We start from the raw sequence: 111,110 nt of genomic DNA on the forward strand, positions 1-111,110 counted from the left end.
GTTTGTGCCAAATCTGCAGGTGGCAAGTCTGGACCACGCCATGTGGTTCCACAGCGATTTCCGCTTTGATGAGTGGTTGCTTTACACGCAAGACAGCCCGCGTTCAGCCGGAGGCCGTGGTTTCAGTCGTGGCAGCCTTTACACGCGGGATGGTGTGTTGGTGGCTTCCGCTGTTCAGGAGGGCCTGATGCGGATGAGGGAGCGTCCTGTGCCGGGTAAGGGGTAAGATCAAAGATATTGCTTGGTGCAAGAGCTATACTTTGTCTGTAGCAATCTGTTTGTTTCTTTGATTTTTAAGATGACGGGGTGTGAGCATGTTTAAGCCCAATAGCGTTATTCTCTATGTCGAAGACGTGGAGAAAAGCACCAAGTTTTATACCGATGTTCTGCAAAGCAGTCCGATTGAGCGTTTTCAGGAATTTTCGCTGTTCTCTCTGGGAGACGATGTCACTCTGGGTTTGCAGTCTGCGCAGGGGATTGACCCGAAACCTCAACCGTCCTTTGGCGGCTTTGAACTGTCACTGAGTGATGTGAGCCGGGAAGAGGTTGATCAGGTTTACAGTCTCTGGAAAGAGAAGGGCATTCCGATCGTTCTGGAGCCCACTGATCTGGACTTTGGCTACACGTTTGTTGCGACCGATCCTGACGGGCATCGGTTGCGGGTGTGCGCGACTGATACGACCAATGTGAGTTAGGGCACGCTGTGCCGGTTTCTCTAATATCTGTAGCTGTTTAGGGTTTCTCTGGCTTTGTATTGGCGTGCCAAGTCCGCTGTTTGGGTCGTTACAACACGGCGTCCGACGGGCCAGAAGGAAATTGCTGCGAGTTTGAAGGACTGAAGGCCAAAGGGAATGCCTATGATTGTCAGGCAGGTGAGAATGCCGGATATCACATAGCCTAGGAACAGCGAGAGGCCAAACGGCAGCCATAGGATGTTGAAGATGAAACCCAGGACCCCTGTTAAGACAGTGGTTGGCGTTGCACCTTTGTTATCCAGATCTCTTATGTGCACAATATCCTTGCCAAAGGGCCATGCCGATAATTTGGCCATTTCCCAGGCTGCTCGTGTGTAAGGGAGGCCAATGATTGTGAGTGCGAACAGGAGGCCGTACACAAGCCACATCAGGGCCAGGTACCAGCCTCCAAGGACAAACCAGATTACATTTCCAGCGTAGCGCATAATAAATATCTCAAATTTATAAATGGATTTTGAGATGTATCTAAGTAGCCGCTACGTGAATTTCAATTCACTGAACCTTTTTCTGTCCAGCCAGCGCGGCGTTGACCAATGCAAAGGCTTCCGGGGCTGCCCAGTCGGCGGGGCCGAACATGGTGCCGATTTCGCAGCCGTCTTCACCGATCATGATTGTGCTTGGCAGGCCGGGGGCTTTGCCTTTGGTGCGCAGGTTATTGAAGGTGTCCATGGTGTGGTCTGAGAAGTACGCCAGATCCTTCACGCCGATATCGCTCAGGAACTTCAGCGGCTTTGGATTGTTTTCACCACGGTCCATGTTGACGGCGATGACGTTGAACTCTTCGCTGCCTGCTTCACGCTGCAGTTTGTCCAGATGCGGCATTTCTTTGCGGCATGGGGCGCACCATGTGGCCCATAGGTTGAGCAGTTTGGTGCCTTTCAGGTCTGCCATGGTGATGAAGTTGCCGTCAGCATCGTTGAATTTCAACTGTGAGAGATTCAAAGGCTTCTCAGCAGGCAGGAATGCGGCCACTTCGCCTGTGGTCAAACCCTTGAGTTTTTTTGCGGTATTCATTGAAGAAGAGCAGGCGAGGGCTTGTGGATCCTCACTTTTTTGCTGATTAAGCGCCCATACAGCTCCGCCTACGACGACAAATCCAGCTAATGCTGCAATAAGCCCTTTTCCGAGGCCGAACTTTCCGGTAACTGTCAGTTTCTTCATATTAAACCCAAATCATAATGAGGCTAGACATGAGCAACCGCATGTGGGGGGGCCGTTTTGCGGAAGGGCCAGATGCAATCATGGAAGAGATCAATGCTTCCATTGATTTTGATCGCAAGCTCTACCGACAAGACATAGCCGGGTCCAAGGCTCATGTTAGCATGTTGGCTGCACAGGGCATCGTTAGCGCAGAAGATGCCGAAAAGATAGCTCAGGGTCTAGACACAATTCTGTCAGAGATCGAAGAGGGCACCTTTACCTTCTCACGTGCGCTTGAAGACATTCACATGAATATCGAAGCGCGTCTGGCTGAATTGATTGGCCCGACCGCTGGCCGTCTTCACACAGCTCGTTCACGTAACGACCAGGTTGCCACAGATTTCCGTCTTTGGGTACGCGACTCTTTGGACGATCTTGAGGCACAGGTGACCGACCTGATGCAGGCGCTTGCTGAAAAAGCAGAAGAGCATGCAGCAGTTGTGATGCCGGGCTTTACACACTTGCAGTCCGCGCAGCCGGTGACATTTGGCCACCACCTGATGGCTTATGTCGAGATGTTCTCTCGTGACCGCTCCCGTCTGCAAGATGCGCGTGCGCGTATGAATGAGAGCCCACTTGGCTGTGCTGCGCTTGCTGGTACATCTTTCCCGATTGACCGTGAGATGACTGCGGCTTCTCTGGGCTTTGATCGTCCGACTGCAAACTCTCTTGATGGTGTTTCTGACCGTGACTTTGCCATTGAAGCGCTGGCGGATGCGTCCATCTGTGCGATGCACTTGTCTCGTCTGGCAGAAGAGATTGTGATCTGGTGTTCTGCCCAGTTCGGCTTCATCAAGCTTTCCGACAAGTTTTCGACCGGTTCTTCCATCATGCCGCAGAAGAAGAACCCGGATGCAGCTGAGCTGATCCGTGCGAAGACTGGCCGTATTTATGGCGCGTTGAACTCTCTTCTCGTGATGATGAAGGGTTTGCCGCTGACCTACTCCAAGGACATGCAGGAAGACAAAGAGCAGGCGTTTGACGCTCTGCCGAACCTGTCTCTGGCTCTGGCAGCCATGACCGGCATGATGCGTGACCTTGAGCCGAATGTGAAAACGCTGAAGAAAGCTGCCGGTTCCGGCTATTCCACCGCGACTGATCTGGCTGACTGGTGCGTGCGTGTAGTTGGCATGCCATTCCGTGATGCTCACCATGTGACTGGTGCACTTGTTAAGATGGCTGTCGATAAAGGTGTAGACCTGCATCGCCTGACATTGGAAGAGATGCAGAGCGTTGAACCGCAGATCACGGATGATGTCTACAGCGTTCTTTCCGTTGATAAATCTGTTCGCAGCCGTGTCTCTTATGGTGGCACAAGCCCGGTGAATGTGCGTAAGCAATCCCGCCGTTGGCTTAAGCAGCTTGAGCGTGAGCAGAAGACGGAAAAGTAAGTCTGTTCTTCGGATGATCTTGCAGTCATCGTTGTTACGGTGCAGAAATAAAACTGAGAGTAGGCTCGGGTTCGCCCGAGTCAGTCCTTAGGTCGAATTTCTGGTTTGGTAAGATCATCCAGATTGGAGCAGAGAAAACATGAGCTCGCAAGGCATGAAAGACATTACAAAAAGCCGTAGTTCCAAGCTTTTGATTGGCCTCACAATTGTTGCACTCGGTCTGAGTGTTTCCGCTTGTGGGCGTAAAGGCAGTTTGGAAACGCCAAGCCAAGCTCGGGCGACTGCAGATGGTGCACCGCCACCCCTGAACGATGCTCCTGTACCAGAGATCCCTGGAGATAAGGACGAAAGTCTGTTTCTGGATCCGTTGATTGGTGCGGATGAGGATGATCCCGACTTCAATTTTTAGACTGGTTCGCTAAGCCCACCGCGGTAGAGCCAGCGTAGAGGACCTACATTGCATTACTTTGAGTTTAAGGATGGCGTGCTTCACGCTGAAGATGTTGCGCTGAGTGAAATTGCAGCGGAGGTTGGAACACCATTTTACTGCTATTCCCGCGCGACATTTGAACGTCACTTCAAGGTTTTTGACGGGGCTTTTGATGGAATAGATCATCTGACCTGTTATGCAATGAAGGCGAACTCCAACATCGCTATTTTGACGGTGTTGGCGAAACTAGGCGCTGGTGCGGATGTTGTTTCTGAAGGGGAACTGCGGCGTGCATTGAAAGCGGGCATTCCTGCAAACAAGATTGTGTTTTCTGGTGTTGGCAAGACCCGTCAGGAAATGCGTTTTGCGCTGGATGCTGGCATCCTGTGCTTCAATGTAGAATCCGAACCTGAGCTGAAGCGGCTTTCTGCCGTTGCTTCCGAGATGGGTAAGACTGCGCCGATTTCTCTGCGCATCAACCCGGATGTGGATGCAAAGACCCACGCTAAGATCTCTACCGGTTTGGCTGCGAACAAGTTTGGCATTGCCTGGGACCGGGCGCGCGCTGTTTACAATGAAGCTGCGCAGCTGCCGGGCCTGAAAGTGACCGGTATGGACATGCATATCGGTTCTCAGATCACTGAGCTGGGTCCGTTTGATGATGCTTTGGAACGCCTTGGTGTGCTGATTGGCATGCTGAAGGAAGACGGTATTGAGATTGACCACCTTGATGTGGGTGGCGGTCTTGGCATTCCTTACGGAAGCGGAATTGAAGCGCCGCTGCCGACTGAATATGCGAAGGTTGTTCGTAAGCACATTGAGCGCCTTGGCGTGACGCTGATTACCGAGCCGGGGCGTTTGATTGCCGGAAACGCCGGTATTCTCGTTACCGAAACGATCTACCGTAAAGAAGGTGAAGCGAAGAACTTCGTCATCGTGGATGCTGCGATGAACGATCTGATCCGCCCAACTCTTTATGAAGCCCACCATGACATTGGTGCGGTGAGCGAAGAGCGTCAGAACGGTGAGCAGATGCTGGCGGATGTTGTTGGGCCAGTTTGTGAAACCGGTGACTACATTGCTCGTGACCGGGAGTTGCCGAAGTTTGAGGAAGGCGACCTGCTGGCTGTCTACTCTGCTGGTGCTTATGGTGCGACCCAATCCGGCACTTACAACACGCGTCTTCTGGTGCCTGAAGTTTTGGTTGATGGCGATAAGTTTGCGATCATCCGTCAGCGTCCAAGTTACGATGAGTTACTAAATCAAGACGTTGTGCCGAACTGGGTTGAAAAGGCTTAACTCTGTTTGAAAGCCCCTTAGGTTTGCCAGATTGCTGATCTACGTTAATCGCCGTATGCTCAAAAGAAAAAGCAGGCGGCGATTAGCGAGGCCTTTGTGACCCATCAGAATGAGAATGGCGGCAATAAAAACCTAAAGAATGCCATAGCTTCTGCAAGTGAATTGCGAGAGCATAAGACGCGTTATGGCGAAGGGGCCGGGCTATTTGGCCTGTGGCAGTCCCTGTTTTCTCAAAGATTATCCTACCGATTGAAAAGGCTGGCTTTTAAAGCGCAGCTTTATTTGTTTTGGGAGCGGTTTTGGCCTGCCATTCAGGTGCCGCTTATTGTGGTCTGCCTGTATGTTGCCGTTAGTTTTTTAGGGCTGTGGCAGCTGCTTGGTTTTTATGGCTCTGCGGTGGGATCAATCCTGTTTCTCGCTGTTTTCATTTGGAGTTGTTACCCGCTTTTACGTCTGAAGCTTCCCGATGAAGCGGAGGGATTGCGCAAGGTTGAGCTTGCCAGTGATCTGCCGCACCGACCTTTGCTCTCTTACAAGGATGAGCAGGCGACCGGGATGGATGACGAAGAGGCGCTTGCGCTTTGGTCTGCCCACCAAAAGCGGTTGCGAGAGCGGCTTAAAAACCTGCGGGTTGGGGGCGTTAATCCGCGCGGGTTTGCCAAAGATCCTTATGCCCTGCGTGTTTTCGCCGTTATGTTGCTTGTGGTGGGGTATTCCGTTTCGGATGCGAACCGGTGGTCTAGCCTTTTGGCACCATTCCAGTCTCAGGCTGTGGGAAGTGTTTTACCTGCTCGCATTGATGCGTGGGTTACTCCGCCAGCTTACACGGGTGAGGCTCCTGTTTTCCTCAGCGGGGATGCCAATCAACTGAGGGATTCCCGGGATGCGCTCTCGATTGCCAGTGGCAGTGAGGTGTTGGTGCGGGCACAGGGCACTGGTGAATTCTCCGTTGTTTATTTCTCGCGCCGTGGACAAGAGGTTTTGGAACCGGAACGTGTGCAGCCGGGTGCTGGTGAAAGCTCTGATGAGCTGAAAACCACCGAATGGCGGTTTCCGTTGAACTCAAGCGGGCGCTTGCAGATCCTTCAAAATGACTCTCCGAAATATTCCTGGAAGATTGCGATACGGCCAGACTTGCCGCCGCGCATTCGTTTGTTTGATGACCCAGAAGAGCAGCTTTCCGGCAGTCTCAAACTGACTTATCTGGTGCAGGATGATTACCGTGTGGTTTCTGCTGAGGCTATTATGGAGCAGGTTCAGCGCGGGGATGAGGATAAACAAGGCCGATCTCTGGTGGAGGCGCCACGGTTTAACCTGAGCTTGCCGCCCAAAGATTCCAAGATGGCTGTCGGGCAGACCTTTCAGGATTTAACGGCCCATCCATGGGCAGGTTCTGAGGTGGCTCTTGTGCTTGTGGCTCGTGATGAGGCTGAGCAAGAGGGGCGCTCGCAGCCCGTTTATATCAAACTGCCGGAGCGCCGGTTCAATAAACCTTTGGCGCGGGCTGTTGTTGAGCAGCGCCGTAATCTTGCAATGAACGTTGAGAGCTATCCGCAGGTGGTGGATGCGCTGGATATGCTGATGATTGCGCCGGAGCGGTTCATCGATGATGCAGGATCTTATCTGCCGTTGCGTTTTGCTTATGCCGAGTTGGTTGCAGCCAATACGGATGAGCAGCTGACAGACATGCTGGACGTGCTGTGGAACGTGGCGCTGACGATTGAGGATGGTGGTTTATCTGCTGCCGAGCGGGCTTTGCGTGAGGCGCAGGAGGCATTGCGGAGGGCATTGGAACAGGGGGCTTCGGAGCAGGAAATTGCTGAGCTGATGAGTGATCTGCGTAAGGCGCTGGATGATTATCTGAAATCCATGGCCCAGCAGATGCGCGAGAACCCTCAGCAGCTTGGTCAGATGCCGATGGATGAGAACTCTCAACAGATTACCCCTCGGGATCTGGATGACATGCTGCGCCGCATGGAAGAGCTGGCGAAAACCGGTTCTTTGGAGGCGGCGCGTGAGTTGTTGGCGCAGATGCAGCAGATGCTGGAGAACATGCAGAATGCGCAGCAGCAACAGCAAGCGCCAAGCCAGCAGCAACAAGAGATGTTGCAGGCCCTGGAAGATCTCGGTGAGATGATCCAGAAGCAGCGCAACCTGATGGATGAAACGCATCAGTTTGATCCGGACAGCCAGCAGCGCCGTCCCGGCCAGCGCAATGACCAGCAGGATAAGCGTGGTCAGGGTGGTGAGATGAGCAATGAGGAGGCCCAGCAGGCCTTCCGCGAGTTGCAGAAGCAGCAGCGCAATCTCTCTGATGACCTGCAGAAGCTGCTCGACAGCATGGCAAACAACGGCGCCAAGCCGAGCAAGGATCTGGATAGTGCTGGTAACTCCATGGAGGATGCTGGTGACGCTTTAGGCGCGCAACAGGCGGATGAGGCTGTATCTGAGCAGAGTCAGGCCCTGGAATCCTTGCGCAAAGGCGCTCAGCAGCTTGCAGAGCAACTGGCCGGACAAGCTGGTGGGCAAGGGCAAGCAACCAACTCTCCGCTGAACGAGGACCCGCTTGGCCGTATGCGCCGCGTTGAGGGGCCGGAATTTGGCAGTCAGGTGAAAGTGCCTGATGAGATTGAGGTTCAGCGGGCGCGGCGTATTCTGGAAGAGCTGCGCCGCCGGCTTTCCGATCCCGACCGTCCGCAGCTTGAGCTGGAGTATCTGGAACGGTTGATGAAGCGCTACTGATCAGCGGTTTCAGGATGCTTTAATGAAGAGTTAGAAAACTAGATTGATCGCGATGTCGGTCCTTCCAGTTTTCTTTGCCATTTGGCGGCTCCTTCATTGTCGTGCCCGCTTTAGCTCCTATACTTTCGCCATGAGCCAGACAGACCCAAACAAACCTGAAGTTCTGTCACACATCATTGAAGAGGTGATGGATGACTGCATCAGGGTGTTTGTGCTTAAAGGGCTGCAAGCCTGTTCCATGGAAGACTTCTATGAGGCCTGTGGACCACATCGGGCGTATGTGGAAGAGCACTTCACGACCAAGCAAGACTTCTGCGCTGCGGTTTTGCTGTGGTGGCTCAACAGCATTTTTGCGGAGCTGAAAAGCACCATTTCGCTGCACTCCAATCTGCATTCGGCTATCGAAGCGGTGCTATATGAGTTCATCGATATCTGTGTCGGTCATCGTGAAAGCAAGCACGGCGATAAGTTTTGTGTGCTCGACAATATGGCGTTGTTTGATGAGGAGCTGCTGGCGAAGTTTGCGATGTATTATCAGGAGGGTGTGAAGCATTTCCGCCTGAAATTCATGGATCTGAAGAGTGAACTCAAAGACCCTGATGATATTGAGAAGCTTCTGATCTTCTATGTGATGATCCTTGAGGGGCTTTATGTCCTGATCCGGCGTGGGTTCTCCCGCAACATGCTTTTTGAATATGCGGATATGAGCCTGCATACGCTAGAGTTCTACGAGAAGCGCCCGTCTGATAAGACGACTGATTAAAGGTCCGCAAGCATCGGCTGGTAAGCTGGAGCTGGACGAGGACGTTTGAGATTGGCTTAGCTGGTCACGGCTTGTCTGAGTAGTTGCTGTGCAAGTGTGAGGGCGGGGTCGTTGCCTTGGCGGATGTCTTCTGGTGTTGGCATAACCGGACAATCCGGATGTATCCCAACTCCTTCAAACCTTGTCCCATCTGGAAAATCAGTACGCTTTGCCGAGATTGTGAGCTGTGTTTCGGGCAGAGGTGCCTCAAAATAGGGTTGTCCGGTTGAGCCCGCGGACGCTTCTCCAACGATTGTTGCGCGTCCGGAATGTTTTAGAGGTATCAAGAGATCTTCGGTTGCAGAGCCGCTGCCAATATCAATCAGAACAATCAGCTTTCCTCGAAACGGTGTGGCACTGGCTGGGAAGGTCTCGCCGTTTGTGAGGAGATGCATGGGCGTTGTTTCAGCGTTGGGCTGGGTGTGATGTGCGGAGAGTTCTCCGTTTTGCCATGCAGCCACGCCTTGTTCAGCCTTCTCCAGTCCGGTGATCTGAGGTGTTCGTTCCATCCAGATTGCGATTGGCTCCAGGCAGAGTTTTTTCATGAGCTTCATGGGTGTGTTGCCGCCGCCATTGCCGCGTAAGTCAAGGATGACTGGAGATTGGTTGTCGATCTGGCTTAGGAAGGCGAGAGCTTGTTCCTCGTACTCTGGTTTTGAGAAGCTGCGGATGATCAGGCGTGGATGCTTTCCCGACGTGTCGAGTTCAAATGCCTTGAGATATGAAAGCGGATGCTTGTGTCCTGCGCGGGTGATCTGCAGGCTTTGCCCGTCGTGAAGTGTGATGTTGAGTTGGTTTGGCAAAAGAAAGCTATTGAATAGCAGCAGGTTGCGTTCTGCCGCTTCTGGCTTTGAGGCGCTGACAAGCTTTGTGTACCTCGCAAAGAACTCATTAGCAGGAAGGTCGTTGACCTGCTCTATGATGTCTCCGGCTTTGATGTCTGTGTGAGTTGAGCCACAAACAGTCCATGCGCGCTTTGAGGCTGATACGGGTAGCGGGCGTGCCCAGAACCCAAAGCCTGAGTTTTGCAAGAGCGTGAAATCAATGAAGTGAGTATGCGCGTTCTTAAGGTGAGCCAGATAGCTCTGCGTTGCGAGCAGGAAGCCACGGCGATCTTCGACGTCTTCCAATGCACCTAGATAGCGAAAGTAGAGATCTGCGTTGCTGGTTTCCGGGATGTTTTCCCAATGCGCGAAACAGCTTTCTACCGCTGAATATATTCGGCTGGCTGCATAGTACTTTGCTGCAGGAGGAAGGGGCGCTGCCGGGTCTTCCAAGCGCATCATTGCTTGTTGAAGGGCAGAAGTCTCTTGTTCCATGGGAAAGCTCACTCAAAACCAACAATGAAATATGCGCATAGAAGATCAGGAAATCCCGATTTTGTACAGCGTGTTGGATTTAGGTTTAGCGCTTGAGACTGAAAAAACAAAACGCGACCGCTCGGAAGAGGGATCGCGTTTCTTGAAACTTTATTGGGGAAGGGCTTTAAGCAAACGCGGTTTGCTGAGAGCCTTCTTCTTCTTCTGCCAAGGCAGTGGTGACGGCTTTTCTGACTTCCACCAGTGAAAATGGTTTTGTCAGAACGTCCTTCACGCATTTACCGACTTCTTCAGAGCGTTCACGCTGGTCTGCGTAACCGGTCATCAAAAGGATTGGCAGGCCCGGATAGCGAGCGCTACTTTGCATCGCAAGTTCGATACCATCCATCTCCGGCATTCTGATGTCGGAGAGTAGAAGGTCAAACCTGCCCTGCTGTTGCAGCAGTACAAGAGCGGCTTCGGCGCCATCTTCTACGGCGGTCACTTTGTGCCCGTCCAGCTCCAATGCACGTTTTACAAAGGCGCGGACCGCATCATCGTCTTCCGTCAGAAGTATGTGAGCCATTATAGCCCCCCTAGTTAGTCGTCACCTTCCTGCGGCACGTAGCCGATGAATGGCAACTGTCTCCATGCATGCCCCATGTCCATGCCGTAGCCGACGACGAATTTATCCGGACAATCAAAGCCCGTATAATCCGATTTAACATCGGCTTTTCTGTGGTTCGGTTTGTCCAGGAGTGCAGCAATCCGGACAGACTTGGCTCCACGTTCGGCGATCATGTCGCGTGCAAACTTCAGAGTGCGGCCGGATTCAAGAATATCATCGACCAAGATGACGTCTCTTCCGGTCACGTCGCTTTCGATATCGCGGAGGACTTTTACCTCTCCTGACGACACCGTTCCACTTCCATAACTTGAAAGGTGTAAAAATTCCATTTCCGGAACGGAACCTGCTCTGTGCAAAGCACGGGCAAGGTCAGCTGCAAAAATGAAGCTTCCTTTCAAGACCGCTACTACGAGGAGATTGTGAGGCTTGTCCTGTGAGATAGCTTCTGCGACGGCTTTTACGCGTGCCGCGATTGCTTCTTCATCAAACAGCACGCGGATTTCCGGGTTACCGGTCATCTAATGCTCGCTCTTTTCTTTTGGCGCTCAACAAAGCGCAATTGAATGTCGGCGGCTCGCTCTGGCGGATTGTTTAGCCGAGCTCTGAACCGGGTTTTATCACCTGGTGCAAGCCAGTCTTCTCTTGGCTCAACAATCCAGGAGTGTATCTCTTGCGTGTCCAGTGAGCGCAACGCCAGCTTAATCGCCGGAATATACGTCTCGCTTCTTGTAATATTTTCTACAGAACCTTCCACAACAAGCACGACGGAACCGTCGTCCACCTCACGGAATGTTCTCAGATCCTTAAACACAAGACCACGCAGATTTACGGTCATACCAGCCAACTGGTAAAGACCAGCCAAATCGGGGAAGGTTCTTACGATTGATTCACGGTAGTGCACAGCTGAAAAACAGAGTGCGAGTGAAGCAGCAAGAAGACTTGCGCCCAGCAGGCCTTTCGCGCTTATAACACCTGATTTGCGGGATGACTTGGTTTTTTTTCTAGATCTTCGGTTGGACTTTTGAGAGGCGCCTTCAGATTTCTTTTTATCGTCGGGTTTCTCCTCTTCAGAACCCGTTGGTTCTTCTGATGCCTCATAGGAGTTGCCGGCCTTATCACTGGACTGAGTGCCGGTGTCCTTGCCCATAGAACCGCTTGAATCTGAAGGTTCTTCCTTGGGTTTTCCTACAAGGTCTTCTTCTGAAAATGCTTCGTGACGATCTGCTTTATCGCCGAGACCAGCCCAATCGCTTTCATCCAAGCTTTCGGAGAATGAGGGCTCTTTGCGGTCATCATCGGGTGTTGAATTGTTGTGTACTTCGGGCTCAGCATCGAGTGCAGCAGCCCAATCGTCCTCTACCTCTGGTGTAACCTGCCAGATATGATTGCAGCTGGCGCATTTTACTTTGCGGCCAGTCTCTCCAATTTTGTCCGTTGGGATCTCGTAGGCAGTATTACATTGAGGGCAGATAATTTTCATCGAGCGTGGTCCAAAAGCGGTTGGCCTTTAAAAGGAATGGACAAGCCGCTTAAATCCTTCATTTTCTAGCGTATTCGTCTTCGAGAGCCGAAGAAGGCTGTCGGGAACACGTCTCAGAGCCACCAAATATGCAATATACTCACAAGTACTCAACTGCGTAGGCTTTGACTAGCCTAAATACTGGTGCTTCACGTCAGGTTGAGTGACTAGAATTTATACTATCTGAAGTATGAGGACCTTTATATCCTTAATGAAGTGTTAATTTATTCGAGGGATATCCAAAGGAACAGGCTCGCATAAATTTGCAGGGGTAAGTTCAGTCAAAAATTGAACGCGAGAAAATTATTTTTTAGAGTGATTTGCACGAGTTTGGCCTCATTTTTCTGATAAGGCGAAACCTTACGTCTGCTAGGGGAATTTTCGGTGATACGCTTTGAGAATGTGGGACTTCGGTATGGCATGGGCACTGAAGTACTTCGGGATTTGACCTTTTCCATTGAGCCGCAATCTTTTCAGTTTCTCACTGGTCCTTCAGGTGCGGGCAAAACCAGTTTGCTGCGCTTGTTATTCCTTTCTATGCGCCCCACTCGTGGGTTGATTTCTGTTTTTGGTAAAGACACCACCAAGATCGCAAAGGCTGAGCTGCCATCTATGCGCCGCCGGATTGGTGTGGTGTTTCAGGATTTCCGGTTGCTGGATCACCTGACCACCTACGAGAATGTGGCTCTGCCGCACCGTGTTGCGGGGAAATCCGAGGCAGAGTACCGTCCTGATGTGATCGATTTGCTGAAGTGGGTGGGACTTGGTGACCGTATGCATGTGCTGCCGCCTGTTCTTTCTGGTGGTGAAAAGCAGCGTGCTGCTATTGCGCGGGCGTTGATCACACGGCCTGAAGTTTTGCTTGCGGATGAGCCGACAGGTAACGTGGATCCTCCGCTTGCCCGCCGTTTGCTTCGTTTGTTCATTGAGTTGAACCGGCTTGGCACCTCAGTCGTGATCGCAACCCATGATTTTCATTTGCTGGAGCAGGTGGAAGCTCGGCATCTTATCCTCAACGACGGGCGGTTGGCTGTTCATGACTGATACTCAGCAAAGAAGAGAACCGCCAATGTCTGGCCCAAAGTCCGGGCCAAAACGTGCGCCAGCTGGACAAAAAAGGCCTGGCAAGCCGCGAAAAGGACCACCAAAAGGCAAGGGTGGTCGCCCGGTCAAAAAAGCGGCGGGTGCGAAACCTTCCGGGTTACGGTTTAAGCTCAAAGAAAGACCTGCCCCGATTGTTCCACCGCAGGCGATCTCCGGTCAGGCTTTGATGCTTGTTGTGGCGATTATGAGTTTTCTGGCCTGCCTGACCGTTGGGTTTGTGGCCATCGTCAATGATGCGGCGAATGACTGGACCAATGATCTGGTGCGCGAGGTCACTGTGCAGATCCGTCCTGCAGATGGCGTGAACATGCTGCAGGAGATTGATCGCACGCTGGCTCTTGTTCGCGAGTTTCCCGGTGTTGGAGACGCGCGCGCTCTTTCTGATGAAGAAACCAAGGGATTGCTTCAGCCCTGGCTTGGGGAGGGGCTTGAACTGGAAGAGCTTCCGGTTCCGCGTCTTGTTCTGGTGGAGATAGATGATCCTGAGCTGCTTAATCTGGCAGATATGAAGGCTCAGATTGAGCAGGATATTCGTGCAGCGTCGGTGGATGATCACCGTGTCTGGAACCGTCAGCTTTCAGCGATGGCGAACACAGCTGTGCTTGTGGGTTTTGGCATTCTGGTGCTCGTTCTGTTTTCCATGGTGCTCTCCGTCATTTTTGCGACGCAGGCTGCTATGTCCGGCAACAAGGATGTGGTTGAGGTGCTGCACTTTGTTGGTGCGGAAGTTAGCTTTATTGCCTCCGAGTTTCAGCGTCACTTCCTGGTGTTAGGGCTTAAAGGCGGGGTCATTGGCGGCACAATTGCCGCACTGAGCTTTCTGGTTATGGGCTTCTTTGGCAGCTCGGACATCACTTCCGTCAGTGGGAATCAAGTGCAGGCCCTGTTTGGGGCGGTGCAGGTGAGTGCGATTGGGTACGTTGGAATTGTTGCTGTTGTGGTGCTTGTTGCGGTCTTGACCGCCCTGACGTCTCGTCTGGCTGTCCACAGACATTTGGCAAATATGGATTAAGTGTCGTTTTCTTTCCATTTTCGCCAGTTCTGATATGTAGTCAGGAAAATATTCGTTCAGGTTTGTGGCTATAAGCATTGTAGCGACATCATGGAGCATTCTTTGAATACGCGCGACACAGCGGCTAAATTTAAAGCAACCGGTGAGCAAGAGCCGGTACCAGCCAGCGTTGATAAACGCCCTGGCCGGAAGTCGTTTGTCCGGCGCAGTGTCCGTTTTTTCTTTTTGTTGTTTCTGATTTGCTCTGTCGTTTTTGCAGCTGGCTTCTTGTGGTTTGTGGAAGTTTTGCAGCCCTCTGTGCAGGCCGTTGTACCCAAACATGCTGATGGCATTGTTGTTTTGACGGGTGGTCGAGACCGGATTTCGCAAAGTCTGGATCTTCTGGAAGTTGGAAGTGCGAAGCGTCTTTTGATCTCTGGCGTTCACCCATCAACCAGTGCAAAGCAGATTGCGCGGCTTAATTCCAAACGGATGTGGTTGTTTGATTGCTGCGTTGATCTGGACCGAAAAGCGCTCAATACCATCGGGAATGCTGAGGAAACTGCCAACTGGGTGCGAAAAAATCAGTTCAGCTCACTGTTGGTCGTTACCAGTGCCTATCACATGCCTAGAGCATTGGCCGAATTGCAAGTTCGCCTGCCGGATGCTGAGCTTTACCCAAGTCCTGTCTACCATAAAGAGCTGGATTTAGAGCATTGGTATGAAAGTTCTTCGATAACAAAGCTTCTCCTACGCGAATATGTGAAGTATATCCTCGTTCGGCTGCGAGTTGAGCTGGACGCTGTATTCCCTGTAAAACACTCCTCTTAATTTCGTAAGATGAAATCTGAATTCACCTTGGCATAGTGTCGGGTGGAAATGGTTGTGAAGGTCCTATGCTCGTCCTGCGTTCCGTTCTTTTTAACGTGCTTTTTTACATCAGCACCCTGATCATTATGATCGCGTGCATGTTTTTGTTTATTCTTCCTGTCCGGTATTGCTGGTGGTTGCTGCCATTCTGGTGCCGTGTAGAGAAGTTTTTGTTGCGTTGGGTTGGTGGTGTAAAATCCGAGATCACAGGCATCGAAAACCTGCCAGATACGGGCTGTGTCATCGTTTCCAAGCACCAGTCTGCATGGGAAACGTTTGCGCTTGCTGAGTATTATCGTCAGCCAACGTTTATCCTGAAGCGGGAGCTGCGCTGGGTGCCATTCTTCGGATGGTATCTGATGAAGTTCCGCCAGATCCCTGTTGATCGCGGTAAAAAGGGCAAGGCCCTTGCTGCCATGGGTAAGAGAGCTGCTGAGGCGATTGCGGAAAACCGCAATATCATCATCTACCCAGAAGGAACACGCCGTCCAGCTGGTGCTGAGCCACAATACAAATATGGTATCGTGCACCTTTATAAAACGCTGAACTGCCCGATTGTTCCGATTGCTCTTAACTCAGGTGTTTATTGGCCGCGTCGCCGCTTCTTCCGTTTCCCTGGCACGATCAAAGCAGAGATCCTTGAGCCTATTCAGCCGGGCTTGCCACCGGAGGAATTCTTCAAGCTTTTGCAGGAACGGATCGAGACTGCCTCTGACCGTTTGCTGGATGAAGCGGAAAAAGATACGCCGGATAACATTATCATCAAAGAAGCTCGTGTACTGCAGGCAGAATATAAGAAAAAATAAAGATTTTGCGTGGAAATCAGATGTTTCAAAGGAAGAAGGCCGCCTTTGCCTTAAAGGCGGCTTCTTTTTTTGACAATGCTCTGGCTTAACTTGTAACATGTTCGCAGTTTGTTCTATAAAGTACTATGGGAAATAGCAGGAGAAATCAGGAGAGTGCGTTGCAGTACTCATTGTTTGATGATCGCTTGCCAAGTGGCAGGTCTCCACGCGTGTCAGAGGAGCTAGGTGCTGGCAGCCAGTTTAAATACTGGTCTGGTGCATCCGGGCATCGTTACCTCTTTACCCGGATCTCTCCGGAAGAGGTTTCTGACTATGCGGAGAACCTTGTTCTGATCACAGACAAGAAGAGCGAAGCCGTTGTCTGGCTCGGGTTTTTGGGTATGTCGAATGAAAAGACCCCAATGCCTGCGCTGAAACCTTCGCAGGGTGCATACGTACATCTTCTGGCAGAAGACAGCGCGGAGAGGGATCGCGCTCACAATGATCTGCGTACGGGGATCTTTTCTTATATCAAGCAGGAAGACGAGTAGTCGAAACCTGAAGTTATATCGAGAGTTGTCGTGCCAGCCATTCTACGTTCTGGTCTTTAATACCCATTTCCTTCATATGTGCGTGAGTGTTGAGTACATACTCCGGATTTGCGCCAGACTGACCCACAGCCCCCTTTACAATCTGCAATTGGTCTTTTAGCGGTAACGCACCTGCATATTGCTCGTGTTTCTGGTCTGCAACGAATGTGACTGCACGAACTTTGGTGCCTTCCTCGTCCAGCAAACGGACACGGCGGTGTGTTTCCAGATACACCATGGTTTGCTGTTCACGCTCGCGGAGATACCCAAGTGTGTGCTGCCAGTTTTCTGGTGAGATCCTGAATGCCATGCCGATGCAAGCACCGCCTTTATCCAGCCCAAATACCAGTCCAGGGTTGTCTTGAGTCCCACGATGAACCCATGAATACACGCAGAGAGATCTATGAACGCCATGCAAGATTGCGGGGACTGCTTGCTCGAAAGTAAAGCCAGGGCGCCAAATTAGTGAGCCGTAGCCAAATATCCATAAATCTCGCATAACTATTTTCTCGTAGAATTCTTTGAGTGACACGCCTATCAGGCTCGTAATCAGCATGCAACTCACAGCACTGTGTGAGGGTAACGGAGAGTAGATGACTGAACCAAAAGTATCCCGGCCTCCAAGAAAGTCGGCGTATTTCGTTTTGGCGATCCTTGTCGCCTTGATTATTGGCGGGTGGTCCGCCTATTGGGCAGTTGGGCGCGGTATTGTTTCTGACGTTATTCGCAATGGTGTGAAGGTTGCTGAAGCAGACGGCGGAAGTCTTGAATGTGGTGACCAGCAACTTGGCGGTTACCCGTTCCGATTTGAACTGACCTGTACCCCGTTCCGCATGGACAAGAACGGAGAGTGGTATTTTATCAATGAGTTACGTGGTGTAGCGCTGGCTTATAACCCGACCCATGTGATCTTTGAGGCGACTGGCCCTGCTGAGGCAAACTTTGGCCAGCAGGGGCCTGCATACTCTGCGCATTGGAAAACGGCTCAGGCGAGCGTGGTGGCTGAAAACAGTAAGCCTGCTAAAATTGACGCTGTCTTTAAAGAGCCGAAGCTGACTTATACCATTGGCGAGCAGTCTGTTGAGCTGAATGCTGAGCGGACAGAAGCGCACATGCGCCGCGTTGAAGGCAATGAGGACGCGCTTGATCTGGCTGTGCAGGTCAATGGCCTGACAGCGGGCAAAGTGTCTGATGATGTGCCGCTGGATATCAGCCTTGTTATTCAGTTGCCGGAGGGCTCGAAGCTTCTGGACGGCAAAGTTCGCAATATTGCTGATTTGATGGTTGATGAAGAATTAAAGGTCAACCTCTCCAGCTTGCAGCTGAAAAGCGGCGAGTTTTCCGTCAACACGGGTGGTGATCTGGTGATTGACCGTCAGGGTCGTTTGAATGGAACGCTGCCACTGGTGATCACTGGTATTCATCAGCTGGAAGATGTGTTGCGACCATTGTTCCCACAAGGCTCCAAGATGCTCGAGTCGCTGCAGAAGACTGCGATGAGTATTGGGCAGGGAAGTGCGGTAAATGGCGTGCCGACACTCAAGATCCCAGTGACCATAGAGAATGGGCGTGCTCGTATCGCGTTTTTTGATCTGGGGCCTGTGCCTCAGCTGATTATAAAAGAAAGCGGCTCGTAAGAGCCGCTTTTGGTTTATGCGAGAGCCAGACGGTCAATCGGGACGATGAAGCTGTCTTTGTCGTCTGGTTCTGCCAGATTTTCAAAGAGGCTGTTGTCGACCTTGTTTTTGTTTGGCACCAGCCAGCGGACGTGAAGCCAGTCACGTTCTTTACCGATCCTGGAGATTTCTTCCACGAGAGTGCGGCCAATGCCGGTATGGCGGTGGTTCTGCACGACGTAGATATCATCCAACTGGCCAATTCGCAGGCCAGAGATCAGGTCTGGAATGTCAAAGAAAGCGGCAAAGCCAACCAGTGTCTCGCCTTCGAATGCACCAATGATTTCGATGGACTTGTCTTCGAGCAGGCGCTCGGAAAAGACTTCGTCCGGGCGACGTGGAGCGCCGCGCTTAAGAGCTTGCGCATTCTCTGCAATGAGAGGGGCCAAGTCTGGCGCGTCACCGGGTTTTAAGGCTCTAAAAGAAAGATCAGCCATTATACCTCTTCCCGTTCCTTCGTTTGATTTTGCGTTATAGAGTGACCCCAAAAATCCCTTAAAATCAAGGTGTGAAAGTCTCATAGGGCTTGGAATTTTGTGGGATGCCTAATTCCTGAGGCTGGCTTGATTTTCATCGATGCTATTATTGCGGCCAAAGACCTAGTGTTTGACGGTTCAAAACTCGCAAATAGCACGAATGGTGAGTAGTGAAGGCAGATCGACGCCTCTAAACTCAGCTTGATTTTGCAACGCAACAGGAAGTGTCATGTCTAGCTCAGAGCAAGTTCACAGTATCAGACCGCGTCGTAGTGCGCTTTACATGCCAGGTTCAAACGCACGGGCACTGGAAAAGGCCAAAGGGCTGGATGTGGATGTGCTGCTGCTGGACCTTGAAGACGCTGTTGCGCCTGATGCCAAAGAGATGGCACGTACTCAGGTGTGTGAGGCTGTCGCTGGTGGCGGTTACGGGCATCGTGAGCTTGTTATTCGTATCAATGGGATGAAGACACCCTGGGGCCAAGAAGACCTGAGAGCGGCTGTTGCTGCCAAGCCGGATGCTGTGCTTCTGCCGAAGGTGGAAAGCCTCGCTGATATCAAGCCCGTTGCTGATTATCTGACAGAGCAGGGTGCTGACAGTGTTCGCATCTGGGCGATGCTTGAAACGCCGGGTGCGATCCTCAATGCCTCCGAAATTGCTGAGGCAGCCAAAGACCCGCATAATCGTCTGGACGTGTTCATCATCGGCACCAATGATCTGAGCAAGGAGAGCGGTGCACAGATCCTACCGGGCCGTGCTGTTTTGATGCCTTGGCTGATGACCTTCCTGGCGATCGCGCGTGTTGGTGGTGCGGATATTCTGGATGGCGTTTACAACAACTTCTCTGACCTTGAGGGCTTTGCGGAAGAATGTAAGCAGGGGGCTGAGATGGGGCTTGATGGAAAGACGTTGATCCACCCGAAGCAGCTTGGGCCTTGCAACACTGCGTTTGCGCCGAGTAAGGCGGATGTTGAGTGGGCGAAGAAGATGATTGCCGAGTTTGAGCTGCCAGAAAACCAGAGCAAAGGCGCCGTGCAGGTTGACGGCAAGATGGTTGAGCGTTTGCATGCAGATATTGGCCGCAAAACGGTTGCGATTGCTGAAGCTATCAAGCGGCACGTGAACGCGTAAATTTGAACTCTGCGCACGTTTTAACCTCTGGTATCTGATAGGTGTGGCTGGTAGGTTCCCGCCCACACCAGAAGAATTTAAAGGAATAAACATGCGCCTTTACCGCCTCATCACCGAACCGGATTCTGCAAAGTTTTGTCACCGCGTCACTGAAGCGCTCAACAAAGGTTGGGAACTGCAGGGCTCTCCAACCATGACTTATGACGCAACTCAGGGCCTTACCATTTGTGGTCAGGCTGTGGTCAAGCATGTTGATGGTGAGAAGTACACGCCAGAGACCAAGCTTGGTGCTTGGTAAGACACGTCTTTGATTGATGTTGGAAGTGGCGGGAATTTCCCGCCATTTTGCTTTTGGGCTGCCGTTAGGCGCTTTCCAGCATAGCCTCTAAAACACCCCGATAGACCGCTCGAATGCGATGATGATGGTTTGGGGAAGCTTGCCAGAAGTTGGTGAGGCCGGGGCCTGCGTTCAGTTCCAAGACGTTTGCTGGTGCGTCGTCTTTGCTGAGGTCATCGCAAAGGATATCGACGCCTGCATAGCGCAAGCCGCATACACGCGCAGCTTTCACGGCCAGATCTTTGAAGCGTTGTGAGGCTAAGTCGGTGACGTCGACCGCTTCACCACCGGTTGAGAGGTTGGCGTTGGAGAGGAGCTGCAGGAATTCTCCGTTATGGAGAGTGGTTGCCAGATTGTAGCCAGCTTCCTGAATGGCTTTGAGGATGCGCGGGTCGTCGTTTTCAACCTTATAGCCGCCGCTGCGGGTGGTGAGGGTTTTGACTTTTGCAGCCAGTAGTTCTGCAATGGTGCTGGCACCATCTCCGATGATGGAGAGAGGGCGTCGTTCGATGATGGCCAGAATGGTTCCATCAAGTACAATCACGCGGTAGTCACGGCCTGAGACAGCTTCCTGTACCAGCATGCGGTCGTTGGATCGCAAAGCGTTTGTCAGGTGGGTGTTGAGTTCCGCCTCATCAGAAATCTTCTGAACGCCAATGCCCTGGGTGCCCTCATTGGGTTTTATGAAAACCGGATAGCCCAGTGACTGAGCGATCTCGCCTGCACCTGTGAGCGCATTCAGGCTTTTGGCGACATGCGGGTTGGCGGTGCTGAGGTGCCTGATGGCATTGTCTGAATGTATGAGCTTGAAGTTTGGGGTTGGCAGGCCAGCGTCCTGTAGCAGGCGACCGCAGAAGTCCTTGTCTCGTGCAGCTTCTCCAGCTGCATAGCTATTGAGTGCGAAAGCACCGCCCTTGATGGGAAAACGTTTGCCGCCGCCTGTTTCGATATAGCCGAAATAGAAGAACTCGCTGTCGAGAGCGAGTTTGATGCCTTTCTCCTGACACAGCCCTGCAAGCAAGCGTGGGGCAAGAGGGAGGTTCGGCAGGTCAGGCGAAACAGGGATAAACTGCATTCAAGTTCTCAAGCTAATAAAAAAGGAGCGCCGAAGCACTCCTCTTCATACATTAGTTTTTATAGCAGTGCTCTAGTTGTTACCGCGTCGCTGACGGGAATTCGCGATGTAATCAATCTTGAACAGATCCGGGTTAGTCGCGCCGTTCTCAGTCACGTCATAAATGGCAACAGACGTGTCGTAACCCTGTGCGTCACGTACGGTCCATTGCTTGAGCTTATAGTTTCTTGCGTCGAAGATCAGCGTCAGGCGGCCAGATGTGAAACGGGTTTTATCGTCGATCGCGATTGTGATGAGGTCTGGTTCAACAACCACGTTGGTCACATTGGCGTCTGTCTTGAGGTCGATTTTATCAGCCAGCAGGAAGCGCAGTGGTGTCTGGGAAAGCGGCCAGATGTCCTGTGTCTGCAACTTACGGTCCTTCACTGAAACCATGCTGCCGTCAGCAATGATGTCGAGTGTAGAAGGCTTGTTGTAGTAGAAGCGGACTTTGCCCGGGCGGCTGATGAAGAACTGGCCTTCTACACGCCCGCCGGTTGGGCCAAACTGCACGAACTTGCCGTGCATGTTGCGAACAGAGTTGAAATACTTGCTAACGGCGTCAATGGCTTGCACGTTGGTCAGCGCGACTGGCTGTGCCTGCTGGGCTGTTTGAGCGGCGGAGTGTTCCGCAGTCAGTGGGACAGAACCAATAAAAAGCGCTGCCGCAATTGCGAGGCTTTTGCCAATCCTACCAAAAAAGATCGCCTGAGATGCAATCATAAATATAACTCCGCTGTCAAAACTCGTAGAACAACCGTAAGGCGAGTTGATTAACTCTTCTCTAAATCCAGCTTGCGGTTATTTGTGAACCCTCATTCTGAAAGGCTATCGTTACCATAAGGCGAAGATGGGGCATATGCCTCAAATTCCATAAATTCGCCTAGAGATATCCGAAAAGACTGATCAACTTTTCGGGAGTGTTTTACAGCAGTCTCCCCGTGATTGGCTATAGGCAGACTGCTGTAAGAGAGGTATCAGAACTGTTCGCCGTTTTCTGGAAGCAAGATCTCACGCTTACCGGCATGGTTCGCTGGGCTGATCATGCCTTCCTGCTCCATGCGCTCAATGAGAGAAGCTGCACGGTTGTAGCCGATTGAGAGGCGGCGCTGAATGTAGGAGGTTGATGCTTTGCGGTCTCTGGCGACGATTGCAACGGCCTGATCGAACAGGTCGTTGGTTGCGTTGCCGGAGCCTTGGGTCAGAGCGTCGTAACCGCCTTCAGACTCAGCGTCTTCAGTCACGTCAGAGAGATAAGTTGGTGTTCCTTGCTCTTTGAGGTGTGAGACGATGTCTTCCACCTCATCATCAGCAACGAATGGACCGTGAACACGTTGGGTTCTACCGCCAGCAGCCATGTAAAGCATGTCACCCATACCAAGCAGCTGTTCTGCGCCCATTTCGCCAAGGATTGTGCGACTGTCGATCTTAGACGTCACCTGGAACGAAATACGGGTTGGGAAGTTGGCTTTAATAGTACCGGTGATGACGTCCACGGATGGGCGCTGGGTTGCCATGATCAAGTGGATACCAGCTGCACGGGCCATCTGTGCCAGACGCTGGATTGCGCCCTCGATGTCCTTACCGGCCACCATCATGAGATCAGCCATCTCATCGACGACCACGACGATGTACGGCATTTTCTCCATTGGCAGTTCTTCTTCTTCGAAGATTGGCTCGCCAGTGTTTTTGTCAAAGCCGGTCTGAACGGTTCGGGTGAAGCTTTCGCCCTTCTTCATGGCTTGCTCAATGCGGGTGTTGTACCCGTCGATATTGCGCACGCCCATCTTGGACATTTTCTTGTAGCGATCTTCCATCTCACGAACGGTCCATTTCAAAGCCACAACAGCTTTGTTTGGATCGGTCACAACAGGGGTGAGAAGGTGCGGAATGCCGTCATAAATGGACAGTTCCAGCATCTTTGGATCGATCATGATCATCTTACACTGCTCAGGGGTGAGCCTGTAGAGCAAGGAGAGGATCATGGTGTTTACGGAAACGGACTTACCAGAGCCGGTGGTACCTGCCACGAGCAAGTGCGGCATGCGGGCAAGGTCGGCGATGACGGCTTCACCATTAATGGTTTTGCCGAGTGCCATAGCCAGCTTTGCTTTGGACGCGTCAAAGTCCTCAGAATCCAGAAGCTCGCGAAGGTATACGGTCTCGCGCTTCGCATTCGGCAGTTCGATACCGATGGCGTTTTTGCCCGGAATAACAGCCACACGTGCAGAGATCGCGCTCATGGAGCGGGCGATGTCGTCTGCCAGGCCGATGACGCGGGAAGATTTGATACCCGGTGCCGGTTCCAGTTCGTAAAGCGTTACAACAGGTCCCGGACGAACTGCGATGATCTCGCCGCGGACGCCAAAGTCACCCAGCACACCTTCCAGAATACGGGCATTTTGCTCAAGCGCATCTTTGCTTAGGCGTTGTTTGCCGTCGGCCTGAGGCTCAGCGAGCAGCTCGATGCTTGGCAACTCGAACGGTGGTTGTTTGATAATTGCGGTAGATCTCTTTTCCTGAGCAAACGGGCGCGGTACAGAGCGTCCCGGAGCAGGGCGTGGTGGCTGTTGTTGAGGCGCCGCCTGCATCGGTGGTTCTTGCTCATCAGGACTTGCAATGCCGATCGGTGCATCTGGCTGAGGGCCGAGATGAAGGTCTTCGCCCTCATGGTATTCATCTGGTCCGAGCACATATCCCTGTTCATCATAAACAGGTTCACCTGCAGGAACGGGCTCCCACTGTTCTTCAGGATAGTGTTCGTTTTGTGCAGCGTAATGTTGGGTGTTGTCGTGTTGTGGGTCAAACTGCACATCTGACCGCTCAGCCTGATCTTCCTGCTGATAGTAATCGCTGAGGCCATCGTCTTCGACAGGCATAAGTTTGGCCGCTACTTTGCGTCTTAAACGGGAAACCAGTCCGCCTTTTTCAGCGGGCTCGTCCTCATCAGCTTCGTGCTCTTCCCACTGTTGATCTGCCTGCGGATCGTGCTGTTCTTCTTCGTAGTATTCAGGTTGCTGAGGCTGGTTTGGATCATGCGGAGCTGCTGCATAATCTTCTTCCTGCCAGTTTTGCTCAGTGACCAGCTTGCGCTTGAAGACCGTGCGCTGGATCGCGCTGGTTGCCATGAGCTTCCAGTGGCTTAGCGCGCCAATGATTGCATAATAGCGGTTGTTTTCGCCGTCATAGTCTTCCTCAGAATCTTCCGTAAACGGTAATGCTTCGTGAGGAGTGTATTCATCTTCAACGGCTTCGTCTTCGTTGAACTCTGCCGGGGTTAGGTCTTTGCCGATGAGACCAGCAGCGTAAGCTAATAGCACAATTGAAGGCAGACCAAGGCCGACAGCACCGGTCAGGGTTCTCATGCCCGTTGAGAGCTCTGGCAGGATTGCGGTTGGAACTGAGAAAATCCAGTCGCCAAGGAAACCGCCAAGTCCTGTTGGCAATGGCCAGCTGGATGGAATTGGAATGGCCGCCAGACCACCTGCAAACAGCACGGTTCCGACAAGCCATGTCAGAAAGCGTTTGCGGGTGACACCAGATGTGTATTTGAGAGACAGGCGCCAACCCCAGATGAAGATGGGCACCAGAAAGACAGCTGTTGCCAGCCCGATTGTCTGCATCAGAACGTCTGCAACAATGGCTCCAGTCTGACCCAGTGCATTATGAATCTCCGCATTGGTTGCGTGATTCAAGCTTGGGTCGTCCGTTGACCATGTTGCGAGGGCTGCCGCCACACAGAGACCGATGACGAGGATCACCGCGCCACCAATGACGATTATGTTGCTTTTGATAAAGCGCTTGATCGGGCTCTCTGTATCAGCCAGTGAAACAGAGCTTGCTTTTGGTCGTTGCATTGCAGCAGCCTGACGCATTCAATTACTCCAGAGAGTCCAAAATTCTTCGGAAAGCTTCCTTGCTGACTTCCAAAGATTCAACGAGGGCGAGGCGGATGTATTTATCACCGGGGTTGGAACCGTCCGGCATATCCGAGGCGATGTAAGCTCCCGGCAAGGACTTCACGCCCACTTCGCGCCAGAGCTTTTCAGCGATTTGTGTTCCAGAACCCCAGCGGGAAACATCCAGCCAGAGGAAGAAACCACCTTCTTTGCGTACTGAGCCAAACAGAGGAGACAGCATCTCTTCGGCGGCGTCATACTTTTCATTGTAGAGGCGGCGGTTTTCGATCACGTGTCCTTCGTCACCGAACGCGCGTACGGCGAGCGCTTGCACAGGCATTGGGACCTGAGGAGCTGCAACGTTGCGGAAATCGGCGAAGAACTGGATGAACTCCGGATCTCCGGCAGCAAAGCCGCAGCGTGCGCCTGGGAGGTTGGAGCGTTTGGACAGTGAGTTGAATGTCACGACATTTTTCAGCGTGCCATCAAGAGCTTCAGCTGCTTCCAAAATACCTGTTGGAGGCGTTTCGCGATAGATCTCAGAATAGCACTCATCAGCGAAGAGCAGAAAATCGTGTTTGCGTGCCAGCTTGATGAGCTTTTGCCAATATTCCATAGGCGCAACGGTGCCTTGTGGGTTGGCGGGGGACGCGAAATAGAATGCGACGGTGCGGTCGAGCAAAGCTGGATCGATGGCATCCAGATCAGGCAAAACTCCGTCTGCTGGTTCTGGCAAAAGAATTTCGTCAGCACCCGCAATATGAGCGCCAGCACCATAGGATTGGTAAAACGGGTTCGGCAAAATAACAGCCGGCTGGCCGTCTTTCTTTAGATAATCGCGTGCGCAAACACAGCCAAAGACAAGACCTTCGCGAGAGCCGTTGAGCGGAATAACGCTTTTATCGGGATCGAAGGCATCAGAGAGTTGAAAACGGTTTTTGACCCATTTGCCAACAGCTGTACGGAATTCATCAGTGCCACGAATTGCTGGATACTTGCGGAAGCCGCTCTGATTTTCTTCAAGTACTTCAATGACGTAGCTTGGAGGCTCATGACGCGGTTCACCGATCGTCATAACAATTGGATCAAGACCCGGTTCGATGCCAGCGAGCTGCTGATTCAGCCGCTGAAACGGGTTTCCTCCGCTAGATTTTTTCTCAATTTCTTTCGTGGACACAAGAATTCTCGCAGGAATGATTTACAACAAATGCTCGGAGCACCAAAACTCTAGTGTTTTTTGGTAAATTGGCTGTTAACCAATTTACTGTGCGCTAAGCTGAATAGGTGTTTCTTCTGGGGTTTGTCATCTGATTTTTTAGAAGTGTGGGTTTTGATGTGTGTGCTGAGTTAGGATCGAACTTGGGCCGGGATTTGTCGAAATGGCACAAACCACAGAAAACATTGAGGCGAGCCATATCCATTTGGATTCCTCATTTGTCATTGTTTTTTCCAAGTCAAAAGGCATGCGAAGACTCACGTTAGAACAGTTGCGTGACTATGAGCTGGAGCCCGACGAATTTTATTGGGCTTATTTGCAGCGGGTTGCCGCCCAGAACCGCGAGTTTCTTGAAGAAGTTGGGCTGGAACACAGCGATATTGATGATCTTTTAGCCCGAGAGGTGCGTCCGCATTGTCATGTGCGCACAAGCGGGGCGTTTATTGCCATCAACGTTTTCAATGAGTTGCCGAAACAGGAAAGTGGCGACATGGAATGTGCCCAGATCTGGGTGGATGCTAAGCGTATGATCTGCATTTGGCATGATCCGTTGGATGTTTTTCAAAGTTTACTTGAGGGGTTCAAGACCCGTGTGCCACCAGAAAGCACGGCAGAATTCTGGGCTCGATTGGTGCTGGCGATTGCGGAACGTGCTGAAGAGATGGTTGAGGTGCTGCAGGACAGGATCGATCATCTTGAAGATGTGGTGCTGGAGACAGGAGATCACCCCTGGGAAAGCGAACTTGCACAGGTTCGTCGGTTAGCAACCATTGTTAGGCGCAGCATGCTGGCGCATCTAGACATCTTGAGGAATTTTGAAATTGAGAAGTTTGAGTGGGTCAATCGGATCAACAAACGGCGCGTTCGTGAGGCGGGTGACCGAGCCCTTCGAATTGCCGAGGAGATGGATGCTATCCGTGAACGCGCAGAAATAGTTCACGATCAGATCATGTTTAAACGATCAGAGAATACCAACCGCTACATGCTGATGATGGCGGCCATTGCCGTGGTATTTCTGCCGCTCAGCTTTGTGACTGGACTGCTGGGCATTAATGTCGGCGGCATCCCGGGAAGTCATGACCCGGTTGCGTTTAGTATTGTTAGCGGGCTTCTGATCATTTTCGGCGTGGGACTGTTTGCGATCGTCCGATGGTTTAGGATTTTTTAGAAGACTGGCTCCGTGCTTAGTCCTATCAGAAAGCCGGAACCGTCATTCGGGAACGTGTTTTAGAAATCGCTGGTAATGCCTTTGACTTCCCAATCGCTATAGCGGGCAGGATCCAAACCACCGCGGCCATTGAGCTCTTTCGGCATTTCTTGTTGGACTGCGTCGATCTCTGTGCGGCGCTCTTCAGCTTCTTTCAAAGCACGTTGGGCAGCTGGGGGCAGGTCTTCAAACCGGCGTTTTTTCGGCGTTTCTTCAATCTGCTCCGTCGTATCGACTTCTTGTGTTTTAAAGTTTTCGACGGCTGATTTGTTGTCTTTTTCCATTTCAATCCCCGTTGGCTGATGCTGCTTATCACTGTTGTAAGCTTGCGTTTGCCATTTGGAGCTACCACTTAAGCTGGTAGTGGTAGTTTCACAATGATCGCGTAGCCTTAGATATAGGCGCGAGAGCCTGTGTTTTGCAATGGGCACTGCGTTCATTGATGGACGACCAACGGAATTGGCGAACGAAGAGAACAGATTGGAGCCTTGAAACCATGAACTATGTACGGACCGGTATGCTGCTTGCGGCGATGACCGCTTTGTTTATGGGTATTGGCTTCTTGCTTGGCGGCCAAACCGGCATGCTGATTGCTCTGCTGATCGCTGGCGGCATGAACATCTTCTCCTACTGGAACTCGGATCGCATGGTTCTGTCCATGCACCATGCGCAGGAAGTGGATGAACGTCAGGCCCCGGAGCTTTATGGTATGGTTCGTACTATGGCAGCGCGTGCTGAGCTGCCGATGCCTAAGGTTTATGTGATCAACAACCCGCAGCCCAATGCGTTTGCGACAGGCCGGAACCCTGAGAATGCAGCAGTTGCAGCAACGACTGGTCTTCTGAATTCCCTTTCCAAAGAAGAAGTTGCGGGTGTGATGGCGCACGAGTTGGCGCACGTGAAGAACCGTGACACGCTGATCATGACAATCACTGCGACGATTGCTGGTGCGATCTCCATGCTGGCGAACTTTGCGCTTTTCTTTGGCGGAAACCGCAATAATCCGCTTGGTCTGATTGGGTCTATCCTGATGATGATCCTCGCACCAATGGCGGCAGCTTTGGTTCAGATGGCGATTTCCAGAACACGTGAATATGCAGCTGACCGTATGGGTGCGCAGATTTGTGGTAACCCGCTGTGGCTTGCTTCCGCTTTGCATAAGATTGCAGGCGGTGCAGCCCGGGTTGTGAACGAAGACGCAGAACATAACCCTGCAACGGCGCATATGTTCATCATCAATCCGCTTTCCGGTCAGAATATGGACAACCTGTTCTCGACACATCCAAACACAGATAACCGGATCGCGGCGCTTCGTCAGATGGCCTCTGAAGCTGGCTTTACTGAAACGCGTGGTTCTGGTGGTGGTCATTTTAGTGTGCGTGAGACGTCGCAAGCTAAGCCGCAGCGTGAAACACGTCGCCCAAGCGGCCCTTGGGGAGCATCCCGCCAATCAGGTCAGCGTGGTGGGAACGACCAACCCAGCCGTGATGAGCCGCGGAAGCCCAAAGGGCCATGGGGCTAAAAGCAAGGGAAATCTGCGAATGCGAGACGACTCTCGCATTTGCTTTGTTGATTGTACCGTGTTTACCTGAATAACTATTCGCGCTTCCCAAATTGTCTTTGCAATATTAAAGGTTCTGTGGTTAGCCGAGCAGGATTTGACAGTTCTCCTTTGGTTACAACTGGCAGTAATCCGCCGAAACTCTAGTGGAACCTGATGAAACCGGTTGGCCTCTGAGTGAGGCTCTTCACACAAGAATGCATCTTTAAAAGAATAGATGGCGCCGAAGGTCTGGCGACACATTCTGGAATACATGGATCAACGATGAGCGCAGAGCGTAAGAATACATCCTCTCAGGACAGAAACTCCAAGTTCAAGGGGAGAAAGCGTTCTGGAGCACCGAAGACTCCAAGAGACAATGACAGAGCTTCTGAAACGGAAAGCGTAGAGGGTACCTTTAAAGATCCTGGCTATGCGGCTCGTAAGGCTGCCACCGATCTGATTGGTAAAGTTTTGAGCAAGCGTATGCCTCTGGATGGCGAGCTTGATCTGAACAATGGTCATCCAGGTTATAAGCGCCTTGAGCCGAACGATCGGGCGCTTGTGCGTGCAATTATTGGCACTGCGCTGCGTCGTCGTGGTCAGATTCAGGACGTGATTGATCGCTTCCTTGACCGTCCTATTCCTGAGAAGACTGGTCGCGTTCTGGATATTCTTCATGTTGCCATGGCGCAGTTGTTCTTTATGTCCGTGCCGGATCATGCAGCAGTTTCCCTTGCAGTGACGCTTGCTGGTCGTGATGCACGTGCCAAGCCGTACAAAAACCTCGTCAACGCTGTTTTGCGCCGTGCAACGCGGGAAGGTGCGGCAATCATCGCAGAGCAGGATACTGCGAAGCTGAATGCTCCTGATTGGATGTTCGCCCGTTGGTGTGAAGTTTATGGCGAAGAAGCTGCGCGTGCGATGTCTGCTGCACATATGCAGGAGCCGTATCTGGACCTGAGCGTGCCATCAGACCGTGATGATTGGGCGGCAAAGCTGGGTGGTGAAGTTCAGCTGGGTTACTCCGTACGCTTGCAGCCAGATGGGCCGATTGAAAAGCTGGAAGGCTTTGAAGATGGCAAATGGTGGGTTCAGGATGCAGCTGCTGCCGTTCCTGCGCGTTTGCTGGGTGACATCAAGGGCAAAGTGGTTGCAGATTTGTGTGCTGCCCCGGGTGGTAAGACCATGCAGCTTGCTGCTGCTGGTGCCGATGTGACTGCTGTCGATATTTCAGCCCGTCGTTTGCAGCGCCTGACACAGAATCTAAAGCGCGTTGGTCTGGAAGCTGAGACTGAAGTTTCTGATCTTCGTGAGTTCGTGCCGGTTGATCTGTTTGATGCGATTCTTCTGGATGCACCTTGTTCTGCGACCGGTACCATTCGCCGTCACCCAGATGTGGCATGGCTGAAGCGCGAAGATGATGTGCTCAAACTCGCTGACCTGCAATACGAATTGCTTGAAAAAGCACTTGGTTGGCTGAAGCCGGGCGGAACTCTTGTTTACTGCACCTGTTCACTGGAACAGGAAGAGGGCGAGCTGCAAATTCAACGTTTGTTGTTGGAGCATCCTGAGGTGCAGCGTGTGCCTGTGACAGCTGAAGAGCTGGGCGGTGTTGCTGAGGCGATCAATTCTCAAGGCGACTTCCGCGCGATGCCAGGTCAGAACCCATCCTCAGGGAAAACATCTGGTGGTCTGGATGGCTTTTTCGCGGCTCGTTTGCGTCTCTCTTAAAAAGAGCTGGTGGAATGTCACCAAGGATTTACGCAAAGTGGGCATGGTTAACGAGATTTAAAGAGCTTGGGCGCAAACCATTTGTTAAGTTTGTTTAGAGCGTGTTGTTGCAAATCGCTTTCTTGCTCACGCTCTAAATCTTTGTTTTTGTGCGTATCCTTATCTGAAACCGAAACTGCTTTTCGGGGATACGCTCTAATGGAGTGCTGAAGGGGTATGACGGGCGCAACGGTGTCTGAAAGACTTAGAATCCTTAGTCTTTTGACACAAAACATGGCTCAAAATAGTCTGAACTGGGCGCGAGGGGGCTCTATGTTCCGCGTGTTCTCGTTTGGAAGTGCGCCATCGCGCCTGCTTATCGCTCCTCAGGATCTGCGCACTGCAGATGCTACAAACGCCGCTGACATTTATGCTGGCCGGTTCCTGTTTGCCGGACATCTGGTTGAAGTGGGCGGGCAATCTCCGTTTGATGTTGAGCCGCCGAATCTCCAATGGTCAAAAGCGCTGCATGGGTTTTCCTGGCTTCGCCATTTGCGTGCTGCTGAGACCAACATGGCACAGCAAAATGCCCGTGCCTTGGTTGAGGACTGGATCAGATCCTGCGGTCGCTGGCATGATAGCGGCTGGAAGCAGGAAGTTGTGGCGCGCCGTGTGTTGAGCTGGATGGCTCAATCTCCGTTATTGCTGACCGGATGTGAAGCGGATTTCTATCGTGCCTTCATGCGGTCGCTGTACCGGCAGGTGCGCTATCTACGCCGGACTATGAACAAAGCGCCGGATGGCTTGCCGCGTCTGACAGTTGCCATGGCGAATGCTTGTGCAACGGTTTCCATGGATGGGCAGGGGCGTCACGTCAAACAAGCTCTGAAGCGTCTTGATCAGGAGTTGAAGCGTCAAATCCTGCCGGATGGTGGTCATATCTCCCGGCATCCCGGTGCGATTATTGAGATCCTTGTTGATCTGCTGCCAATCCGCCAGGCGCTTGTGATGCAGGGGCAAACGGTGTCTCCAGTCATGATGGAATCCATTGACCGCATGATGCCGATGATCCGCTTCTTCCGTCATGGTGATGGATCCTTTGCTCATTTCAATGGCATGGCTTCTACTCCGGGTGATGTGGTTGCGACCATCCTTGCTTATGATGATGCACGTGGAACACCGCCTGTTAGTGCACCGCATTCCGGTTATCAGCGTCTCACTGGTGGTGATAGCCTTGTGATGATTGATGTGGGAGCGCCGCCGCCAACGCGCTTCTCTAGCAATACGCATGCTGGTTGCCTCTCCTTTGAGTTCTCCTCAAAGCGCAATCGCATTGTGGTGAACTGTGGCGTCTCTACACGAGAGCAAGTTGCCTGGAAGATGGTGGCTCGTTCCACTGCTGCACATTCGACAGCCGGGATTGGCGATACGTCTTCTTGTCGTTTTCTGACGTCCTCTCGTTTTGATAAGGTATTGGGCAATCCGGTGTTATCTGGTCCCAAAGATGTTGAAGCGGAGCGACAGGACACCGACCTTTCTGACCGCGTGATTGCAAGCCATGATGGTTATGTAGAGCGCTATGGCATTGTTCATGAACGTGATCTGACGCTGTCGCGTGATGGAACAGTTCTGGATGGAATTGACCGGTTCAAGCCAACGTCTGACAAGACAGAAGAAGAGACAGTCACGATCCGCTTCCATCTACACCCACAGGTAAGCTGCACTATGTTGCCATTGGGTGATGCTGCTGTTTTGCAGTGTGCAGATGGTGAAGCCTGGGAGTTTTCTGCTGATGGGATTGAGTTCTCCGTTGAGGAATCAATCTACCTGTCAGACGTTTTCGGTCACCGACAAACGCAGCAGATTGTTCTTAGTGTTGGTGTAAAAGAAGCGCTGAGTGTGACCTGGATGCTAAGAAAGACAGCCTCTGCCAAGGCGCGGCGGAAGACCTAACGTCATTTGTGCTCTTGCCCTTTAGGGGATGTAAACTGCTCCTAAAGGTTACCCGTCAAACCGCTCTCAATCCCCATAAAATGGGTTCCCACAGCTGTGAATAAGTGTTATTTGGCGGGCGTCAAAACCCTTCCATTTTCTCTAAGAGAGTAGGCTTTTACCCATGGCCGTTGTCTCCAAAGGCGTTCCGATACCTGAACTCGTATCGGTTAAGCGTGCGCTTCTTTCTGTCTCCGATAAAACCGGTCTTGTTGAGTTTGCGAAAGCGCTTTCCGAACGTGGAGTTGAGCTGATCTCAACAGGCGGAACTCGCAAAACGATTGCTAAGGCTGGCCTCCCGGTTAAAGATATTTCCGAGGTTACTGGTTTTCCTGAAATTATGGATGGCCGTGTTAAGACGCTGCATCCTATGGTGCATGGCGGATTGCTGAGCATTCGTGATGATGCTGAGCATGTTGCTGCGATGGATGAGCATGGCATCACTGGTATCGACCTGCTTTGCGTGAACCTTTATCCATTTGAAGATACGGTTGCATCTGGTGCTGACTACGCAAACGGTGTTGAGAACATCGATATTGGTGGTCCGGCGATGACACGCGCTGCTGCCAAGAACCATGCCTATGTAACCACTGTTGTTGACCCAGCTGATTACGCTGCTGTGGTTGTGGCGCTGGATACGCATAACGGTCAGTCTCCGATTGCTCTTCGTAAGAAGCTGGCGCAGAAAGCTTTTGCTCGTACCGCTGCTTATGATGCTGCTGTTTCCAACTGGATGGCAGAGCAGATTGATGAGGCGGCTCCGGATTATCGTGCGATTGGTGGTACGCTGAATGAAGTGATGCGCTATGGTGAGAACCCTCATCAGGCAGCTGGTTTTTATGTGACAGGTGAGAAGCGTCCAGGTGTTGCGACGGCTCGTCAGGTGCAGGGTAAGCAGCTCTCTTACAACAACATCAATGATACGGATGCAGCGTTTGAGCTTGTTTCCGAGTTTGATCCGGCTCGTACGGCAGCAGTTGCTATCATCAAGCATGCGAACCCGTGCGGTGTTGCAGAAGCGCCTACGCTGAAGGAAGCCTATGAGAAAGCGCTGGCGTGTGATCCGGTTTCTGCGTTTGGCGGCATTGTTGCGCTCAACGGGACTCTGGATGCGGATGCTGCTGCTGAGATCACCAAGATCTTCACTGAGGTGATTATTGCTCCTGATGCGACAGAAGAAGCTATTGAGCTGGTTGCTAAGAAAAAGAACCTGCGCTTGCTCCTGACGAATGGCCTTTCTGATCCACGCGCCAAGGGTCTGTTTGTGAAGACTGTTTCTGGTGGCTTGCTGGTTCAGGATCGTGACAGCGGTGTTGTTGATGATCTGGATCTCAAGGTGGTGACAAAGCGTGCGCCGTCTGATCAGGAACTGGCAGATCTGAAAATGGCCTTCCGTGTTGGCAAGCATGTAAAATCCAATGCGATTGTCTACGTCAAAGACGGCGCGACTGTTGGCATTGGAGCAGGGCAAATGAGCCGTGTTGACAGTGCTCGCATTGCAGCACGCAAAGCTGAGGATGCCGCTGAGGCTGCTGGCCTTGTTGAGCCGTTGACCAAAGGTTGTGTGGTTGCTTCTGATGCGTTCTTCCCGTTCGCTGATGGCTTGCTTTCTGCTGCTGAGGCTGGTGCCACTGCCGTTATTCAGCCAGGTGGTTCCATGCGTGATGATGAAGTGATCAAAGCCGCTGATGAAGCTGGCTTGGCAATGGTCGTTACTGGAATGCGCCACTTCCGTCACTAAAGGGCGGCATCTCTTATAAAATCTGGGCCTTCGCAGGTTATGCTTGCGAAGGCTTTTTTATTGGCCGCTGGTTTTAATTAAAGCTGAAAGCCAATGCTTAGTTGTAATTGGTATGGTGGAGGGAACGAAAACAAGGCGCAAAAGCGTCGATAACTGCGCATGGTGCAGATGCTGCAAGATCAAGGTTTCCTTCCCAAACTTCAACGCGTCATAGTCTCGGATAACTGGGCTACGTTCATCGCGAAACACTTTGTCTGGCTTCTTGCCGGATACTTCATTGTCCAGACCATTACTCGTTATTTTGCGTCTCCCGTATTGGGCCTGGATGAAGCGGAGCAGATTATTGCGGCTCAGAGTTTTCAGCTTGGATATGGCCCGCAGCCCCCACTTTATACTTGGCTGACAATCGCTTTCTTCTGGGTGTTTGGAGAAGGGCTCTTTGCAACGGCTCTTCTTAAAAATACCTTGTTGTTTCTTGGCTATCTTGGTGTTTGGCTCACAGCGCGGAAGGCCTCTGATCCGACGTTGGCTGCTATCGGGACGGCCTCACTTATCTTTCTGCCGCAAATCTCCTGGGAGTCGCAGCGGGCGTTGAGCCATTCAGTTTTGATGTTCGCGTGTTCTGCGTGGACGGTTTATCTCTTCCTGACCTGCATCGAAAAGCCAAGCTGGTGGCGTGCTGTTGTGTTTGGTGTCGTGATCGCAGCAGGTGCACTTTCCAAATACAACTATATGTTTTTGCTTGTCGCTTTGATCGCAGCTGGCTTTTGCATTGAGGACGGGCGCAAGTTCCTACGTTCAAAATACATTCTTGGTTCTGCTGCTGTTGCTGTCGTGCTTTTGCTTCCTCCTGCTTTCTGGATGTTTGAGAACCAGGATCTCATCTATGCGCGTGTCCATAAGTTCGGAATCGAAAAGGTTGAACGGCATTTTCTGACCGGGTTTATCTCTCTGGTAAATGCAGCTTTGCAGTTTGTCGTTGTCGCTGTGGTCTTGTTCTTTTGCGCATGGGCGACGAGTTTTTATTGGAAAGATGCTGAGCAGCACGACCAATATGTGAATGAGACCATTCGCAAACTTCTCACGCTTGTCGTTATCTTTGGGCTGGTTATTGCTGCTGTGTCTGTTGTTGCAAGTGGCGCGACCAATGTGAAAGATCGATGGCTTCAACCAATCCTATTTCTTGCTCCGTTGGTTGCTTCGTTGTGGCTGTTTGCTGAGGTCTCAATACGTCAGGCCAAGATTATTCTTGGCACGGCTAGTGTGCTGGCAGTGCTGATCGTTGTGCTCATTCCCTTCAACTTTGCCTTTGGCAGTTTTAAAAAGCCAAGTGCGCATTCGCTTCCTTCTCAGGCAATTGTTGATACGCTGGCGCAGTATGGTGTGCGAAGTGTTCTGACCACGTCTCACAGCATTGCGGGTAACATTGGCGATCTGAAACCGGGTTGGGCAGTGACCATTCCGGAGTATTCCGGTATCGATATCAACTACGCCTACCCGGTTGCGATCCTTTGGAAGGGGCACTCCAAGTCTGTCCCTGAGAACATGTCTGCCCTTTATCAGAAGCTTAAAGGCAAGCCGATCCCTAACAGTGAAATCCATAAGGAAGCTGCGCCTTACTATCATTGGTCGGAATATCCGTTCGAGTATAGCTTCATCATTGTTGAGGGGAATAATCAGGCAGCCTCACAGCATTAGAGTTATACGGCTAAATTCTCCCAGTTTTGAGAATGGGTGGATGCTTTGAAAATTGGTAGTCTGGTCATTGCGACTTGAGATCAGGGAGATGGGTCCGTGATATTCGATGAGATTACAGTGGAACCTGCCAGAGAAGCGGATGCGCATCGTTTGGGTGAGCTCGTCTTTGCGATGGAAAGCGAACTTTGGCCGGAAGATGAGCTTGATGTTGGGCAGTTCAAAATGACGGCTGAGGATATTCTGTCTGATGATGGCTCTCGCTATTGGGCTTATCTGGCGCGGTCTCAGGGGGAGCTTCTCGGGCTCATTACACTGTCGGAAAAGAAGGCCATTTATGCTGGTGGCAGGTTTGGTGAAATCGTCGAGTTTTACGTTGTGCCGTCTGGTCGGTGTGCCGGGGTTGGTAAGATACTGCTGCAACAGGCGGTGTTGAAGGGGCAGGAGATGGACTGGCCTTACCTGGAAGTGGGAGCGCCACATCAGCCAGCCTGGAAAACAACGCTGAGTTTTTATCTTAATAACGAATTCAGAGAAATTGGTCCGCGGCTGGAAAGAGAAATTTAGGTGCGATTGCGAGTTCTTTTCGTTTAGGGCTGTTTCATCCAATTCAACAACAGAATGTCCAGAATGGGCTTTTAGGCTGGCTGCAACTTTTGTTGTTTGGCCAGGAGAAGCCTATGTGTTGGATGTGCAATGACAAAGCGGGTTTGGTTGGATCACCAGCGCGCCGCAAGTTTCTGAAAACAGCTGGTGTGTTTGGTGCTGCTCTGGCAACGGGTGGTGTTGGTGCTGTTTCGTCTGCCAGTGCGCAGGAGCCGCCTATTCCTAAAAACGAGATTGGTGGTGAGGCTGCTCTTAAGCGTTTGATGGATGGTAACAAGCGCTATGTTGAGGGGAATATCTCTCCTGCTGATTTCCAGAGCACCCGTGCTGCACTGGCTGCTGGGCAGAACCCGTTTGCGGCGATCCTGGGCTGTGCGGATTCTCGTGTGGCGCCGGAGCTGGCGTTTGATACGGGGCGTGGGGATCTCTTTGTCGTGCGTGTTGCCGGTAATGTTGTGACGCCGGAAGGGCTTGCGAGCCTTGAGTTTTGTGTTGATGTGCTTGGTACGCAGCTCATCATGGTGTTGGGTCACGAGAAGTGCGGTGCTGTGAAGGCGGCGATTTCTTCTGTTCAGAGTGGCAACCAGTTTCCCGGTCATATCCAGACGCTTGTTGAGCTTCTTCGGCCTCCTGTGCAGCAGGCGCAGGGTGAGAAGGGGGATGTTCTCGTTAATGCCATCAAAGCCAATGTGCAGTGGGGTGTGACAGCTTTGCAGCAGGCATCGCCTATTTTAGACAAGCACTTCAAGGCGGGGACGTTGAAGGTGGTTGGTGGGGTGTATGACCTTGATACGGGCAAAGTTACAATGGTGACATAAGAGGGATCGCAGATGGTTGTTCCCATAATCAGGGTGTCTGAAGCGAAGGATCTTCCGGCTTTGCTGGAGCTTGAGGCTCACTATATGGCGGAGTTGGAACCGCATAACTTTGAGCGGTGGAAGACGTGTGAGGCTGTGCATCGCAAGCGGATGGAAGAGGCTTTGCTGCGCACTTTTGCTGCTGAGATGGCGGATGACATCAAAGGCTATTGCTATTGGGGGCTTCTGAATGACAGTGCCCATATCTTCAACGTGTATGTGCATCCGGATTTTCGCCGCTATGGTTTGGCGAAGTATCTGCTTGAGCGTACGGAGGAGGATATTCAGCGCAAGGGCTTTAGCCAGTGGACATTCAACCCGATCAAGACCCACCCTGCGAAGGTGTTCATTGAGCAGCTTGGCTATAGATTGCAGTGGGAAGATACGGATCGGCTTCACATGTTCAAGGAAAAGGCGGCAGCGTGAGCCTTCTCGTTATGCAAACAGCTTTAGCACCGCTGGAAATGTCCGGCGGTGTTTTCACGTGAAACTCCCAAAATGGGGAGGGCAAGGCGAGCAGGCAGTGCCTGCGCATTTTATTGGTTATGAGTCTTCGGCATTGGCTGTCGCCTTGCCCGGGCATTTTGGTATGGACAACATCGCCTCTTATCCTGAAAGACACGATAGCCAGTTTCCTGGAAGGACAATGGCTTATTCCAGCAAGTTTCCTTACTAAAACAGTTCCTTCATCCCTGACACGCAACCACTCTGACTGGTTCGTGCCACCGCGTGATGCCCTTCAGACTTGGGCCCTTCCTCTCAAACCATGCGGTCACGTTTGAAAATCGGTTCCACCGGACCTTTGAAAGATACGTTACTTCTCTCAAAAGCCCCACCCAGCCTACGACAAACTGACGGACGGTCCGCCAGCAGCCCGTTACGTAGGCATGGGAGTTAGTATGGCGGCATCTTTGGCCAAGGGGGATAAGTTTTTTGCAGGCTCCTCCTGTGTTAGCCCGATCCTCAGGGGCAGTTGCTGCATAATGTGTGCGAGTGTTTGCGAGGTAGCAATGGCTTTTGAGTGTGGGAGAGCATGAGAGAATAGAGCCGAGAGGGTTATGGTTATGGGTCCCGGGTCTTCGCTTTGCTGCGCCCGGGATGACACCGGGGGAGGTTGCGGATGAGAACTCTGCGCACTCTGGCAGATAACCGGGTGTGTGTTTGGCGAAGGTCAAGTGAGGGGTGGGGTGACGGGTGTATGAGTGAGACCTGCAGATTGTAGTGGTGAGATGCCGGGAAGGGTGCTTTCCGGGCGATTAGAGAGGTGTTTTCGTTGAAAGTTTCGTATCTGGCTCTCAGCCTTTTGGGTGGGGCGATGTTGTTTGCCGGTGGTGCGCAGGCGCAAGGCAAAATCACCAATCATCAGGCCGAGGGAAACCTGCAGGTGACCCATGATGTGGGCTGTATTGCGCGGGAGGACGCCAAGACGAGTTACACTCCGGCAGACCTTTATGCGTCGATCTTTGATTGCATTGAGAAGGAGCAGTATGGCTCTGCCGTTGATCTTTATGTGATGGCGTTTGCGCGTGGCACCTTTGATATGCAGCGGGTGAAGGATAAGAGCGCGTATCAGGCGCTTTCTGTGCTGCGGATGGTGACTTTTCAAAAGATGGACGAGGCGCAACGCACAGCGTTTGGTGCAGCGCTGGAAAATTACAGCAAGGATGGCATTGCCGAGGCCTGTGACTTTCTGCAGGGACAGGATGCGCCGGATTATTACCCTAAATACATGATTGCGCATGGTATGGGCGCGTTTACGAACAAGGACGATGACGGGCTGGTCACGCCGTTTGATGGCGCTGCTGCATGGCAACTGACCCTGACAAAAGCCGGCATTTGCGCTGGTAAATAAGCGCTGGCCTGCGGAGGGTGGTGGCTCCGCAGGCCAGCAGGGTGCTTTCCGCGAGGATGCGGGGTGTAGGTGCGTTCTCGCTTCCGGCACCGGAGCGGATGGCAGTGTTGCCAAATGCTCTTGCGCCTGCCTTTGCTCCACGTGGGCAGGTTCCCTTGCTTTGTGGAGCGCTGGGTGGGCTTATTCAGGAAGCGGAATTTTTGTGTTTATCGGCTGCGGATGAGCGACCCGCTCTAAAGTTCCGCAGCGTTTTTGGAGTGCTTCCAGTCGGTCGCGGAAGGCATGGTGCAGAGTGAACAAAGCATCGCGTTCGCTGCTGTGCTGCATCCTCTCAGTTAACAGCAAGTGCTGGATATAGCTGAGATTTTGCAGGTCCGAGACAACGACGATGACTTCGTCTATTTCATTCTGGAACGTATTTGTGGTGCCACAGGCACATGCGGAGTCGGTCATTCTCAATCCCTCTGCTTACAGGGTGTTGAACAACCGCTGGACAGCACGGCTTTCTAGGGCCAGCTGGCGAGCGGGAGGCTAGAAACCTGCAAGCAGTCAGGCGAGTTTATTCCCCCCCGAAGGAGGTGTTGTATTCACCGCCCTCCCGCTCATAGCAAAGGGTTTGCGCGCTACCTATAAAGCAGGCACAAAAAATCCGCTAGTCGTCGGGAGCGGTAACCGCTACTTGAAGAAGGTTTCTAGGCCTCATGTATGACTTTGGAATGAAAACCGGTGGTTGTCAAACTGGCAATTTTGACGAGGGTGTGGATGGTGGGGGGAGTTGCTCTGAATAGGTGGCAACATGGTCCGCATATGCGATATGCCCTCTTAACTTATTCTTGCTTTCATCATCTATAGAGTTGTTGTTAAGTATATGTTTGTAAGCTCGAATTTGGTTTCTATAACCTTTTGTTAAACGCACATTTTTGTCATTTACGAGGAGACCGTGGATCTTTAAGCGATTAGGAGATTTTTGGATTTTCTTTTTTTGTACTGAAATTTTCCAGCCGTCACTCTCAATCAATGTACATACTTGCTCAAGTAAGGAGTTCGGTTCGCCATCCTTGCCTGAAATGACGATATCATCTGCATATCTTGTATAGGTTGCTGAGTTGTGTCTCGCCAGTTCAAAAATTTTTTTATCGAGTGGTCCCATAATAATATTAGATAATATAGGGCTGGTTGGAGCACCTTGAGCTAAAGATCCATAGTAGCATGAAAGTAAGGTCAGCGCCTGTTTACTGAAATCATCTTGGTATCCAAGATCAGTTATAGCATCATATACTCTTGTCCATCTGATGGATGGAAAGAAATCTTCTATGTCAACAGAGATGACCCAGTTAGCGCCAATATGTTCTTGGGCGGCTCCTATATGAGATTTCCCGCGAACAAATCCAAATACGTAGTCTGGCCGTTCCCATTTATTATAGAAATGTGTTGCAAGCCATTTTTGGATTACCTTCAGAGATACTTTAGGGGCTGAAATGTTTCTCTTTTTCGGTCCCTTTGGTATCTCGAAAACTCGATAAAATTTGTGACTATTTTTTAGCAGAGACCACGTGAAGCTTGGATTGTAGCCAAACATCACAGAAATAGCATTGACTGATGTAACAGGTGGTAGGCCGAGTTCGTAGTATTGTTGTATTAATTTTTGCTCATCTTCGCCGCAAGAAGCCCCAATTAACTTGCAAACTTCTTTTGGTGTTTCTGCGAGAAAACCTAATTGCTCAGTTCTAGGGTGTGGGAGTCTCATTAAGCAAAGTAACCTTTCGTAAGGAGCCGACGAATTCATCGGAAGTTCGAAGGACTGCCGGTGAATTCGGCGGAATCCTTCTGTATTTGGTCTTAGCAAATGGGCATGATACACACCCTCGCCGAGACTCCCACGAGTAAACCTTAGTCCTTCATTATTGCTAATTCAAGTGCGCGAGTAATATCAGGGCTAAGACGACTTTTACTAGAGCCTAATCTATTAAGTCCTTCTAGTGTCATGAGATATCCGCCACTTGATTGACGAAGAATAAGTGATTGCTTTCGTAGTTTGTCTAGCTGCCTTTTTAACCAGTCTTCGTTTGGATACACAAAGCCTCGCCTTTCGATTTCTAATCCAATATCTTCAATAGTTATTGGTGCTTTCTTTCGCACAATACTCAAGCACATTGTTGAGCTTGGAAGTTTCGCTTCTGTGAGGTTCTTAAAATCGGAAAGCTGGAAATTTAGAAACTCGACTATTTGCAAGGTCGCTTGTTTTAATGCATCTGTTTCTTCAGCTGTTGTTGGTCCTTTAGGTTGAAGCCATACAGAAATATTTCTTTCATGCACTGATGCAAAGACATTTCGTAGCAAAGCAGGGAACTTGCGCATTAATGTAGATTTGATGTTTGCGAGTATGTCTTTATCGCCTTGTTCTACGATGACGAAATTCACTTCACCAAAGTCGGCACTTAGCTCTTTTTCCAATCTTGATAGAGCGTGGTTTGAAGGAACCTGTTTGCCTTTTGAATCTTGAGTAACTTCAATGAAAGCAATGAAACCGCGTACTCGATCATGATTTTGGATGACATCACCAACGAGCTTAATCATTCTCGATTGCAGAAATTTAGCGATCTGGCTTGTGCTAGACATAAATTTGGCTCCAAGTTTCAAGAATGTCTTGGCAGAGCGCATTAGTTTGTTCTTTCCAACTATGTGCCTCTGTTATTTCGGTTTTGCGCAGTGAGTATCTATCTGAATTTATGAAATCTACGGGTTCATCCGGCTGGTAATCCGCGACAACTCTAAGAGAATTCGCTGACACAATGATGCCTTTCAATTTCCGTATCGAATGCTTCGTTCTAGTGATGTCTTTAACGAGTTGACCGTCACCATTCTTTTGAGCTTTTTTGAGCTCACTTTTTAGCGTTTTCTCTATTTGTCCTGTCAATATTTCGGGATAAGCAGCATGTGGTAGCTCTGACCATTTTGTATTCATGCTTTGAAACATGGTGCGCACGGTTAAGAATATTCCATAATAGTATCGATTGTATGCAGAACGAGCAAAGGCATCCCGATATGCATCATCGTTGTTGATTGCTGTTTTCTGCAGATGATGCGCGACTTCATGCATATGTACTTTGCTACTCATGGTGGTATTCTGCTATTCACATGGTTGCAAATCAAGCTGGTTTGACTGGTTGTTATCATCTGAAGTCAAATGCAGATGAATTTAAGAAATTGGGCCTCGAAAGGCCCGGTTTTGTTTGTGGTGTGTCTGACAGTCTTAGCTGGAGATGAGGTTTCTCCGGGTTTGTAGTGCAGGATGCCGCTGGTTTTGATGTATTCTAGTTCGTCCTCGGTATCAATGCGGCAGCACTTGCCGTCTTCCCGCACTTGATGCGGGATCCAGTGCGGGGGTGGCTAAGGTTTGAGTGTGTGGCTCTGGGTCCCGCATCGCGCTGCGCTTGTGCGGGATGACATCAGAGGGGGGGGCTTGTGCCGGATGATGTCGGAGGGGATTGCTTGTGTGGGATGACATCGGTGGAGGTGGTGGCTCAGAAGGTGGGGTCGCCAATGAAAAACGGGCCTTGGAGGGCCCGTTTTTGTGTTTGTGGTGTGTCTGGCAGTCTTAGCTGCTCACCAAGTTTCGCAGCACGTAGTGGAGGATGCCGCCGGCTTTGATGTATTCTAGTTCGTCTTCGGTATCGATGCGGCAGAGGGCTTCTATGGTTTTCTTGGTGCCGTCTGCGAATTCGACCTGAATGTCGACCATCTGGCGTGGCTTGAGGTCTGCTACGCCGAGGATGGTTACGCGCTCGGTGCCATCGATGCCGTGGGACTGCCAGCTTTCACCCTCTTTAAACGTGAAGGGCAGGACGCCCATGCCCACGAGGTTGGAGCGGTGGATGCGCTCGAAGGATTGAGCGATCACAGCGCGTACGCCGAGCAGTTTGGTGCCTTTTGCCGCCCAGTCGCGGGAGGAGCCAGTGCCGTATTCCTTGCCAGCAAACACCACAAGCGGGGTGCCAGCCTCTTTGTATTCCATGCAGGCGTCGTAGATCCAACGCTGTTTGCCATCCTTGGCGGTGTAACCACCTTCCACGCCCGGCACCATTTGGTTTTTGATGCGGATGTTGCCGAAGGTGCCGCGCATCATGACTTCGTGGTTGCCACGGCGAGAGCCATAGGAGTTGAAGTCTTTTGGCGCGATCTGATGGGATTCAAGGTACTGACCTGCCGGGCTGTCTGCCTTGATCGCCCCAGCTGGGGAGATGTGGTCGGTGGTGATGGAATCGAGGAACAGGCCCATGACTGCTGCGCCCTCAATATCGGTGAGAGGTGCTGGCTCCATGGTCATGCCTTCAAAGTAAGGCGGGTTCTGCACGTAGGTGGAGGCTGGCGGCCAGCCGTAGGTCATGCCGCCTTCCACCTTGATGTTCTGCCAGTGCTCATCACCCTTGAAGACATCGCCGTAACGCTCTTCAAACATCTCTTCCGTGATGGAGGAGCGGATGAGGTCGGTGATCTCTTCCGTGGTTGGCCACAGGTCCTTCAGGTAGACGGGGTTGCCTTGCCTGTCTTTGCCGAGCGGGTCTTTGGCCACGTTGATGTTGAGCGAGCCTGCGATGGCATAAGCGACAACCAGTGGCGGAGAGGCCAGATAGTTGGCGCGCACATCCGGATTGACGCGGCCTTCGAAGTTGCGGTTGCCTGACAGCACGGAGCACGCCACGAGGTCGTTGTCGTTGACGGACTTGGAGATTTCTGGCGGCAGTGGGCCTGAGTTACCAATACAGGTGGTGCAGCCGTAGCCGGTGAGGTTGAAGCCGAGGGCGTCGAGATCTTCCTGAACGCCAGCTTTCTCCAGATAATCCGTCACCACTTGAGAGCCGGGCGCCAGTGAGGTTTTCACCCATGGCTTAACCTTGAGGCCCTTGGCGCGGGCTTTGCGGGCCACCAGACCAGCGCCGATGAGAACGGACGGGTTTGAGGTGTTGGTGCAGCTTGTGATCGCGGCGATGACGACGTCGCCATTGCCAAGGTCATGGTCGCGGCCTTCCACCGGTGCGCGTTTGAACTCTTCACCTGCCTTCTTGAATTCCTCCGCCATGGTTTTGGCAAAGCCTTCTGAGGCGTCAGCGAGGGAGATACGATCCTGCGGGCGCTTTGGTCCGGCGATGGATGGCACAACGGTGGAGATGTCCAGCTCCAGCGTATCGGTGAAGGTTGGCTCCGCGTGGGTGTCGCGGTACATGCCCTGCACCTTGGCGTATTCCTCCACGAGTGCGATGCGGTGGGCGTCGCGACCCGTAGACTTGAGATATTTGAGGGTGTCGCTGTCTACCGGGAAGAAGCCACAGGTGGCGCCGTATTCCGGTGCCATGTTGGCGATGGTGGCGGCGTCTTCCAGCGAGAGGTTGTCGAGGCCGGGGCCGTAGAATTCTACGAACTTGCCAACAACGCCCTTCTTGCGCAGCATTTCAACCACGGTGAGCACGAGGTCGGTGGCGGTGATGCCTTCTGCCATTTCTCCGGTGAGTTTGAAGCCGACGACTTCCGGGATCAGCATGGAGATCGGCTGGCCGAGCATGGCGGCTTCCGCCTCAATGCCGCCCACGCCCCAGCCGAGGACTGCAAGGCCGTTGACCATGGTGGTGTGGGAATCGGTGCCGACGAGGGTATCCGGGTAGGCGACGGTTTCGCCGTTTTCTTCCTTCGTCCAGACGGTCTGGGCGAGGTACTCAAGGTTGACTTGGTGGCAGATGCCGGTGCCTGGAGGAACAGCGCGGAAGTTATCAAACGCAGACTGACCCCAGCGGAGGAACTCATAGCGCTCGTTGTTGCGCTCGTATTCGCGTTCCACATTGAGCGCGAAGGCGGAGGTGGTGCCGAAGTAGTCCACCATGACGGAGTGGTCGATGACGAGGTCAACGGGAACCAGCGGGTTCACCTTTTTCGGGTCACCACCGAGGCTGACGGCAGCATCGCGCATGGCGGCAAGGTCAACAACGGCTGGTACGCCGGTGAAGTCCTGCATGAGCACACGGGCAGGGCGGTAGGCGATTTCGTGGGTGGAGGTGCGGGTGGTGAGCCATTCGGCGACGGCGCGAATGTCGTCTGCGGTGACGGTGCGGCCATCTTCAAACCGCAGAAGGTTCTCTAAAACCACCTTCAGAGAGAAAGGCAGCTGGGAGACGCCCTTAAGGCCGTTCCTTTCTGCTTCGGGAATGGAAAAATAAGTATAAGACTTGCCGCCGACTTGCAGCGTTTGTTTGGCTTTAAAACTGTCTAGAGATTGTGTCATTCGGCGATCTCCTTATTTCGTTTCCCGCTGTGAACAGGAAACGGAGCTTTGAGCTGGCGAACCTCTCCGATATATCCCGGAGTTTGGCGGTTCGCCGTCATGGCGTTGGCTTGATCATTTAACAAATGCATTAAAAGCGCTTCTTGAAATTCAATCAGCTTATAGTTGTCGTCCCTATAGCGTCTTTCTGACGCAGGTTCCAGCTGAACCGCAGCGGAAGGCTAATAATTTACCTAGGGTGAGATTAGGCCGGAACGGGACGCCCGATCAAGCGGGTTTGGGTTTGTATGAATCGCATTATATACAGTGGTATACAATGTGTCTAGCCTGTGATTTGACCCTTTGTGGCTTTAAAGGCTCGGAAGGGGATTATCGTTAGGATGCTTCTGGTTCACCTATGAATAATCGCCGGAAGTAGCGAAAAAGTGCGCAGAGAATAGCTGAAAACAACAGAAAGGTGTTTCCCATGAAATCTGCAGTTTTGGTTGGTGCTTGTTGTCTGGTGTTGGGCGGATATGTCGTCAGTGCCCTGGCCCAGGAGAATGGGGAGGCTTACTCGAACACCGAGGTTTTGCTGGATAAGAGCGAGACGACGATTACAAAGCAGCCTTTGTTCTATCCGACTGGTCGGCAGGCTCAGGTGACATCCCTCATCATTACGCTGGCGCCCGGCGAGGCTGTTAAAGAGCACATGCATCCCATTCCTCTTTACGGATATATACTTGATGGTGAGCTGACGATCACCTATGAGAAAGAGGCTCCTCTGACCTTTAAAAAGGGGGAGGCGTTTATTGAGGCCGTCAATACCTGGCACTACGGTAAGAATACCGGAACAGAGCCAACGCGAATCCTAGCTGTGTTTATGGGAGCGAAGGATTTGCCGAATGTGATACGGCCTCCTGAATAAAGTGGTTTGCGCAAAGACGGGATCATGCAAACTGCTTTAATTCTTTGTTGGAGCGTATCTTATCCGGAAATCGGATCCACTTTCGGGATACGCCGTCAGTTTGGTAAGCAGTGTGAGCTGCTGTGGTGGTTTCGGGCGCGATGAACCAATTGAAGTTAGTCTGTCAGGGTGTTGCATGTGATCGCGGTGGCCGCAGAGTTTTGAACCATGTCGACTTTGAAGTTGGTTCAAGCGAAGCTCTGATTGTCCAGGGTCCCAATGGTGTCGGTAAATCCAGTCTGCTGCGCGTGATTGCAGGACTGGTTGCGAAAGCGAACGGCACGATTGAGCTGGAAGGTGGCATGCCCGAGCGCTCCGTTGCCGAGCATTCGCACTATTTCGGGCACCTTGATGCATTGAAGCCGCTGCAATCCGTCCTTGAAAACCTGAGTTTCTGGCGTGATTTCTTTGAGCCTGCTGCTTTTGGTGGCGGCAAAGTACGTGAGAGCATGAGCGAGCTGGAAGCGCTGGATACTCTTGGTATCGCGCATACTGCCAGTTTGCCTGCAGGGTACCTGAGTGCCGGACAGCGCCGACGCCTTTCGGTGGCGCGCTTGCTGGTGGTGCCGCGTCCAATCTGGTTGCTTGATGAGCCGACATCCGCGCTTGATAAAGCCTCTGAAGAAGTGTTGCTGGGGTTGATTGCCGATCACATCCACGCTGGTGGCCTTGTGATTGCTGCGACGCACCTACCGCTCAACCTGCCAAACACCAAGTTCCTCAATCTGTCGCCTGTGACGACCGAGAGTGAGCATATGTTTGCTGGAGCGGATCTGGACGATTATTTCGACGAAGACGAGCAGGACGAGGGCTGACCATGAGTTGGATGAAGAGTCTTTTTGTCCGTGAATACCAATTGGCGAACCGCGTTGGTGGTGGTGCACTGATCGGTGTTCTGTTCTTTCTGGCTGTGGTGACGATCTTTCCGTTCGGTGTTGGACCGGACATGATCCTGCTGTCCCGCATTGGCGCTGCTATCCTCTGGATTGGCGCATTGCTTTCGACTTTGCTGGGGTTGGATCGCCTGTTTCAGGCTGATCGCGAGGATGGAAGCCTCGAACTTCTGGTGATGTCCGGGCGTTCGCTTGAGCTGGTTGTGTTGATTAAATGTGCTGCCCATTGGGCGGCGACGGGTCTGCCGCTGGTGTTGGCGACGCCGGTTTTGTCTCTGTTTGTAGGTCTGGATTTCCAGAGCATCGTTCTGGTGACCCTGACCTTGCTTGTTGGCGCTCCCGCATTGACGCTTGTTGGTGCGGTTGGTGCTGGCGTTACCGTGTCCATGCGGCGGGGTGGGGTGTTGCTCTCCATTCTGGTTATTCCGCTGGCAATTCCAATCCTGATCTTTGGTGTGAGTGCCGCGACAGCGGGAGCGATCGACTCCAATAACTTCCTCGTTCCGTTCCTGTTTTTGTGTGCCCTGACACTTTTTGGTCTTGTTGTTGGACCTCTTGCAGCAGCTGCAGCGCTTCGCGTTTCTGGTGACTGATGACGGCAGCCGTGAGGCTGCTGAAATTGCCAGAAGCGTTAAGTCTATGTAAAATCGTCTAAAATGGGTGAAATCCCGAAGAAGTGAAGCGTCAAATTGCGCGTAATCAATGACTGTGATGGGTCCGTGACACTATGTACACATTGATGCTTCGTCATTCTCAGTTTAGAACGGCTCTATGACCTTATACGATCTTGCAAACCCAACCCGGTTCCTGAAGCTTGTGAAAGCTGTGCTTCCCTGGCTTATCGTTGCGACGGTCGCTGCGCTTGCAGTTGGCTTGTACTTCGCGTTTTTTGTTGCGCCTGAAGATTATCAGCAAGGCCAGACAGTGCGCATTATGTTTGTGCATGTCCCTGCTGCCCAGCTTGCATTGATGTGTTATGCAATGATGGCACTTTCTTCGATTGGTTCTCTGGTCTGGAAGCATCCGCTGGCTGATGTTTCGGCTAAGGCGTCTGCACCTATTGGTGCTGCATTCACATTCCTGGCTCTGTTTTCCGGCGCTGTCTGGGGTAAGCCAATGTGGGGCACCTTTTGGGTTTGGGACGCAAGATTGACCTCCTTCCTTGTGCTGCTGATTATGTATCTTGGCATTATCGCGCTGTGGAAGGCGATTGAAGATCCTATCAAGGCTGCAAAAGTGAATGCGATCATCACGTTGGTTGGCGTGATCAACGTCATCATCATCAAGTTTTCCGTTGAGTGGTGGAACACACTGCACCAGCCGCCGAGCATTATTCGTGCTGACGGCCCTGCCATTCACTCTTCCATTCTTATCCCGCTTGGTTTGATGGCTTTGGCTTTTGTGCTTTTGTTTGTGACTTTGCATCTGATGAGCATGCGTAACGAGATTATGCGTCGTCGGATCAGAGCAATGCGGATGCGTGCAGCATCTGTTGCTCCGGCTGCGTCCAGCAGCACAGTCACGAAAGCAGCTCCTGCTGGTGCGAGGTAAGGATAATGGATTTTTCAGAGTTTGGTCGTCACGCTGAATATGTGATTGCTGCTTATGCGATGGCTGCACTTGTTATTGCTGTGCTGATTGTCTGGGTGCGCTCAGACAAAACCCAGCTGGATAAAGAAATGCAGGCGTTGGAAGCAAGCGGCATTCGTCGTCGTTCCACGCGCCGCGCTGGTCCTTCTGTCAGCCAGGTGGTCTCTGCAGGTTCTGATGAAAAGAGTGAGAGCTAACAGGAATGGCTAGTGAAATGGACGAGGAAAAGAAATCAGGCATTTCTCCGCTGTTTCTTCTTCCGCTGATTGTTTTTGGTGCTCTTGCGGTTCTGATGGGTTTCATGATGCTGTCCGGCCATGACTCCAAAGAACTTCCATCTGCCTTGATTAACAAGCCGGCACCTGAGTTTGCGCTTCCTCCTGTTAAGGGGCTGGAGCGTGATGGGCAGCAGGTTCCCGGGTTCCAACGCAGTGATCTGCTTGGTCAGGTGACTGTGGTGAACATCTTTGCATCCTGGTGTGCGCCTTGCCGTGCAGAACACAAATACTTGATGGATCTTGCCAAGGACGATCGCTTTGAGATTGCTGGCCTGAACTACAAGGACACGGATGTTAAGGCGAACCGGTTCCTTGCTGAGCTGGGCAATCCTTATGATCGCGTTGGGTTTGACACTGGCCGGGCTGGCATTGAATGGGGCGTTTACGGGGTTCCTGAGACGTTCATCGTCGATGAGAAGGCTCAGATCCGCTATAAGTTTATCGGACCTTTGAGTGCCGCCAGTTATCGAGATGTCTTCTTACCAGAACTTGAAAAAGTGCTGACTGAGTCCAAATAGAAGCAGTGCCCCTGATGCCTTCGGTTTTCAGGGGCTCACTGTGATGTGATTCTACAGTTATCTGGTTATTGTTTAGGTTAGCGCTGCATCAGCGATGACTTGAACAATTGCGAAGGGCCGAAATGCGGTGGTTTTCTGTAAATAGATTGACGGGTGTTATTCTCGCAGCGGGAATTGGTTTTGCGACCTCTCTCTCAGCTCAGGCGGAAACACCAAAGGCTGTGGTTGAGCTGTTTACCAGCCAGGGCTGCTCGTCATGTCCACCTGCGGACCAGTTTCTGGAGGAGCTTGTCTCAGACCAGAAGGATGTGGTCACCCTCTCTTACCACGTAGATTATTGGGATTACTTCGGTTGGAAGGACACTTTGGGTTCGCCTGTGTTCACTCAGCGCCAGAAGGATTATGCCAAGAGCCGTGGTGATGCGCAGATCTATACGCCTCAGGTTGTTGTGAATGGTCGTGGGCATATGGTTGGCAGTGATCGTGGTTCTGTGAAGAATGCGATCCGCAAATCTTCTGGCATGAGCGTTCAGGTTGAGGCGATGCTTGATGACAATGCGCTTGAAGTTCAGCTCTCTGGTTCTTTGAAACAGCCAGATAAGAAGGCTGACGTTTATCTTCTTGGAATTGACAAGGAAGCAGTTGTAGAGATTCAGCGCGGTGAAAACGCTGGCACAACGCAGACTTATAAGAACGTGGTGCGCAGTATCATGCCGATTGGCATGTGGTCTGGTACTGCTGAAGTGTTCCGTTTGCCACGGACCGCTTTGAAGATGTTCGATTCCAAGAACTGGGCTGTTTTGGTTCAGACAAACTCCGGTGAGATGCCAGGCGAAATCATTGGTGCAGCTTTTTACGACAAGTAGAATTGGCTGATAAATTGCGAGTGATTTTCATTTGCAAACATTGAGTGCAAATAAGCATAAAAACTGGCTGTTTGACCCTGTTCCATTGTTTAATATGCCACTGAAACCTGATAGAGGACGATAACTTTCTAAGCAGTCGTCGAGTTTGAATTAGGGTGGATGTGGCACATGGACCAGAGCATGCGCTTTGCGCTGGGCAGCATCGTCATTGGCATACTGGTATTTACTCTTAAATACTTTGCCTTTGCGTTGACTGGCTCCATTGCGTTCTATTCCGACGCTCTTGAAACCTCCATCAATATTGCGAGTGCTTCTGCTGCTGCCGGGGCCTTGTATCTGGCGCGCAAACCTGCTGATCAGAACCATCCCTATGGACACTACAAGGCAGAGTATTTTGCTGCTGTTCTTGAGGGTGTTCTGATTGTTCTGGCGGCAATCCTGATCCTGCGTAAAGCCTATATGGGTTTGACAGAGCCGTATGAGCTTGAGGTCAATTTTCAGGGTATTGCGCTGAACTTCCTATCTTCCGTTATCAACCTGTTCTGGGCAATGGCCTTGATGCGCATTGGTAGAGCACATCGCTCACCTGCGCTGCAGGCGGATGCCCGACATATCATGACGGATGTTTATACATCTCTCGGTGTGTTTGTTGGTATCGCTGCTGTGTGGGCAACAGGCTGGCAGATGTTTGATCCGATCCTTGCGGGGATTGTTGCGGTCAACATCATGTGGTCCGGTTGGAAGCTGGTGCGTGAATCTGTTGGTGGCCTGATGGATGAGGCGGCTCCTGAAGAGGAGCAGGAGGAAATCCGGGCGTTGATCTCCAAGTTTGGAGATGGTGCGCTGGAGGCTCATGACTTGCGGACCCGCCATGCTGGACATGTGACGTTTGTTGATTTTCATCTGGTGGTGCCGGGTGAGATGAGCGTTCTGGATGCCCATGCGATTTGCGATCGTATTGAGGAAGGCATCGCAGAAAAGATGCCGGGCGCACGTGTGACCATCCATGTTGAGCCGGAAAATCACGCCAAGCATTCAGGAATTGTGGTTTTATAGGCACTTAGAGAGCTTGAAACCTGGACTGCGTAGTTCTACGGTGTTTCCGTTGTTGCTGCGTTCTGTTGGTCTGGCTGCCTTTTGTCTTCTCTCTGGAACGATCCTTTAAAGCAGTTTGCCCGGAAACGGGGCCACTCCTACTGCTTTCAGTGTTGTTGATTGCGTCTTTGTCTTCGAAAACCATGCTTCGTGGTGGGGGACTGCGCTTCGTTTCTGAGATGAATATGCCCCGCAAACATTTCTTTGATCACCTTATTCTGCTTATCGGCGTGTTTTTGATCGTCGGACCCGTGATCGTGATCGCTTTCTCTTCAACGCACTCTGGCGCTACGCTTGGTCAGGATGGCCTCCAGTTTCTGCCGGGGCCATATGGGGTGGAGGTGTATAGCCGGGCGCTGTTTGAAGGGCGTGGGTTTACTGGCGGTGTCACTGGTATAACCATGGCGTTGAACTCGCTCTATCTGGCTGCAGGGTTTGCGCTGGCGAAAGTGGCTGTTTCTCTTTTGGCGGCGTATGCGCTGGTGTTCTTTCGGGTGCGCTTTGGCACGTTCTTTTTCTGGGTGATCCTTTGCAGTTTGCTGCTGCCTTTGGAATCCCGATTTCTGCCAACATATGCTGTGACCAGCAAGCTTGGGCTCGTGAATTCCTATCCGGGTTTGATGTTGCCACTGCTGGCTTCAGCGGTTGGGACATTCTTCTTCCGCCAGTTTTTTCTGGGAGTGCCGGCTGAGCTTTCTGAAGCTGCGCGGATTGATGGGGCTGGGCCGATTAAGTTTCTGAAAGATGTTCTGGTACCTGCGTCTGCGCCGATGATTGCAGCACTTGGCCTGCTGATGTTTGTGCAGGGATGGAACCAGTATCTGTGGCCTGTGATGGTTTCCAGCGAAGAGACCAGAATGACTTTGGTACAGGGACTTAGCTTGGTTGGACGCACAAGCCCGCAAGGGTTGGCACTTGCTGTGCTGGCTATGTTGCCGCCGATCCTGCTTGTCGTCTTCTGTCAGAAAGCCTTTGTGAAAGGGCTGACAGACGGGCGTCAGTGATCGCTGATAAATCTCAAAGAGACCATAATTTCTGTCTCCTTTGAGACAGCACCACTTTGCGACCTTGCTACTTCTATGTGGGTTACAGGTATCTTGCGAGCTTTGCTCCAGATGCATCTCACAGAAGAAGGTCTCGGAATGATATTGCGTGGTTTTAAAGCACTTGCTGTTGTTGTCTCAATTGGTTTTGCTGGATGGGTCTCTCAAAGCCCTGCTTATGCATGGGGCGAGTTAAGCTGTTCGGATCTGAATGCGACTATCTCTGACATCGATGATATTTCCGATGAAGTCTTCTTTGAAGGTGGTGTGCGTGCTGGATCAGGCGCAGATGGTGTTCTGGGGCATTTGATTGACGTAGGCCGTCTGCTCAGTGAACTGGAAGACGATGGTAAGCTGGACCGTGCGGTTGACCGCCTGGAAGATGCGTGGATCGATGAGGACTGGAGCGGCTACTCCTTTGCTCTGGATGATATCGCGGACCGTCTGGACTACTTTTATTATCGCGACTGCTGAGCAATTGTCTCAGCTGTAGAGCGATGCGACCAAGTCCGGCCATGTGCCGGGCTTTTTTGTGTGCCGTATTGCGCTGTCAAGATGCGGCGCTGAAGTAGTCTTCTCTGAGCAACGCCGTGCCGTCTGATTGCAGAACCCAAAGTTCTTTTGAGATGTTGCCGTGGGCTTTGTTCATCTTCCAGTCGGAAGAAAGGATTGCGGAGCTTTCGCCTGAAGCGACGATTTTGGGGTTGATGTATTCGATTTTTGAGAAGCCTTCCCGAATGAGCATTTGCCAGAACTCGAGAATTTCGGCTCGTCCGTGATAGGTGCCAAACGGTTTGGCCTCCATAACAGCGTTTGCCTCATAGCAGTTAGCGCAGCCTTGAGCATCACCCGCATTGAACGCGTTCTGCCACTTCTGACTGGCTTCTTTAACCGCTGCTTCCAATTCACTGTTCATCATCGGACTCCAAAGCTCGGGCGCTTGCGCCTCTTTGTTTGGACATAGGATGAAGAGCGAATCTTGATTAGAAATGGACGTATATGGCATTCCTGAAAGTACCACCTATGAAAGGTGAAGTCCGTCTTTCAAATGTGGTAGGCGGATTTGAACCGACTAGTAAGCTGGGGTATCAACTTTCCTAAGCTTTTGGGTTGCTTTGATTTTGTAGTATTTAGCGTTTGAGCACAGAGCTATCTATTGAGAGAAATTGATAGGCTGGCAAATGCTGCCAAAGAAAAAGCCCGGCGGTGGTTGCCGGGCTTTGTAATTTCATATTTTAGTTCTGGGAGAGTGTTTTGATCCTCCCAGAATTGGCGCAAGCTTAGAGGCGCTGGGAGCCGGTTCCGAATTCCGGATAGGCTTCGACACCAATCTCCGCTTTGTCGAGGCCCATGGCTTCATCTTCTTCTGTGACACGCAGGCCGACCACAAGCTGGATTGCGTACCAGACAATGGTGGAGGCAACGAAGGTGAAGATACCGACGGCTGCAACGCCGATGAACTGGGTGACGTATGACGCGTCAGAGTTGGACAGTGGCACGATGAGAGTGCCCCAGATGCCAGCCAGCAGGTGAACCGGGATTGCGCCGACTACATCGTCGATTTTCAGCTTGTCAAGCATTGGAACTGCGAAGACGACGATTGCCCCACCGACGCCGCCAATGATGACGGATTGAAGTACGCTTGGGGCCAGCGGTTCAGCGGTAATGGAAACAAGACCAGCCAATGCACCGTTCAGAGCCATGGTGACATCGACCTTCTTGTAGAGGGCCTGTGTCAGAGCAATTGCGGTAACCACGCCCCCCGCAGCAGCCATATTGGTGTTTGCGAAGATGCGGGAAATGTCTGTAACGTCACCAATGGTGCCCATTGCGAGCTGGGACGCGCCGTTGAAGCCAAACCAACCGAGCCACAGAATGAAGGTGCCCAGAGTTGCCAGCGGCATGGAGGAGCCAGGCATTACGTAGACCTGACCGTTTTTACCGTACTTGCCTTTACGCGCGCCAAGGATGATTGCGCCAGAAAGAGCTGCCCAGCCACCAACGGAGTGGACGAGAGTGGAACCAGCAAAGTCAGCAAAGCCCATTTCTGAGAGCCAGCCTGCGCCCCACTGCCAGGAGCCGGTGATTGGATAAAGAACGCCTGTGAGAATGACAACGAAGATCAGGAAAGCCCAAAGCTTGATGCGCTCTGCCATGGTGCCGGACACGATGGAGGCTGTTGTGGCGCAAAAGACCATCTGGAAAAACCAGTCGGACGCCGTTGAGTAGCCGGTGTCCAGTGCGTCGCCGCCGACAGGATCAAACGAGTAGGGGCCAAAGGAGCCCATGAAGCCGCCATCAACGCCAGTGTACATGAGGTTGTAGCCGGTGATCCAGAACATCAGACCTGCGATGGAGTAGAGGGCGATGTTCTTGAGGCACTGCATGGAAACGTTCTTGGTGCGGACGAGACCAGCTTCCAGCATGGCGAAGCCTGCAGCCATCCACATCACCAGAAATCCGCCAATCAGGAAGAGCAGGGTGTTGAAGATGTAGGCGGTGTCGACAGCCAGAGCGTACTTTTCTTCTGCCATGACTGGACCTGCGGAAAGTGCCAGGAGTGAGCCTGCAGCAACAAGGGTGGAGGCGCGTTTCATATTCTTTGTCCCCTTCATTTCATTATATTGCTTCTGCGTCGGCTTCGCCGGTGCGAATGCGGACAACTTGATCAATGGAGTAGACGAAGATTTTGCCGTCACCGATCTGGCCGGTCTTTGCTGCGCTGCCTATGGCTTCGACAACTTTGTCTGCCATGTCTGTTGCAACTGCGACTTCGACCTTTAGTTTTGGGAGGAAGGTGACGGCGTATTCTGTGCCGCGGTAGATTTCGGTGTGCCCCTTCTGTCGGCCATAGCCTTTGACTTCGGTTACCGTGAGCCCTTGGATGCCTAAAGTGGTGAGTGCGTCGCGCACTTCATCCAACTTAAAGGGCTTGATGATTGCCATAATGATTTTCATGTCAGATTCCCGTTCCCCTCTCTCATCGATCGCGCCGTAAAGAGTTCTGGAGACCTCTTTGGGACCGGGAAAGTTGCCAGTTATCTGGTCGTTCTCAGAATGCCCGGCCGGCACGCTTGCCTCCTCTCCTTCAAGGAGCGTGCCAGTTTTGAGAAATATCGATTTTTACGTAGATTCCGCGTGGGGAAGATGTTGGAATAATCTCGAAAATTCAGCGGCTTGTTTGAAATTAAATTTTCTTGAGGAGGGGCCGATCTTGCGGAGTTGCGCAGAATGTGGCTGTCACTAAAATAGGCAGAGCCATAAATTGACTCTGCCTATTTTTTGGTCATGCGTGATGTGTGGCTAATTTTTAGCCAAGATGCTTATGCTCTGAAACCTCCAGAGGCGAGGAACTTGGTCTCTTCTGGCGTTGAGGTTCGACCGAGCACTTCGTTGCGGTGAGGGAACCGGCCAAACCGGCGGATCACGTCCATATGGATCAGCGCATAATGGTAGGTGTCCTGATCGCCAAGGCCGCGGAACAAGTCCACGCTCAAATCCTGCATGTCCATCTCTTCTGAATGCTCAAATGGCAAGAAAAAGAACATGCGATAGCCCATAGGAAAGGCGGTATGGAAGTTCTTGTTCAATGATTCAAGAGCGACTTTTACAGCTTTGGGATCGGATGCAAATGCTTTTGAGGAGCCGCGGTAGATGTTGCGCGGGAATTGGTCGAGCAGCAAAAGGAGGGCCAAAGTGCCGTGAGGCGTCGCTGTCCAGGTGTCGTAATCTCCGCGATTGGCGGCTTCTACGTCGGCTTCAAAGTTCTCACGAATTTCCTGATCGAACGCTTCGCCGCCGTTGAACCATTTGGGGCCGCCTGCCGTCCACCAGAAGTCCAGAATCTCAAGCGCATTGCTGGTCTCTGTTTTTCCGTCCAGTTCCATCGTCGCCATGGTCTACTCCCCAATATTCACTTTACTGTTGCGCAAAGTTCCGTTAGCCCAGCATTAAACACAGTGCCACACTCGAGTACCTGGTGAAACATTGGTGGAAGATTCAAATATTTTGGACCTGAGAGGTCTCAACTGCCCACTGCCGGTGATGAAGACGCGCAAGCATCTTAAGCGTATGGCAAAAGGCGAGCAGCTTGTTGTGAAAGCTACTGATCCAATGTCTGCAATCGATATTCCACATATGTGCCAGCAAGACGGCCATGTGCTGATTGAGAATAAGATGGTAGGTGACGTGCGTCAGTTCAAGATTGAATGCTGATTGCACTCTTCCTGAAGATGATTAAGCGTCGCAAAGTCGGTCCAGTTTGCGGGCAAGCTTGAAATCCAGCTCGGTTAGCCCACCTGCATCATGGGTGGTAAGTAACACATCCACTTTGTTGTAGGTGTTCGTCCATGTAGGATGGTGGTTCATCTTTTCTGCCAGAATTGCAGCGCTGGCCATGAAGCCAAATGCGCGTGCAAAGGACCGGAAGGTGAACGTGCGTTCTATCGCGTTGCCATCTTCAGACAAGGTCCAATGCGGTAATTCTGCGAGGGCAAATTCTTTTGCGGTAGAGGTCAACAGCTCGGGCACAAGACCACCTTTGGTTTTGTTGCAAGGGGTGTCTTAGATTTAGTAGGTTTTTCTGACTCGCAAAATCCATGGATATTTGAGTAGATCAGCGCGAAAGTCTGGAGCAAAGATTTCGGCTGGGTTAAATATTCGGGCAGTCAGATTTGGAGGGAGCAGTGGTCTTGTTGCAGCGTCGTGTACTGTTTGTGTGTCTTGGCAATATTTGTCGTAGTCCGTTGGCAGAGGGTGTCTTCCGTCATCATGTCAAACAAGCTGGGCTGGAAGAGCAGATTTATGTGGACTCCGCGGGAACTGCGAACTGGCACAGTGGCAAAAAACCGGATATCCGCAGCATCCAGACAGCGCAAAAGCATGGCGTTGATATTTCTAAACAAGAAGCGCGCCAGCTGGTTGATGAGGATTTCGAGAAGTTTCATTACATCATTGCGATGGATGCCAGCAATCTAGCGAACATCCAGTCCAAAGCGCCGTATCTGCATACAGCAAATGTGCGCTTGCTGCTTCAGGATGAGCAGAAGGATGTGCCTGATCCGTATTACGGAGCGAATGAAGGCTTTGATGAGGTGTACGATCTGGTGAGCAATGGGACTTACAATCTGCTTCAGGAGATCCGCGAGGAGATGGAGCCGACCGAGATCTAGGCTCTTTGCAGGATATTGAAGAAAAGCTCCGCAGTTGGTTGCGGAGCTTTTTTTGCTTTTCGGACTGACTATTTGAATTTGCGCAGGAAGCTTTTGCTGCTTTGTGCGCACCAGCAGGCAGTGCGGCCAAGTTTGGCACGCAGCCAGTTGCCACCTTTGGTGAAGGAGGTGTCCAGGTTAGTTGGCTGGGCCCATGTTGGCGTGCGCTGGTACAGGTAGTGATAGACGCCCACAACTACGAGCATGGTGATGCCCCAGGAGAGCAGGGTGTCTGAAAAGAAGTGCCCGCCGAAAGCCACACGGTTGGCGGATAGGAAAAAGACCAATGCCCCGATGGCTGTTGCCAGAGGAATACGCCAGGCTTTGGGGGCGATAAAGACCAGCACGAACAACCAGATGGATGCTGATGCTTCACCGGATACAAACGAGCAGTTACTATCACAATGGTTAGTAGGTTGCCACACGCCGATGAATGGCAGGTCTCCGCCGAAGATTTCCGTTTCGCGCGGGCGTGGGCGGCCCCACAGGTTCTTAAAGAATGCGTTGACGACGAGGCCCGGTCCGAGAATGAGCGTGGATACGACAAAGATCGGGTGGCGGAGGTCCATCAGCGCTTTTAGCTTTGGAAATGCGAGCTTGAAGAGCATCACAAACAAGGACAGGCCTGCGACCCACTGGAAGATATAGACGCCGAAGTATCGCAGACCGCGCCAAAACGGGTCTTTTGAAACAGGGAAACTGCCTTCACCGTCATAAAAGAAGGTGGAGGCCCAGATATCCAGTCTCGGGAAAAACAAGAAGATTGCTGAGACGACAAGGATATATGTCAGGATTGCCGTGAACGGGCGTTCACCGCAGAAACTAATGATTTTATTTAGGATTGAAGTCTTCGAACCGTCTTTTGCCACGGGAATTCCTGAGTTCGTTCTTTTGGGTTACAAGGCGGTATACTTGTTTTCGAAGGTTGCGCCAATGTGCTGCCTTGAAATTCCATTGGTGCTCAGCAAGATTACGTCTCGCAGTGCCAAACCCCATATAGGGGCCTGCGAGATAAATTCAAATTGTTTCCATTGCCGTAGGTTGGGTCTTACCGGTCTATTGGATCAGAAAGAGAATAAATGCCTCGGCTCGCGTTTTATTATGAATTTGCCAGCCCATACTCCTACCTGACCGCAGCACGTATTGAACAGCTTGCGAAAGACAGGGGCATCGATATTGATTGGCGGCCCTTTCTGTTGGGGCCGATCTTCCGGCGTCAGGGGATAAAGAGCTCTCCATTTTTAGAGAACCCGAAGAAGGGGGCTTATATGTGGCGGGATGTTGCACGTACCGCTGCGAACCTCGGGTTGCCCTGGAAGAAGCCACAGATCTTTCCACAGCACAGCCTGCTTGCCTCTCGTATTGCTTTTGCGGGACGTAAGGAGCCGTGGATCGGTGCGTTTACCCGCGCTGTGTTTCACATGGCTTTTGTGCTGGATGAAGATATCTCCAAGCCAGAGCTAATGATTGCCTTGTTGCGTGAACTGGATCTGGATGCAGATAAGGTCATGCGGCAGGCTGAAACCACTGAGGTCAAGATTGGCTTGCGGGCAGCGGTTGCGGAGGCGGAAGCGCTGGGTGTGTTTGGAGCACCAAGCATGATCACCGAAAAGGGCGATCTTTACTGGGGCAACGACCGCCTTGATGAGGCGTTGGATGCCTCCTTTGTGCGGATTGGTTAGCTTGCCGTCTGAAGCGTACTTTCCAGAAGGCTATAGAGTGCGGATGGATTGATTGGCTTTTCCAGAATCTGCGTGAAGCCTTGTTTGAAGAGTGCCGGGCGGTCTTCTGGGGCGATGCTTGCTGTGATCGCGAAGCAAGCTTTATCTTTGATATGTCCGTTTGCCTGCATCTGAGTGAGAGTTTCCGAGCCGCTCATTTCCGGCATGTTCAAATCCAGAAAGATCAGATCGGACGGTGCTTCTGACTGCACTGCCAGCGCTTGCTTTCCGCTGTTTGCGATGCGCACTGTCAGGCCAAATGATGAGAAGATTGCTGCCAGCAGTTCCCGGTTTGGCTCATTGTCGTCAACCACCAGCACAGAACCAGAAAGCTTGGAGCGCGTCATATTTGGGACTGGAGTTGAAAGCTGTTGTGTCTGCTCGATCTCTTGGATTGGCAAAACGAGCTCAAAACAAGCTGCATGCCCGGTGTTGGTGACGAGCCTCAGGTCTCCCTGATGGTCGCAGGCAAGGTGCCGTGCACTCCAGAGCCCGAGGCCGTGGCCGTCGGACTTACGTTTTGGCGTTGGGGCGGCGTCCAGATGTGAGGCTTGCTCTGGTGTCAGGCCTGGGCCAGCATCCTTGAGCGTTACCACGATGTTGGGTTGATGGTTTGAGAACTTGATATGTGCGCTTAGCGTGATGGTGCCCGTATTGCTGTACAAAATAGCATTATCAACCAGGACTGCGAGAATGCGCTGCAGCTCATCTGACTGGGTTTGGTAGGCTGACATGGCTTCTCGTGACCAGCGGTGGGTGAGGGTGTGACCAGAGCTTGCTGCCTGTGGTGAAAACAAATCTGCAATGTAGGTGAGCTGATCCAAAAGTGATTTTGCTTGAGGCCCTGCCTTGCTTGTTGCATGGCTATGATGCTCAGCCTGTGTGTTTGCACCCAGGATCGCACCAGTCAGCTCCTCAAGCGAATTGATGGCTGTTTGCAGAGTGTTCAGGTGATGTTGCTGCTGATCGCTGAGTGGTTCCTGTGCGATCAGGTCAGAAGCCGTTTTCATGGCAGACAGCGGTGTCTTCAGGTCGTGCACCAGCCTTGCAACATCCTGCTTTGGAGCCGGTTTTGGCGCAGGCATGAGATAACTCCTTGATCAATCCTCGAAGAAGAGCCTAAAACACTGGCAGAAAAAGTTCGCCCAGTTCTGGCAAGGATCCACCGAGATTTTGTTTTTTGCTGCTGCAAGCGCGTATGCTTGCGCTCTGGGAGAGTGCTGTACGGTGGAAAGAGAGCGGACACGGAATGCTGTTTAGTACGCTGCAAGTGGTGTTTCCCATTTTTGCGACAGTGGGTGTGGGCTATGGGTTTGGTTACGCCGGACTGCTGAGCAAGCAGGTTGGCGACAACCTCAGCACCTTCTGTATCACCGTGCTTATTCCGGTTCTGATCTTCCGTACTCTGGCGACATCTGATCTTGCCGGGCTGAGCCCATGGGCGCTGTGGGGCACCTACTACACAGCATTGGCAACCAGTGCTGTGCTGGGCGGCTATATGGTGCGCAAGGTGTTCGGACGGGAAGCAAGGGCTGCCTGTATCGGTGGTTTCTCGGCGGCGTTCTCCAACATGTCGTTGGTCGGTATCCCAGTAATCACCTCAGCATTTGGACAAGAGGCGTTGGTTCCTATCTCGCTGATCATCTCCGTGCATGCACCGTCCGTAACACTGGTGTTTGTGTTGGCGATGGAGCGGGCGGTCGTGGTGGACGGCTATCAGGAAGCACGGCCTTTCAAAGACGTTATGCATTCGCTGTTCACCACGCTGATCAAGAGCCCGCTGGTCATCGCGATTTTGCTGGGTGTGGGCTGGAACTTCTCGGGCTACGAGTTGCCTGTGTTGCTGGATGGTGTGCTGCATCCTCTGGCAAAAGCTGCCAGCCCCGTTGCGCTATTCTCTGTTGGTATGACGCTGCTCAACTATGGTGTGCGTGGAAACATTGCCATTGGCAGCGTGTTGAGTTTACTCAAGATTGTGCTGATGCCAGCGCTGGTGCTGGCTCTGGGTGCTTATGTCTTTCCGCTCTCGCCGCTTTGGGTGGCGGTGGCGACACTGGCGGCGGCCTGCCCAACCGGTGTTGTGGCCTACCTTTATGCCAGCCAGTTTGGAACCGGGCATGCCATGAGTGCGAACTCCATCAGCCTGACGACCATTTTCTCAATAATCACAATGAGCTTCTGGCTTTGGATCTTAAACTTTCTGGGCTACTAAGAAGGCCTTGCACCCTCTTTCGAGTTTCCCATGATTGTTCAGGTCTTTTTCGTCGTCTTCCCGATCTTCGCTCTTGTTGGTATCGGCTATCTTGTTGCTAATGTTGGATATCTGGATCGCAGTCTTGGCGATATTCTGAGCAAGTTCTGCGTGAACCTTCTCATCCCTATCCTGTTGTTCCGTAGCCTTGGTTCCGCTGACCTGGATGGCATTTCGCCTTGGGGGTATTGGGCGACTTACTACGGTTCCATGATTGTAGTTGCTTTTCTGGGTGGCTTGCTTGTCCGTATTGGGTTTAAGCGTGAAGCACGTGCAGCTGTGATTGCCGGGCTGACGGCGTCTTTCTCCAACACCGTGTTGGTTGGTATTCCATTGATAGATGCGGTTTATGGAGCTGAGGGAACGCTTTTGATTTCGCTTCTCATTGTGTTCCACGCACCGCTAACCGCGCTGACGTCTTCTGTGTTGATGGAGCGTGCGGTGGTGATTGATGGTCATAAGGCGCCACGCTCCAAGAAAGAGCTTCTGATTGCAGTTGGCAAAGGCTTGTTGGCGAACCCGATCCTGTATGGTGTTGTGGGTGGGCTGCTCTGGAATGTATCAGGTTTGGAAATTCCAAAGTTGGCTGATGACGTTCTGGCTCCACTGGCGAAAGCTGCCTCACCTGTGGCGCTGGTCGCAGTGGGGATGAGCATGGTGAACTACGGTATTCGAGGTAATCTGGCGATTGGTAGCGTGCTGGCGATCATCAAGTCGATCCTAATGCCGTTTGTTGTGTTTGTTGTTGCTGCACACGTGGTGGGCCTACCGTCTGTCTGGGTGGGTGTGGCAACGCTGATCGCAGCGTGCCCGACAGGCGTGTTCTCCTTTATCATGGCCAACCAGTTCGGCACCGGTCATGCCATGTCCACCAACGGCATCGCAATCACCACAGGCATATCGGTCTTCACCGTAAGCTTCTGGCTTTGGTTCATTCAGGTACAGGGGTATTGAGCTACAGACCCAACCTCTCTCTGATTTGTTCAGGAGTGACACCGCTTGCCATTAGTTCGCGGAGGGAGGTGTCCTTGGCGGATTTGGCGAGTTTGCGGCCTGTTTTGTCGAGAATGAGGTCGTGATGTTCGTAGTGCGGCTCTGGCACGTCCAGAAGAGTTTGCAGCAGGCGGTGGACGCTGGTGGCGTGGTAGAGGTCTTTGCCGCGCAGAATGTGGGTGATGCCTTGTAGTGCATCATCTACGACTACTGAGAGGTGGTAGCTGGTTGGGGTGTCTTTGCGGGCAAGGACGACATCGCCCCAGGCTGCCGGGGCGGCTTGAATTTCTCCGTGATGTGCTTCGTTCCAAGAGAGAGATGTACCCGCTAGCTCAATGGCTTTGGCCATGTTGAGGCGCAGGGCATAGGGCACATCGGAGTTCTGAAGGGCTTTTTGTTCTTGTTCAGAGAGAACGCTGTTGTCTCCGGGGTAAAGTGGGGCGCCGTCAGGGTCTCGTGGCCATGGCGTGTCCGATGTATCCTGCTCCGCGACGAAGCGTTTGATCTGGGCGCGGGTGAGGTAGGCTTTGTAGACAAGACCCATTGCTTCCAGCTGTGCAAGTGCCTTGGCGTACTCGCTGAAATGCTCTGACTGTTTGCGAACTGGAGTTTCCCAGTGCAGGCCCAGCCATTTCAGGTCTTCCAGCATATCTTCTTGCAGTTGTGGGGTGCAGCGGACTGTGTCGATATCTTCGATGCGCAGCAGGAACCTACCGCTGTTTTGCTTTGCAGCTGCATCGTTGAGGATGGCCGAATAGGCATGGCCAAGATGGAGGTGGCCGTTGGGTGAAGGGGCAAAGCGATAGACAGGCGAGTTCATTTGCGAAATGGTTCTACTTGGAATATGGACAGCTTGTTATTAGAGCATCTTTGCTTGCTTGAGGAGGGGGCGTTGAGACCTATAAATACGCTTGAGGATATTGAGCGGGAGCTCGCGTCTCTTGTACAGTTAGATGAGCGGCTTGTTCGCGTTGCTGATGTTGCAGGTGAGGTGCCTTTGCGCAGGCGCTCAGCTGATTTTGCCGGACTTTGCAATATCGTGGTGGCGCAGTTGCTTTCTGTGGCGGCTGCGGCGAGCATCTGGGCAAGGTTGGAGGCACTGGTGGTGCCATTTGAGCCGGATGTACTGCTTTCCAAAAGCGATGAGGAACTGCTGGGTGTTGGGCTTTCCAATGCAAAATTGCGGACCTTGAAGGCCATTGCAGAAGAGCTGAAGGCTGGTTTGTGTTTGAACGAGGCGGTGGACTGGCCGGGTGAGGTGGCACACAAGCGGCTTTGTGAGATTAAGGGCATTGGTCCGTGGTCCGCAGATATCTTCCTGCTGTTTTGCGCTGGGCATCCGGATGTGTTTCCGGTTGGAGACGTGGCTTTGCAGGCGGCTGTACAGCATGCGTTTGATCTGGAAGAGCGCCCCAAGGGAAAGGTGCTTGCCGAAATTACTGAGGCATGGTCTCCTCATCGTGGAACTGCGGCGCGATTGTTCTGGTCTTATTATCGCGTGATGAAAGAAGGACGCGAGACCCTGCCAGTTTGAAGGGGGCTGAGCCAATCATGAAATGGAGAGCTGCTTGATGGAATCCAATGATTTTGTGGGTGCTGTGGACGCACAGATTGAACTGCTTCGCGATGGGAAGCCGCTTGAAGCGTTTGATGCATTCTTTGCGTCCTCTGTGCAGATGTATGCCAATGATGTGCTGTTTGCGGATGGCGCTGCTGAAGGTCGTGCCAAGCAAGAGCCGTTTATCTCAGCAGCGCAATCCATCATTGGCAAGATTGAAGATGTTGTGATTGATGAGGCGCGTGGTTTATGCGCCTTCCTCAATCTCAGCCAGTTTGTAGATAGTGCTGGTGTGTTGCAGCAGATTGACGGTTTGTGCTGGCAGCGCTGGGATGCTGGTAAGGTTGTTGAAGAGCGCTATTATGATGGTGCGATGATGAATGTCCTTTTGAAGGATGGTCTGCTTCAAGACCTTGCTGGTCATATGACGATGCAAGAGGCTGAATGAATATGCACGAGCTTGAGTGCATCCGCTTGGAGCCGAGCCATGCACCGATACGTAAACTGCTGGTGTTGCTGCATGGGTATGGCGGTGATGCTGGGGACATGGAGCCGACGGCGCGTGCCTTGCGCGACGAGCTGCCTGAAACCGCTGTTGTTTGCCTGAATGGGCCAGAGCCATGCGCGCATTGGGTTGAGGGGCGGCAGTGGTTTGCGGCCTCTGAGTTTGATGCGCGGGAAATCTGGATTGGTGTGCAGGCTGCTGCGCCGTTGATAAACCGGGTGCTGGATGCCGAGCTGGAGCATTATGGTCTGCTGGAGCGTGACATGGTGCTGGGTGGCTTTTCGCAGGGCGCTATGGTTGCTTTGCATGTGGGGCCTCGGCGTTATTCTGAGGCGGCTGGCTTGCTGAGTTTCTCCGGTGTTTTGGGTGGACCTGAGCATCTGGTGGAGCAGATGGTGGTGCGGCCTCCAGTGATGCTTCTGCATGGCAGTGAGGATGATGTGGTGGCGGCGGCGTATCTTGGGGCTGCTCAAACGGCGCTGGAGAATGCAGGGTTTGATGTGGAAGCGCATGATCTGGAGGGGCTCGATCACTCCATCAATGGCGAGGAACAGGCATTGGCGCTCCGCTTCCTGAAAGAGCGGTTTGGAATTTCAGCGCCAACCACTATCTAAAGGAAGCACAGGCCGGAGGAGGGGTTATATGTTGCAAAGTAAGCGTGCAAAGCAATTTCAGAGTTTTTTGGATGATCGTGGGCTTGGGTTAAAAGTCGTTGAGCTGCCAGAGTCTTCGCGCTCTGCTGCAGAGGCTGCGCAGGCGCTGGGCTGCGCTCAGGAACAGATCGTCAAATCCCTTGTCTTTCAGAAGCTGGATACCGAGGAAGCTATTTTGGTGCTGGCGAGCGGGACGAACCGCGTCAACGAAGACGCCATTTCTACAATCGTTGGTGGGCCGATCGGGCGGCCTGATGCCAAGTTCGTCAGAAACGTCACCGGATTCTCAATTGGCGGTATCCCACCGCTGGGACATAAGCAGGAGCTGACGGTTTTCGTGGATGAAGATCTGTTGAGCTTTGATGAAGTGTGGGCTGCTGCCGGAACGCCGAATGCAGTGTTCATGATGCCCGGAAATTTGCCGGACATTTTGGGAGACCATCAGGTCATCTGCGTGAAGTAGCAGGCTACATTCTGTCTTCGACTGGCCAATGAACGTAGGCTAGGATCCAGAGGAAGATCAGGTTAACCAGGGGAATGAAAGCCAGAATGGTCCAGATCCTTGAAAAGCCGAGACGGTTCAGGATTCTGGCGATTGGAATGACAACAACCAATATCCAGACGATCATGATGACGACTTGCCAAAGGGCGAAGCCTTCCATCATCATTTCATGATCCATGTAACGACCTCCTGTCCATTTGCTTCAGGACCAACTATCTGTTTGATGGTTACAAAGGTCAAAGAAAATATTTATTGATTACAATTGCTTATGACTAATTCATGGGCGTATTTTTAGGGGAAGAAGGACAGACCTATTCCTCCAACAAATGAGGGTACGATGAGCACCGCTCTGATTATTATTGATGTCCAGAAATACTTATTTGATGTGGAGCCGCACCCTTTTGAGCGGGATGAAACGATTGCCCGTATCAACAGACTGAGCGCAAAAGCTCGTGAAGCAGGTGTACCAGTTATCGTTGTTCAGCATGAACGTGCAAACCATCAATTGGCTTATGGTTCTGAGGGATGGGAATTGCCGGACGATCTTGTTGTAACGGACAGTGATTTGAAGATGCGGAAAACTGCACCGGATTCCTTCTACAAAACCAATCTGAAAGAATTGTTGGATGAGCGCGGCATCACGAATCTGACGATCTGCGGGTTTGCTTCAGAGTTCTGCGTAGATACCACGTTCCGCCGTGCGGCTTCGCTTGGGTTTAACCTGCGGCTGGTGAATGATGCGCACACCACGCACGACAAAGAGCACGCTACTGGACAGCAAATCAGAGAGCATCACAACAACACGCTGATTTATCTTCGTGGGTATGAGGGCAGTATTACCGCCCTTCCAGAGGTTGACGTTGAATTTGCGCAGGCAGTGACGGCTTAACTTTCGCGATCTGCGATGTAGCGGGCCAGCGTCTTCAAGGTGTTGGCCTTTGCACCGTATGGCTCCAGCAGTTCATCTGCTTCTGCAATCAAGCGTGAGAGCTCTTGACGGGTGTGGCTTTCACCCAGCAGGCTGACGAGGGTTGCTTTGCCAGCTTCTGCATCTTTGCCCGTTGCCTTGCCAACCACTTCTGCATCGCCAGTCAAGTCCAGCAGGTCATCTGCCAGCTGGAACGCCAGACCGATGATTTCGCCAAAACGGGTGAGGCGAGCGATGTCGTCTTCTGTGGCATTTGCGAGCATCGCGCCTGCACGGCATGCATAACGAATGAGGGCGCCGGTCTTCATCGCCTGTAGCTGACGGATCTCAGCTTCTGTTCTGTCGCGATGTTCAGAGGCCAGGTCGAGCATCTGGCCGCCTGCCATACCGCCGATGCCGGATGCGCGGGCGAGTTCCCGAGACAATCGCAGACGAATGGCCGGATCAGGATGCACCTGCTCATCAGCAATGAAATCAAATGCGATCGTGAGCAGTGCATCCCCTGCAAGGATCGCCGTTGCCTCGTCAAATGCCTTATGGGTTGTTGGACGGCCACGACGCACATCGTCATCATCCATTGCAGGCAGGTCGTCATGGGCGAGGGAGTAGCAGTGAATGCATTCCAGTGCTGACGCAGCTACAAGCGTGCCTTCATCTTCGTGACCGAACAAACGGGCAGCTTCCACCATGAGAACCGGGCGCAGGCGTTTGCCGCCGGACAGCGCTGCGTAGTTCATCGCTTCCAACAAGCGTTCGGGGCGGGCCAACTCCTCAGAACGAGCTGTCTCCCCTAATAGAGAGGTGAGCTTTTCTTCAAGAGACTGAGCGGTTTCGGTGATGACCGATTTTAAAGCAACAGACACAGAACCCCATCCCAAACGAGCAATTAAAATACAACAGATTTGAAAGTGCTTACCTATTCGACAGATAGCACGTTGATCGTTTGTCCCGAAAACAGCCCAACGTCAAGTGAAATGGCGTGTTACCGTAAGGTTCCTGCGGATTTTCGCCCCGTAAATATTCGGGTGAGATTTCCTGCGGAGTTGCCTTGTGGCTGTTTTTTTCTTTAGGTTAAATCTAAAGTTACCTAAGGTCATATAATAAGAGCCTCGCAATAAGGCGCCCTAGTAAGTCAGCTATAAGAGATGATAGGGGGAATAGAAATGCGTGCACTTTCGAAGATTTTGTCGAGTTTTGTCCAAAAAGGGCAACTTGTAATTTTTGACGCCAAAGACAAAAAGCATGTTTTTGGTAGCGATGAAAGCGGCCCCTCCGCTGCATTGCGTTTTCACAGTCAGAAGCTTCCCTACACACTTCTGATTGATCCTGAACTGAAAGCAGCTGAAGCCTATATGGATGGCTTGATCACCATGGAGCCGGGTCACACTTTGAATGATCTGGTTGCTGTGTTTATGGCGAATGACGGCCTGCTTACAGAACATCCTATTCAACGAATTCTAACCTTCATGAAAGACGGCCATACGCGGCGGCGACTTGGCCTGAACCTGAAGAAAAACAAAGCGCAGGTGCGTCATCACTACGATCTGTCGACGGATTTGTATCGATTGTTTTTGGATGACGGGCTCAATTATAGTTGTGCTTATTACCGGACGCCTGAAGATACGCTTGAAGAAGCCCAACAGGCCAAGCTGGATCATCTGGTTGCCAAGCTGGACCTGAAGCCAGGCATGTCAGTGCTTGAAATTGGCGGTGGTTGGGGTTCTCTGGCTATTCGCATGGCGCAGACTGGTGCGCAGGTGACCTCTCTCAACGTTTCTACCGAGCAGATCAAAATTGCTGAAGAGCGGGTGAAAGCTGCCGGTCTTGAAGGCAAGGTTGATTTTGTATGTCTGGACTACAACGAGTTTGAAGGTGAGTTTGACCGCGTTGTTTCTGTCGGCATGATGGAACATGTTGGTCACGGCAATCTGGGTGCTTACTTTGCCAAGGTCAGAGACTGTCTGAAGCAGGATGGATATGCTGTCATTCACTCGATTGGTCGCAGTGGACCTCCGGGTGTGACTGGCCCATTCCTGAGCAAGTACATCTTTCCAGGTGGGTATTGTCCTGCTCTTTCAGAGACTTTTGCCGATATTGAGAAAACGGGTCTTTGGGTCTGTGATAACGAGATCTTACGGCTGCATTACTACTACACCCTGAGAGACTGGCGCCTTAATTTTGAGCGTAACCGGGACAAGATCAAAGAGTTGTATGACGAGCGCTTCTGCAAAATGTGGGAGTTCTATCTGTCAGGCTGCGAAATGAACTTCCTGCACGGGCGGCTCATGGTGTTCCAGTTGATCCTGTCTAAAGAACGGGATGCTGTACCGATCATCCGTGACTTCATTGGTGACAATGAGCAGGCGATGATTTCTCATCGTGATGATCGCAGAAAAACGGCATAAATTGCTCTGCGCTAAAGAGAGGACTCCGGAATTAGTTCCGGGGTTTGTTAGGGTGGATCATTGACGCCCAGTGAAATCATTGGCTACTTTCCCGATGTTTAGAATGCATGGGTGAAAGCAGGTCGTTGGTGTTTGACGATATTACATTGCCCTCGCAAAGGCGGCGAGAGGGCATTTTCAACTTTTCCGAACCGGGTAAGTCGACAGCCTATGCCGTTTTGTTTGCGCTGTTGCTTGGTCAGTTCGCGGCGCATCGGTTTTACCTGCGTAAGCTCGGCAGTGCCGTTGTCATCAACTGTCTGAACATTACGGCAGTTTTGATCCTGATCCCGTTGCTCATGGGATTGGAGGGGCATAATTTGATTGCTGATCTGACGACAGGCGAGTGGATCGGCTTCGGTGTTGCCATCGGTATGGCGATGATCGCGAACATCTGGGTGCTTATCGATCTGATCGTGCTGATTGTATTGCTCGTTCGCGAGAGTTTTTAGGGCAGAGTGTTGCTAAGGCTTGGCCCTTTCAAGTTTGCCTAGGATGAATTCATAGCCCCTAGTTAGATGCCTTAAATATCGGGAGGTGTCTTGATCGATAATGCGTGTCAGCCTCTGAGTGTGATTGAAGCTCACCGGAGGTCGTAGTCATGAGCGATCAAACCGCCAATTCTTCTGGTAACAGAAGTTTCTTTTATCTCAAGAACCCGCATAAATCTGCTGTGGTGACAGTGATCCTGTCGCTCTTTCTGGGCGGTTTGGGGCTGCATCGGTTTTATCTTGGTAAGCCGCTGAGTGGAGCTGTGATGCTCGTTCTTTCTTTGGTCACGGGTTTTCTGATTGTGAGCGGTCTGAACCGGATGGAGACATTGGACCCCAACGGGATGCTGATTGTTGTCAGTGGAGCCTTGGGGTTAGGAATGATTGTTTCCGCGTGGGCGCTGGTTGATTTGCTGATCATCCTTGTGGGGGTGTTCAATACGCCTTCCATCCCTGATGAGGTTCGCTAAAGCAGCCCGCATTTAAGTTGAAACACCTGAGCTGCTTTAGTCTTTGTTTTTGCGTATCTTTATCCGAAAACCGGTTTCCACTTTTCGGAGATACGCTGTAGGCTCATGACAAAGAAAAAGCCGAAGCTGGGGGGCTTCGGCTTAGCTCTTGGAGCCAGTTTAGGCATCGCCTGTTATTCGGGGCACGAATAATCCTGGGAGGGGATTAAACAGGGCGAAACCCTATAGAGAGGCGCTTGTGGTTATTCAGCTGCTTCCAATTCCAGTTCTGATGCTTCAAGGGCGACAGCAGCAGATTGGATGATTGATGCGAAACGAACAGCTGTTTGCACCATCTCGGCAGTTACACCAGCCTTGCGCAGGATAGCTTCATGGCTATCAATGCACATGCCACAGCCGTTGATGGCGGATACAGCAAGCGACCACAATTCAAAATCGACTTTGTCTACGCCCGGCTTGCCAATCACGTTCATGCGCAATTTGGCAGGCATAGTTCCGTACTGCTCATTTGAGGAGAGGTGTACGAAGCGGTAGTAGATGTTGTTCATGCTCATGATTGATACAGCAGCTTTGGCGGCGCTCATGGCTTCTGCGGACAGGTGCGGAGCAGCTTCTGCGATCAGGGCCTTCTTCACGTCTGCATTGCGGGTGGCGATGGCGCAAGCGACGATCAGGCCGTATTTCTGTTGAGCAGTCAGAGATTCATCAGTTCCCATAGAGCCAAGATTCAAACGAACGTCCTTAGCAAAGTCACCAAGGCGGGATTTCAAGGAATCGATGGACATGATGTTTCTCCTAATGATTTTGGCAATGGGCCACGTGCAAAGTGATGGTTTTTAGTTTTTGGTGCGCAAACTCTTCCGAAACCTGGTTTTTATTGTTTTCGGAAGTACGCTAAAAAGACCGGAGCCTGCGATTTTTCGCTTTATATGCTCCGGTCCTGATTGTTCCAGACTTAGAGCTTGATGCCTTCATGTGCATTCAGACATCAAGCTCTAAGTCTTTGTTTTTTGTCGTATTCTTACCCGAAAACCGGAACCACTTTTCGGGAATACGCATTAAGCTGCGATTACGTCGCCGCCAACTTCACGGTTACATGGGCAGAGTTCGTCGGTCTGCAGAGCGTCGAGAACGCGCAGGGTGTCTTTCGGGTTACGGCCAACGTTCAGGTTGGTTGCGTAGATGTGCTGGATGGTGTTTTCGTTGTCGACAACGAAGGTGTAGCGGTATGCAACGCCGTCTGGGGAGCGAACGCCAAGGCCATCGATCAGGGAACCGTTGGTGTCAGCGAATGCCCAGATTGGCAGCTTGTCGAGGTCTGCGTGGTCACGGCGCCATGCCAGCTTACAGAATTCGTTGTCGGAAGAACCGCCGAGTACAACTGCGTCACGGTCTTCAAACTCACTTGCAAGGCGAGCGAATTCAGCGATTTCGGTTGGGCATACGAAAGTGAAGTCTTTTGGGTAGAAGAAGATTACTTTCCACTTACCTTCGAAGCTTTTTTCAGTGATTGCTTCAAATGCGCTTTCGCCGTTTTCTTCGTGGTTGTTGAAACCAGGCTTTACGCCAACTACTTCAAATTCTGGAAGCTTTTCGCCGATACCGAGCATGGTACTCTCCTAAATATGGAATGACGCCAGAGCGCGTCGATTAGTGATTCTCATGAAGACCTGGAAAATAGGTCTTCGTTGGGGTCTTTATGCAACTCTTGATTTGATCGGTCAAAACGATAATAACGAAGAAGTCCATCGATTTTTTCGATGGGCATGCTAAGTTGTCTCGGGATTGGCCAAATTCCGCCAAAACTTAGAGAAATTCTAATCTATGAGCTTTGATCTGTGTCATCTGGTCGCACAATGTTACCCACATTAAAACAGCTTCAGTACTTCAAATCGCTGGCCAAACACCTGTCTTTTTCGAAGGCAGCAGAGGCTTGTTTCATCACGCAATCAACGCTTTCTGCCTCGATCAAGCAGTTGGAAGGCATACTTGGATGCGAGCTGCTGGACCGCTCTGGTCGCACGCTCGTTCTGACTGAAGCGGGAGAGAAGGTGCTTGAGAGGGCATCCTTGCTGTTGCGTGATGCGGAGGACCTTGTGCAGGGGGCTCGTGCGCAGAACAAGCCGTTGTGTGGCCGGTTCCGGTTGGGGGTGATCCCGTCTGTCGCTCCGTTTCTGCTGCCGCGCTTTCTGCCTCAGCTCAGAGAGCTTTATCCTGAGCTGCAATTGTTCCTTCGTGAGGATCTGTCGCGCAATCTGATGATTGCTTTGCGGGAAGGGCGCATTGATGCGGCACTGATGGCGCTGCCCTATGATACGACGGGGTTTAAATCTGCCGAGATTGGAAGAGATGATTTTTATCTGGCCGTGCCGAGCGTACACGCGCTGGCTGGCGCCCATGAAGTGATGATGGAAGATCTGGCAGATGAGGTGTTGTTGCTGCTGGAAGATGGCCACTGTTTGCGAAACCATGTGCTTGCCGCAACGGGAGGGCGTATGCTGACGGCAAATGAAGATGTACAAGCCACATCTTTATCAACACTTGTGCAAATGGTGGATAACGGCATCGGCGTCACTTTGGTGCCACGTATTGCAGTAGATGCAGATATCGACCGCGGGACCTCTTTGAAGCTGATCAAAATTGCCGACAAGAATGCGCGCCGGACGATTGGAATGGTCTGGAGGCGTAAATCTTCTTTTGAAGGAAATGCAAAATTACTTTGCAAGGCTCTGGAACGCTTTATGGTTGAAACTCAAAGAGACGTCTCGGTTCCTCAAGATGTATCGGAGAAGAGTGCTTGAAAAAAGCGCATTCAAAGGAGAAACCAGAGCCATTAAAGCGCAGGATCAGGCGTTGGGTGTTGCGTACACTCGGGGTGCTTGTGGCTTTGCCGGTGGTGTTGACCCTGCTGTATTCTGTGGTTCCTCCATATTCCAGTTTGATGCTGTTTCGCGTTGTGACTGGTCAGCCCGTTTGGCGAGAATGGGTGCCTTTGGAAGAAATTTCCGTTAATTTACAACGTTCTGTGGTTGTCTCCGAGGATGCTACCTTCTGCACTCATGGCGGTGTTGACTGGCCTGCTGTGCGTGGGCAGGCCTGGAAGTTGTTTGAAGGCAAGCGGCCTCGGGGGGCGAGTACCATCACTATGCAGCTTGCGAAGAACCTGTTCCTCTGGAATGACAGGGATTATCTGCGCAAAGTGCTGGAGGTACCTCTGGCGATGCTCATCGATACGGTGCTGTCAAAGCGGCGGGTGTTGGAGATCTATCTGAACGTTGCTGAATGGGGTCCGGGGATCTTTGGAGTGGAAGCTGCATCGCAAACTTTCTTTGGGAAAAGTGCTGCAAAACTTTCTGCGACTCAGGCCTCTTTGCTGGCTACAGCGCTCCCAAATCCAATTGCCAGGAACCCTGCAAAACCTAGCTCTGGACATCGCAGGCTTGCCGGTATAAACCGTAGCCGAGCTCAGGTGGCCGGCGAAGTGCTTAACTGTATTTCGGCGCCGGAGAGGTAGTGCGAAATTATTTTCGTATAAGGACTGGCAAATCCTTCTGTTTGCCTGTATAACCCCCGCCAATCTGAGAGATTGTGTATTTCGCACGTTAACGCCGCGCTTGAGTGGCGCGTGCGCATGTGACGAGAGAGAGAGCTACAATGGCTGTTCCTAAGAAAAAAGTATCGCGTATGAAGCGCGGCTTTCGCCGTTCTACTGATGCTCTGGCACAACCAGCTTACGTGGAAGACAAGGATTCCGGCGAACTTCGTCGCCCGCACCATGTTGACCTGAAGAGTGGTATGTACCGGGGTCGTCAGATCCTTCAGGCTAAAGACGACGCTTAAGTCTGAAGCGATCAGCGCGAGTTGATTTTGAGAAAGCCGTCCCTCGGGGCGGCTTTTTCTTTTTGTGGTGGTGAGAGAAGGTACCCGGATATAGAGCACAGTAAAACCGCCCCAAAGTGAGGCGGTTTTTGTCATGCAACAACTACCAAGTATGGCAAACTCTAATTTGTGGCCTCTTGGATTGCTTGCAAAATGGCGTTGTAGTCGTATGACCTTGGTTGCCAGTCTGACAGCCAACTTGTGCAATCCCTTGAGTTGTAGATATTGTCTTTAAGGGGGCTATCTTCACTATTGAAGATATGAAGAAGCGGCATGTCTGAGCCTGCTTTCTCCCATTTTTTCCAGTTTGCATCAGGACCTGTTGTGTCGTGATTTTTTGCAAATGCAGCCCATGCAGTATTCATCTTCACTGCTAGTTTTTGCAAGGATGGATCACTGTTTGCCGGTAGTGAGTTGAAGACAAATGGGAGTTCTGCTGCGTGACATGAGTTGTCCCATTGGTTGGCAGCGGCGCATACATTATTGAGTTTAACTGTACGAACCTTATTATCTGGCGGATCTAAATCCTGGATCGCATCTGTTTGGGTGAAATAATAGGCCCAAACTGGTTTCTGGTTAGAACTTTGATTTGCAAACATGTTTGAGCAGGAAAATGCAAAGTCATTGATAAGGTCAGAAAGAGCAGTATCAACGTTATCAATAAGTCCGCCCATTTGAACAGGCGAGAAATTGTAAGCAGGATTATACCGGTCTTGTTTCATTAAGTTGTTTGGGCACGCGTTTGTTGAGCATTTAAATAAGCTTTTGACCAGAGTACGATACTCAAAGGCTGTCAAAGCTGTTCCTGCTAAATTTGCGAAGTAAACGCCCTCGTCTTTGTTAAAGCCAAAAATTAGGGGCTTGGGGCTACCGTGGCGAATCTGCTCTGAGGGTTGTGCGGTAACAAAGGAGCCGTCCACGATTGGAGCAAATGGTAACGCTGCTGGTAAGCCGACGAATACATTGCTTATATTTCCAGCATACATTTTTTGAGCAGTGATAATGTCCTCAGTGGTTATTTTATCTTGTGGCGGGAGTTGGTCTGATTGTGCATCAGAGCATTTTGTTTTCCCTTCTATAGTAGCGTTTATGCACTTTATGAATTTCGTAGCCTGAGTATTTCCTTGCTTAGCTGTACGGTATTTGTAACCGATCGGATTACTTTCCATTATTGCAGCATGGAAGTCACTTTTCGCCTGATCTGAAGATAGTAAGTGTAGGCCAGTTGACATTGCGCCTGCGCTCTCTCCGAAGAGGGTGACGTTGTTTTTATCACCACCTAATGCTGCAATGTTTTCTTGCACCCACTTTAAGGCTGCAACTTGGTCCTGCAGGCCATAGTTGCCACCGACTTGCGCGTCAGAAGTACCCGTAGAACCAAGGTCTATGAAGCCAAGTGCCCCAAGCCGATAGTTCAAAGTTACGAGGACCACACTCTGCTCAGTGGCAAAGCTCGTACCATCATAAAGTACCTTTTGTGTGCTCTTATCTGGAAAGTCTGGTGGGTAAGCTGCGCTACTACTACCGGAAATAAAACCACCACCATGAATGAAGACCATCACAGGATGACTCGCTTTTGAGTTCTCTTCTGTTTTCGGAGTCCAGATATTTAGGTAGAGGCAATCTTCGTCTTGTTTAACGCCAGCTGGTGGAGGGCCTGGGTAATTAGGTTGAGGGCAAATAGGGCCAAACTTAGTCGCGGGAGTCTTGGGACCATAGCTTGTGACCATCTCAGAAGGTGTCCAACGATCTGCTGTTGCGTACTGAATGCCTTTGAAGACGCTGTATTCTTTACCGTCGTTAGACTGAGTTTCTCCGCAGATAGATCCACCGCTATCTAAAGGCACACAGTATTCATCTGCTGCTGCACTCATGGATAATGCACTGCATCCGAGGCCGATTAGTGTGGCGGCGGCGAGGTGTAGGGGTCTCATTGTTTTGTCTCACTTCATTTTGAGATTGACGAAGCAAGTATGAAACTGAGAGGCGGAATATCTGGTTGAGTCTACAAAGGAAAACTTGCGAGCTTTGGTAGCATTCAGGAAACAATGAATTATCAATATTGATAATGTGGCATGGCAGCAAAAAGCCGCAGCTGGTTGAACTGCGGCTTTGAAGCTTACGGTGTCGGCTGTTCTGCGTATTAGCCGTTTGCGACGTATTGGGCGCCGTTGATGGTCATGACGGAGCCGGTGACGAAGGCTGCGGCTGTGGAGGCGAGGTAGCAGACCATGCCTGCGATCTCTTCTGCCTTACCGAGGCGACCCACCGGGATCTGGCCGATGATGCCTTCCAGAACCTTCTCAGGGACAGCAGCGACCATATCAGTGTCGATATAGCCTGGGCAGATGCAGTTCACGGTGATGCCCTTGCGCGCTGTTTCTTGCGCCAGTGCTTTTGTGAAGCCGATCACGCCTGCTTTTGCTGCGGAGTAGTTGGTCTGGCCGATCTGGCCTTTCTGTCCATTGATGGAAGAAATGTTGATGATGCGGCCAATGCCACGCTCGCGCATGCCATCCAGAACCGGGCGGCTCATTGTGAACATTGAGTCGAGGTTGGTTTTCATCACGGCGGTCCACTGGTCATAATCCATCTTGTGGAACCAGCCATCGCGGGTGATGCCCGCGTTGTTTACGAGAACTTCGACCGGGCCGAGCTCTTCTGCCACCTGAGCAATACCTGCTTCACAGGCCTTAGGGTCCGCTACATCCCATTTGTAAACACTGATGCCGGTTTCTGCGCTGAATTTATCAGCCGCTTCCGTGTTGCCTGCATACGTTGCGGCAACTGTGTATCCTGCATCCTTCAATCCTTTGGAAATCGCTGCGCCGATGCCACGCGTTCCTCCGGTTACAATTGCTACCCTGCTCATCGATATACTCCCCGCCTTAGGAATAAAATATTGGAACCCACTACTACAGGTAATAATAATGACGGAGCAAAGACAACTCCGTCATTAGTTAGGGAATTGACTTGAACTTTACGCAGGGACCATAAAGCTCAATTATTCCAATTAGGTGACATTACTACCAATGTTGAGGTTATTTTCTCTCAACACACAGTGCGATACCCATACCTCCACCAATGCATAGGGTTGCCAGGCCTTTTTTCTTCTCTTCGCGCTTCATTTCATGCAGAAGAGTTACAAGTACTCGCGCGCCGGATGCACCAATTGGATGACCAAGAGCGATTGCGCCGCCGTTGACGTTGAGCTTGTCTGAGTCGATTCCCAGTTCCTGACCAACGGCAAGAGCCTGCGCTGCGAAGGCTTCGTTTGCTTCGATGAGGTCGAGGTCATCAATAGCCCAGCCAGCTTTTTCGAGTGCTTTTTTAGAAGCAGGGATTGGGCCAAGACCCATGTATGCAGGATCAACACCAGCAGTTGCCCATGACTTGATGGTTGCCAGCGGTTTCAGGCCACGCTTTTCAGCTGCATCTGCGCTCATCAAAACAAGAGCTGCTGCACCATCGTTGATGCCGGATGCGTTGGCTGCGGTTACGGTGCCTTCTTTTTTGAATGCCGGGCGCAGTTTCTGCATTGTGGAGATTTCAGCGCCCATGCGGATGAATTCATCATCTTCCACCACGCGCTCAGTTCTGCGCTCTTTTACGGTGATTGGAGTGATTTCGTCTTTGAACTTGCCAGCTTTCAGAGCAGCTTCCGCTTTGTTCTGAGAGGAGACAGCGAACTCGTCCTGAGCTTCACGGGTGATCTGGTACTTTTCTGCGATGTTTTCTGCAGTGATACCCATGTGATAGCCTTGGAACGCATCAATCAGGCCGTCCTTCAGCATGGTGTCGGTCATGGAGTAGTCACCCATTTTCACGCCGGCACGCAAGCTCTGGCAGTGTGGGGACAGGGTCATGTTTTCCTGACCGCCTGCAACGATGATATCTGCATCGCCAGACTGGATCTGCTGCATGCCCATAGCGACAGCGCGCAGGCCTGACCCGCAAACCTGGTTGATGACGATAGCGGTCGAATCATCTGCCATGCCAGCGTTGATCGCTGCCTGACGTGCCGGGTTCTGACCGAGACCAGAAGTGAGCACGTGGCCGAAGATAACTTCGTTGACGTCGTTTGCTTCCACTTTCGCCTGATCAAGTGCTGACTTGATAACCGCGGTGCCGAGGTCTTGAGCTGGGGTGTTGGCGTAGGACCCGTTGAAGGATCCGATTGGGGTACGTGTCGCGCTTACAATTACAACATCATTAGGCGAGGTCATGTGCAATTCTCCAATATTTGTGCAATGCGGGACTTCTTATTCGCACGCAAATCACCAGGGCGGGCAGCCATGCTGGTGCAATGCAGCATAAGAGATCCTTCGAACTCGTAGAATACCTAATGGGCAGACTATTCAATTTGTAGGGGGGAAAGCCAGATGAATTCGATAATTCCAATTAAGACCATAGTAGACCAATGAAACCGCTAGCGTGAAAGGTGGGATTTAGCTTACTCTGCGGCTTACTAGTTAATCTCGTATGTAAAAAATATGGGATCAGGGGGGAGCTGGCTGGAGCAAATTGGGATAGTGTTCCAGATCAGCCATAATAGCGCATTGAGGTACTCAAATCTGATGGCTAAGACAAACGAAGCCACTATCATCAAGAAGTACGCCAACCGGCGGCTCTACAATACTGGAACCAGCACCTATGTGACTCTCGAGGATCTTGCGGTGATGGTGAAGGATGAAGATGACTTCGTCGTCATTGACGCCAAATCCGGTGATGACATCACCCGGACTGTTCTGACGCAGATTATCTTTGAGCAGGAAAGCAAGGGGCAGAACCTTCTTCCAATTACCTTCCTGCGCCAGCTGATCCGGTTTTACGGTGACAGCATGCAAAACCTCGTGCCGAGCTATCTGGAATTCTCCATGTCCTCTCTCACACGAGAGCAAGAGAAGTTGCGCAGCCAGATGAACCAGAACTTTGGCTCCTCTGCCTTTGAGGTTCTGGAAGATCAGGTGAAGCGCAATGCAGATATGTTTGACCGTGCGATGAAGATGTTCCTGCCGTTTGATGGGGCAAATCCTGCGGATATGACGGGGCAAGCTCAAGCACCGGAAAAGGAAGCTGCGCCTAAACCTGCAGAAACGCAGGCCAGCAGCGGCGATATTTCTGACCTGAAAGAGCAGCTTGCAGAAATGCAAAAGCAGATCGCGGCTCTTGCGGCGGCCAAAAAAGACGCCTGATACACGCACATTGCTGCTGAGTTATGGAAGCCGGAGGGATGCCTTCGGCTTTTTTAATAGATCCACGGGAACAAGCGGCAGGGGACCTTCTCAGTATAGGTTGTGTAACCTTCGCAGTTGCTGGTGAGGGTTTTTTCTTCAGTTCTCATCAGCGGCAGGAAGCCGAGGATGATGAGCGGGATTGCGAGGAAGGCGAAGAGTTTTGAGCCCAGTATCATGGAAAGGCCTGCGATGCAGAACATGAGGCCGAGATACATGGGGTGACGGACCAGTGCGTACGGTCCGCAGCTTTCAACGCATTGCTGCTCGCTCAGGTCTATTTGAGGTGTTGGCTTGGCGAAGGGGCTTTTGCTGAAGGTCCAGACGATGAGAATGACACCGCACAGGAAGAGGAACAGGCCTCTGAGGATTGGTTTCACGTCTCCTGTTTGAGGCAGGATATGCCAGAGGTGAGCGTCCAGAGCAGCGAGCAGGAAGTAGACGAAGATCACTCCAAACAGAATGAGAGTGGCGCGTTTGTCTCCCTTCAGGGCCTTTGAGGGGAACGAGGTGCGTTCTTTGAACAGCCAGGGATTTATGCGGGCGAGCCATAAGCCTACGCCGACTTGTGCGAAGTAAACCAGTGCAACAATCATCAAGCCTCGCGGCCATGCCAGTGATGATCCTGCGAAAGCGATGGACGGCAAGATGGCGAGCGCGATGAAGACCGCGAGCATCGCTGAGCTTATGGTCAGACGTAGGTACAGACTTCTCTCCATCTCAACTTGCGTGTGTTGCAATTGCACAAGTTTACGGAGAGAAACCGTCTTTGAGGCGAACAGATTGCTGGTCTGCTGAATACCCGGTTAGTGGGATGTTTCTAATTCGCCGGAACCTGCTCATTGATCAGTCCCAGTGTGCGAATGTAACTGGCGAACGCTGGTTCTGTGGTGAACTGATAAGCGGTCAGGCCTGCTTCGCGGGCGCCTTCCACATTGTCGAGGCGGTCATCCACGAACAGGGTTTCTTCTGGTTGGAAGCCGTACTTCTCACAGACTGTCAGGTAGATGTTCGGGTCTGGTTTGCGGGTTCCAAATTCAGCGGAGGCATGGCCGCGGTCACCAAAGATTGGCTCCAGTGCTGGAGCGACTTCATAGAGCGCGTCTTTCAGCATCATGCCGTTGTTGGTGAGCAATGCGACTTCGTGGTTTTGTTTGATTGCTTCCACATGGGAGAGCATATCCGGCCATTCGGTCATCATGTCCCGGCGGATTTTGACCCACGTTTCACGTGAAATAGGATGGCCCAGAAGCCGTTGATACTGCGAGAGGTATTCTGCTGCGGTGTGCGGCGTGCCGGCTTCGGCAGCGTTTTCTTCTGGTCCCTTAAAGACGATATGATCGATCTCTTCGGCTGGTTTGCCGGTCATGTCAGCGAGGACATTCAGACGGTAGGGGTGGTCATAATCGTAAAGGACGTTGTCCATATCAAAAATAACAAAGCGAATGGGCATGGGTACCAATCTGAAATGAAGTGAACCGTGATGGTGGTGCAGTTGCTGGGCGCAATATAGTCCAGCAACTGCGGTAAAGTTGTGTCAGCCTGCGTCAGCCGTGAAACCAGCTGCCTCAATGCCTGCAATGGCTGAAGCTTCGTCGTTTTCGGATGTGTCGCCGGTGATGCCGACTGCGCCGAGAATTTCGCCGTCAGTGTTGCGGACCAGAACGCCGCCCGGCACAGGCACAATGCCGCCACCTGCAACGCCGTTGAGTGCCTGCACGAAGTGAGGACGGCTTTGGGCGTTGTCGTTGAGCCAGCGGGACCCTGCACCAACGGCTACGGCGCCATAGGCTTTGCCCATTGCGATTTGTGGGCGCAAAATTGATGAGCCATCCTGACGTTCGAGCGCGACGAGGTGGCCGCCTGCATCCAGTACAGCGACGGTGAGCGGTTTGAGGCCAAGTTCGCTTCCCTTAGCCTGTGCTGCTGAGATGATTGTCCGGGCGTGATCAAGATTGAATTGCACCATAAGTATTTCCTGATAGGTTTTGCTGAATCACCCTGTTTTAGCAGAGGATGATGATGCGGGGAATTCTTCGTTAGGGGACCGGAGATTCACTGGTAATTACAAAGAGGGATTTTTCGTGTTTAGAGATTTTCAGGTTCCGGGTCGCTCCGCTGTTTATGCACCACATGCAATGGCAGCGACATCCCATCCATTGGCTACCAATGCAGCGCTCGAAATTTTGCGAGAGGGCGGTACTGCCGTTGATGCTGCTGTGGCCGCTATGGCTGTTCATTCTGTCGTTGAACCGCATATGACGGGCATTGGTGGTGATTGCTTTGCCATTGTTGCGCAGCCGGATGGTACGTTGTCGGGCATGAATTCATCTGGGCGCGCTGCTGAAAATGTGAGTGCGGATAAGCTGATAGCAGATGGTTTGCTTGATGTTGCAGTGGATTCAATTCACGCAGTCACCGTTCCGGGCGCCTTGCGCGGGTGGGAGAAACTGCTCAAAGACCATGGACGGTTTTCATTCGATAAGGTTCTGAAGCGGGCCATCGGTTATGCGCGTGACGGGTATTCAGTCTGCCCGCGTGTGGCTGCGGACTGGAAAGGTGCTGTTGACTTTCTCAAGCGTGATGAAGGTGCATCTGAGCTGTTTTTGAAGGATGGTCGTGCGCCTGTTGTTGGCGAAATGATGCGTAACCTTCCCTTGGCTGAGACACTGGAAGCTGTTGCAAAGAGTGGGGCAGATGCGTTCTACAACGGCCCGATTGCTGAAGAGATTGCAGCAGTAGTGCAGGCGAAGGGTGGATACCTGACAGCGGACGATCTGGCTGCGCATGAGGCTGTTGATCTGACACCCGTCACCACGGACTATCGCGGTGTGACGGTTGCTGAATTGCCACCTAACGGGCAGGGCATTGTAGCTCTTATCATGCTGGAGCTGATGAAGCGGTTTGACTGGGCGGATCTGGATCCAATGGGGCCAGAGCGGTTCCATCTGGAGATGGAGATTGCCAAGATTGCTTATTCTGGCCGTGATCGTTTTCTTGCTGATCCTGAGACGATGGAGTTTGACCCGCAGGCGTTTCTGGATAGCGACTACATCGATGGCCTTGCCAAGTTGATCCGCACGGATGCTGTGTTGCCGAGGCAACCGGAAGAGGTGCTCTCACCGAAGTCTGATACGGTTTATCTGAGTGTGGTTGACGAGAATGGTCTGGCCATTTCGCTCATCAACTCCATTTATCACGGCTTCGGCTCTGGTATCGCGACACCGAAATCCGGTGTGCTTTTGCAAAACCGTGGGGCGTGCTTCACGTTGGAAGAGGGGCATCCAAACCAGATTGCTGGCGGCAAGCGGCCAATGCACACTATCATTCCGGCGATGGTTCTAAAGGACGGTCTGCCTTATATGAGCTTTGGTGTGATGGGTGGCGGGTATCAGCCGTGCGGCCATGCCCATGTGCTTTCCAACCATCTGGACTACGGCATGAATATGCAGGAGGCCATTGATTGCCCGCGTATGTTCATCGACGAGAAGTCCTTGTCTTTGCAAGCTGAAACCAGTGTCTCAGCGGAGACGATTGAAGCACTGCAAGCTTTAGGCCATGAGGTTTCCATTGTCGCGACCCCAATTGGCGGCGGACAGGCCATCATGTTTGACCGAGCTAACGGCGGTGGCCTAATTGGCGGCTCTGACCCACGCAAAGACGGCTGCGCACTGGGTTACTAAAGCGCTGGTGTTTTGTTGGCTGTGATGGGTATGACTGGTTGAGTTGCTCCGGCACCTCAGCCGTCATGCCGGTCAAGCGGAGCGCTGATCAGGTATCCAGTGCAAAAGGTGTTGGTGTTGGTTAGGGCTGCTCTGGATCCCGCATCAAGTGCGGGAAGACGAGGGAGAGGGCTGGGGCTCTAGGTTCCGCATCGCGCTGCGCTTGTGCAGGATGACGGTATTGGGATTTCGCCAGCGTATCCTTGCGGCAACAGTTCTTTCGCTTTTGCAACTTTTCGTTGACAGGTGGCCGGTTCCATTCCACATTCATATGTGAGGCTTCGAAACCTCTTTGTCAGCGGTAACCGCTCCCGTCAACTAGCGGATTTTTTGTGCCTTTTTTCTGAGGGCGCAAACCCTTTGCTATGAGCGGGAGGGCGGTGAATACAACACCTCCTTCGGGGGGGAATAAACTCGCCTGTCTGACTCAGGTTTCGAACCTCCCGCTCGCCAGCGGGCCGTCGAAAGCTCAATGTCGTGCGGTTCATTCAACAGCCAAGTCAGAAAGGCTTTGATTATGGACGACACTGCATGCGCCTGTGGCGCCACAAATACTCTTCAGAATGAATTTGATGACGTAAACGTTGCTGTTTCTGATCTTCAGAATCTTGCTTATGTGCAGCATATGGTGCTGAGCGAGCGGATGAAGAACAGTTGCGAACGTGACGTTTTATTCACTTTGCACTACGCTTTGTGTAACCGCCTAGAGGCACTTGATAAGACCTGCGGAATTTTAACCGATGCGTTGTCCGGCACGTCCTTCCCTAAAGGATTTTCCGGTCACGCGACACGCAGCGTCGCCTCTCCACCACCGGTCGAAACCAATATTGTGTCTCTTGATTAGATCACTGTGAACGGCACTCCAAGGGCTGCCTCAACTACCCTTGCACAGCCCTTCATGAGTGTCCTGCTGGTCTGCGGCCGGGCGAAGTGTGCCCGCAGGCCAGCATCTTCGTGTGTGTTTTTAGATGCGTTGATGGGTGTGGCTCTGGATCCCGCATCGAGTGCGGGATGACGAGGAAGGATGATTACGTGAAGAGCAGCGCTAGGCGTTGTTCTCTGCTGGAGCTTATTGAGGCCCGCACAAAAGTGGTTTTACTCCTTAGCCAATCGGTTTCCTCTCACTGTCATCCCGGGCGGAGCGTAGCGGAGACCCGGGACCCATGATGAGGTCACGGCAAGCACGACATTCGCGGTTTGTAGCAATCACTGTATGGGTCCCGGCTCGGGGGCCGGGATGACATCGGGGGTGAGGGCAATGTGAAACAACTAGCGTACGGATGCTGGCGTTGGTGGGGGCTCTGGATGCTGCATCGAATGCGGGATGACGAGGGAGGGCGGGCTTTTTGCGCGTCAGCCTGTCGGCTTCCTCCTGTGTCATCCCGGCCTTTGAGCCGGGATCCATAACCCATTGCCTTGCTTTTTCACCAACGCGTTTGACCAATCTCTAACACTGGGGGTATAGGTCCCGGGTCTTCGCCCGGGATGACACCGGTGGGTGGGCAAAGACTGTCTCAAAAAACTTATTCCCCTTCTGAAATCCTCCCATATTCTGAACCTATGCCTACGTAACGGGCTGCTGGCGGAGCGACCGTCAGTTTGTCGTAGGTTGGGTTGGGCTGTTGGAAGACGTAACGCACCTTTCAGTGGTCCGGTGAACCGAACTTCAAACGTGACCGCATGGTTTGAGGGGAAGGGCCCAGGACTATAGGGTATCACGCGGTGACGGATGCAGACGTACCGGCAGTAAAACCTGCTTTTGCAGATGTGTTTGTCAAAGACGGAGGAACTGTTTGGGCATGGAAACGTGTCTGGATAAGCCACTTTCTTTCCGGGAAACCGGCTATCGTGCCTTATAGGCAAAAGAGGCGACGTAGTTCATTATAAGAAAGCCCGGGCAAGGCGTGTAGCCAATGCTGAAGAAACATTTTTAAACAAGTAGCGCAGGTATTGCCTACCGCCTTGCTCATCCCGACTTCCGGGAATTCTGGTTCAACACTGCATGGGATGCCATGTGGTGCTGTTGGTGTTTGTGTTGGGAGAAATGCATATTTTAGTGACGAGCAAAGCCATGCATGAGACTGTAGTTATGTTGGACAATGCTGGGTATTTTTATGAGATCGAAAGTAATTCAGAAGCTACAAACTAACTCAGAAGTTCGAGATGTATTAACTGCATATTTTGGAGAAGTTTCGAGGCCTGACAGAGATAATCGCTTTAGAGTGGTAACACACTTTGGTGGGTTTGGCTCAGCGACGGGGTGGGTCAACCACGACTATGAAACAAGAAAGCTCCAACGAGAAACCATCGCAGCGATTAGAGACGCATTAGCTAAGTCTAACCCATCCTCGCTAATTCATGAGAATGAAATTGGTAGATTACTTCAAGAAACTCTGTCTAGATCTCTTGATGGTAAGACAACTGTTAAAAGCTTTCTGGGGAGCTTTTTTGCTGAATACGAGAAGTACCTCGAACAGGCGTGGGTTGTGTTTCTGCCATGCTACTCATGCATTTTGCCTTTAGATACGCAAAGCTTAAATCTTGGCAATGTGAGTATTGTTTTATCTGAAGAGGTTCTAAAGGAAGCTCAAAAAAACTATCACTTCAAGATCGTTCAAGCATCAAGATGTTCTGGGATGATGAATGTAATAAATTAAAGTGTCAGATCGGAGAAACGGGGTACATTAAAACACTTCCTTCATCGAATGTTTTCTGGCGTGTTAACGCGAATGCTTCTCCTGAAAACCTAAAGGAGGAAGCATTATGGTCTATCAATGTAACCTTAAGCCTCATTCGTATTTTTGGAACTGATTGGTCTGTCATGTATCCGCAGTCGCTAGATCTGGAGAAAGATCCTGTGATTGAAGATAGAGATTTTGGTGTTGACCCACTCATAATGACTAAAGGCAACATTCGAATACCTGGACAAAAACGGATCGGTATCTATGAGATTTCTGCAAAATCACTACCGCTTTTTAAGAGCGAATGGTTTCAACAAATAGCCATACAGCTTTCCGAAGCTAAAGAAAAAACCTTAGCGTATAGAGTTCGTGACGCGTTGGGTTGGATGGGGCGTGGTCGACTAGAAAACGATAGGGCTTTACGGTTACTCTTCTTTTTTACGGCTATTGAAGCAATGTTAAGCAGTGAAGATAAGGGTGCTCCTGTTACCGATACTATCGCGCGCTATGGGTCCATAATTATCTCTCTGACCAAGAACGACCGGTTGAATAACTATGAGTGGATTAAGAAGCTATACAATAAGCGTTCTGAAACTGTGCATCGAGGGCTGCGCAATAGCTTGTGGGGGCATTCAATTGAAGCCCAAGAGATTGCTGAAGTGGTTGCTTGGCAAATTCTTGAAAAATGTGATCTGACACAAGAGTACTCTCAGTTCCATAAGGATCTCAAGAAAGCTTCTTTTGGCAGTGATTGGGAGCCGAACCCATCCACGTTAGCTAAACCAGATCTTACTCATGCCTGATATTGAATAATGCGGCCTTCGCCGATGAGGCGGGGGGCTTTTTCGGTGGTGGTGTAGCTGATGGCGCCTTCCTCGGGTTCTACGCGGCGGCGGTCGCGCAGGTGGGCGGCGTTTTCTTTGATGCCGATGAGGTGGGCGAGGAAAGCGGAGTTGCAGCGGAAGACGTTGATGCGCTTTGGCAGGTCATAGAACTGGGCGTCTTTTTCGTGCTGGGTTTGCGTGGTGGCGACATCCTCAGAGACTTGCAATTCCTTGCCTGGTTTCCCGTAGGTGTTCCGTCTTGAGACAGTCTCAGCATTTTGCTCTGTGATTTTGGCGTGACGGCGAGAGCCGATATCGCGATAGCGACGATCAGCGTCTGTTCCAGTGTTAATCGCTTTTCCAGTGCGGGTGACACGCATGACTTCACTCCCCCGACCGTCTCAAAATGAGACACCTGCCGTTTCCTGGGATTCACATCGCAAGGCGCGTGCCAAAGCTTAAGTTCTTATTAGGATTTTAATTATCTGGGTGCGGTAAGAATGCTGAGAGGCATGAAAAAGCTAGTAAGTACTGAAGGTTAAAGCTTGTCGATCTGATCTTCAGGACCGCTGACGAGCAGGGTTACGCCGTCCTCTGTGAAGGTGCGTTCGATGATTTCCAGCTGTAGCAGAATGACCTGGCGTTCCAGTTCGGCACTGCTGGAGAAGCTGGCGGAGACACTGCGGGTTTTGATGCGCAGCCATGGCACAAGCTCAGCTTCCCGAATGGCGAGATTTGCGGCGCCGGAGTAGGCCCGTGCCAGACCGCCGGTGCCCAGTTTTGTGCCGCCGAAGTAACGGACGATGATGACGCCCACATCCACAAGATCTGCACCAATGAGCGTTTTGAGTGTGGGCATGCCGGAGGTGCCAGACGGTTCACCATCGTCTTTGCCGCCTTCATCGATGCGTCCCTCGGGGAGCATTCTGCGGAAGGCGGTGACGTGGTGGTTGGCTTTTTTGTGCTCGTCGCGAAGGTCCGCCAGCCGCTGAGCAAAGTCTACATGGGGTACCAGAAAGGCAAGAAAGCGTGACTTCTTTTCTTCCAGTATCGCGTTGTATTCCTGCTCAACGGTGAAGAGGGGCATCGGCTTATGCTCCTACCGGTTCTTTGCTTTTGAAGTGCTTGGAGAGCTTCAGAGCCTGACCTTGATAGTTGGAGCCAATGCCTTCGCCGTAAAGGGTTTCTGGCACTTCCTCCATGTGCTCGTAGACAAGGCGGCCAACCGTCTGGCCGTGTTCTACGATGAAGGGAACGTCGTGAGAGCGGACTTCGAGAACGGCTCTGGAGCCTGTGCCACCAACGGTGGAGTGGCCGAAGCCGGGGTCGAAGAAGCCTGCGTAGTGGACGCGGAATTCGCCGACGAGTGGGTCGAATGGCACCATCTCAGCAGCGTATTGTGGTGGGACGTGGACGGCTTCCTGCGAGACCAGAATGTAGAACTCGTTCGGGTCGAGGATGAGCGTTGCATCGCCGCGATTGTACAGCGGTTCCCAGAAGTCTTCCGGGTCCTGTGCGTCTTTGCGATCGACGTCGATCACGCCTGTATGGCGCTTGGCGCGGTAGCCGATGAGGCTGTCTTTGCCAGAGCCTTTCAGGTCGATGGACACCTGGACGCCGTTGTTGATGGCGTCTTCGTCCTTGCCGCCAGACACCAGTGTGTGCTGGTTGTGCACTTTGGTCAGGTCTTCATCATTGATGAGGGTTTCACCATCGCGGAAGCGGATTTGGGACAGGCGAGAGCCCTCGCGGACCAGCACAGGGAAGGTCTTTGGAGAGATCTCAGCGTAGAGCGGGCCTTTGTAGCCAGCTTCAACACGGTCAAATGCGCGGCCTTGGTCTGTGATGACGCGGGTGAACACATCAATGCGGCCCGTGGAGCTTTTGGGATTGGCTGTGGCGGACTGCTCAGCCGGGAGGTCCAACGCTTCCTGAAGGCGGACGATGTAAACGCAGTTGGTTTCCAGCACGGCGCCTTTGGAGAGGTCGATCTCGTGCAGGATGAGCTTTTCCAGCTTGTCTTCCACTTTCGCGTCGGGGCCGGGCAGAAAGGAAGCGCGGACACGCCATGCTTTGACGCCGAGGCGCAGGTCAAGACTGGCAGGTTGAATCTGGTCCTCGTCGGGCACTCTGTCTGCTTGAATTGCACCGCTGGCAAACATAGCTTCAATCGCTTTTGCCGGAAGAATGCCTGTCATTGTTGGTTCCGCCCCACTCGTACTCAAATCGTTCTGACACTGATTAACGTAAGTTTGATCTCTCGCCAAGTCTGCAACCTAAGCTGATTGATTGACCCTAGTGTATTTTCGAGGTAAAAACGCTGCCTATTCCGTGGTGATTTGGTCGACCGGCTTGCAACCACGTAAAACAAGTAGCTAAAGGGTCGGGTTCTTGTATAGACCTCGGCCCGCGCCGGGGTTTTTTAATGAAGGGGTAGAGCAATATCTCTTCGGGCAGGAATGAGCGATGACAGACGCAAAGAACTGGAAGCCAGCAACTCGGCTTGTTCATGGAGGCACAACGCGCTCCAGCTTTGGTGAAACATCCGAAGCTATCTTCCTTACACAAGGGTATGTTTACGACAGCTCAGAAGCGGCAGAAGCACGCTTTTTGGGCGAGAATCCGGGCTATATTTATTCCCGGTACGCAAACCCGACCGTAGGAATGTTCGAGCGACGAATGTGCGAACTGGAAGGTGCTGAGGCCGCACGTGGCACGGCTTCTGGTATGGCGGCTGTTAACTCTGCGATTATGGCCTGCGTTAAAGCTGGCGATCACGTGATTGCACCAAAGGCGCTGTTCGGTTCCTGCCGATACATCATCGAAAAGCTGCTGCCACGTTATGGTGTGGAGTCCACGCTGATTGATGGCACTGACATTGAGCAATGGAAAGCAGCTGTTCGTCCGAACACCACGGCGGCGTTTCTTGAAAGCCCAACCAACCCGACGCTTGAAGTGATCGATATTCCTGCTGTGGCGGATATTATTCACGAAGCTGGTGGACGGCTTATTGTCGACAACGTGTTTGCGACTGCTATCTGGCAGAGCCCGCTGGCGCTGGGTGCGGATGTGGTGATCTACTCCGCGACCAAGCATATTGACGGGCAGGGCCGATGTTTGGGCGGTATCGTGCTTTCCGATGAAAAGTGGATTGTGGAAGAATTCCATGACCCGTTCAAGCATACCGGACCTGCGATGAGCCCATTCAACGCCTGGGTTCTGCTGAAAGGTCTGGAGACGTTGTCTCTGCGTGTTGAGCGTCAGACAGCTAATGCTGGCAAATTGGCAGAGTTCCTTGCGGATCATTCTGCAGTGTCTCGGTTGATTTACCCAGGTCGTGCTGATCACCCACAGGCGGATATCGTGGCTAAGCAGATGCAGGGTGGGTCTACCATGCTGGCGTTTGATTTGGCGGGTGGTAAGGAAGCGGCCTTCAAGTTCTCCAATGCGTTGGAGATTGTCAGCCTTTCCAACAACCTTGGTGATGCGAAGAGCCTGATTACCCATCCGGCGACGACTACGCACCAGAGTGTTGCGGAAGATGCGCGTCTGGAGCTGGGCATTACAGACAAGACGCTTCGTCTTTCTGTTGGTCTGGAAGATGCAGATGACCTGCTGGAAGATGTTGCTAAGGCACTGGCCGCGCTTTAAGCTTGTTGCACATTATGACTGACATGAGGGCATCCAATCGGGTGCCCTTTATGCATTAAAGCGCAATGCTGCAGACTTGTTGTTAGCTGTTGCTGGTTGCCACAACTACATCTCGCCGTGCTCCGGACAAGGTGATGATGAACCCGGCGATGACATCCAGAAACGTGATGGTCATGAGCAGCAGGAAGAGCGGGGTGGCGGCTTCTTGTACCGAGAGGAACTCAATCAAGTAGGCTACGAGGATCAACAGAGACAAGCTGTGATCTACAAGTGAGAGTGTGCTGGTTCTGGTGGCTTTGATGATCTCAACGAAGAGCAGGACCAAAGTGCCTGCAAGCAGAAGGGTGGCGACATCCAGAGGAACAAGCAGTCCGGATGGCAGTGGGATCTGGAATACAATGGCAGCCCAAGGGGTGACGTTGTAGCCTTGATCAAGCACCGGCTCTAGATCTTCAAACCACCGAAATGCCACAGCGTTGTAGAGCAAAAACGGAATGAGCGTGAGTGGAATAGTCCTCATGTGGTTGTCCCCGGAAGAGCTGGAAGCGGTATCCTATCGGAAAAGATTAACATTAATGCTGGGGGTCTGTGATGCCCTGAAACCGGGAGGGGTAACGCTTCGAGTGGTTTAATGCCTAGGGCTTTCATTTTAAGTGGAGTTCTAAGGAATACGACGCGTGCGATTGTGAATAGTGAGGGGGCGTCGCACGCGTTCTGTCATGCGACGTTCTATGTGAGAGAGCTCGTTGTAGTTATCGACGGTGATGCCCTTCCAATATCTGACGATGGGAAGGCCTATGCGGAGTTGAAAAGCACCAATGGGATAGTTGATGTCGCTGTGATAGCGGATCTGTCCAACAAATGTGGTCTTCAATCCAGGTAGGCCAAGCCAGCCTGCACGGGATAATTCAAACCGTCCCTGTGCTCCGCTTATCTCTTCAATGTTGTTGGCGGTTCTATAAAAGCCTCCTGCATAGATGCGGAGGCCGAACCCCAGATCCTCAGTTCCGGGGAGGTCGTAGCCAATCTCTCCTGAAAGGTTGAGGAGAGGAATGTTTTCGCGTTGGTCTGTGCTACCCGGCTCCGGTTCCAGAATGCGGACTTTGCTTGTCGGGAATTGTGCGTTGAAGCGAGCCTCATAGTTATTTGCCAGAAACTCGATGCCCGTGGTGACTGCAGTTGCGGGGCCGCGTTCGTAATCTTCCTTGTAGTTCATGAAGATGTAGGTGCTGCCAATCAGGTTTGGCCGCACAAAGTGACGGAGGCCACCGCCAGCACTTATGAGATATACAGCATCAGAGGAGTTGCCGGAGCGGACATCAGCGAAGAACATGCCATGACTGTCCTGAAAGACTGGCGTGATGACTTCGGCGGCTCCAGATGTGTTATTGCGATCTGTCTCAAACAGGCCGATGAGGCGGGGTTGGTATTTGCCTTGCGGATTGAAAGTGAAGTGGTCGTCCAAATTGAAGAGAGGTTGGGCCTGGCTGGCAGAGGTATTCAGTGCCACAAGGCAGAGCAGAATACGCAACAAAGTTTGCAAAAGCTGGCCCATTTGCTCTCTTGGTGCTGACGAGAATGCGACGTTTACCAGCAGTATTGGAGGTTACTTACGTTTCTGATAGTCCCGCCATCCAGTGGGCTATCCTTGCCAAGCTGAGAGGAACTGAAGATCTTCACAGCCAGCAAACTGGGTGCATCGCTCCAGTTCAGCTTCCAATCGTTGTTGGCGGCCTTTGCCCATGCGAATGCCAGCCTCGGGCCAAAAGCGTTTTACGGCCAAAGCATTGGAGGCTTTGTCACGCTTCATATCAATGCGGCCAATCAACTTGTCCCCCTCCATTACGGGGAAGACATAATAGCCGTATTGCCGTTTTGGTTCAGGGACGAAGATTTCGATGCGATAATTGAAGTCAAAAAGAAACTCAGCGCGCTTGCGGTCTCTTAATGCCGGGTCGAATGGACTGAGGATGCGGATCCGTTGGGATGGGGCTTCGAGGGATCTCAGTTCATCTTCAATTGTTGGGCGTGCGAGACATAATTTGGGCTTCGTGTCGCTGGCAGGTTGAATCTCAACAAGGATCAGTTCCTGACGCTTCTGGGCTTGCTCACACCATGCTTTGACATCGGCAAGGTCTAGTTTGTCCCAATAGGCTGCAATTTCGCTGGGCGTAGCGAAGCCGAGGCGGTCGATTGCGGAGTTGCAAGCCCACTCTATGGTTTCTGCATGGCTGGGTTTAGCGGAGCGGTGATCCTCAGGGATGACGCGTTCTGTCAGGTCATAGAGTTTTTGAAAGTTTTCACGCCGGGAGACGGAGATTTGTCCGGTCCGCCAGAGATATTCAAGTGCTGTTTTGGATGGGTTCCACTCCCACCATCCGCCTTTGCTGCGCTTCTCATCCTTGCCGACATCTGAGGTGCCAGCGGGGCCGTTTTCTTCGATGTGCCGTAGAATGAGGTTGAGTTTTTCCTGATACTCCGCACCGCGCCAGACCTTCCAGCGGGATTGCAAGCTCTCTGCGCTTTTTTGGAAGCGGTAGTGCCAATAAGAGAAGAACTCGGTTGGAATGATTGAGGCATCATGCGTCCAGTGCTCAAAGAGGCTTCTGTCATTTTCCAGCAGCTTCTTGAGATGTTTGGGGCGGTAACTTTGGCGGCGTGACCACAAGATCATGTGGTGCGCACGCTCTACTGTGTTGATGCTATCAACCTGCACAAAGCCAATGCGGTGAATGAGATCGAGGAGATCTTCTCCTTTCGAGGAGCCTGTTGGTGCTTCAAGAAGGGCGTGTTTCTGCAGAAACAAGCGGCGCGCAGCGGCGTTATCAACTTTTAAAACTAACTGCGCTTCCATAGTCATCAAAGTCTCCTGCTTGGTCAGACGTGCCTAGGCTAGGAGAGGCAGCGCCTTGCCGCAAGCAGTCCGCAGCAGATAGTTGTGGGTTTGTTCTCATTATGTTCTCTAAGTGGAGATTGCATTGGACTTTGCAGAAAAACAGCGGGGTGTGTTTCAGCGGATGATTGTTGGAGCGTTGGTGACCGCGATTGTGCTTTTGTTTGGTGCGCTTCTCAATCCGTTTGGATTTGCCGCGGACTGGAATGCCTCTGAGCGACTTTGGGTGGCAGCGGTTTCATTGTTATCACCTGCCTTGCTGCTGATGATTTCCATAGGTCGTCTGGCAATGCGCAGGTTTTATCATGCTGATGACATTGATGGAGGAGGGCTAACCCACGGCAGTGAGAAAGCCAAGATGTTGCAGAGTATTTTGCAAAATACACTTGAGCAGGGGGTGTTGGCAGGGTTCATCTACATTGCCTGGGCTGCGGTTATGCCCGGCAGCACGATGTCGGTGCCGCTGTTGGCAGCACTACTGTTTGCGCTCGGGCGTATCCTGTTTTTTGCCAGCTATGAGAAGGGGGCACCATGGCGTGGAACCGGCTTTGCGCTGACTTTCTACCCGAGCATTTTAATGCTGGTGGTTGTGCTGATAACGTTGATGGCCGGGTTGTAGCGCTCACGCTGGCATATAGCGAGCGACTACAAGATGTCCGAGCACAGGACTTTCGTGCTCTTGTCGGAGTGTGGTCTGCGTGAAGTCGATGGTTGCAAAGTCGAATTGCTCCAAGAGATTGCGGAGATAATCTTCTGTATGCTTGAAGCGGCAGCTGTCGCTCATCGTGTAGGGCTGGGTATTGGGTGCAGGCTCCATCACAGCTTCAGCGGAGAACAGGAACACGCCATTCTTTTCGATGTTGCCGGCAACACCTGCGAAGAGATCTTCCAGTGAACCAAAGTACGGCAAGAGTTCTGATGCGAGTATCAAATCCCATTTCTGAGGATGATCCTGATCGAGAAACTCGTTGATTTCACATTGCTGGAGATCGTCGTAGATCTTCTTGTCTCTTGCCAGATTGAGCATTTGCTCGGAAATGTCGATGCCAGTTTTATAAGGGATCTGATCTTCAAAAAGTTCGGCAGCTAAGCCAGTGCCACAACCTAGATCTAAAAGACGTTTAAAGGGGCCAAGATTGAGAGTGTTGATCTTTTCGTGGATCTTGGTTGGTAGGCTGTATTGGAGGATCTCCAGTAGCTTGATATCGAAAAGCTTTGCTTTCTGGTCAAACAGAGCGGAAACATACTCAGCCGGCATACTGTCTAGCTTTTCTGAGTTCGCTTTTGCTCTTGGCAGATCGATGGTTTCCTCTGAATTTTCAGAGCACCCTTGCCCCAGAAGGTTCAGCAAGTGATCGGCAGCTCCGTTGAACTCTCCGGTCTCTTTGAGGTCGAGTACATGATCATAGATCATGAAATGTCGGAGGAAATCTGCAACGGGATTGGTTTCTTGTTCTTTTTTGTCATTCTTCATCGCTGTGTAGTATCCTCGTCTTTGAATACTGACATGATTGAGCCATGAAAAAATTAATGAACAGTAAGCCTCTTTTGGTTGATCGTTTTTAGGTAAGCAACGGAAAGTAGCTGTATTTTTGTTGCTAGGTATTTCTCAAAATAAAACCCGCAGTGTTTCCACTGCGGGCTTAATAACTAAATTAAAGCTTAGGAGCTTTTACCCTTTCAGGCGTCTGTTAACTCTTTTGCTTTGGTCATCTGGTTCCGCTTTGCCAGCGTGCGTAAGCGCAGAGCGTTGAGACGGATGAAGCCTGCAGCGTCTTTCTGGTCGTAAGCGCCGTGGTCATCTTCGAAGGTCACCAGCTCTTCTGAGTAGAGAGAGTAAGGGGACGCGCGACCAACAACGATCACGTTGCCTTTGTAGAGCTTCAGCTTAACCGTACCGGTCACGAACTCCTGAGACTTGTCGATCATCGCCTGCAGCATCTCACGGTCTGGGGAGAACCAGAAGCCGTTGTAGATGAGCTTTGCGTAGCGTGGCATCAACTCGTCTTTGAGGTGAGCAGCGTCACGGTCCAGCGTGATGGATTCCATCGCACGGTGCGCTGACAGGAGGATTGTTCCGCCTGGTGTCTCATAGATGCCGCGGGACTTCATGCCAACGAAACGGTTTTCGACCAGATCGAGGCGGCCAATGCCATTGTCGCGACCGTAATCGTTCAGCTTTGCAAACAGAGTTGCCGGAGACATGTGTACGCCATTGATGGAGCACGCATCGCCTTTTTCGAAGCCGATTTCGATTTCCGTGACTTCGTCCGGCGCGCTGAGCGGGTCAACGGTGCGCTGGAAGACATACTCTGGTGCTTCTTCATTCGGATCTTCCAGAACTTTACCTTCGGAAGAGGAGTGAAGCATGTTTGCGTCAACGGAGAACGGTGCTTCGCCGCGCTTGTCCTTTGGTACTGGGATCTGATGCTGTTCTGCGAACTCGATCAGGTCAGTACGGGACTTCAGCGTCCAGTCACGCCAAGGTGCGATCACCTTGATGTCTGGGTTCAGTGCGTAGCATGCCAGCTCGAAGCGTACCTGATCGTTGCCTTTACCGGTTGCGCCGTGCGCAACTGCGTCAGCGCCGGTTTCTTCAGCGATCTCGATGAGACGCTTGGAAATGAGCGGACGGGCGATAGAGGTGCCGAGGAGGTAAACGCCTTCGTAAACTGCGTTGGCCCGGAACATCGGGAATACGAAATCCCGAATGAATTCCTCACGGAGATCATCAATGTAGATTTCTCGAATACCAAGCAGTTCAGCTTTTCGTCGTGCTGGCTCTAACTCTTCGCCCTGACCTAAGTCAGCAGTAAAAGTTACAACTTCGCAGCCGTATTCCGCCTGCAACCACTTGAGAATAATCGAGGTGTCGAGCCCGCCAGAATAGGCAAGCACAACCTTTTTGATGTCGCCTTGGGCCATAGATTAGCTTCCAAATGTGTGTTCGGGCGCATAAAGCGCCTATGCTGGGCAATCTACCGAGGAGAGCCAGCAACGCAAGTGGTGATTGAGGATTGAGTGCTGAGTTATTAATCGGGATAGTTGAGCTACTTACAGGTGTTCCTGATAATTGGGTAAGTGGAAGCTGTTGCCAGGTTCAGCTATCGGGTATGTAAGGTTTTGATAACGCAAAGATAATGACTGCTACGTTGTGCTTTGATGCCATAAAATTTGCACGTCTTGGGTGTGAGCCGTGAGTTGCTAAACTGCATGATCTCTCAACTGTATCTGCGGAAAAACCATAGAGTTTATGCGCAGAAAAATTTTCCATAGTCCTGCAATTAACCAACAAGTCTCTGTATCTACGAGGATTTCCGGGTAGGCCTTATGCGTCTTTTGTCTAAAATTGCGGGCAGATTTCTTTGAGGTTTGGTCAAGATTATCGAGGCTTTTATTGCGCGATTCGATGACTTTGGCTCAAGGATTCCAGTCTGGTGGTGCCAGCTCAAAGCCATCGAACAGGAATCCTGGAGCAACTGTGCAACCGACCAATGTCCACTCGCCGAGGCTTCGTGCGGACTGCCATGCATGGCGAGGTACGATACCTTGAGGGCGTTGGTCGTTTAATACATCCATGCCGAGGATGATGTCGTTTTGGCTGCCTTCTTCGGAGCTGATGGAAAGGCAGAGTGGAGCGCCGCCGTAGTAGTGCCATGTCTCAATTGCATCGATCCGGTGCCAGTGAGATTTTTGACCCTTCTTGAGGAGATAATAGATTGCCGTTGAATAGCCGCGCCCTTCTGGGCCTTCTGTATCCCGGAAGGTTTCGGTGTAGTAGCCGCCTTCCGGATGCTCTTTCATTTGCAGTTCAGCGATGATTTCTTCAGCGGTTGCTGAGGAGGTGATCTGGTCGAGCTGCATCAGAAGTTGTCCTTGCGGCGGCGTATTTCTGTAAATATATCAACTGGTTCAGCGTTGACCATGTTGAGGCTTTTCTGGACGAGGGGATCTCGGACTCTCAAAAACGGATTGGTTGAAAGCTCGGCTGCCATGGAGGTTGGCAGGGTTGGGCGACCGACTTCACGGAGCGCTTCGATGCGTTTTGTACGTTCCTGCAATGCCTTATTGTTTGGGTCGATCGTGAGAGCGAACTTGGCGTTGGCCAACGTGTACTCGTGACCGCAATAGATCCTTGTTTCGGGTGGTAATGTGTTTGCCAGGTGGCTCAGAGAGGCCCACATCATTTCGGGATCGCCTTCGAAAACACGGCCGCAACCGAGGGCGAAGAGTGTGTCGCCTGTGTGAGCAATACCTGCTTCCTGAAACCACCAGGAGATATGGTCAAGTGTATGGCCCGGTGTACCTATGGCTTTGACTGCAATTGGGCCGACGAGAATGTCATCTCCGTCCTCAACAAAGCGATTCATGCCTGTGATGTGTTGGCGGGAGCGTTCTGGGCCGGTTACTTTTGCACCTGTCTTCTCGACGAGTTCAGCCATTCCACCGACATGGTCCCAATGATGGTGTGTGATGAGAATGTCGGTCAGGTTCCATCCGGTCTCTTCCAGAACCTGTAAGTAGGGGGCTGCTTCTGGAACATCAATTGCAACTGTACAGCCGCTGTCGGGGTGGTGAACGAGAACGCCGAAATTATCTTTCAGACAAACAAACTGCCGGACTTCAACTTCAATCATCAACCAGCTCCCAAGCATACAGTATATCTTTATGAGATCATGAGAGGACAAGCTGTCAAATTCAACTGCAAACTCACAAAACTCTGGGTGTGGTTGATTTAAGCTTGCAAATCGTCAGCAAGAAGCGTTGCGCCCAGGGCTCTGGCACCCCATGATAAGAGAAGGCAACGCGCGGAGAACCAGTTGTATCTTGATGTTACTCACTTAAAAGAGTTCTACGACCTGCCACTTGGACGGATGCTTCGGGTGTTGGTTGGGAGCCGCGTGAAAATGCTTTGGCCAGAAATGCATGGTCAGAGTTTGCTGGGTATTGGCTATGCCGCTCCTTATCTGAGGCCTTACCTGAAAAAGACCAATCGTGTGTTTGCCGGAATGCCTGCTGCGCAAGGTGTGGTGAAGTGGCCGCGTGAAGTTGAAGTGCCAAACAAAGCCTTCCTGATGGAAGATAGTCAGCTGCCGTTTCCAGATTCCTGCATTGACCGCATCTTACTTGTGCATTCGTTGGAGATGGCAGGGCAGCCTGGGGCGCTGTTGGATGAAGTCTACCGTGTCTTGTCTCCGGGTGGGCGGGTGATTGTGATTGTTCCCAATCGACGTGGTGCGTGGGCACGGTCAGAGGTTTCGCCGTTTGGGTATGGTCGTCCTTATTCAAGACCGCAGCTCGATAACTTCCTGAGCAACCATCACCTTTCAGTTGTGTCGCGGGAAGAGGCGCTGTTTGTGCCGCCGACAAACTCGAGAATGGTATTAAAGAATGCGCGCAGTTTTGAGCGTTTAGGGGCGGTGGCCTGGTCTGCGTTTGCAGGGTTGCTGGTCACTGAAGCTGAGAAGCAGGTGTACCGTGGTATTCCGATGAAAGCGAGCCACGTGACGCGGGTCTTGCGACCAGTCTTTCTGCCTAATGGAAAGACTGCCGGTGCGCAGGCGATGAACGGGCACAGTCGCCAGCAAGAAGGAACTTTCGCCAACGAGGGCGAAAGCTGAATTTTGATTACTTCCGTTCCAGAAGGAAGACGGCCTGATCGCCGATCAGGTTCCAGACCCACCATGGTGCATTGAACCCAATGCGCTGGCCTCTTGCATCCAAAGCTTCTGCCTTAATGACTTTAGCATGGACTTCTTCAGAGAGAGCAACAAAGTCACGGATCGTGCAGAAGTGGATGTTTGGTGTGTCGTACCACTCGTAAGGCAGATAGTCGGTGACGGGCATTCTGCCTTTGAAGAGCAGCTGCATACGGTTGCGCCAGTGGCCGAAATTCGGGAAGGACACGACGACTTTCTTACCGATGCGAAGCAACTGCTCAAGAACCTGTTTTGGGTCCATTGTCGCCTGAAGCGTATGGCTTAGAATTGCGTAATCAAAAGCGTCGTCCGGGTAGGCTGCAAGATCGTTGTCTGCATCGCCTTGTACAACTGAGAGCCCGCGGGCAACGGCTTCATTCACGCCTTTTTGCGAAGTGTCGAAGCCACGGCCATCAACGCCGCGTGTATCGATCAGCAGTTCCAGAAGTTCGCCAGTGCCGCAACCGATGTCCAGAACGCGTGAGCCCGATGCTACAAAATCGCAGAGAATTCGGTGATCGCCGCGTACATTACTCAAATCATGTTTTGTCATAATGAATCTGCTTTCTGATGAAGCTTACTGTTCAGTGTTACGATCAGTCACCATTTCCCGGTGCGGGAATACCTCTGGCTTTTGCTGCTCCTGTCAGGAAGCCACGCATTGTTTTGAACAGTTCAGGTTCATCAAGAAGGAATGCATCGTGTCCGCGTGAGCTCTCGATTTCAACAAAGGAGACGTTTGCTCCAGCTGCATTGAGGGCTCGTACAATATCTTTGCTTTCCGAGGTTGGGAAAAGCCAGTCCGTTGTGAACGACATGACGCAGAAACGGGTTGTGCTATGCAAGAACGCGTTTGCGAGTTTGCCGCCATGTGCTGCCGCGAGATCGAAGTAATCCATCGCGCGGGTGACATAGAGATACGAGTTTGCGTCGAAGCGATCGACAAAAGTCATGCCCTGATGGCGCAGATAACTTTCGATCTGGAAATCTGCATCGAAGCCGAATGTGATGGCTGAGCGGTCTTGCAGGTTGCGGCCAAACTTGCTGTGCAGGCTTTCATCAGACATGTAGGTGATGTGCGCTGCCATGCGGGCAACTGACAGTCCCTTCATAGGGCGCTTGCCTTCTTTGGCATATTGTCCATGGCACCAGTCTGGATCCGCCATGACAGCCTGACGGCCTACCTCATGGAAGGCAATGTTCTGGCTGGAGTGGCGTGGACCTGCAGCGATTGGGACTGCTGCAAATACTTTTTCTGGATAGGCAGATGCCCATTGCAGCACTTGCATACCGCCCATGGAGCCGCCGACAACTGCGAAAAGAGTTTCGATACCGAGCGCTTCAACTAGTTTTGCCTGGGAGCGCACCATATCGCCGATTGTGACGACAGGCAGATCGAGCCCGTAAACCTCATCGGTTTCCGGATTGGTACATGCAGGACCAGTGGTGCCGAGGCAGCCGCCGAGCACGTTTGCACAGATGACGAAGTATTTGTCGGTGTCTACTGGCTGACCAGGACCAACCATCATGGACCACCAGCCAGGCTTGCCGGTTACGGGGTTCTCAGAGGCAACATACTGATCGCCTGTGAGGGCGTGGCACACAAGAATGGCGTTGGTCTTGTCTTCATTCAGCTCGCCATAGGTCTCATAAGCAATCTGCCAAGGGGCGAGTTCTGTACCTTCATCAAGCCGGAGAGGATTGTCTGAATCAAATCGCATGAGCTTGCTGGCAGGCATATCCATCTGTGCCGCTGCAACACTGGCTTGTGTTGAGGGTGAGATATTCGGAGTCTTCTCCGGTTTTGCGCTGGCAGTCTCAGTCATGTTTTCTTCCGCGGTGTTGTGAAGGCGAATTGGGTGTTCCTCTAAAGGATTGCAAGAGAGTTTTTGCTAGGTGCCAATTGGCAGTGTGTCAACGTTTTCTTTTGCTTTCACCGTCGTTGTTTCCTATGAATTTACATAGGTTCTGTTCAATAATTCGAGTGGGTTAGTGCAATGTCTGGGTCTTCATCAGTTTCGGATTCAAAAATGAGCTTGTCTCAAGTCCGCGATAAACTAGATGAAGTTGATGATAAATTGCATGCCTTGCTTATGGAGCGTGCTGACCTGATTGAGCATATTGTTGCGGCAAAAGCTGAACAAGGTTCTATGCATGCTGTTTTTAGGCCCTCTCGTGAAGCAGATATTATGCGGCGGTTGGTTGAAAACCATCGCGGTGTTCTGTCTATTATGTCATTGGAACATATTTGGCGTGAGATAATCTCTTCGCTCACAAATGCCCAGACAACTTATCGTGTACACCTTGATGGAAGTGCAGATCGACTCGCAATGAGTGAGCTGACACGCTTCTATTTTGGTTACGCCATTGAACAGCAACGCGAGATAGACCCCTCTGCTGTGCTTGCGGTGGTTGATTATTCACAGGTCGATCTTGGTGTGATCGGGTTAGAAGAGCGGGCAGAAACGCCTTGGTGGCGTGGCATGGGTGCCCGGGATGATGGCACCAATGGTCCTTCGATTATTGCAAGGCTTCCGTTTTTGGTTGTTCAGGACAGGCCTGCTGATCTGCCTGCTGTTGTGGTTGCGGCTCAAACTGCTGAAACTGAGAAGCCGGATATTTGTGTTTACGATGTGCGCTGGACGGGAGCTATACCGAGCTCATTGATGCACAAAGGTATAGAAGTGTTGAGTTTTTATCGCAGTTTTGAAGGCGTAGATGCGCTATTAGCTGTTCCGGGGAATATATCCGAGCAGGAGCTGGCGACTTTCTTTGAAGCTGCTGAGGCGACGCCGGATAAACTTAGATATGTCGGTGGATACCCCGCGCCGCTTGACCTAGATGATGAATTTGATAGTGAAGCAGACGCAGTTGGTTAAATTGCGTGTTTTTTGAATAAAGGAATGAGTTGATGGAAGAGCAGGTAGTACGCCCTGTCCCTCGTGCTGGTGTGTTGGCAATTGATCCGTATGTACCCGGTAAGGCGAAGGCAAATGGTGGCCATAAACTACATAAGCTCTCTTCCAATGAATCTCCTTTAGGTGCGAGCCCGAAAGCGCTTGAAGCTTACCGCACCATTTCCGAGCTTCAGTTTTACCCTGATGGCAGTGCTGGTGAACTTCGCACAGCAATTGGTGAAGTATACGGCCTGAACCCAGATCACGTCATTTGTGGATGTGGCTCTGACGAAGTGCTGAGCCTGCTGGCCTATGCCTATCTGGGTGAAGGCGATGAGGCTATTTATACCACGCACGGCTTCCTTGTTTATAAGATTGCAATCCACGCAGCTGGTGCGACACCTGTTGTTGCCCCAGAAAAAGACCTGAAAACGGATGTGGATGCAATTCTGGAACGTGTGACCGAGAAAACCAAAATGGTTTTTGTGGCCAATCCGAACAATCCGACCGGCACTTATATTCCGTTTGACGAAGTTAAGCGTTTGCACGCCGGGTTGCCGAAGACCTGTATTCTGGTTCTCGATGCGGCCTATGCTGAGTATGTGCGCCGGAATGACTATCAGTGCGGTATTGAGCTTGTTGCGAACTCCGAAAACGTTGTTATGACACGGACGTTCTCCAAGGCTTATGGTCTGCCAGCGCTGCGTGTTGGCTGGGCGTATGGTCCTGAGCATATCATTGATGCGCTGGGCCGTATTCGCGGGCCGTTTAACATGAATGCTGCTGCAATTGCAGCTGGCGCTGCTGCTGTGCGTGATCAGGCGTTTATTGAGCAGGCAGTTAGCCACAATAACGAATGGTTGCCGTGGGTAGTTAACGAACTGACCAAACTAGGTCTTGACGTAACGCCAAGTGTCGGCAATTTCATTCTGATCCATTTCCCTGAGGAACAGGGGAAGCGGGCTGTCGATGCGGATGCCTTCCTGCTGGAACGCGGGTGTGTGCTGAGGCAGGTGAAAGCCTATGGATTTGACAATGCCTTGCGCATGTCAATCGGCAGTGAGGAAGCCAACAGAGATGTTGTTGCTGCTCTCTCTGAATTTCTGAAGTAGTTCTAATAGAAGGTCTCCATGTCTGAACCCTTGTTTAGCCGGGTCGCACTGATTGGTATCGGTCTGATCGGCTCATCTCTTTCGCATGTCATGCGCCGCGAAAAGCTGGCGGGTGAAATTGTTATATCCACACGCTCAGAAGTTACTCTGAAGCGTGCGGAAGAGTTGAAACTTGGGGACCGATATTATCTGGACGCAGCAGAAGCCGTAAAAGGGGCAGACCTTGTTATCGTTTGTGTGCCGGTTGGTGCATGTGGAGCCGTGGCAAAAACCATTGGCCCTCATTTAGCTGAGGGTGCGATTGTGACTGATGTGGGGTCTGTGAAGGCCTCCGTTATTTCGGCAATGAAGCCGCATATGCCGGAAGGGGTGCATTTTATTGCAGGCCATCCGGTTGCTGGTACTGAGTATTCCGGCCCTGATGCTGGTTTTGCCTCTCTCTTTGAGAACCGCTGGTGCATTCTTACGCCAGACAGCGACAGTGATGCGGGTGCTACAGAGCGCCTGACAGCCTTTTGGGAGGCGTGTGGCTCTCATGTGGACACCATGGATGCTGAGCACCATGATCTTGTGCTGGCTGTTGTGTCTCACCTTCCGCATATCATTGCTTACAACATTGTTGGTACGGCTGATGATCTGGAAACGGTGACCAAGTCAGAAGTGATCAAATACTCTGCTTCCGGTTTCCGTGACTTCACACGTCTGGCGTCTTCTGATCCGACTATGTGGCGCGATGTGTGCCTGAACAACAAAGAAGCCATTCTTGAAATGCTGTCTCGCTTTTCTGAGGATCTGTCTGCCTTGCAGCGTGCGATCCGGTGGAGTGATGGCGATGCCTTGTTCAAGTTGTTTGCGCGGACCAAAGATATTCGCCATCAGCTTGTTGAAGCAGGTCAGGAATCTGCGGCGCCGAACTTTGGTCGTGAGAACGAAAAAGGCGAGCCGGCTGAATAAGATCTTGCTGGTTTTGAAAGAGTTTAGCCCGGGTCAGATCAGTTCTGATCCGGGTTTTCTTTTGAAGGTGTAACCAAGACTGGTCAACTTATCAGTTGGGTAAGCGGTGTTGGTTTACCGAGGTTTCAAGAGTGATTTTGATGTGGCTTCAACGCTGAATACTCTGCGCGTGGACAGAGCGCTTTCAGGAGTTTTTGGATGATGAAGCTGAGTGGATTGGCAGCAGTTGTTGCTGCCGGGTTTGCTGTTGCGAGTTTTGCTGCGATGGCTTCTAAAGAAGATCAGGTGCCCGCTGGGCCGACCGCTGTTGCCATTATGAAAGATGTTGATGGCAAGCAGGTTGGGCGTGTGGTGTTGACTGAGACCTTGAGCCAGACCCTCCATATTACAGCAGCATTTGATGGCTTGCCTGCTGGTGTACATGGGTTCCATGTTCATGAAACCGGCCTTTGTGAGCCAACTTTTTCGGCTGCAGGCGGGCATTTTGCACCTGAAGGGCATGAGCACGGGATTGAAGTTCCTGATGGTCCGCATGCAGGTGATCTTCCAAATCTTCATGTTCCCGAGAATGGAAAGATTGTCGTCGAGTATTTCTCCGAAATCTTAGACCTGGCTCCCGATGACAAGGACAGCCTCATTGGTGGTCCGGGCAGGGCGCTGATTGTTCATGCTGATCCGGACGACTATCACAGCCAGCCAACTGGTGATGCGGGAGGGCGGATTGCTTGTGGCGTGATTGTGCCGATCAAGCAAAATGCAGATAGTTTCCAGAGCTACCCTGAAGAAACACCTAGTGACGGCAAATAGTTTTAGCACCGCATGGCTTTACCAGCAGTGTTGAAGCATGGGTTCCCGAAAGTTCGGGAGTGAGCAAGGCGAGCAGGCAGTGCCTGCGCATTGTGAGTAAATTAGTTTCTTCGGCATTGGCTGCTCGCCTTGCCCGGGCGTTTTTGTATGAAACAAGATCTCCTCCGAAAGGCATTGGGAGCAGGCACCATCAGCAACAAGCACACCGGCCAGAGGCAGATGCGATTGTCGGTGATAGCTAAACGCCTGCCAGTGTAGACGCCCATCGGGTGACCAGCTTCCGCTTGGTCCCTGCACTAAAGACTTTCAAGGGGTGTTTCAACGAACCCGCCGGGTGATGCGTTACTTCACCCGGTAGCTCCGCCCAGCCCACGCCGCACTGATGGACGGTCCACCAGCTGCCCGAATACGTGAGCACAACACTGAGAATATGCGGGGTTGAGGGCAGGGGGATAAGTATTTGAAGTTCTCTGCTCCCTCTAGCTTTGTTTCTTGGGGGTGCCCTCCCGGTTTGATGACATATACAGGAGTGTGTTACCGTAAGGGTAACTTACCCGTGGGTGTGGGGTGCACTTCGGGTTTTGGGTTCGGTTTGGGAGGGCCATCTCAATGGAGTTTTTTGACCCTATATCGTATGCGGTGCCGTTTTTTATCATTCTCATGATTGTAGAAGGTGTGGCTTTAAAGCTGCGTGGGATTGATGGGTATGAAGTCAAAGATACGTTTTTCAGTCTGGCAATGGGGATTGGGAGTCTCATCGCTGGGATTGCGTTAGGCACATCTATGTCTTATGCGGCGCACAGCTGGATTTATGGCTATCGTCTTATCGAGACTATTCCTATCAACTGGTGGACCATCCTGATCTGCTTTGTGCTCTATGACTTGGCCTATTACTGGAAACACCGCTTTGGGCACGAGTATCGGTGGTTTTGGGCGAGCCATGTCAATCACCACTCTTCTCAGCGGTATAATCTTTCAACAGCACTGCGTCAGACGTGGACGGGGACAATCACGCTGACGTTCATCTTTGGGTTGCCCATAGCGCTTCTCGGCTTTCAACCGGAGATGATCTTCTTCGTTGCAGCCTGGAATTTGCTCTACCAGTTTTGGATTCACACTGAGCTGGTTGATCGTATGGGGCCATTTGAGTGGATCTTTAACACACCGAGCCATCATCGCGTCCATCATGCGACCAACCCGCGATATCTGGATTCCAACTATGCGGGGACGCTGATTATCTGGGATCGGATGTTCGGGACCTTCAGCCCGGAAGTTGCAGAGGACCCACCGCGCTACGGGATTGGCAAGAACCTTGAGACCAACAACCTGCTGATTGTGGCGTTTCATGAATGGATTGCGATGGTCAAGGATTTGAAGACCGCAAGATCCCTGAGAGATGTCCTCGGCTATATGTTTCGTACGCCGGGATGGACGCCTGATAACTCACGAATGACCACAACGAAGGCCAAAGCGAATTGGAAACGGAAGCAGGCTGTGAAGACAGCCGAACTTGGGACCGTGGAGGAGCAGAAGGTGCAAGAGCCTGCTGAGTGAGCTTTTGGAAATGACTACAAAAAAGGGAGAGCCGAAGCCCTCCCTCAAATAACTCATCAAATTAAACAGTCTTAAGACGCTTTGTTTGATGTGCGTTCGGCGCGCTTACGGTCATGTGGGCACAGCAGTGCTTTACGCAGACGGATGGATTCTGGGGTTACTTCCACCAGTTCATCTTCAGCGATGTAAGACAGTGCACCTTCAAGGCTCAGCTTGATTGGGGTGGTCAGCTTAACAGCATCGTCCTTACCGGAAGAACGGATGTTGGTGAGCTGCTTGCCCTTCAGAACGTTCACTTCAAGGTCGTTACCGCGTGTGTGTTCACCAATGATCATGCCCTGGTACACTTTTGTGCCCGGATCAATCATCATTGGGCCACGGTCTTCCAGGTTGAACAATGCGTAAGGAACAGCATCGCCCTGACCGTTGGACAGCAGAACGCCGGTGTTACGACCCATAATTGCGCCTTTGTAAGGTGCATATTCATGGAACACACGGTTGAAGATCGCGGAACCGCGGGTGTCTGACATCAGCTCAGCCTGGTAACCGATAAGGCCACGGGTTGGAGCGTGGAATACCAAACGGGAGCGACCGCCACCGGATGGGCGCATTTCAAGAAGCTCACCTTTGCGTTCGGTGATCTTTTTAACAACAGCGCCCTGGAATTCATCATCAACGTCGATGATAACTTCTTCGATTGGCTCAAGACGCTTACCAGCTTCATCTTCCTGATAAACAACGCGAGGACGACCTACGCAAAGTTCGAAGCCTTCACGGCGCATGTTTTCGATCAGGATTGCGAGAAGCAATTCACCACGACCGGAAACGATGAAGGAATCTGCTTCTGCAGTTTCTTCGATCTTAAGCGCAACGTTACCTTCAGCTTCCTTCATCAGACGCTCGCGGATAACGCGGGACTGAACTTTGGAGCCTTCCTGACCTGCCAGAGGACCGTCGTTGACGCGGAACATCATGGACAGGGTTGGCGGATCGATTGGCTGTGCCTGAATTGGCTCGCTTACCTGAGGAGCAACGATTGTGTCTGCCACGGTTGCTTTGGTCAGACCAGCGATGGAGACGATGTCGCCTGCTTCGCCTTCTTCAATTGCCTGACGCTCAAGACCACGGAACGCGAGAACCTTGGAGATACGGCCAGTTTCGATCACACTGCCATCACGTGACAGCGCCTTGATCGCCATGTTCGGGGTCGCAACGCCAGATGCGATGCGGCCTGTCAGAATGCGGCCAAGGAACGGATCAGATTCGATTGTTGTTGCGAGGAGGCGAAATTCGCCTTCTTCAGCCTGTGGCTCTGCAACTTTGTCGAGGATCATGTCGAAGAGTGGCGCCATGGAATCCTGAGGACCAGCTGGCTCGAGAGCCATCCATTCCTGTTTAGCGGAACCATATACGACCGGGAAGTCGAGCTGTTCTTCGTTTGCATCCAAAGATGCGAACAGGTCGAACACTTCGTCCAGTACTTCGTCAGCGCGCTGCTCTGGTTTGTCGATTTTGTTGATCGCAACGATTGGCTTCAAGCCGAGCTTCAGCGCTTTACCAAGTACGAACTTGGTCTGCGGCATTGGGCCTTCAGCTGCGTCTACGAGCAATACAACGCCATCTACCATATGCAGAATGCGCTCTACTTCACCGCCGAAGTCAGCGTGACCTGGTGTGTCAACGATGTTGATGCGTGTGTTGTTCCAGACCAAAGAGGTGTTCTTGGCAAGGATGGTGATGCCGCGTTCACGCTCGATGTCATTGGAGTCCATCATGCGTTCTTCGGTGCGCTGGTTTTCGCGGAAGACGCCGGACTGCTTCAACAAGACGTCAATAAGGGTCGTCTTGCCGTGGTCAACGTGGGCGATGATCGCAATATTGCGAAGTTTCATGGTGGCTCCGTCTGGCCATAGGAAGTCGCGGCGTGTGGGAGGATCATGAGGTGCCCGATCCACGCCATTCCTTCAATCTGGTTTTTCTCTAATGAAAGATGCGCTCTTCTATCCTATTTTTGTGTCAATTCAAACCATCTCGCTAAAAAACTGCTAAGTATTTAGTCGAGCTCACTTTTTTACTGGTGAGCCTGGTTTTTTGAATAGACTTTGCCGGAAAAAGAACGCAATTCAGCATCTGTTTAGCTGATAAGTCATCGTTCGGATATTAGAATATGAGGCTTTCGGTGCAAAAGTGTGCCAGATCACTTACTCTTCATTTATGAAGTTGTAATCATCGACAGATAGCAAACCGGATTTTCTTACCAGTCTGGAGCGTACGTCGACTTCTGCAAGGTCGTAGGCGTGCATCCATTGGCACTCATCGGGGCAGCGACCGACGATATCGTAGTTTTTTCCGGCAGGGATGTAGAACTCTTCGAAGGGCTCCAGATTGATAAACTGGCCGTTGATGCCTATAGACATACCCGAGGTGAGAGCGACAAAGACTTCTTCTGCCTCAGCAAATAAATTTCTCCAGATACGGCCTGGCGTGTCGATTTGGTGGTGAAATGCGTAGCCACGTTCGCGAAAGCTTGCTTGCAGCTCCTGTTTCTGTTGTTCAAGGTGAGACAGTTCAGCTAAAAGCAAGCAATGCTCCTTTAATTTAGACCTTAGGCTAACTAATAAATTATGGGTAAGCACCATCCGAAGACAGTCGCTTGACTACAAAAAGGAATATGGCAATCTAATACCATTCAATATCGCAATATTGGGTATTGCAATCCCCAATATTTACACCAACTTATTCGTGGTGGGTGATTAAAAGACAATAGAATACCCCCTGTGCGCGTAATCCCAAAAGTTGTTGGAAAACCAATGCAATTTGCAACCCAACAGTGGTTAGAAGAATGGTTTGCCCCACTCGCTCAAAGCGAGGGTGTGAGTGCAACCAGACATGAATGTGTCGAAGTGATTCGCATGACAACGGCGACAAAGCCTCGCGCTGTTATGTATTCACCAAGCATTCGTATCGTTTTTCAGGGTCTGGTCAGAGGCCATTTGGGTAGTCAGAGTTTCCTCTATTCCCAGCAGAGCTATGCCGCGCTCGTCTCTCCGATCCCGCTTGAGATTGAGATTGTAGAAGCGTCTCCTGAGAAGCCTCTCTATGCGGTCAATTTGGCGATCGATATCAATGTCTTGGCAGAGCTGATGCTGCTTATCGAGCAAGAGCCTCTCGAGTTTGAGTATGGCGAAACGCTCGGTCGACCAGCGCATCTGTCTGAAGAGGCATTGTTTTCTGTTTGTCGCATGATGCAGACGCTAAATAGCGAAGAACAAACTAAAATTCTCGCTGATGGGTACTATCGCGAGTTTTTGTATCACGTGCTCAAGTCCGAGTACGGTGCAAGCTTGAGGGTGCTGTTCCAGAATAGTGAGAAGTCTCAAGGGATTGCGCGAGTTCTTCAAGTGTTGCACGAGGATTTCTCAACAAATCTCAGCGTAGACCAAATGGCGAAGATGGCATGTATGAGCATTTCTGCTTTCCATGCTGGCTTTAAAGGAGCTACCGGTCTTTCTCCGCTGCAGTACGTTAAGTCGATCCGCTTGCATAAGGCGCGGTCTATGATGCTGAGCCAGAACATGAGCGCCAGTCAGGCTGCTTATCGGGTTGGTTATGCAAGTCCGTCGCAGTTCAGCCGTGAGTTCAAGCGGTTCTTTGGCAGCTCTCCAACTCAGGAAGCAGCGAAGTTTCGTGTTTTAGCGTAACGCATAATGTAATCGCTTATAGTTTTTTGACACGCGCATTCCGAAAGGAGGGCGCGTGTTTTTCATTGTGCGCTCTACGCAATTTTCCTAGAGTTGCCGCGCATCTGATGATTATCAAGAAAACTGGTGAAGCGCATACGGGATAGCTCAGTGCCTTGCCTTGGGGTTCGGGAATGACAAAGGCAACGGGTACACAAACAGAGCTTAAGCTCTCGGCTGGTCGTACGGCTGTCATTGGCGCGTTGCTGGTGACGATTGGCCCGCTTTCCATGGCGCTTTATACGCCTGCTCTGCCGACTTTGGCGGAGGTGTTTGGGACAACGGCTGCTGTCGCCAAGCTTACACTGACCGTTTATTTTGCAGGCTTCACGCTGGCGCAGCTGTTGTGTGGGCCTCTTTCTGATGCGTTTGGGCGCCGTCCTGTCATTCTCGGGTTCTTCAGCTTGTATTTGCTCGGTAGCCTTTTGGCGTGGCTGGCGCCAAACATTGAAATGCTGCTGCTTGGCCGTCTGATACAAGGGATCGGTGCGTCCAGTGGTATCGCTGTGGCGCGCGCGATTGTGCGGGATCAATTTTCTGGTGAGGCTGGCGCGCGGATTATGAACTTGCTGGCCGTGATGCTGGGGATCGGGCCTGCAATCTCTCCGACAATTGGTGCTTTAACGCTCAGCGCGTTTGGTTGGCAGGCGATCTTTATTTTGATGGTGATCTATGCCGGGTTCATCCTGCTGTTAACGCTTACCGTTTTGCCGGAAACGAATTCCCACCGAGATGTGAAGCTTATTCGTCCGAGGCAGATGGCGTCTTCCTATTGGA

General features: G+C 51.8%; 116 protein-coding genes and 1 riboswitch (2 of these 117 cut by a window edge). Of the genes, 66 read left to right on the forward strand and 50 right to left on the reverse strand.

Annotated elements, in window-relative coordinates; translation table 11 throughout:
* Window positions 1-226 carry the 3' portion of an acyl-CoA thioesterase II gene (gene tesB / locus DHN43_RS11065; RefSeq protein ID WP_108818623.1) on the forward strand. Its footprint begins 656 nt before the window's first position, so the window shows 226 of its 882 coding nt (coding positions 657-882); the start codon falls outside the window, past its left edge; the stop codon is at window positions 224-226.
* Between the two features lie 88 nt (window positions 227-314).
* Window positions 315-695, forward strand: coding sequence for a VOC family protein (locus DHN43_RS11070; protein WP_057464642.1), 381 nt, complete (start codon window positions 315-317; stop codon window positions 693-695).
* A 20-nt stretch (window positions 696-715) separates the two neighbouring features.
* Here the strand turns inward: DHN43_RS11070 and DHN43_RS11075 are convergent, their stop codons facing one another.
* Together DHN43_RS11075 and tlpA are read right to left on the reverse strand one after the other, a co-directional pair.
* On the reverse strand, window positions 716-1,180 hold the full coding sequence (locus DHN43_RS11075; protein ID WP_057464643.1) for a YccF family protein: 465 nt from the start codon (window positions 1,178-1,180) through the stop codon (window positions 716-718).
* A gap of 67 nt (window positions 1,181-1,247) precedes the next feature.
* Entirely contained in the window at window positions 1,248-1,916 is a 669-nt protein-coding gene (gene tlpA, locus DHN43_RS11080; RefSeq protein ID WP_108818624.1) for a thiol:disulfide interchange protein TlpA, read from the reverse strand.
* A 29-nt stretch (window positions 1,917-1,945) separates the two neighbouring features.
* On the opposite strand from tlpA, the gene argH reads away from it, so the two are divergent.
* The 5 genes from argH to DHN43_RS11105 all read left to right on the forward strand — a co-directional run bounded on the left by argH (window position 1,946) and on the right by DHN43_RS11105 (window position 8,580).
* A complete protein-coding gene (argH, locus tag DHN43_RS11085; RefSeq protein WP_063308920.1) occupies window positions 1,946-3,346 on the forward strand; it encodes an argininosuccinate lyase in 1,401 nt (466 codons plus the stop codon).
* Window positions 3,347-3,485: 139 nt separating this feature from the next.
* A complete protein-coding gene (gene lptM, locus DHN43_RS11090; protein WP_057464646.1) occupies window positions 3,486-3,755 on the forward strand; it encodes an LPS translocon maturation chaperone LptM in 270 nt (89 codons plus the stop codon).
* A 48-nt stretch (window positions 3,756-3,803) separates the two neighbouring features.
* Entirely contained in the window at window positions 3,804-5,075 is a 1,272-nt protein-coding gene (lysA, locus tag DHN43_RS11095; protein WP_108818625.1) for a diaminopimelate decarboxylase, read from the forward strand.
* Between the two features lie 96 nt (window positions 5,076-5,171).
* Window positions 5,172-7,817 (forward strand): TIGR02302 family protein, encoded by a 2,646-nt coding sequence (locus DHN43_RS11100; RefSeq protein WP_108818626.1) that lies wholly within the window; start codon window positions 5,172-5,174, stop codon window positions 7,815-7,817.
* 52 nt (window positions 7,818-7,869) lie between these two features.
* A complete protein-coding gene (locus DHN43_RS11105) occupies window positions 7,870-8,580 on the forward strand; it encodes a TetR/AcrR family transcriptional regulator (RefSeq protein ID WP_208995220.1) in 711 nt (236 codons plus the stop codon).
* Between the two features lie 56 nt (window positions 8,581-8,636).
* Here DHN43_RS11105 and DHN43_RS11110 read toward each other — a convergent pair whose 3' ends face one another.
* The 4 genes from DHN43_RS11110 to DHN43_RS11125 all read right to left on the reverse strand — a co-directional run bounded on the left by DHN43_RS11110 (window position 8,637) and on the right by DHN43_RS11125 (window position 12,025).
* Window positions 8,637-9,938: a S41 family peptidase gene (locus DHN43_RS11110; RefSeq protein WP_108818627.1), complete on the reverse strand. Its 1,302-nt coding sequence runs from the start codon at window positions 9,936-9,938 to the stop codon at window positions 8,637-8,639.
* Window positions 9,939-10,104: 166 nt separating this feature from the next.
* Window positions 10,105-10,503, reverse strand: a complete 399-nt coding sequence (locus DHN43_RS11115; protein ID WP_057464650.1) for a response regulator — start codon at window positions 10,501-10,503, stop codon at window positions 10,105-10,107.
* Window positions 10,504-10,517: 14 nt separating this feature from the next.
* Window positions 10,518-11,063, reverse strand: a complete 546-nt coding sequence (gene hpt / locus DHN43_RS11120) for a hypoxanthine phosphoribosyltransferase (protein ID WP_057464651.1) — start codon at window positions 11,061-11,063, stop codon at window positions 10,518-10,520.
* A complete protein-coding gene (locus DHN43_RS11125; RefSeq protein ID WP_108818628.1) occupies window positions 11,060-12,025 on the reverse strand; it encodes a zinc-ribbon domain-containing protein in 966 nt (321 codons plus the stop codon). Before DHN43_RS11125 ends, hpt begins: the two co-directional genes overlap by 4 nt.
* Window positions 12,026-12,448: 423 nt before the next feature.
* Between DHN43_RS11125 and ftsE the strand changes: the two genes are divergently transcribed.
* The 5 genes from ftsE (at window position 12,449) to DHN43_RS11150 (ending at window position 16,365) form a co-directional block, all read left to right on the forward strand.
* The gene (gene ftsE / locus DHN43_RS11130) at window positions 12,449-13,108 is read left to right on the forward strand and encodes a cell division ATP-binding protein FtsE (protein WP_057464653.1); all 660 of its coding nucleotides are present in this window, start codon (window positions 12,449-12,451) and stop codon (window positions 13,106-13,108) included.
* A gap of 25 nt (window positions 13,109-13,133) precedes the next feature.
* A complete protein-coding gene (locus DHN43_RS11135) occupies window positions 13,134-14,180 on the forward strand; it encodes a cell division protein FtsX (RefSeq protein ID WP_208995221.1) in 1,047 nt (348 codons plus the stop codon).
* Window positions 14,181-14,282: 102 nt separating this feature from the next.
* A complete protein-coding gene (locus tag DHN43_RS11140) occupies window positions 14,283-14,990 on the forward strand; it encodes a YdcF family protein (RefSeq protein WP_208988152.1) in 708 nt (235 codons plus the stop codon).
* Window positions 14,991-15,055: 65 nt separating this feature from the next.
* On the forward strand, window positions 15,056-15,835 hold the full coding sequence (locus DHN43_RS11145; protein ID WP_063286183.1) for a lysophospholipid acyltransferase family protein: 780 nt from the start codon (window positions 15,056-15,058) through the stop codon (window positions 15,833-15,835).
* 158 nt (window positions 15,836-15,993) lie between these two features.
* Window positions 15,994-16,365 (forward strand): hypothetical protein, encoded by a 372-nt coding sequence (locus tag DHN43_RS11150; protein ID WP_208980588.1) that lies wholly within the window; start codon window positions 15,994-15,996, stop codon window positions 16,363-16,365.
* A gap of 13 nt (window positions 16,366-16,378) precedes the next feature.
* On the opposite strand, the gene DHN43_RS11155 is transcribed toward DHN43_RS11150, so the two are convergent.
* Window positions 16,379-16,960, reverse strand: a complete 582-nt coding sequence (locus tag DHN43_RS11155) for a gamma-glutamylcyclotransferase (protein ID WP_306418670.1) — start codon at window positions 16,958-16,960, stop codon at window positions 16,379-16,381.
* Between the two features lie 37 nt (window positions 16,961-16,997).
* Between DHN43_RS11155 and DHN43_RS11160 the strand changes: the two genes are divergently transcribed.
* Window positions 16,998-18,041, forward strand: a complete 1,044-nt coding sequence (locus tag DHN43_RS11160) for a DUF2125 domain-containing protein (protein WP_057464657.1) — start codon at window positions 16,998-17,000, stop codon at window positions 18,039-18,041.
* 14 nt (window positions 18,042-18,055) lie between these two features.
* On the opposite strand, the gene DHN43_RS11165 is transcribed toward DHN43_RS11160, so the two are convergent.
* Window positions 18,056-18,517, reverse strand: coding sequence for a GNAT family N-acetyltransferase (locus DHN43_RS11165; RefSeq protein ID WP_057464658.1), 462 nt, complete (start codon window positions 18,515-18,517; stop codon window positions 18,056-18,058).
* Window positions 18,518-18,785: 268 nt separating this feature from the next.
* Here DHN43_RS11165 and DHN43_RS11170 point away from each other — a divergent pair, with 268 nt between their 5' ends.
* The gene (locus DHN43_RS11170) at window positions 18,786-19,688 is read left to right on the forward strand and encodes an HpcH/HpaI aldolase/citrate lyase family protein (RefSeq protein WP_108818629.1); all 903 of its coding nucleotides are present in this window, start codon (window positions 18,786-18,788) and stop codon (window positions 19,686-19,688) included.
* A 91-nt stretch (window positions 19,689-19,779) separates the two neighbouring features.
* Window positions 19,780-19,986: a DUF1737 domain-containing protein gene (locus tag DHN43_RS11175; RefSeq protein ID WP_057464660.1), complete on the forward strand. Its 207-nt coding sequence runs from the start codon at window positions 19,780-19,782 to the stop codon at window positions 19,984-19,986.
* 64 nt (window positions 19,987-20,050) lie between these two features.
* Here DHN43_RS11175 and DHN43_RS11180 read toward each other — a convergent pair whose 3' ends face one another.
* The 4 genes from DHN43_RS11180 to DHN43_RS11195 all read right to left on the reverse strand — a co-directional run bounded on the left by DHN43_RS11180 (window position 20,051) and on the right by DHN43_RS11195 (window position 26,215).
* On the reverse strand, window positions 20,051-21,100 hold the full coding sequence (locus tag DHN43_RS11180) for an ATP-binding protein (RefSeq protein WP_108818630.1): 1,050 nt from the start codon (window positions 21,098-21,100) through the stop codon (window positions 20,051-20,053).
* 72 nt (window positions 21,101-21,172) lie between these two features.
* A complete protein-coding gene (locus DHN43_RS11185; RefSeq protein ID WP_108818631.1) occupies window positions 21,173-21,862 on the reverse strand; it encodes an outer-membrane lipoprotein carrier protein LolA in 690 nt (229 codons plus the stop codon).
* A 254-nt stretch (window positions 21,863-22,116) separates the two neighbouring features.
* Window positions 22,117-25,014 (reverse strand): DNA translocase FtsK, encoded by a 2,898-nt coding sequence (locus tag DHN43_RS11190; protein WP_108818632.1) that lies wholly within the window; start codon window positions 25,012-25,014, stop codon window positions 22,117-22,119.
* Between the two features lie 4 nt (window positions 25,015-25,018).
* Window positions 25,019-26,215: an aminotransferase class I/II-fold pyridoxal phosphate-dependent enzyme gene (locus tag DHN43_RS11195; RefSeq protein ID WP_108818633.1), complete on the reverse strand. Its 1,197-nt coding sequence runs from the start codon at window positions 26,213-26,215 to the stop codon at window positions 25,019-25,021.
* A gap of 202 nt (window positions 26,216-26,417) precedes the next feature.
* On the opposite strand from DHN43_RS11195, the gene DHN43_RS11200 reads away from it, so the two are divergent.
* Complete coding sequence (locus DHN43_RS11200) at window positions 26,418-27,422, forward strand: CorA family divalent cation transporter (protein WP_108818634.1); 1,005 nt, start codon at window positions 26,418-26,420, stop codon at window positions 27,420-27,422.
* A 59-nt stretch (window positions 27,423-27,481) separates the two neighbouring features.
* Here DHN43_RS11200 and DHN43_RS11205 read toward each other — a convergent pair whose 3' ends face one another.
* The gene (locus DHN43_RS11205) at window positions 27,482-27,745 is read right to left on the reverse strand and encodes a DUF1674 domain-containing protein (protein ID WP_108818635.1); all 264 of its coding nucleotides are present in this window, start codon (window positions 27,743-27,745) and stop codon (window positions 27,482-27,484) included.
* Between the two features lie 212 nt (window positions 27,746-27,957).
* Between DHN43_RS11205 and htpX the strand changes: the two genes are divergently transcribed.
* The 9 genes from htpX (at window position 27,958) to DHN43_RS11255 (ending at window position 39,457) form a co-directional block, all read left to right on the forward strand.
* Window positions 27,958-28,983: a zinc metalloprotease HtpX gene (gene htpX / locus DHN43_RS11210; protein WP_108818636.1), complete on the forward strand. Its 1,026-nt coding sequence runs from the start codon at window positions 27,958-27,960 to the stop codon at window positions 28,981-28,983.
* 303 nt (window positions 28,984-29,286) lie between these two features.
* A complete protein-coding gene (gene rsmB, locus DHN43_RS11215; RefSeq protein WP_108818637.1) occupies window positions 29,287-30,735 on the forward strand; it encodes a 16S rRNA (cytosine(967)-C(5))-methyltransferase RsmB in 1,449 nt (482 codons plus the stop codon).
* A gap of 273 nt (window positions 30,736-31,008) precedes the next feature.
* Complete coding sequence (locus DHN43_RS11225; RefSeq protein WP_108818638.1) at window positions 31,009-32,667, forward strand: heparinase II/III family protein; 1,659 nt, start codon at window positions 31,009-31,011, stop codon at window positions 32,665-32,667.
* Between the two features lie 163 nt (window positions 32,668-32,830).
* Window positions 32,831-34,447, forward strand: a complete 1,617-nt coding sequence (gene purH, locus DHN43_RS11230; protein ID WP_108818639.1) for a bifunctional phosphoribosylaminoimidazolecarboxamide formyltransferase/IMP cyclohydrolase — start codon at window positions 32,831-32,833, stop codon at window positions 34,445-34,447.
* Window positions 34,448-34,615: 168 nt separating this feature from the next.
* Window positions 34,616-36,145, forward strand: coding sequence for an ArnT family glycosyltransferase (locus DHN43_RS11235; protein ID WP_108818756.1), 1,530 nt, complete (start codon window positions 34,616-34,618; stop codon window positions 36,143-36,145).
* A 96-nt stretch (window positions 36,146-36,241) separates the two neighbouring features.
* Entirely contained in the window at window positions 36,242-36,709 is a 468-nt protein-coding gene (locus DHN43_RS11240) for a GNAT family N-acetyltransferase (protein WP_208986367.1), read from the forward strand.
* A 122-nt stretch (window positions 36,710-36,831) separates the two neighbouring features.
* Window positions 36,832-37,566, forward strand: coding sequence for a carbonic anhydrase (locus tag DHN43_RS11245; RefSeq protein WP_063302984.1), 735 nt, complete (start codon window positions 36,832-36,834; stop codon window positions 37,564-37,566).
* A gap of 12 nt (window positions 37,567-37,578) precedes the next feature.
* On the forward strand, window positions 37,579-38,031 hold the full coding sequence (locus tag DHN43_RS11250; RefSeq protein WP_108818640.1) for a GNAT family N-acetyltransferase: 453 nt from the start codon (window positions 37,579-37,581) through the stop codon (window positions 38,029-38,031).
* A gap of 847 nt (window positions 38,032-38,878) precedes the next feature.
* The gene (locus DHN43_RS11255; protein ID WP_208995223.1) at window positions 38,879-39,457 is read left to right on the forward strand and encodes a hypothetical protein; all 579 of its coding nucleotides are present in this window, start codon (window positions 38,879-38,881) and stop codon (window positions 39,455-39,457) included.
* 180 nt (window positions 39,458-39,637) lie between these two features.
* On the opposite strand, the gene DHN43_RS11260 is transcribed toward DHN43_RS11255, so the two are convergent.
* The 5 genes from DHN43_RS11260 to acnA all read right to left on the reverse strand — a co-directional run bounded on the left by DHN43_RS11260 (window position 39,638) and on the right by acnA (window position 45,731).
* The gene (locus DHN43_RS11260) at window positions 39,638-39,910 is read right to left on the reverse strand and encodes a hypothetical protein (protein WP_108818641.1); all 273 of its coding nucleotides are present in this window, start codon (window positions 39,908-39,910) and stop codon (window positions 39,638-39,640) included.
* Between the two features lie 280 nt (window positions 39,911-40,190).
* Complete coding sequence (locus DHN43_RS11265) at window positions 40,191-41,204, reverse strand: reverse transcriptase family protein (RefSeq protein ID WP_159096828.1); 1,014 nt, start codon at window positions 41,202-41,204, stop codon at window positions 40,191-40,193.
* Window positions 41,205-41,347: 143 nt separating this feature from the next.
* Window positions 41,348-42,076: a hypothetical protein gene (locus DHN43_RS11270; RefSeq protein WP_108818643.1), complete on the reverse strand. Its 729-nt coding sequence runs from the start codon at window positions 42,074-42,076 to the stop codon at window positions 41,348-41,350.
* A complete protein-coding gene (locus DHN43_RS11275; RefSeq protein WP_108818644.1) occupies window positions 42,069-42,575 on the reverse strand; it encodes a hypothetical protein in 507 nt (168 codons plus the stop codon). Before DHN43_RS11275 ends, DHN43_RS11270 begins: the two co-directional genes overlap by 8 nt.
* Before the next feature lie 480 nt (window positions 42,576-43,055).
* The gene (gene acnA / locus DHN43_RS11280) at window positions 43,056-45,731 is read right to left on the reverse strand and encodes an aconitate hydratase AcnA (protein ID WP_108818645.1); all 2,676 of its coding nucleotides are present in this window, start codon (window positions 45,729-45,731) and stop codon (window positions 43,056-43,058) included.
* Window positions 45,732-46,197: 466 nt separating this feature from the next.
* On the opposite strand from acnA, the gene DHN43_RS11285 reads away from it, so the two are divergent.
* The 10 genes from DHN43_RS11285 to DHN43_RS11335 all read left to right on the forward strand — a co-directional run bounded on the left by DHN43_RS11285 (window position 46,198) and on the right by DHN43_RS11335 (window position 53,434).
* On the forward strand, window positions 46,198-46,638 hold the full coding sequence (locus DHN43_RS11285; RefSeq protein ID WP_063305964.1) for a cupin domain-containing protein: 441 nt from the start codon (window positions 46,198-46,200) through the stop codon (window positions 46,636-46,638).
* A gap of 149 nt (window positions 46,639-46,787) precedes the next feature.
* Window positions 46,788-47,492: a heme ABC exporter ATP-binding protein CcmA gene (ccmA, locus tag DHN43_RS11290; RefSeq protein ID WP_108818758.1), complete on the forward strand. Its 705-nt coding sequence runs from the start codon at window positions 46,788-46,790 to the stop codon at window positions 47,490-47,492.
* An 11-nt stretch (window positions 47,493-47,503) separates the two neighbouring features.
* Window positions 47,504-48,163, forward strand: a complete 660-nt coding sequence (gene ccmB / locus DHN43_RS11295) for a heme exporter protein CcmB (RefSeq protein ID WP_181951980.1) — start codon at window positions 47,504-47,506, stop codon at window positions 48,161-48,163.
* A 178-nt stretch (window positions 48,164-48,341) separates the two neighbouring features.
* On the forward strand, window positions 48,342-49,121 hold the full coding sequence (locus DHN43_RS11300; protein ID WP_057464678.1) for a heme ABC transporter permease: 780 nt from the start codon (window positions 48,342-48,344) through the stop codon (window positions 49,119-49,121).
* A gap of 5 nt (window positions 49,122-49,126) precedes the next feature.
* On the forward strand, window positions 49,127-49,357 hold the full coding sequence (gene ccmD, locus DHN43_RS11305; protein ID WP_057464679.1) for a heme exporter protein CcmD: 231 nt from the start codon (window positions 49,127-49,129) through the stop codon (window positions 49,355-49,357).
* 5 nt (window positions 49,358-49,362) lie between these two features.
* Window positions 49,363-49,956 carry a DsbE family thiol:disulfide interchange protein gene (locus DHN43_RS11310; RefSeq protein ID WP_057464680.1) on the forward strand — a complete coding sequence of 198 codons (594 nt, stop codon included), beginning with the start codon at window positions 49,363-49,365 and terminating at the stop codon, window positions 49,954-49,956.
* A 122-nt stretch (window positions 49,957-50,078) separates the two neighbouring features.
* Entirely contained in the window at window positions 50,079-50,822 is a 744-nt protein-coding gene (locus DHN43_RS11315; protein ID WP_057464681.1) for a DUF1223 domain-containing protein, read from the forward strand.
* 168 nt (window positions 50,823-50,990) lie between these two features.
* Complete coding sequence (locus tag DHN43_RS11320; RefSeq protein ID WP_057464725.1) at window positions 50,991-51,878, forward strand: cation diffusion facilitator family transporter; 888 nt, start codon at window positions 50,991-50,993, stop codon at window positions 51,876-51,878.
* Window positions 51,879-52,102: 224 nt separating this feature from the next.
* A complete protein-coding gene (locus DHN43_RS11330) occupies window positions 52,103-52,921 on the forward strand; it encodes a carbohydrate ABC transporter permease (protein WP_108818759.1) in 819 nt (272 codons plus the stop codon).
* A 138-nt stretch (window positions 52,922-53,059) separates the two neighbouring features.
* The gene (locus tag DHN43_RS11335; protein ID WP_208995225.1) at window positions 53,060-53,434 is read left to right on the forward strand and encodes a hypothetical protein; all 375 of its coding nucleotides are present in this window, start codon (window positions 53,060-53,062) and stop codon (window positions 53,432-53,434) included.
* Between the two features lie 76 nt (window positions 53,435-53,510).
* Here DHN43_RS11335 and DHN43_RS11340 read toward each other — a convergent pair whose 3' ends face one another.
* From DHN43_RS11340 to DHN43_RS11355, 4 genes are all read right to left on the reverse strand, one after another.
* The gene (locus tag DHN43_RS11340; RefSeq protein ID WP_063299781.1) at window positions 53,511-53,876 is read right to left on the reverse strand and encodes a YybH family protein; all 366 of its coding nucleotides are present in this window, start codon (window positions 53,874-53,876) and stop codon (window positions 53,511-53,513) included.
* A gap of 364 nt (window positions 53,877-54,240) precedes the next feature.
* Entirely contained in the window at window positions 54,241-55,557 is a 1,317-nt protein-coding gene (locus DHN43_RS11345; protein WP_108818647.1) for an ammonium transporter, read from the reverse strand.
* Window positions 55,558-55,579: 22 nt separating this feature from the next.
* A complete protein-coding gene (locus DHN43_RS11350) occupies window positions 55,580-55,918 on the reverse strand; it encodes a P-II family nitrogen regulator (protein WP_057464729.1) in 339 nt (112 codons plus the stop codon).
* Between the two features lie 365 nt (window positions 55,919-56,283).
* Window positions 56,284-56,856 carry a DUF924 family protein gene (locus DHN43_RS11355; protein ID WP_063291275.1) on the reverse strand — a complete coding sequence of 191 codons (573 nt, stop codon included), beginning with the start codon at window positions 56,854-56,856 and terminating at the stop codon, window positions 56,284-56,286.
* Between the two features lie 94 nt (window positions 56,857-56,950).
* Between DHN43_RS11355 and DHN43_RS11360 the strand changes: the two genes are divergently transcribed.
* Window positions 56,951-57,175, forward strand: a complete 225-nt coding sequence (locus DHN43_RS11360; RefSeq protein WP_057464685.1) for a sulfurtransferase TusA family protein — start codon at window positions 56,951-56,953, stop codon at window positions 57,173-57,175.
* A 21-nt stretch (window positions 57,176-57,196) separates the two neighbouring features.
* On the opposite strand, the gene DHN43_RS11365 is transcribed toward DHN43_RS11360, so the two are convergent.
* A complete protein-coding gene (locus DHN43_RS11365; RefSeq protein ID WP_063286159.1) occupies window positions 57,197-57,490 on the reverse strand; it encodes a 4a-hydroxytetrahydrobiopterin dehydratase in 294 nt (97 codons plus the stop codon).
* A 155-nt stretch (window positions 57,491-57,645) separates the two neighbouring features.
* Here DHN43_RS11365 and DHN43_RS11370 point away from each other — a divergent pair, with 155 nt between their 5' ends.
* Window positions 57,646-58,131: a low molecular weight protein-tyrosine-phosphatase gene (locus DHN43_RS11370; protein ID WP_063299773.1), complete on the forward strand. Its 486-nt coding sequence runs from the start codon at window positions 57,646-57,648 to the stop codon at window positions 58,129-58,131.
* A 68-nt stretch (window positions 58,132-58,199) separates the two neighbouring features.
* Here the strand turns inward: DHN43_RS11370 and DHN43_RS11375 are convergent, their stop codons facing one another.
* The gene (locus DHN43_RS11375) at window positions 58,200-59,039 is read right to left on the reverse strand and encodes a phosphatase PAP2 family protein (protein WP_108818648.1); all 840 of its coding nucleotides are present in this window, start codon (window positions 59,037-59,039) and stop codon (window positions 58,200-58,202) included.
* 210 nt (window positions 59,040-59,249) lie between these two features.
* Between DHN43_RS11375 and DHN43_RS11380 the strand changes: the two genes are divergently transcribed.
* Complete coding sequence (locus tag DHN43_RS11380; RefSeq protein WP_108818649.1) at window positions 59,250-59,852, forward strand: 2-hydroxychromene-2-carboxylate isomerase; 603 nt, start codon at window positions 59,250-59,252, stop codon at window positions 59,850-59,852.
* Here DHN43_RS11380 and DHN43_RS11385 read toward each other — a convergent pair.
* On the reverse strand, window positions 59,849-60,976 hold the full coding sequence (locus DHN43_RS11385; RefSeq protein ID WP_108818650.1) for an ATP-binding response regulator: 1,128 nt from the start codon (window positions 60,974-60,976) through the stop codon (window positions 59,849-59,851). The two genes, DHN43_RS11380 and DHN43_RS11385, sit on opposite strands and share 4 nt — an antisense overlap.
* 164 nt (window positions 60,977-61,140) lie before the next feature.
* Here DHN43_RS11385 and DHN43_RS11390 point away from each other — a divergent pair, with 164 nt between their 5' ends.
* Together DHN43_RS11390 and DHN43_RS11395 are read left to right on the forward strand one after the other, a co-directional pair.
* Window positions 61,141-62,103, forward strand: a complete 963-nt coding sequence (locus tag DHN43_RS11390; RefSeq protein ID WP_057464690.1) for an AEC family transporter — start codon at window positions 61,141-61,143, stop codon at window positions 62,101-62,103.
* A gap of 30 nt (window positions 62,104-62,133) precedes the next feature.
* A complete protein-coding gene (locus tag DHN43_RS11395) occupies window positions 62,134-63,096 on the forward strand; it encodes an AEC family transporter (RefSeq protein WP_108818651.1) in 963 nt (320 codons plus the stop codon).
* 1 nt (window position 63,097) lies between these two features.
* Here the strand turns inward: DHN43_RS11395 and gluQRS are convergent, their stop codons facing one another.
* Window positions 63,098-63,955: a tRNA glutamyl-Q(34) synthetase GluQRS gene (gene gluQRS / locus DHN43_RS11400; RefSeq protein WP_108818652.1), complete on the reverse strand. Its 858-nt coding sequence runs from the start codon at window positions 63,953-63,955 to the stop codon at window positions 63,098-63,100.
* A 72-nt stretch (window positions 63,956-64,027) separates the two neighbouring features.
* On the opposite strand from gluQRS, the gene DHN43_RS11405 reads away from it, so the two are divergent.
* Genes DHN43_RS11405 through DHN43_RS11420 form a run of 4 tightly spaced genes read left to right on the forward strand, consistent with a single transcriptional unit; the run spans window position 64,028 to window position 66,314 of the window.
* Window positions 64,028-64,669, forward strand: coding sequence for a DNA-3-methyladenine glycosylase family protein (locus DHN43_RS11405; protein ID WP_063286151.1), 642 nt, complete (start codon window positions 64,028-64,030; stop codon window positions 64,667-64,669).
* Between the two features lie 37 nt (window positions 64,670-64,706).
* A complete protein-coding gene (locus tag DHN43_RS11410) occupies window positions 64,707-65,141 on the forward strand; it encodes a hypothetical protein (RefSeq protein WP_108818653.1) in 435 nt (144 codons plus the stop codon).
* A complete protein-coding gene (locus DHN43_RS11415) occupies window positions 65,138-65,812 on the forward strand; it encodes an alpha/beta hydrolase (protein WP_208995229.1) in 675 nt (224 codons plus the stop codon). The genes DHN43_RS11410 and DHN43_RS11415 overlap by 4 nt, the downstream gene beginning before the upstream one ends.
* A 28-nt stretch (window positions 65,813-65,840) precedes the next feature.
* Window positions 65,841-66,314 carry a YbaK/EbsC family protein gene (locus DHN43_RS11420; RefSeq protein ID WP_108818654.1) on the forward strand — a complete coding sequence of 158 codons (474 nt, stop codon included), beginning with the start codon at window positions 65,841-65,843 and terminating at the stop codon, window positions 66,312-66,314.
* A 4-nt stretch (window positions 66,315-66,318) separates the two neighbouring features.
* Here the strand turns inward: DHN43_RS11420 and DHN43_RS11425 are convergent, their stop codons facing one another.
* Window positions 66,319-66,531 (reverse strand): hypothetical protein, encoded by a 213-nt coding sequence (locus DHN43_RS11425; protein ID WP_057464696.1) that lies wholly within the window; start codon window positions 66,529-66,531, stop codon window positions 66,319-66,321.
* A 159-nt stretch (window positions 66,532-66,690) separates the two neighbouring features.
* Between DHN43_RS11425 and DHN43_RS11430 the strand changes: the two genes are divergently transcribed.
* Window positions 66,691-67,242, forward strand: coding sequence for a cysteine hydrolase family protein (locus DHN43_RS11430; RefSeq protein ID WP_108818655.1), 552 nt, complete (start codon window positions 66,691-66,693; stop codon window positions 67,240-67,242).
* On the opposite strand, the gene DHN43_RS11435 is transcribed toward DHN43_RS11430, so the two are convergent.
* Window positions 67,239-68,144: a polyprenyl synthetase family protein gene (locus DHN43_RS11435; protein ID WP_108818656.1), complete on the reverse strand. Its 906-nt coding sequence runs from the start codon at window positions 68,142-68,144 to the stop codon at window positions 67,239-67,241. The genes DHN43_RS11430 and DHN43_RS11435 overlap by 4 nt on opposite strands.
* Before the next feature lie 300 nt (window positions 68,145-68,444).
* Between DHN43_RS11435 and DHN43_RS11440 the strand changes: the two genes are divergently transcribed.
* From DHN43_RS11440 to DHN43_RS11450, 3 genes are all read left to right on the forward strand, one after another.
* Window positions 68,445-69,686: an SAM-dependent methyltransferase gene (locus DHN43_RS11440; RefSeq protein WP_057464699.1), complete on the forward strand. Its 1,242-nt coding sequence runs from the start codon at window positions 68,445-68,447 to the stop codon at window positions 69,684-69,686.
* Window positions 69,687-69,814: 128 nt separating this feature from the next.
* Window positions 69,815-70,177: an NINE protein gene (locus DHN43_RS11445; protein WP_208989539.1), complete on the forward strand. Its 363-nt coding sequence runs from the start codon at window positions 69,815-69,817 to the stop codon at window positions 70,175-70,177.
* A gap of 149 nt (window positions 70,178-70,326) precedes the next feature.
* On the forward strand, window positions 70,327-70,686 hold the full coding sequence (locus DHN43_RS11450) for an NINE protein (protein ID WP_108818657.1): 360 nt from the start codon (window positions 70,327-70,329) through the stop codon (window positions 70,684-70,686).
* A 242-nt stretch (window positions 70,687-70,928) separates the two neighbouring features.
* Here DHN43_RS11450 and DHN43_RS11455 read toward each other — a convergent pair whose 3' ends face one another.
* Both DHN43_RS11455 and DHN43_RS11460 read right to left on the reverse strand, forming a co-directional pair.
* Window positions 70,929-71,471 (reverse strand): carboxymuconolactone decarboxylase family protein, encoded by a 543-nt coding sequence (locus tag DHN43_RS11455; RefSeq protein WP_057464702.1) that lies wholly within the window; start codon window positions 71,469-71,471, stop codon window positions 70,929-70,931.
* A 273-nt stretch (window positions 71,472-71,744) separates the two neighbouring features.
* Window positions 71,745-72,296 (reverse strand): peroxiredoxin, encoded by a 552-nt coding sequence (locus DHN43_RS11460; RefSeq protein ID WP_057464703.1) that lies wholly within the window; start codon window positions 72,294-72,296, stop codon window positions 71,745-71,747.
* 246 nt (window positions 72,297-72,542) lie between these two features.
* Between DHN43_RS11460 and DHN43_RS11465 the strand changes: the two genes are divergently transcribed.
* The 3 genes from DHN43_RS11465 to rpmF all read left to right on the forward strand — a co-directional run bounded on the left by DHN43_RS11465 (window position 72,543) and on the right by rpmF (window position 74,526).
* Complete coding sequence (locus DHN43_RS11465; protein ID WP_108818658.1) at window positions 72,543-73,487, forward strand: hydrogen peroxide-inducible genes activator; 945 nt, start codon at window positions 72,543-72,545, stop codon at window positions 73,485-73,487.
* 56 nt (window positions 73,488-73,543) lie between these two features.
* Window positions 73,544-74,200 (forward strand): monofunctional biosynthetic peptidoglycan transglycosylase, encoded by a 657-nt coding sequence (gene mtgA, locus DHN43_RS11470; protein ID WP_306418671.1) that lies wholly within the window; start codon window positions 73,544-73,546, stop codon window positions 74,198-74,200.
* A 140-nt stretch (window positions 74,201-74,340) separates the two neighbouring features.
* Window positions 74,341-74,526, forward strand: coding sequence for a 50S ribosomal protein L32 (rpmF, locus tag DHN43_RS11475; protein ID WP_057464705.1), 186 nt, complete (start codon window positions 74,341-74,343; stop codon window positions 74,524-74,526).
* 161 nt (window positions 74,527-74,687) lie between these two features.
* On the opposite strand, the gene DHN43_RS11480 is transcribed toward rpmF, so the two are convergent.
* From DHN43_RS11480 to DHN43_RS11490, 3 genes are all read right to left on the reverse strand, one after another.
* Window positions 74,688-76,439, reverse strand: a complete 1,752-nt coding sequence (locus DHN43_RS11480) for a carboxylesterase family protein (protein WP_159096830.1) — start codon at window positions 76,437-76,439, stop codon at window positions 74,688-74,690.
* A 269-nt stretch (window positions 76,440-76,708) separates the two neighbouring features.
* Complete coding sequence (phbB, locus tag DHN43_RS11485; RefSeq protein ID WP_057464706.1) at window positions 76,709-77,437, reverse strand: acetoacetyl-CoA reductase; 729 nt, start codon at window positions 77,435-77,437, stop codon at window positions 76,709-76,711.
* A gap of 169 nt (window positions 77,438-77,606) precedes the next feature.
* Entirely contained in the window at window positions 77,607-78,791 is a 1,185-nt protein-coding gene (locus DHN43_RS11490) for an acetyl-CoA C-acetyltransferase (protein WP_108818660.1), read from the reverse strand.
* Between the two features lie 351 nt (window positions 78,792-79,142).
* Here DHN43_RS11490 and phaR point away from each other — a divergent pair, with 351 nt between their 5' ends.
* The gene (phaR, locus tag DHN43_RS11495; protein ID WP_170930229.1) at window positions 79,143-79,760 is read left to right on the forward strand and encodes a polyhydroxyalkanoate synthesis repressor PhaR; all 618 of its coding nucleotides are present in this window, start codon (window positions 79,143-79,145) and stop codon (window positions 79,758-79,760) included.
* 53 nt (window positions 79,761-79,813) lie between these two features.
* Here the strand turns inward: phaR and DHN43_RS11500 are convergent, their stop codons facing one another.
* The 3 genes from DHN43_RS11500 to DHN43_RS11510 all read right to left on the reverse strand — a co-directional run bounded on the left by DHN43_RS11500 (window position 79,814) and on the right by DHN43_RS11510 (window position 81,768).
* On the reverse strand, window positions 79,814-80,518 hold the full coding sequence (locus DHN43_RS11500) for a methyltransferase family protein (RefSeq protein ID WP_208980650.1): 705 nt from the start codon (window positions 80,516-80,518) through the stop codon (window positions 79,814-79,816).
* A gap of 101 nt (window positions 80,519-80,619) precedes the next feature.
* Window positions 80,620-81,252, reverse strand: a complete 633-nt coding sequence (locus tag DHN43_RS11505; RefSeq protein ID WP_057464710.1) for an HAD family hydrolase — start codon at window positions 81,250-81,252, stop codon at window positions 80,620-80,622.
* Between the two features lie 84 nt (window positions 81,253-81,336).
* Window positions 81,337-81,768 carry a GlcG/HbpS family heme-binding protein gene (locus DHN43_RS11510; RefSeq protein ID WP_057464711.1) on the reverse strand — a complete coding sequence of 144 codons (432 nt, stop codon included), beginning with the start codon at window positions 81,766-81,768 and terminating at the stop codon, window positions 81,337-81,339.
* A 115-nt stretch (window positions 81,769-81,883) separates the two neighbouring features.
* Here DHN43_RS11510 and ggt point away from each other — a divergent pair, with 115 nt between their 5' ends.
* The 4 genes from ggt to DHN43_RS11530 all read left to right on the forward strand — a co-directional run bounded on the left by ggt (window position 81,884) and on the right by DHN43_RS11530 (window position 87,005).
* Entirely contained in the window at window positions 81,884-83,482 is a 1,599-nt protein-coding gene (gene ggt, locus DHN43_RS11515; RefSeq protein ID WP_244306706.1) for a gamma-glutamyltransferase, read from the forward strand.
* Window positions 83,483-84,038: 556 nt separating this feature from the next.
* Window positions 84,039-84,365 (forward strand): hypothetical protein, encoded by a 327-nt coding sequence (locus DHN43_RS11520; RefSeq protein ID WP_063286137.1) that lies wholly within the window; start codon window positions 84,039-84,041, stop codon window positions 84,363-84,365.
* A 1,270-nt stretch (window positions 84,366-85,635) separates the two neighbouring features.
* Entirely contained in the window at window positions 85,636-86,178 is a 543-nt protein-coding gene (locus tag DHN43_RS11525) for a hypothetical protein (protein ID WP_159096832.1), read from the forward strand.
* Entirely contained in the window at window positions 86,148-87,005 is an 858-nt protein-coding gene (locus DHN43_RS11530) for a HEPN domain-containing protein (protein ID WP_108818662.1), read from the forward strand. Before DHN43_RS11525 ends, DHN43_RS11530 begins: the two co-directional genes overlap by 31 nt.
* Here the strand turns inward: DHN43_RS11530 and DHN43_RS11535 are convergent.
* The 3 genes from DHN43_RS11535 to DHN43_RS11545 form a co-directional block, all read right to left on the reverse strand.
* A complete protein-coding gene (locus DHN43_RS11535) occupies window positions 86,996-87,406 on the reverse strand; it encodes a hypothetical protein (protein WP_108818663.1) in 411 nt (136 codons plus the stop codon). The genes DHN43_RS11530 and DHN43_RS11535 overlap by 10 nt on opposite strands.
* Window positions 87,407-87,564: 158 nt before the next feature.
* The gene (locus tag DHN43_RS11540) at window positions 87,565-88,113 is read right to left on the reverse strand and encodes a YigZ family protein (protein WP_063291114.1); all 549 of its coding nucleotides are present in this window, start codon (window positions 88,111-88,113) and stop codon (window positions 87,565-87,567) included.
* Window positions 88,114-88,117: 4 nt separating this feature from the next.
* Window positions 88,118-89,224 (reverse strand): 2'-deoxycytidine 5'-triphosphate deaminase, encoded by a 1,107-nt coding sequence (locus DHN43_RS11545; protein ID WP_057460767.1) that lies wholly within the window; start codon window positions 89,222-89,224, stop codon window positions 88,118-88,120.
* A 123-nt stretch (window positions 89,225-89,347) separates the two neighbouring features.
* A riboswitch (SAM riboswitch) is annotated at window positions 89,348-89,425 on the forward strand.
* Window positions 89,426-89,492: 67 nt separating this feature from the next.
* On the opposite strand from DHN43_RS11545, the gene DHN43_RS11550 reads away from it, so the two are divergent.
* A complete protein-coding gene (locus DHN43_RS11550) occupies window positions 89,493-90,677 on the forward strand; it encodes an O-succinylhomoserine sulfhydrylase (RefSeq protein WP_057460766.1) in 1,185 nt (394 codons plus the stop codon).
* 82 nt (window positions 90,678-90,759) lie between these two features.
* Here the strand turns inward: DHN43_RS11550 and DHN43_RS11555 are convergent, their stop codons facing one another.
* From DHN43_RS11555 to DHN43_RS11565, 3 genes are all read right to left on the reverse strand, one after another.
* Window positions 90,760-91,197: a hypothetical protein gene (locus DHN43_RS11555; RefSeq protein WP_057460765.1), complete on the reverse strand. Its 438-nt coding sequence runs from the start codon at window positions 91,195-91,197 to the stop codon at window positions 90,760-90,762.
* A 141-nt stretch (window positions 91,198-91,338) separates the two neighbouring features.
* Window positions 91,339-92,232, reverse strand: a complete 894-nt coding sequence (locus DHN43_RS11560; protein ID WP_208995231.1) for a hypothetical protein — start codon at window positions 92,230-92,232, stop codon at window positions 91,339-91,341.
* Between the two features lie 87 nt (window positions 92,233-92,319).
* Complete coding sequence (locus DHN43_RS11565; RefSeq protein WP_108818763.1) at window positions 92,320-93,531, reverse strand: winged helix-turn-helix domain-containing protein; 1,212 nt, start codon at window positions 93,529-93,531, stop codon at window positions 92,320-92,322.
* A gap of 124 nt (window positions 93,532-93,655) precedes the next feature.
* Here DHN43_RS11565 and DHN43_RS11570 point away from each other — a divergent pair, with 124 nt between their 5' ends.
* Entirely contained in the window at window positions 93,656-94,189 is a 534-nt protein-coding gene (locus tag DHN43_RS11570; protein ID WP_108818764.1) for an MAPEG family protein, read from the forward strand.
* Between the two features lie 3 nt (window positions 94,190-94,192).
* On the opposite strand, the gene DHN43_RS11575 is transcribed toward DHN43_RS11570, so the two are convergent.
* From DHN43_RS11575 to gloB, 4 genes are all read right to left on the reverse strand, one after another.
* Window positions 94,193-95,044, reverse strand: coding sequence for a class I SAM-dependent DNA methyltransferase (locus DHN43_RS11575; RefSeq protein WP_108818664.1), 852 nt, complete (start codon window positions 95,042-95,044; stop codon window positions 94,193-94,195).
* Window positions 95,045-95,250: 206 nt separating this feature from the next.
* Entirely contained in the window at window positions 95,251-96,495 is a 1,245-nt protein-coding gene (locus DHN43_RS11580; protein ID WP_057460762.1) for an argininosuccinate synthase, read from the reverse strand.
* 495 nt (window positions 96,496-96,990) lie between these two features.
* A complete protein-coding gene (locus DHN43_RS11585) occupies window positions 96,991-97,434 on the reverse strand; it encodes a cupin domain-containing protein (RefSeq protein ID WP_108818665.1) in 444 nt (147 codons plus the stop codon).
* Entirely contained in the window at window positions 97,434-98,204 is a 771-nt protein-coding gene (gene gloB, locus DHN43_RS11590) for a hydroxyacylglutathione hydrolase (protein WP_208995308.1), read from the reverse strand. The genes DHN43_RS11585 and gloB overlap by 1 nt, the downstream gene beginning before the upstream one ends.
* A 186-nt stretch (window positions 98,205-98,390) precedes the next feature.
* Between gloB and DHN43_RS11595 the strand changes: the two genes are divergently transcribed.
* Window positions 98,391-99,191, forward strand: coding sequence for a class I SAM-dependent methyltransferase (locus DHN43_RS11595; RefSeq protein ID WP_057460760.1), 801 nt, complete (start codon window positions 98,391-98,393; stop codon window positions 99,189-99,191).
* A gap of 7 nt (window positions 99,192-99,198) precedes the next feature.
* Here DHN43_RS11595 and metW read toward each other — a convergent pair whose 3' ends face one another.
* Window positions 99,199-99,822: a methionine biosynthesis protein MetW gene (metW, locus tag DHN43_RS11600; protein WP_063286126.1), complete on the reverse strand. Its 624-nt coding sequence runs from the start codon at window positions 99,820-99,822 to the stop codon at window positions 99,199-99,201.
* A gap of 43 nt (window positions 99,823-99,865) precedes the next feature.
* Window positions 99,866-101,014: a homoserine O-acetyltransferase MetX gene (gene metX, locus DHN43_RS11605; protein ID WP_208995310.1), complete on the reverse strand. Its 1,149-nt coding sequence runs from the start codon at window positions 101,012-101,014 to the stop codon at window positions 99,866-99,868.
* Window positions 101,015-101,299: 285 nt separating this feature from the next.
* Between metX and DHN43_RS11610 the strand changes: the two genes are divergently transcribed.
* The 5 genes from DHN43_RS11610 (at window position 101,300) to DHN43_RS11630 (ending at window position 106,593) form a co-directional block, all read left to right on the forward strand.
* The gene (locus DHN43_RS11610; protein WP_108818667.1) at window positions 101,300-102,148 is read left to right on the forward strand and encodes a chorismate mutase; all 849 of its coding nucleotides are present in this window, start codon (window positions 101,300-101,302) and stop codon (window positions 102,146-102,148) included.
* 32 nt (window positions 102,149-102,180) lie between these two features.
* Complete coding sequence (gene hisC, locus DHN43_RS11615) at window positions 102,181-103,278, forward strand: histidinol-phosphate transaminase (protein ID WP_057460757.1); 1,098 nt, start codon at window positions 102,181-102,183, stop codon at window positions 103,276-103,278.
* 18 nt (window positions 103,279-103,296) lie between these two features.
* Window positions 103,297-104,232, forward strand: coding sequence for a prephenate/arogenate dehydrogenase family protein (locus DHN43_RS11620; RefSeq protein WP_063291120.1), 936 nt, complete (start codon window positions 103,297-103,299; stop codon window positions 104,230-104,232).
* Window positions 104,233-104,430: 198 nt separating this feature from the next.
* On the forward strand, window positions 104,431-105,039 hold the full coding sequence (locus DHN43_RS11625; protein ID WP_208980712.1) for a superoxide dismutase family protein: 609 nt from the start codon (window positions 104,431-104,433) through the stop codon (window positions 105,037-105,039).
* A gap of 609 nt (window positions 105,040-105,648) precedes the next feature.
* Window positions 105,649-106,593, forward strand: coding sequence for a sterol desaturase family protein (locus tag DHN43_RS11630; RefSeq protein ID WP_063286122.1), 945 nt, complete (start codon window positions 105,649-105,651; stop codon window positions 106,591-106,593).
* A gap of 71 nt (window positions 106,594-106,664) precedes the next feature.
* Here the strand turns inward: DHN43_RS11630 and typA are convergent, their stop codons facing one another.
* Window positions 106,665-108,485, reverse strand: coding sequence for a translational GTPase TypA (typA, locus tag DHN43_RS11635; protein WP_108818766.1), 1,821 nt, complete (start codon window positions 108,483-108,485; stop codon window positions 106,665-106,667).
* A 309-nt stretch (window positions 108,486-108,794) separates the two neighbouring features.
* Complete coding sequence (locus DHN43_RS11640) at window positions 108,795-109,175, reverse strand: hypothetical protein (protein WP_159096834.1); 381 nt, start codon at window positions 109,173-109,175, stop codon at window positions 108,795-108,797.
* Window positions 109,176-109,466: 291 nt separating this feature from the next.
* On the opposite strand from DHN43_RS11640, the gene DHN43_RS11645 reads away from it, so the two are divergent.
* Both DHN43_RS11645 and DHN43_RS11650 read left to right on the forward strand, forming a co-directional pair.
* Window positions 109,467-110,294 (forward strand): AraC family transcriptional regulator, encoded by an 828-nt coding sequence (locus tag DHN43_RS11645; RefSeq protein ID WP_256387176.1) that lies wholly within the window; start codon window positions 109,467-109,469, stop codon window positions 110,292-110,294.
* Between the two features lie 173 nt (window positions 110,295-110,467).
* Window positions 110,468-111,110, forward strand: the 5' portion of a protein-coding gene (locus DHN43_RS11650; protein ID WP_108818669.1) for a multidrug effflux MFS transporter. It continues 593 nt past the right edge of the window; only the first 643 of its 1,236 coding nucleotides appear in the window; its start codon is at window positions 110,468-110,470; its stop codon lies off the right edge, out of view.

This window comes from Pseudovibrio sp. Alg231-02 (assembly GCF_900143565.1).
In the GTDB taxonomy this organism is placed as follows: Bacteria; Pseudomonadota; Alphaproteobacteria; order Rhizobiales; family Stappiaceae; genus Pseudovibrio.

What these genes read in the sequence shown, in the direction of transcription:
- DHN43_RS11070 (WP_057464642.1), top strand. Translation starts at nt 315, where the DNA reads ATGTTTAAGCCCAATAGCGTTATTCTCTATGTCGAAGACGTGGAGAAA.
- DHN43_RS11075 (WP_057464643.1), bottom strand. Translation starts at nt 1,180, where the DNA reads ATGCGCTACGCTGGAAATGTAATCTGGTTTGTCCTTGGAGGCTGGTAC.
- tlpA (WP_108818624.1), bottom strand. Translation starts at nt 1,916, where the DNA reads ATGAAGAAACTGACAGTTACCGGAAAGTTCGGCCTCGGAAAAGGGCTT.
- argH (WP_063308920.1), top strand. Translation starts at nt 1,946, where the DNA reads ATGAGCAACCGCATGTGGGGGGGCCGTTTTGCGGAAGGGCCAGATGCA.
- lptM (WP_057464646.1), top strand. Translation starts at nt 3,486, where the DNA reads ATGAGCTCGCAAGGCATGAAAGACATTACAAAAAGCCGTAGTTCCAAG.
- DHN43_RS11105 (WP_208995220.1), top strand. Translation starts at nt 7,870, where the DNA reads ATGTCGGTCCTTCCAGTTTTCTTTGCCATTTGGCGGCTCCTTCATTGT.
- DHN43_RS11110 (WP_108818627.1), bottom strand. Translation starts at nt 9,938, where the DNA reads ATGGAACAAGAGACTTCTGCCCTTCAACAAGCAATGATGCGCTTGGAA.
- DHN43_RS11115 (WP_057464650.1), bottom strand. Translation starts at nt 10,503, where the DNA reads ATGGCTCACATACTTCTGACGGAAGACGATGATGCGGTCCGCGCCTTT.
- hpt (WP_057464651.1), bottom strand. Translation starts at nt 11,063, where the DNA reads ATGACCGGTAACCCGGAAATCCGCGTGCTGTTTGATGAAGAAGCAATC.
- DHN43_RS11125 (WP_108818628.1), bottom strand. Translation starts at nt 12,025, where the DNA reads ATGAAAATTATCTGCCCTCAATGTAATACTGCCTACGAGATCCCAACG.
- DHN43_RS11135 (WP_208995221.1), top strand. Translation starts at nt 13,134, where the DNA reads ATGTCTGGCCCAAAGTCCGGGCCAAAACGTGCGCCAGCTGGACAAAAA.
- DHN43_RS11145 (WP_063286183.1), top strand. Translation starts at nt 15,056, where the DNA reads ATGCTCGTCCTGCGTTCCGTTCTTTTTAACGTGCTTTTTTACATCAGC.
- DHN43_RS11155 (WP_306418670.1), bottom strand. Translation starts at nt 16,960, where the DNA reads ATGCTGATTACGAGCCTGATAGGCGTGTCACTCAAAGAATTCTACGAG.
- DHN43_RS11160 (WP_057464657.1), top strand. Translation starts at nt 16,998, where the DNA reads ATGACTGAACCAAAAGTATCCCGGCCTCCAAGAAAGTCGGCGTATTTC.
- DHN43_RS11165 (WP_057464658.1), bottom strand. Translation starts at nt 18,517, where the DNA reads ATGGCTGATCTTTCTTTTAGAGCCTTAAAACCCGGTGACGCGCCAGAC.
- DHN43_RS11170 (WP_108818629.1), top strand. Translation starts at nt 18,786, where the DNA reads ATGTCTAGCTCAGAGCAAGTTCACAGTATCAGACCGCGTCGTAGTGCG.
- DHN43_RS11175 (WP_057464660.1), top strand. Translation starts at nt 19,780, where the DNA reads ATGCGCCTTTACCGCCTCATCACCGAACCGGATTCTGCAAAGTTTTGT.
- DHN43_RS11180 (WP_108818630.1), bottom strand. Translation starts at nt 21,100, where the DNA reads ATGCAGTTTATCCCTGTTTCGCCTGACCTGCCGAACCTCCCTCTTGCC.
- DHN43_RS11185 (WP_108818631.1), bottom strand. Translation starts at nt 21,862, where the DNA reads ATGATTGCATCTCAGGCGATCTTTTTTGGTAGGATTGGCAAAAGCCTC.
- DHN43_RS11190 (WP_108818632.1), bottom strand. Translation starts at nt 25,014, where the DNA reads ATGCGTCAGGCTGCTGCAATGCAACGACCAAAAGCAAGCTCTGTTTCA.
- DHN43_RS11200 (WP_108818634.1), top strand. Translation starts at nt 26,418, where the DNA reads ATGGCACAAACCACAGAAAACATTGAGGCGAGCCATATCCATTTGGAT.
- DHN43_RS11205 (WP_108818635.1), bottom strand. Translation starts at nt 27,745, where the DNA reads ATGGAAAAAGACAACAAATCAGCCGTCGAAAACTTTAAAACACAAGAA.
- htpX (WP_108818636.1), top strand. Translation starts at nt 27,958, where the DNA reads ATGAACTATGTACGGACCGGTATGCTGCTTGCGGCGATGACCGCTTTG.
- rsmB (WP_108818637.1), top strand. Translation starts at nt 29,287, where the DNA reads ATGAGCGCAGAGCGTAAGAATACATCCTCTCAGGACAGAAACTCCAAG.
- DHN43_RS11225 (WP_108818638.1), top strand. Translation starts at nt 31,009, where the DNA reads ATGGCTCAAAATAGTCTGAACTGGGCGCGAGGGGGCTCTATGTTCCGC.
- purH (WP_108818639.1), top strand. Translation starts at nt 32,831, where the DNA reads ATGGCCGTTGTCTCCAAAGGCGTTCCGATACCTGAACTCGTATCGGTT.
- DHN43_RS11235 (WP_108818756.1), top strand. Translation starts at nt 34,616, where the DNA reads ATGCTGCAAGATCAAGGTTTCCTTCCCAAACTTCAACGCGTCATAGTC.
- DHN43_RS11245 (WP_063302984.1), top strand. Translation starts at nt 36,832, where the DNA reads ATGTGCAATGACAAAGCGGGTTTGGTTGGATCACCAGCGCGCCGCAAG.
- DHN43_RS11250 (WP_108818640.1), top strand. Translation starts at nt 37,579, where the DNA reads ATGGTTGTTCCCATAATCAGGGTGTCTGAAGCGAAGGATCTTCCGGCT.
- DHN43_RS11260 (WP_108818641.1), bottom strand. Translation starts at nt 39,910, where the DNA reads ATGACCGACTCCGCATGTGCCTGTGGCACCACAAATACGTTCCAGAAT.
- DHN43_RS11265 (WP_159096828.1), bottom strand. Translation starts at nt 41,204, where the DNA reads ATGAGACTCCCACACCCTAGAACTGAGCAATTAGGTTTTCTCGCAGAA.
- DHN43_RS11270 (WP_108818643.1), bottom strand. Translation starts at nt 42,076, where the DNA reads ATGTCTAGCACAAGCCAGATCGCTAAATTTCTGCAATCGAGAATGATT.
- DHN43_RS11275 (WP_108818644.1), bottom strand. Translation starts at nt 42,575, where the DNA reads ATGAGTAGCAAAGTACATATGCATGAAGTCGCGCATCATCTGCAGAAA.
- acnA (WP_108818645.1), bottom strand. Translation starts at nt 45,731, where the DNA reads ATGACACAATCTCTAGACAGTTTTAAAGCCAAACAAACGCTGCAAGTC.
- DHN43_RS11285 (WP_063305964.1), top strand. Translation starts at nt 46,198, where the DNA reads ATGAAATCTGCAGTTTTGGTTGGTGCTTGTTGTCTGGTGTTGGGCGGA.
- ccmB (WP_181951980.1), top strand. Translation starts at nt 47,504, where the DNA reads ATGAAGAGTCTTTTTGTCCGTGAATACCAATTGGCGAACCGCGTTGGT.
- DHN43_RS11300 (WP_057464678.1), top strand. Translation starts at nt 48,342, where the DNA reads ATGACCTTATACGATCTTGCAAACCCAACCCGGTTCCTGAAGCTTGTG.
- ccmD (WP_057464679.1), top strand. Translation starts at nt 49,127, where the DNA reads ATGGATTTTTCAGAGTTTGGTCGTCACGCTGAATATGTGATTGCTGCT.
- DHN43_RS11310 (WP_057464680.1), top strand. Translation starts at nt 49,363, where the DNA reads ATGGCTAGTGAAATGGACGAGGAAAAGAAATCAGGCATTTCTCCGCTG.
- DHN43_RS11315 (WP_057464681.1), top strand. Translation starts at nt 50,079, where the DNA reads ATGCGGTGGTTTTCTGTAAATAGATTGACGGGTGTTATTCTCGCAGCG.
- DHN43_RS11320 (WP_057464725.1), top strand. Translation starts at nt 50,991, where the DNA reads ATGGACCAGAGCATGCGCTTTGCGCTGGGCAGCATCGTCATTGGCATA.
- DHN43_RS11330 (WP_108818759.1), top strand. Translation starts at nt 52,103, where the DNA reads ATGCCCCGCAAACATTTCTTTGATCACCTTATTCTGCTTATCGGCGTG.
- DHN43_RS11335 (WP_208995225.1), top strand. Translation starts at nt 53,060, where the DNA reads ATGATATTGCGTGGTTTTAAAGCACTTGCTGTTGTTGTCTCAATTGGT.
- DHN43_RS11340 (WP_063299781.1), bottom strand. Translation starts at nt 53,876, where the DNA reads ATGAACAGTGAATTGGAAGCAGCGGTTAAAGAAGCCAGTCAGAAGTGG.
- DHN43_RS11345 (WP_108818647.1), bottom strand. Translation starts at nt 55,557, where the DNA reads ATGAAACGCGCCTCCACCCTTGTTGCTGCAGGCTCACTCCTGGCACTT.
- DHN43_RS11350 (WP_057464729.1), bottom strand. Translation starts at nt 55,918, where the DNA reads ATGAAAATCATTATGGCAATCATCAAGCCCTTTAAGTTGGATGAAGTG.
- DHN43_RS11355 (WP_063291275.1), bottom strand. Translation starts at nt 56,856, where the DNA reads ATGGCGACGATGGAACTGGACGGAAAAACAGAGACCAGCAATGCGCTT.
- DHN43_RS11380 (WP_108818649.1), top strand. Translation starts at nt 59,250, where the DNA reads ATGCCTCGGCTCGCGTTTTATTATGAATTTGCCAGCCCATACTCCTAC.
- DHN43_RS11385 (WP_108818650.1), bottom strand. Translation starts at nt 60,976, where the DNA reads ATGCCTGCGCCAAAACCGGCTCCAAAGCAGGATGTTGCAAGGCTGGTG.
- DHN43_RS11390 (WP_057464690.1), top strand. Translation starts at nt 61,141, where the DNA reads ATGCTGTTTAGTACGCTGCAAGTGGTGTTTCCCATTTTTGCGACAGTG.
- DHN43_RS11395 (WP_108818651.1), top strand. Translation starts at nt 62,134, where the DNA reads ATGATTGTTCAGGTCTTTTTCGTCGTCTTCCCGATCTTCGCTCTTGTT.
- gluQRS (WP_108818652.1), bottom strand. Translation starts at nt 63,955, where the DNA reads ATGAACTCGCCTGTCTATCGCTTTGCCCCTTCACCCAACGGCCACCTC.
- DHN43_RS11410 (WP_108818653.1), top strand. Translation starts at nt 64,707, where the DNA reads ATGGAATCCAATGATTTTGTGGGTGCTGTGGACGCACAGATTGAACTG.
- DHN43_RS11415 (WP_208995229.1), top strand. Translation starts at nt 65,138, where the DNA reads ATGAATATGCACGAGCTTGAGTGCATCCGCTTGGAGCCGAGCCATGCA.
- DHN43_RS11420 (WP_108818654.1), top strand. Translation starts at nt 65,841, where the DNA reads ATGTTGCAAAGTAAGCGTGCAAAGCAATTTCAGAGTTTTTTGGATGAT.
- DHN43_RS11425 (WP_057464696.1), bottom strand. Translation starts at nt 66,531, where the DNA reads ATGGATCATGAAATGATGATGGAAGGCTTCGCCCTTTGGCAAGTCGTC.
- DHN43_RS11430 (WP_108818655.1), top strand. Translation starts at nt 66,691, where the DNA reads ATGAGCACCGCTCTGATTATTATTGATGTCCAGAAATACTTATTTGAT.
- DHN43_RS11440 (WP_057464699.1), top strand. Translation starts at nt 68,445, where the DNA reads ATGCGTGCACTTTCGAAGATTTTGTCGAGTTTTGTCCAAAAAGGGCAA.
- DHN43_RS11450 (WP_108818657.1), top strand. Translation starts at nt 70,327, where the DNA reads ATGAGCGATCAAACCGCCAATTCTTCTGGTAACAGAAGTTTCTTTTAT.
- DHN43_RS11455 (WP_057464702.1), bottom strand. Translation starts at nt 71,471, where the DNA reads ATGTCCATCGATTCCTTGAAATCCCGCCTTGGTGACTTTGCTAAGGAC.
- DHN43_RS11460 (WP_057464703.1), bottom strand. Translation starts at nt 72,296, where the DNA reads ATGCTCGGTATCGGCGAAAAGCTTCCAGAATTTGAAGTAGTTGGCGTA.
- DHN43_RS11465 (WP_108818658.1), top strand. Translation starts at nt 72,543, where the DNA reads ATGTTACCCACATTAAAACAGCTTCAGTACTTCAAATCGCTGGCCAAA.
- rpmF (WP_057464705.1), top strand. Translation starts at nt 74,341, where the DNA reads ATGGCTGTTCCTAAGAAAAAAGTATCGCGTATGAAGCGCGGCTTTCGC.
- DHN43_RS11480 (WP_159096830.1), bottom strand. Translation starts at nt 76,439, where the DNA reads ATGAGTGCAGCAGCAGATGAATACTGTGTGCCTTTAGATAGCGGTGGA.
- phbB (WP_057464706.1), bottom strand. Translation starts at nt 77,437, where the DNA reads ATGAGCAGGGTAGCAATTGTAACCGGAGGAACGCGTGGCATCGGCGCA.
- DHN43_RS11490 (WP_108818660.1), bottom strand. Translation starts at nt 78,791, where the DNA reads ATGACCTCGCCTAATGATGTTGTAATTGTAAGCGCGACACGTACCCCA.
- phaR (WP_170930229.1), top strand. Translation starts at nt 79,143, where the DNA reads ATGGCTAAGACAAACGAAGCCACTATCATCAAGAAGTACGCCAACCGG.
- DHN43_RS11500 (WP_208980650.1), bottom strand. Translation starts at nt 80,518, where the DNA reads ATGGAGAGAAGTCTGTACCTACGTCTGACCATAAGCTCAGCGATGCTC.
- DHN43_RS11505 (WP_057464710.1), bottom strand. Translation starts at nt 81,252, where the DNA reads ATGCCCATTCGCTTTGTTATTTTTGATATGGACAACGTCCTTTACGAT.
- DHN43_RS11510 (WP_057464711.1), bottom strand. Translation starts at nt 81,768, where the DNA reads ATGGTGCAATTCAATCTTGATCACGCCCGGACAATCATCTCAGCAGCA.
- DHN43_RS11520 (WP_063286137.1), top strand. Translation starts at nt 84,039, where the DNA reads ATGGACGACACTGCATGCGCCTGTGGCGCCACAAATACTCTTCAGAAT.
- DHN43_RS11525 (WP_159096832.1), top strand. Translation starts at nt 85,636, where the DNA reads ATGAGATCGAAAGTAATTCAGAAGCTACAAACTAACTCAGAAGTTCGA.
- DHN43_RS11530 (WP_108818662.1), top strand. Translation starts at nt 86,148, where the DNA reads ATGTTCTGGGATGATGAATGTAATAAATTAAAGTGTCAGATCGGAGAA.
- DHN43_RS11535 (WP_108818663.1), bottom strand. Translation starts at nt 87,406, where the DNA reads ATGCGTGTCACCCGCACTGGAAAAGCGATTAACACTGGAACAGACGCT.
- DHN43_RS11540 (WP_063291114.1), bottom strand. Translation starts at nt 88,113, where the DNA reads ATGCCCCTCTTCACCGTTGAGCAGGAATACAACGCGATACTGGAAGAA.
- DHN43_RS11545 (WP_057460767.1), bottom strand. Translation starts at nt 89,224, where the DNA reads ATGACAGGCATTCTTCCGGCAAAAGCGATTGAAGCTATGTTTGCCAGC.
- DHN43_RS11550 (WP_057460766.1), top strand. Translation starts at nt 89,493, where the DNA reads ATGACAGACGCAAAGAACTGGAAGCCAGCAACTCGGCTTGTTCATGGA.
- DHN43_RS11555 (WP_057460765.1), bottom strand. Translation starts at nt 91,197, where the DNA reads ATGAGGACTATTCCACTCACGCTCATTCCGTTTTTGCTCTACAACGCT.
- DHN43_RS11560 (WP_208995231.1), bottom strand. Translation starts at nt 92,232, where the DNA reads ATGGGCCAGCTTTTGCAAACTTTGTTGCGTATTCTGCTCTGCCTTGTG.
- DHN43_RS11565 (WP_108818763.1), bottom strand. Translation starts at nt 93,531, where the DNA reads ATGGAAGCGCAGTTAGTTTTAAAAGTTGATAACGCCGCTGCGCGCCGC.
- DHN43_RS11575 (WP_108818664.1), bottom strand. Translation starts at nt 95,044, where the DNA reads ATGAAGAATGACAAAAAAGAACAAGAAACCAATCCCGTTGCAGATTTC.
- DHN43_RS11580 (WP_057460762.1), bottom strand. Translation starts at nt 96,495, where the DNA reads ATGGCCCAAGGCGACATCAAAAAGGTTGTGCTTGCCTATTCTGGCGGG.
- DHN43_RS11585 (WP_108818665.1), bottom strand. Translation starts at nt 97,434, where the DNA reads ATGCAGCTCGACCAGATCACCTCCTCAGCAACCGCTGAAGAAATCATC.
- metW (WP_063286126.1), bottom strand. Translation starts at nt 99,822, where the DNA reads ATGACAAAACATGATTTGAGTAATGTACGCGGCGATCACCGAATTCTC.
- metX (WP_208995310.1), bottom strand. Translation starts at nt 101,014, where the DNA reads ATGGATATGCCTGCCAGCAAGCTCATGCGATTTGATTCAGACAATCCT.
- DHN43_RS11610 (WP_108818667.1), top strand. Translation starts at nt 101,300, where the DNA reads ATGAGCTTGTCTCAAGTCCGCGATAAACTAGATGAAGTTGATGATAAA.
- hisC (WP_057460757.1), top strand. Translation starts at nt 102,181, where the DNA reads ATGGAAGAGCAGGTAGTACGCCCTGTCCCTCGTGCTGGTGTGTTGGCA.
- DHN43_RS11620 (WP_063291120.1), top strand. Translation starts at nt 103,297, where the DNA reads ATGTCTGAACCCTTGTTTAGCCGGGTCGCACTGATTGGTATCGGTCTG.
- DHN43_RS11625 (WP_208980712.1), top strand. Translation starts at nt 104,431, where the DNA reads ATGATGAAGCTGAGTGGATTGGCAGCAGTTGTTGCTGCCGGGTTTGCT.
- DHN43_RS11630 (WP_063286122.1), top strand. Translation starts at nt 105,649, where the DNA reads ATGGAGTTTTTTGACCCTATATCGTATGCGGTGCCGTTTTTTATCATT.
- typA (WP_108818766.1), bottom strand. Translation starts at nt 108,485, where the DNA reads ATGAAACTTCGCAATATTGCGATCATCGCCCACGTTGACCACGGCAAG.